This is a genomic window from Bacillus sp. FSL R9-9492 (assembly GCF_038007365.1).
GTDB classification, from domain to species: domain Bacteria; phylum Bacillota; class Bacilli; order Bacillales; family Bacillaceae_G; genus Bacillus_A; species Bacillus_A mycoides.
The window spans coordinates 115,343-230,685 of record NZ_JBBOXC010000002.1 but is presented as its reverse complement, the minus strand read 5'-3'; the positions used below and the strand labels follow the sequence as shown (position 1 = coordinate 230,685).

Sequence of the window (115,343 nt, the reverse complement as noted above, 5' to 3'; positions counted from 1 at the left end):
AATTGGATAATTTTCAAACACATACAAGGTATGAAATAAGGAGCTATTCCGCGGAACTTCACTCCACCCTTGAATATCAACCAACGAATTATATTCATATTGTCTTCGTTCCATTTCTTTCATCTGTATTTTGCGAAGCCAATCTACCACTGATGTATCATTCGTTAATCGAATTCTAGTAGGTAATGTGTTAATGAATAGACCTACCATATTCTCTGCTCCTATCAAATCAGTAGGACGTCCAGAGCTAGTTACGCCAAATACGATGTCACTTTCACCGCTATACCTACTCATCAAATAGGCCCATGCGCCTTGTACTAACGTATTCAATGTTAATCGACTATTTCGTACCCACTCTTGTAAATTTTCAGTGAGTTCCTCAGATACCTGATAAACACGCTCTCCATAGCCCTTCTCCTGTTCTTGATCCTTTCTTTCCATCGCTAATGGCGTAGGTGCATAAAACCCCTTTAATTCTTCTGTCCAAAATTCCTCTGCTTGACTTTGATCTTGTTTATTTATCCACTGGATATATTTTTTATAAGGAAGAGATTTAGGAAGATTCAACAATTCTCCCTTTATCATCTTGAGATAAACTTCCATCACTTCACTAAAGACCAATGACACACTCCACCCATCTAGCAAAATATGATGATGTGTCCAAATGATTCTCGTTTCCTCTTCTGCTTCTTTAATCGCAGTGACTCTCATCAATGGTGCTTCATCCAATAAAAATCCTTTTCTACGATCTGCAGTCAAAAACTGGTGTAATTTCTTCTCCCTCTCTTCATATGAATGGGCACTCCAATCCTCTTGATGAATAGTAAAAGGAAGACGTTGGTAAACTGCTTGCAGAGGTTTTTCAACTTCCTCCCACACAAATACTGAACGTAGAACCTCATGTCGATGAATAACATATTCCCAAGCCTTTTCAAAAGTAGCAACATCCAATTGCCCCCCGAGCAAGAAGCCTACTTGTACAATGTAGGAAAAAGAATGTTCATCATCTTGATCGTATAAAGTATGAAACAATATTCCTTTTTGCAAAGGTGATAATCCATATATATCTATAACGTCTCCCATCTTTACACCCTCTTCTTTGTTAATTTAAGTAATACTTTGCTCAAGCTTTCTTCCGTAAGATCCTCAGCATCAGCAAAATCTGATACTGTAAAAGCTGACTCTGTTGTTGGTTTATTTATAAGCTGACGAAGATGCCTCAACATACCATCTGCTATCGCTTGAATTTTTAATCTAGAAAACTGTTCTCTACTATATATCCAAATAAAATGTAATTTCTCATCTTTTACCATACCGATAACATCAATTAGATGCGATGGCTTGGAATCTGGAGCATGATCTAAAAATGTAAACCCTGTCTCTTGCATAAACAAAGATTCCTTTGAAAACACTTGATCAAATTGGCCCAAATAGTTAAAGCTTATTGAAGGCTTTTGCTGATAAAACGGAAGTAATTCTTTTTTCAAGTAACGTAAAATACCATAATCAACTCCACGATTCGGAATTTGACGCAATTGATCTTTTACAGCCTTTAATCCTTCAATAGGTGTTTTAGTTCCTTGAAAATTCAGATGAACAGGATAAATACTCGTGAACCAGCCCACTGTCCGTGATAGATCAATACCTTCAACCATCTCTTCTCTCCCGTGTCCTTCTAGATGAATAGAAACCGTTTGCTGATTTGTAAAATCGACGATAGCTTGTCCTAATGCCGCCAATAGTACCTCATTAATCCTTGTCTTATGAGTCACTGGAACTTCTTGTAACAATGCATGTGTTTCTTCTACTCCTAAAGTCCTCGTCACTTGATCAATCGATTCTTCTGTTGTTTCTTGCATTGGATAGTCCATTGGAATTTTCATCGTTTCTTTTTCTACCCGTTCATTCCAATAATCTTGTACTTCTTTTGAAATACCCGAATCACTGTATGCCTGCAGGCGTTCCGACCACTCTTTAAAAGATGTACTTTTCGCAGGTAGGCGAACTCCTTGACCTTGTTTCATCTGGTTATATACCGCCTGTAAATCTTCCAATAGAATTCTCCAAGATACCCCATCTACTACTAAATGATGAATCACCCAGAATATTCGATCATTTCCAGACAAGGTGTCTTCAAAGTAAACTACTCTCATTAACGGACCTGTAACTAAATTGAAACTAGTTTGAGTAATGTTCATCTCTTCTTGTATTACTTTATTCCACACTTGTTCATTAGCTTTGTTCCGTTTTACCACATGAAGTACAGAATGCTCATCAGTCCCTTCATTTCTCTGCCTCCACGTTCCATTTGGTAACTGTTCGTACCGGAAACGTAAAGCATCATGATGTTTTAGTAAGTTTAAGATCGCTCCTTCTAGTAACTTCACGTCCAATCTCTCTTTTACTCTTAAAAGCATCGATTGATTCCAATGCTCCGGACGTGAATGTTCTTGCTCGAAGAACCAGTACTGAATTGGAGTAAGGGGCACTTCTCCTGTCACAATTCCCTGCTCCGCTTGTACTCCCTGAGTTTCTATAGCCACTTGTGCCAACTCGGCAATGGTTGGGCATTCAAACATTTGCTTTGGAGTAAGTTTTAATCCCTCTTGACTTGCTTGAGATATGATTTGAATACTGAGAATCGAGTCGCCACCAATTTCAAAGAAATTATCATGGATTCCTACCTTTTTAACACCTAATACTTGCTTCCAGATGGTAGCCAGTATCTTTTCGTTACTATTCCGAGGGGCAACAGCTTCACTGTTAGTCTGCTCTTCCTCCGGCATAGGTAAGACCTCACGATCAACTTTACCGTTAGCTGTTAGGGGAATGGCTTCCATCGTCACAAATCTCGAAGGGACCATATAGCTCGGTAGTTTCGCTTTAAGATACTCTCGCCACGCACCTACATTTCCATCTCCTACAACATATGCTACTAATCGTTTGTCACCCGGTTGATCTTCTCTAACAATTACAACAGCCTCTTTTATAGATGCATATGCATTTAAAGTAGACTCAATCTCCCCAATCTCAATTCGGAAACCACGTATTTTGACCTGATGATCAATTCTTCCACGATAATCCAGATTCCCATCTGGCAAATACCTTGCTAAGTCTCCTGTCCGATATAATCTTGCTTTCGGATCACTACTAAATGGATGAGGTATAAAGCGCTCTGCAGTTAATTCAGGTCGATTTAAATACCCACGTGCAAGCCCTGCCCCGCCAATATAAAGCTCACCATCTACACCTATAGGTACAGGTTGTTGATAAGCGTCTAGTATATACACTTCTAAATCTGGAATCCGCTTTCCGATATTACTTCTTGAAGCATGCTGCACATCATCTTGAGTAATTGGATAATATGTAACATGAACGGTAGTTTCTGTAATTCCATACATATTAATTAGCTGCGGTTTTTTCTCCCCATACCTTTGAAACCACGGTAACAAGCTAATAGGTTCTAACGCTTCTCCACCAAATATCACATAACGCAGCTGCAAGTTTTTATTCTCATCTTCTTGTTCACACACCTGTATTAACTGTCGAAATGCGGAAGGTGTTTGATTTAGAACTGTGACTTCTGCATCTACCAACAATTGATAAAAATCTTTGGGCGATCGACTAATCCAGTACGGAACAACAACTAATTTCCCACCATATAATAATGCTCCCCAAATTTCCCATACTGAGAAATCAAATGCATAAGAATGAAAAAGCGTCCAAGTGTCTTTTTCATTAAACTGATACCAACAGTCCGTCGATTTAAATAAACGAATGACATTGTGATGCTCTATCATAACGCCCTTTGGATTCCCTGTTGATCCCGAAGTATAGATTACGTAAGCTAGGTTTTGAGAACTTACATCAGAAAACGGTAAGGTCTTACTTTCTTGCCCAATCTCATCTCTATCACGATCCAGGCAAATCGATTTAATATTTTCTGGTAACCATTTCAATTCTTTTAAACTTTCTTGCGTTACGAATAACTGAATGCCAGCATCCTCTAAAATATATTGAAGTCGCTGCTCTGGATATGTTGGATCAAGTGGAACATAGGCTCCACCAGCCTTCAAAATCCCTAAAATACCTACAATCATTTCTAGAGAACGTTCAACACACAGCCCAACTAAAGTATCAGGTCCTACTCCTTTTTTCTGCAGATAATGAGCTAACTGATTTGCACGTTCATTTAGCTCACTATAAGTAACTTTTCCTTTTTCATACGTAACTGCAATAGAATTTGGATAAATCATCGCTTGCTGTTCGAACAATTCATGAATAGTTACTTGAGGTGGAAAATCAAGCTTAGGATTGTTGAACTCTACTAAACTTTTTCTTTTATCTTCTTCTGAAATAATTTCAATCTCAGAAACCTTTTGCTTTGGGTTTTTAAATGTATTTTCTATTATTGCTAACATGGTTTTAAAAAAGCGGTTTATCTCTTCTTTAGAAAATAGCTCTTTACGATAGTCAATATGTACTTGTAAAGAGTCTATATCAGTCAAATTCTCAATATGTACTGCAAAATCTTGCATTTCTTCACCATTTGGAATCCAAAGTGAGTCACCACTTTCATCACGATCTCTATAATCAATCGTAGTTCCGAAAAGTCTAACATTGCTGTTGTTCTCTTTATTAATCTGCTTTAATAACAAATCAAATGGAAATTTCTGATGTCGTAATGATTTACTTTGTTTTCTGGACACTCGACCAATAAATGAAAGTACTTCTTCTTCAGGGTCGATATCCATTCTTAGAGGAACTGTACTCACCATCATTCCAATTAATTCCCGCTCCATTTTAGTCATACGATTGCCATAGGCCATTCCTAATGCAATATCAAGCGACGAGGTCCACCGATACATCGACAACGAAAACGCAGCAACAAAAAGAGTATATATACTAATTTTATAATCTTCAGAGAATTTTTCTATCTTTCTCTTCAAATACTCCGATAATATAAACGTCTCGCGTGATGCTCTCGTACTAACTTGGTACGCATTATAGGACTTCAATCCCGTCACAGATGGGAGTGTTTTGAATTCCTCTAGCCAGAATTTTTGATCTTTTTGAAAGCGACTACCATTCAAGTATGTTTGTTCATTGATTAGAAATTTAACATATGAATTTCTAAGTACGTCTTCATCAGTCTCGCTATGAATCTCATAATAATATTTAGCAATCTGACTAGTAAAAATTTGGATTGATAAACCATCCATGATAATGTGATGAACATTCCCAAAGACTGCACATTCATTATCGTTTAATTTTATTAAAGCAAAATAGTATAAATCAGAATCAAATAATGTAAACGTTTCTTGTGTTTTCTGCTCAATCCATTTTTCCAGCAAATCTGGATCTTTCACGGAACTGAAATCGAAAAACTCAAATTCTTGTTCTTCATGTTTAATAAAATATTGTTCAGGTTCCTGATGCCCATTTTCTTTTAGTCTGATGCAAAGACCATCATTTTCACTAATAACACGATTCACAACTCGGTTTAATTTTGAATAATCCATTTTTCTATGAAGTTTAAATAAAAACCTTAAATTACATATCCCTTTACCGGAATGAATAACTTCTGTATACCATATTCTCCTCTGTGGATGACTTAACGGATAACATTCTTCATTGGCCATAAAAAATCTTCCCTTCAAAAATTATTTACTCTTATAGGTTCTTGTTTATGTTTAACCCATATATATTTCTGTAGTGAAACCCCAATTACTCCAATGATGATGAGCCCAATACCCACATAAAAATAGAGTTCAATTACTCCGAAAAAGTGAACCAGTGGACCGCTCATAGCAGGAGAAATAATGAGGACTGCATTTGCTAAACTGCTTTGAATTCCAAATACTCTTCCGACCTGTTCTTGATGAGATTCTATTTGTAGAATAACTTGATTGGATACAAACATAAGTCCACTTCCAATACCAGCTATAAAACTAATCATATAGGCAAAAATGAGGGATGAACCAGGACTTATCAGAGTTATCAGACTAATACCTCCAAAGCCAATTCCCATTAAAGCAATGCCTCCACATATTACCCAACCATATTGAAAATGTTTTAATTTCTGAGTTAAGAATGCGCCAATTATTCCCCCAAGACCAATAATAGAAATGATGTATCCCATTTTACTCTTATCATTTGGGAACAAGCTCTTAAATAAAGTAGGGAACTGCGAGTCTACTAATTGTAATACTGCCATAGCTATTGTAAAGAAAATCATGGTTGATAATATCATCCGATTGGATAATACATAACCCCAACCTTGTAACCAAGCAGTCCAAGTACTTTGCTGTTTCTTTTCTATATGTTCTCTTGACAGAGATTCCTGTAACCTTATTGTGGGCAACAGAACCAAAGCAGCTAGTAAACAGCATATTGCCCTTATAATCAAACAAAACTCTGGCTGAAACCAGCTCAGTAACATTCCTCCTATAAGTGGGCCCAATATCTTGGTTCCTTGCTCAACTATCCCATTGATACTTACCGCTTTGGTAAGCAGATCAGGAGAAACAATCTGTCGTGTTAGTGTTTGCTGTGCAGGATAGTAAAAAACGGTGAAAATGGAACGAACCATTAATGCTAACAAAAGCCAATGAATATTTTGGACAAATAAAAGAACAATTGTTAATAAACCAACCATTAGATTACAAAACATCATAATTGGAATTTTTCTAAAGCGATCAGCAATCACGCCTGCCCATGAACTAAATATAATCCCAGGAAGTGCATACGCAACGGGAATTAATCCAATCATGGTGGGGTCTACTTCCCATTCAAAACTAACAATGGTCATAATGGCTAACATGTCAATAAATACTCCGAGCATAAGCAGTGAATACGCAGAGAAAACTTGTAAATAAATTGTATTTCTCCATAGACTTTTTGATTCGGTAGTTTTCATAAAAACGAGCTCCTTAAGTTTACTAAATAGGGACGATAGAAACTAATTGAGTGGGATACGAGACTTCTCCCGCCTCTTAAATCCTATTCTTTTTTTGCAGTTCGTTTGTGATAGTAATGAAATCAATAGCTTGCTTAGACTTTTTCAAAGACACTAACGCTCTAAAAGTGAGATATTGACTAACAATTAAATCATAACACTCCTATTAATGGGATTATTTTCTAAAGATAATATAGAAAATAATGAATATTCCGATTATTTTTTCTAAAAACCAGAAATATTTCTATTAAACAACTAAATTAAGATTAAATCGTATCGCAGATTTTAAATAATATTAATAAATAGAATCTATTTTGAACGTAAGAAATTTGTAAGGAATGGGTAAGGAAAAAGGGTTCTGGTGCAAACACTCCAAAAAGCTTGTAAGTAACCTCCTAAACTTGGACATACTGATACTAGTATTCTAAAAAGGATGTGATTGGTATGGAAAAGCAAAATCTATTCAATTGGAAACATTATCAACCGGATATTATTTTATTAACCGTGAGATGGTACCTACGGTACAACCTCAGTTTTCGTGATTTAGTCGAAATGATGGAAGAACGCGGGCTATCCCTTGCCCATACAACTATCATGCGATGGGTTCATCAATATGGTCCCGAATTAGATAAGCGCGTACGACGTCTGAAGTCAACCAATGATTCTTGGCGAGTCGATGAGACGTATGTGAAAGTCAAAGGTCAATGGATGTACCTATATCGTGCTGTTGATTCAAAAGGAAATACAATTGATTTTCATTTAAGCAAAACAAGAGATTATAGGTATGCAAAGCGTTTTTTCAAGAAAGCTTTGCGGTCTTTTCATGCTTCAAAGCCCCGTGTGATTACAGTAGACAAAAACCCAGCCTATCCTATAGCGATTGAAGAGTTGAAGAAAGAGAAAAAGATGCCTGTAGGCATCCAAATAAGGCAGGTAAAATATCTGAATAACATTGTAGAGCAAGATCATCGTTTTATTAAAAAGAGAGTTCGTTCAATGTTAGGATTGAAGTCTTTTCGTACAGCTACATCTATTCTTTCAGGAATAGAAGCGATGCATATCATTAAAAAAGGCCAACTTATTTTACGGGACAAGTCTGTCCAAAATGAAATGAAGTTTATTCATCAACTATTCGGAATGGCTGCATAAGAATAGATTCCATTAGGAATCTATATACCTCTTTCAAATAAATGCAATCTTTGCACCAGAACCTCAAATTGCAAGTCTATTTCATCCCTTAACAACAAACAAGACGCCACCAGGATAGCGGCAGCGCCTACGATAATTGCTATTGGTTTAATCGCTACCTTACCAACAATCCTAATTCACGTAGGATTCCCGAGAACGAATAACCATACGCAAAACCTACAATACGAATTCCTGGAGTGTATCTATGTTCTAAATCTTCATTGTACGTTTTCTTATAATACGCTAGTTTAGAATCAATGTTATGTTTGTCGTTAATAATTACTTCATCGCTAGGAAATCCATCCATTTCAATCTGAACAGCTACATACTCTGCTTCTTCATTTACAGCTTTATTAAAACACTTTTCTAACTCTTCTAATGTTATACCCATCACTACCCTCCTATTTTAATGTCCGTTTTACTCAATAAAAAAGAGCACCCACGTCAGTAGATGCTAAAATATGTGAATGGACTTCTCGATGAGCATTGAATAGGATATAAGCGGTTAGCTTGTCCTACACTATACTATATGATTTCTTTATTAAAATGGTTCATCAAAAAGGCACCTTATTCAGGTGCCCTTTCGTGAACATAGGGGTAACACTAAAACGCAGCAATAACCTTGATATCGTGGTGTCAATATCATTCTATGCTCGATATTCCCTAATATGCTGAATTGTTAATGTGTAATTTCTATATAACAAAGAAAAAAGCACCCGTTTTGGATGCTTTTTTTGTATTTAATCCTTCTTCTCTTTTACCACTAAAGAGAATACATTGTCCAAATTAATCATACGATCTCCAAATCTGAAGAATCTAGCTTCTCTTGCTTGTATAGAATTTTCTATAGCAGCAACTGTTACTGTCTTTTTATGCTCAATTTCAAATTCGTGTTGTTTACCATCGACTGCTTCTATGCTTATTATAAATTTTTTCATTTACTTATTCCCCACCTCTCCCAATCTATCTATTCGACAGAAAAGAAGAATATCCTACAAAACAAAAAGCCATCACCGAAGTGACAGCTCCTGAAGGGGAAGAGAGAGAACAAATGGCAATAAGTATCTCTTCAAGCCTCTGGTATTCTAGATACTCTCAGGCTTCTCCAAATCACCGCATCAACTAATATGGCTACACGCCCTGTGTCGATGACTGGGAGAAGACTAAGACTCTTCTCTTTTATACTCCGTAGAGTCGGCTACTTAATGTCATTTTCGCCAATATCGAGTTATAAAGGATTTATATCAAGACGCATATGTTTCTTCCTACGCCTTGTTTGAACCAACACATAAGACTGAGGAGGTTCAGCTGTATTGGCTCAAACAAAGAGCGGAAGCTCTCTGCTCTCGTTTTGGTCATTTAAGAATCTTGAGTAATTACTAATGAACAACCTTCCATTTACTCATATTCCTTGAATCACGTAACTCAGGATACAAACTGATCCCTTCTTGCTCCACGTCATTGCTGAATCGCATCTTGAGTACTCTGTATTCCTTTAATACGCTTACTACTTCCTTCTGTACTTTCTTATCATCGATATCCGGTAACAAAGTCAATTGTCTCTCCAAGTCGGAATCCCCCTATTTCAAATTTTGGTTTTTATATTCACATTAGGTACGTGAAATTTTAATATCTCATTGTTGAATAAGAGAAACATGCATAGCAAGTAGCCCCCACCATCCACTCTGCATGGTTCCGTTATCCATTATGCCTTTAATAATTTATGTTTCTTGTTGGCCATCTTCTCTTTTGCTGCTTCAATGTTATTTGCCACTTTCTTATGGTCCTGATCAAATTGAATCATGCCATCAAACATAACTGGAGCTACTGCTACTGCTTCATCTACATATTGCAAGTAATCAACTGGCGCTCGTTCTGTCTGATCTACTAAGTATCCATAAATATCAAAGTCTGCTCTTGGTATCGACTTCTTACCTTTTGGTTGTTGCGACATTCTTACGTAAGATTGAATGACTGATAGTGGCAAATACTGACTGGTCCTTACTAAACCCAATAAGGAAGAAACAAATCGCTCCCATCTTCTCCGCTGTCTCTAGATAATCCAATTGGTGCTGCGCGATGTTCTTTAAATCAAATCTATTTATCTCATTTGTAGACTTTGCTTCAAACGCTATAGCTCGTCCTTTATACACACCGTCATAGTCTACTGTGCTTTTTGACTCGTAATAACCATCTTTCACACGTCCATAAACCATTTTTAATACCTTCACAGAAGTCGGACGCTTGTTTATAAGCGCCACTCCCTCGCGTTGATACATTTCATTCGATAGATTGATAAGCATTTCAAAATCCATTCCACGGTTACCTTGTCCCATTTTTATTCCTTCATTTCTTTCTTGCATTCTTCAAGAAAATCAATAACTTCCTGAATATGCTCCTTTGTTGTCATACTCTCCATTACGTATCCTTCATCGTTATTAACATTGACCTTATTCCCTTTAAACTCCATTCCACACATTCCGTCTGAACCTAAAAGCTTTACGTTATCTTCCATTCTCTTAACCTCACTTTCTATTCAAAGGATTATTTTGTTAAAAAATTCATTTCAATTTCTAAACGCTATCTTTTTCTTTTATTTCCCATTAAAATTAAATGGAAAATATTTTAATAATATAGGAGAAAGCAATGAAACATAACATCAATCTATGGTCCTTTATTTTTTCTTTTATTTGCATTGGTTTATTCCTCTTATATCTTGAGATTGGTTCGATAGCCTCATCTGAAACGAAGATGTTTATTATGGATTCACTACCTATCCACCCTTTATTTTTCTTACTAGTTTTAACAACGGTAACCTTTTTTACTGGTATTAAAGGATTTTCTAAGATGAATAATTGGATTGCGATGCTTAGAAGCTTAGCAACAGTCCTACTAACACTTTTATTATCTGTGTTTTTAACACTATCTTTGATTGTAGGCTATGCATTAAGTTAAACGTATTTCCTCACTAATAAAACTCAATATTCCGCCAATTATACAGACACATGGTTATCCTTTCTCTGTTTTCCTTATATGAGCAGTTAGCTTTTGTTAGCTGCTCTTATTTTCTGTAATTGGTTACATTCACCTGATGTTTTCAACGTAATATTACGTTACGATATAAAAGAATAAAATATATTGAGCTGTTATACCATTACCCTAGGAAACTAGGGTTTTTATTTCTACAAAATGAAATTTTTATTAAATTGCTTATACTTTATTTCTCAACCACAACGTATGGAATTAGAATGAAATGAATGGTAATATATAGACATCTCAATTACGTTAGAGCTTGTTTCCTTGCAAGCTCTTTTTTTATTAAAATAGCGTTTTGTTCAAAATGATGCCCTTACTCATTTGGACACATTTACCAGTATTTTTACCAAAAAATTCATGATATGGTTATTTAGTCGAGTACGTCATTACTTGACGATTACCCTTAGAAGCCCCGCAGACAATCGGGGTTTCTTTTATTTAAATAACGATTTTGTTCACTTTTATAGCTTACTATTCCTCATAGTTGTGTTTTTCTTCTAGGACTTTTATAAAGTTAAAGTGTCCATCGAGATAACAATCATTGATATAACCCCCAAAATATATTTCATTAACTTCGCTTAAAGTAAAATTTTCATTTTTTCATTCACCCAAGTTCATAACATATTCTTTTCCTCTGGTAAAATAATGATTAGGTGCCCCATGCGCATTTTATCCACTGGAAATAACACCTTTTACGTACTTAACTATTAGAAACTTCATTTCTATTTCTTCTGCAATAGCAATTTTGTTCACTTTTTCGATACATTTATGAAACATTCATATGTTATCTTCATTACGTTCTATTCTTTTTATAAAACCGTGTGAGATATACCAAAACAATAAGCCCTGGAGCCCTAACTCTAGGGCTTATTCATTTAAAATAAGGATTTTGTTTGACTCTATTTCTTACATAAGACCGACTAGACACCAACATTTTTATGTAGTACAATTCCTATCAGAAAAATGTTAGGAGATTTATTTATGACTTTTGAAGATAATCGTAAATTAGGAATTCAATAAGGATGTATAGTAATAACAGATCAATCACAATATCTTGTTGTTAAAAAGAATGAAAATTATTCTTTATTAAACATCGCAACTGCGGAATGCATAAACTTTGAAGTTTCACTGGGACATCTTGAAGAAATGGTCCAAGTAGATTTAAAAGAAAAATTTCAAGATATCATTCCACCAGAGAATATTAAAATAGTAGCTCAAAACAGAATATAAAATGTATTTTCTAAGGGCACTTTCGATAGTGCTCTTTTTTCATGAACAGTTTCAAATAACGCTTTGGTTATAAATTAATTGCTTTATTTTTCCCAACTCTCCTTATAAATTTCACCTGTTTCAATGTTCTGTAGTTGACGGAGTTTATCTGCATCAACTACACGTAGCCCGTACTCCTCTAATAGTTCTGAGTTATCTTCGTTATCTAGATTCCCTGAGAAAATTATTTCGCCTGATTCACAGTCATAAACATCAAACTCGTAATTCCACGCATAGTATATCGCTTCTACAATGTCTTATTTTGGGATGATATAGAAACACCCTTCATCCCAATCCCACATTTTAAATTTGTAATTATTCCCCAAACTAATCACCTACTTTTCTACAAAATTCAAATTTTAGTATTTATCATTTTCTTTGATATATAAATGTTACGTAAATCATTGGTTAAGATTGCTGTCATTCGCACCATTTGTCCCGAAGTTGTTATATATTAAAGGTGCAATTATTTTACTTTCCATACGGCTTATGTTGAGTGCTAGGAGAAATCCTAGCCTTTTTCTTTTTAAAAAGATCTCATACACCTGAATAAATCTCAATATTCCGTCAATACTATAGATAGGCGATAGCCAGAACTCATTTAATGAAGTCCCTAACCTTTCTCCTTTCCCCCTTGGAGAACCAGCTGCGCAGTTAGCTTTTGCTAGCTGCTCTTTTATTTTCTTGTTCCAAATTAGTTACCAATTCAACGATATTGTCGTAATAACTCTCTTCAACAAGTAGTACCTTGCCTACACCTTCAAGATGCTTCTTCTCCCAAAGCGTTTTATCTTCTCTTATATCCTGTAATTTAATTTAAGACCCTCTTTTCTACAAGATAACTATTTAATTTAAATATTTACCACTATTATTAGTGATATTAGATAATTTCCATATTCCTCTTAAATACTCAATGAATATATTAATAATGAATCAAATAATAGGGGGTGAAATTTATGAGCCAATTTAAAAAAGACCCGCATATACCATTCCAATGTGCCTTCCCTTTACCTGAAGGACCAAATGGATTACGACAGTTTAAAGTCGGAGTTAACAGCGCTTCACTTCCAAATTTAACAAGTCCAATATTTGTTCCTCTTTCAACAGTAAGCATCACTATTAATAGTCCTAACGATATCATCAGATTCATGGCAACAATACAATCGCAAACTCTTTTCTCATCTGTAAGTTCCACTCCACTTAACGGAACTGTTGTTGGCTTTCGAATTAGACGCATAGCACCAGCTGCAACTATCCAATCTGTTCAAAATACGGATTTTGATGAATTAACTACTACTTTTACAGCTTTTGATAAACCTGGAGTTGGAACCTTTTTCTATGTATTAGAAGGAAACTTGGTACGTAGAACTAATCCTCCTAATACGCTTGTTGAAGGTATAGTATCTGTTATCCTCACTGCCGAAGAAATAGCACTTAATTAGCAACCGATAACTCTGATTATCCAAACATAAAGTCCCTTTTAATTTTTCAAAGGGACTTTATTTAAAATGTCTACATACACTTGATCCCAATCAGTAAGGCCATGTTAATCTTTTTAATAGTTCATATATGAATTTCTCTTTTTATGCATGCAGAATTTTAATATCAAATAACGCTTTTGTTTAGTTTTTGTTTTTTTTACATAGGTATCTATCCAATTGATTGCATACTCTTTTGCCTCATCAGTAGTTTCGAATTTTTTGTCTTCATGAAGAAAGGTAAAAAACTTTTTATATTTCTCACTTTTAAAAGCTACCCAAAAATGCTTATTTTTTCTTTCTCGACTATCCCCGCCCTCTACAATTTTTACAACGACCTTGATAGAACCCCCAAGTATCCCATTTTCCATTCTTCATTCTTTTTGACAGTTTCATCCCTTATCATTTTCTTTAATATATAAATGTTAAGTAAATGATTAGTAAAGATTGCTGTCATTCGCACTATTCGTTCCGGAGTTGTTATATATTAAAAGTGCGACAAACGTTCTACATTAAACCCTTCCATACGACTTTTAGTTATGCCTAGATGCTAGGAGAAATCCTAGCCTTTTTTATTTCATGCCTGTTGATTCAAACCCGCCGATAACTCGTTCGCTGGCACGCATATGATTTTTCATGTGTTTTCTTACGCTCTATATGGACTTTCTGTAAGTCTTCTATTGAAAGTTTCTTTAAGTTCTCTTCTAATAACTCAACTTGTATTTTTGGTAACTCAGCGAATACTTCTTTCTTTAGCGGTTCGCCTACATATGATAGAAGTTGTTCACGCTGCGTCTGCCAATGTTGTGAGCTGAAGAATCCAGGATTGAATAGTGATAGAAATGCTTGCTTATCGAACAACTCATCTACAAATGATTCGAATTCCTTAGCTTTCTTAGGAACTTCATTAATGAAGTACTTAGCTGCTTTCTTTTGAGCTTTACCGATCAAAATATCTTTATCGTCTACTTGGATAAGAAGTTCAACTTTCGTTTCTGCATCCTCATTATCAATAGGTTTCGGTTCGTTCTTAGTTCCGTATGGATCAATACCGTATAAAACCCATGTAATTGCTTCACCTATAGATGATTTGCCTGCTCCATTCGGGCCACTAATTGTTGTTATTTCACCGAATGCCACATTAAGGCTGTCATGATTTTTAAAGTTAGTAATACATAGTTCTTTAAAGTTTATTTTCATTATTTTTCCTCCTTGTTATGAAGAGAAAACATTTGGTATAATGTAAGTAGCGATTTACATGTGTTTTCTCCAAACCGTCTTATGGGTAAGGCGGTTTTTTATTTTCTCAATATAAATTGAATGATAATTCCGTTAATGTTTAGTTATCGATATGTGTAACAACCGGCCTGTGCTTCTGTACGGGCTTTTTATGATGCTTTCACGCATCGGAATATCCAGGAATCTATTTGCTAGGTGGGGGATATCATTAGATTCCTGAATATTCCGATAAGAGTAGATTTGTCCATTGTTCATAATTCCGTAACACATATACATGAGTTCCTGTGCTAAACTAAGGTCATTCGAAGAAGTCATTCGTTATTAATAGAATCAACAATTCTCAATATCCCGTCCCCTGCCCTAGCTCCCCTGCTAGGGCTTTGTGTTTTCTCTCGACTCTTTTTGTATTTCTAAAAGCGCATGGAACGTATTTCTTTTAATCGTTTCTAACAATCGAAACGCCTCATGAGCTGTATAACCTTCTTCTTCAACTAATCTTGTAAGACCGGTGATTATTAGCTGTTGACCGAAATTATCTAGATTTAATTCGTCTTTACTCATTTTTCATTCCCCTTTGTTCATATTTTTGTAACATCTATATATAAAGTTCTTATAAATTACGTGTTACACTTTGTACATTCCAGGAAGTCCTTATGGAATCGACAACTCAATACCCTTAGTACTGCCCTGCATCCCCTGTAGGGTTTTTTCTTATTTAGCTAGAGTTATATACTTGTATGTTTCCTCAACCTTATCTGCGCTTTTATGTACACCTCTAGCTCTTAAATCCTTTATGATCCACAAGATTTCCGGTTATGTTGCATGGTTAAATAAACAAGCTCAAAATAAAGTAAAACAAGCTGAATCTTTAATCAGTCAAAACCAGCAAACAGCAACTATCGCACAAGATAAATTAGACGAGTTAGAAGTAAAACAAAAACTACTGCAAAAACAAGCAGATGCACTTGATCATAAACAAAAACTTGACATAAAATTCAACTCTATAAAAACAGACTTATTATTCCTTTATAAACAGCAAGAAAGGGATCGCCATATTTGTACAAATAAACAAATAGAAGAATTCACTCAGTTCACTACTAAAACTAGTGAACTAGAGGCGGATTATATATTATTATTTTCTAATTTAACTAGCAAAATTATTAGGGATGTTTCCATCACAGACAATGACATTCAACAAGTTGAAAAATTAACAGTCGATGTACAAAAATTTATGGATGATTATATTTCTTTTCGCTTAAATGTTAAATTATTTAATGGAGAAAACTAAAAGATCACATAAAATCTCTTATTAAAGGGACTTTTTAAATTTCTCAATGAACAATATAACTTAACATGGTAAAATAATGTTGGATTAGCCATCCAATACATATTATTAAAATTAAAGTGGTTATCAAGTCGGAGGAAGGCACCTTAGGGTGTCCTTTTTTATGGATTATAAGAATAACAATGGTTGTTTATATTTTTTTAGACTGGAAACCTAACTTCTGATTTACAAAAAAACTCCCCACACAATGTTGGGGAGTTTTTTACTCTTTACAAACTTGTCACAGACATACAAAAGGATTATTGGTATAATTTTAAAAAATAATTCAAGAGGTGACGGGATGTTCAAAAAAATTATTGACTCTTTATTAGGAAAGAAAAACCATCGCTCGTACTCGAGCAGTGATCATCGTCATAAAGGGCGTTCGTATTCAAGTAGCGATTATAAACGAAATTCATCTAGTCATGGACATCAGCATTATAAAAGAAAACGTAAAAGTCGTAGCTTCTTTTCAGGTAGCTGATGAAATATTGTAAAAGTAAAAGGAGACATTTTAATGGATGTCTCCTTTTACTTTTACAATAACAACAAACTAAAATTAAAGTGGTTCGAGTCGAAGGAAGGCACCTTAGGGTGTCTTCCTCCATTTATATAAATCCGTTCGATTCTTTTAAAACTATAATAAATTATTAATTTAACAATCCTAATAATTCGATAATATTAATGGCTTTTTTCTCTTCTACTCTGCAATAAATCTTTGTACCCTTCCGTTCACTAATGACAACCTTACTTATAGTTAATTTTTTTAAATGTTGTAAAATTTTATATTCTGCAATTTGTGTTGCGGCACTAAGTTGAGAAACTGTCATAACACCATTTTTAATCAATTCACGAACAATCAATAAACGGTTTGAATTACCCAACATTTCTAAAATTTTAGCACTCCTTTCATAATGACTATAATCCATATTAAAATCATTAGACATAACGCTTATCCTCCTGGACCATCAGAAATAATAGCTAAAAAAATTAGACATAAGTAACACTATCCTAAAAATTACTATAAAAATACAATAAATTCAAATTTTAATGTGTCTTTCTTTATTTTCAAAGGGACCTGCTCAATAAATACTTAAAAACATAAGGTAAAGTGAACCCGTTAAAATAACAACTTACCCATTGTTCTATCTCCTAATTAAAGGAGGGAAAAATATGAGTTTCGGTGGTTCTTGCGGTGGCTTTGGTGGCGGATTTGCTTTACTGATCGTTCTATTTATCCTGTTAATTATTATCGGATGTAGTTGTTGGGGCGGCGGCGGTGGAGGATTCGGATACTAAAAAGGTGGCACTCATAAGAGTGTCTTTTTTCTCAATATAAGAATTCTAAGAATGTGCTATTATTTTAATACAAATTCCCTTTTGTGCAATGAGATAGTAATACCCAAAAAAAGCCCACCTATTTCCGTAGGTGGACTTTATCTTTATTACACAATACCAAATTATACTCTCATTTTTTCATAAACTTTATGCAATTATACATGTTTGTAAAAATTACACTAAATAAATATTACATGTAGTAAAATATAAATTGTGAACACGTTCTATAAAGCTGATTCTCCGATTAGAAGGCGTAACATATCTCAACCATATAGATGTGGCGTTGCTTTAATCTAGCCAAGCAAACGATCTCGATTCTCTTGTATTTGTACACTAACAATCTGGTAAAAATAAATGATTCTGTTTTATAGGACGTGTTTACTTAATTTCCAATACATATTATTAAAAGTAAAGTGGTTCAAGTCGCAGGAAGGCACCTTTGGGTGTTTTTTTTATGGAAAATCCCCACATAAGGTGCAGGGATTTTCATGCTACGAATATAAAACTGATTATTTAATATATAACGAAGTGCGCCACGTATCTCTTGGATAATTTATTGAAGTCTTTTGATATTCAAAAGTCCCTTCTTGATGATTTGATGCGTCCCATTTATATTCCCAACCTACAATAGGATTACCACCAATTATTTGTGAACCAATACTTTTCACATCAAATCCATTCATTTTGGCAAAAGGAAACTGGCCATACCCTATTTCTTTTGTGTAAACATACAAGTAACTACCCCCATGATCTTTAGTTGTACTAAAACTATTAGGGGTAATGTATTCAACTCCACCCAATTGTGATTCCACTTTTACTACACTTAAAGAAGTTAGAGGTGCTGCTGGTCCTGCTGATGCCTCCGATGCTATTCCTAATCCAACTACCGCTACCACCGCTAATGATGATATCCCTAATGTAACTTTTTTAAACATATAAACATCCCCTTGTTTTATAATAAGTACAAGTTTGATATTAACAGAATTTTATAAGAATATTCCTTATTTTGAAAACGTTGACAAATTATACTTTTTTAGGTATGTAATTTAGCATATCGATTGACATACAGGATAATCGATCTAATACTTTCGATATAAGGGGTCCCGCCAACCAAATAACATAAAACCCACGCTAAGACATTTTAGGGGTAGCACCACACGCCCATCAACCTAAGAATTCAGAAATACTCCAAAACAAAAAAATGAGCTTTTTTGTTACAAATTAGCATAAATTCTCGTTCTGGGGGTACTATAAAATTTTGGCTTGATGGCGATGGGGTATCACCAGCATTTTAGAAAAAAACCACGCTAGTCAAAAGTAAAACCGTCCATCAGGACGGCTTTACTTTTGACATAATTCTCGTTATCGGAAGTTAATTAAGTTCTAGTAATTTTGATATCTACTTGTTTATCCAAATCGTCATCCCATAGTCATTGAATTTCAAAGGTTCCGGGTTCAAGGTACAAATTTAATCTTTCTTTAAACCAGTCTTGCATAGGTAAATTTAAAACTTCATCAATTGATATCCAAAGTAATTCTCCTTCCGGAGGATTTTCGAGTAGTTCCCCTTTAAATCTATCGATCCAATAGTTAAATACCATATATCTGACATTGGCTTTAGGATTAACATATTCATCTAATCCCTTAAATATCAAGTTTGAAACATTTAGTCCGGTTTCTTCTTTGACTTCTCGTGCAGCTCCCTCTACTATGCTTTCAGGGAATTCTATTTTTCCACCTGGTGCTAGATACCCGGGGAATCCTAAATGATTTGGGCGGTTCATAAGTAAAATTTTATCGCCATTTTGAATCATATACATTGTATAAATTCTATGTTCTACACTTTTCCAATTTACTGACATAATCTATGTCCATCTCTTTTTTCTTTTTAACATATCCAAATTATAACAAATATTTATAAGATGATTGTTTTGATTTAAAAATGTATACGATATTCATGTAAAGTTAACATAACGTCTCATTATCAGTAGTCAATAATGAATATAGCTAATGTGACACGAAAACAGAAAATCCAAGAATATAAGAAAAAGGGGTAATATAAATACAAATCCTAACGCAATGACACTTGCTGTAGTACTCATCGAATCAAGATTTTTTTTTTATATTTAGAATTAATGAAGTAAAAATATAGTTTGAAGAAAGGAACGGAAAGAAGAGTCACTGATTTGTTTTTTCCAAAACTTTGTTTCTGTTTTTCTTTCCTCCAAGGTCATGGAGGTTCTAAAGGGGGAGGGCAGAATAAGAGCAGTTACAGCTGGTATAGTATAGAAAGTTACGTCGTTTAGCAGCAAAAATTTTCGCCACATATTAGATCACTCCACACATCCTTAGGGCCAGGAGCCCATCCTTCAGGAAGACAACGATAGGTATCCATACGATGTCCAGCAATTGTAGGACCAAAAATATTAAATGGTTCCTGCAACATGCGGTTACGGACCCAAGTTTCCTCCAATGATTCCTTAATAGTTGTCATCATCTGGTTATGTATTACAGCTAGATACCGACTGTGAACAAAATCAGCTTTGTTTAGAGCTTTCTCCATGTATTTTAAATAATCAGGAAACCACAAATCATCATCACTTAGATAACATACGAACTTTCCTTTGGCAACTTGTAATGCCTCGTGTCGGTACAGCTCTCCATGGCGTGTACCTTTAGGGGATTCTGGTGCAAAAATAAAATATAGGAGAATAAAGCACATATATTCCTAACGGAATCGTATCTTATGCTGCAAGTCCAAACAATTGATGGATGAATTCTTTCTGATTTTGGACAGACTGGTCCCGTAAATCAAGCTGCTCTTTTTTAATCATATGCATGGCTTCTACTCCAGAAAGAATGGATGTAGCTGTGTCAAAACATTTGAACCCTAGCATAGAACGGATTCGCTTCTTTATAAAGCGATGATCTTGTTCTACTATGTTATTCAAGTACTTTTGTTGTCTAAGTTGCTTACCATCAGGTATGCTTTTTTCTTTTTTCAACTGTTCAATTGCTATAGGATAAGCCGGGTTCTTATCGACTGTTATAACACGTGGCTTTGAAACATGAAAAGACCGCAAAGCTTTCTTGAAAAAGCGCTTTGCAGCCTTCTGGTCTCTTGTTTTGTTTAGGAAAAAATCAATTGTGTTTCCTTTCGAATCAACAGCACGATACAGATACATCCATTGACCTTTTACTTTGATATATGTTTCATCGACTCTCCAAGAGTCATTTGTTTGTTTGAGGTGACGGCGGATTCGTTTGTCCAATTCAGGACCATACTGATGAACCCAACGCATAATCGTTGTATGAGAAATGGATAAATCCCGTTCTTCTAGCATTTCCACCAAATCACGAAAACTGAGGTTGTACCGTAGGTACCATCTTACCGTTAACAAAATAATATCAGGCTGATAATGCTTCCATTTGAATAAATTTTCCTTTTCCATACCAATCACGCACCCATTTTAAAGTAATAGTAACAGTATGTCCAAGATTTATAGATTCATTGCAATTGTCCTTAAGTTTTTGCACCAGAACCCTTTAAACTTTTATATACGGGGCCATCAAACCAAGCAAACAGGTCACCACAAAAATAATGATAAAATGAAATTCTTTGTTTCAAGAAGGCTTTAAAATTTCGTTCTGGGGGTGCCACAAAATTTCAAGTTGATAGCGATGTGTTGCTATCCCAATGAATAAAATCTGATTATATAAAAATAATAAAAACAGGACTATTATACGTAAAGAGGTGTAAATCATGTCTTTAAATGAAAAGACCTTAGAAACCATGGAAAATACCATTGTTGAAACTATCCAGACAAATAATTTACAAGAACTTAAGAATACATTAGAACAGATCTTTGACATTTGTGCCGATTTAGTTGAACATCCATTACAATTAAAAACAAAAACGAATGTTTTACTATATTATTTTGAAGGTCTGACAGATGGTTTTGCACTAAAAGGAAATGTCGTTACACCATTATTACAAGAAGTAAATGAAGACAGGCAAGTATTTAATTCTAATATTATTGCTACTTATACAAAAACAGTATATACATGGAATGAAATTAAAAAAGGGCTGCTCGAGGGACAATGTGTACTGTTTATGGAAGGAGAAAAGAAAGCCCTTCTCATAAATACAAAGGGATGGGCAGAAAGATCGATTCAGGAACCTATTTCAGAAGTTACCATTAAAGGTTCTCATGATGGGTTTATTGAGAATGCCACTAAAAACATAGGTCTCATTCGTAGATATATTCCTTCTACTGAGTTAAAAATCAAAAAATTGACAATCGGAGAACGAGCCACTACTTTTGTATATTTACTTTACTTAGGCGATGTAGCTAACGAAGATGTGGTACAGGAAGTGGAGACAAGAATCTGTAAAATTAAAACTGATACAGTATTGAGCATAGGAGAATTGTCCAACTTTACAAAAGATCAAAATTGGACTCCCTTTCCACAGGCTTATTTAAGTGAACGCCCAGATGCTATTTCTAATCATATTCTTGATGGTAAAGTAGCAGTGTTAATTGATAGATCTCCTGGTGCAATGATCGTTCCAATGAATTTAATTGGATTTTTTCAGACTCCAGATGATTATAATGTACATTGGCTGATTGCATCATCTTTTCGCTTATTACGATTTTTAGGATTTATTATAGCTATATTTTTACCCGCGATATATATTGCAATGGTTTCATTCCACTTTGAAATCATTCCTTTAGATTTATATACTTCTATTGCAACGTCAAGAATTAAAGTCCCTTTCTCGCCTTTACTAGAAGCATTTATTATGGAAATCACATTAGAAATGCTTCGTGAAGCTGGTATTCGTCTACCACAACCAATTGGACAAACCATTGGAATTGTTGGAGGGATTGTAATTGGACAAGCAGCTGTTCAAGCAGGACTTGTGAGTAATGTTATGGTTATTATCGTATCTATTACTGCCATTGCATCATTTGTTGTTTCTAATTATGATTTATCAAGTTGTATTCGGCTTATTCGTTTTCCAATGATGTTATTTGCCTACTTTTTTGGAATTGTAGGTATTGTTAGTGGATTAATGCTCTTATTTGCTCATTTTGTTTCACTAACTTCCTATGGTTCACCATATGGATTGCCAATTGCACCTTTTCGTTTCCAAGAATTAAAAGATTCTTTTGTAAGATTTCCTATTTCTATGATCACCACCCGTTCTAGTACAGGAAAACCGAAACAAAGAAAGAAAAAAGAAGGTGGTTCACATGGGGAATCTTAAATTCCAAAACATAACTTTATTCGAATATATTATTTTCATCCATTCACTACAACTAGCATCAGGTATGTTAATTATGCCAAGTCCACTTGCCACTACCGCTGGCACAGATGGCTGGATTTCTATCATTCTGGGATGGATAATCACTTCTATAATTGGCGTATTTATTATATTAATGTTACAAAAAAACCCTAACAAAAATTTCTCACAGATTTTAAAAACTTATTTTGGTAAATGGCTGGGGACAATATTTATTCTTTTATATGCCTTTTATCTATTTTTTGCTGGATTTAATACTTTATTAAAGGCAACTGATATTGTAAAAGTGTGGATATTCCCTTCCACTCCTGCTTATCAAATTGCCATATTATTACTATTACCTTTTATTATTTTATCACTGAGTGGGATAAGGGCTCTTACTAGTTACTCTATGCTTGTTTTCCTCTTCACTACTTGGATGCCAATCTTTCTCCTTTTCTCATTACAAAGTAATTACAATCCATTACACCTACTACCCATTTTAAAAGATGGTATATATCCTATTGTAAAGGCAACTAAAGAAACAATTACCCCTTATGCCGGCTTAGAAATTGCATATTTTATTTATCCGTTTTTACAAAAAAAACATAAAGCGATAAAAGGAATACTTATAGCGAATACAGGAACCATGTTTTTCTACCTATATGCTACTATTCTTTCTTATATATATTTTAGCCCTGAAGGTATAAAGGAAGTGATTTGGCCAGTATTTCATCTGTTAAAAGGGGTTCGTTTTTCTTTCATAGAACGATTAGAAATTATATATATTGCTTACTATTTGATTGTATTTTCCACTACAATATATCCGTATTTATTTTTCAGTTTCGAATCAGTGACCATTTTATTTCAAAAAACCATTCGCAATTGGGTGCTGGTTGGTTTTATGCTATTAATAGTCGGCTTATTCATTTTTCTAAACCCCGATGTGGATCAATATTTAATTATATATTCTCTTATGGATATCTTAAATATCATTTTCTTTATTCTATTACCAATCTTCTTTTTCGCTTACAGCATTCTTTTTACTTGGTTTACTAGGAGGAAACAGCTTTGATTCGAAAATGGATATGGATTGTAATCTGTTGTGTATGTTTAATTGGTTGTAGTCAGAGAATTCCTCTTGAAAAAGTTTCTTTAATCCTTTTAATCGGCTTAGATAGAACTTCTAATGGAAACATAAAAGTGGGCACAAGCATACCACTCTTTCATCATAAACAGCAAAGCAGTACTGTAGAGCATTGGGTTCAGGCGTCAACCATATATGATGGATTTAGCAAAATGGATACGAAATTAACAGGGTATGTGACATCATCCAAAGCTGAAGTTATTTTAATTGGGGATAAATTAGCACAAGAAGAAAATTGGATACAGGCGCTCGATTCCTCTTACCGTGATCCTTACGCTACCATCAATGCTAAAGTGGTGCTTGTTGATGGACCGGCAGAAGATGTGTTTAAAGTTAATAGGCCTGATAAGCCATCACTTCCATCTTATATAAATGGTGTAATCGAATCGTCTATTCAAAATAATCAATCCGTCTCTTCCACGATTCAACAATTAATGAGAGAAAAAAATGAACAGGGAATGACGCAAACTGTTCCCATTATCAAGAAAACAAATAATGAAATTGATACGGTAGGAATTGCATTTTTAAATCATCAAGGAAAGTACTTAACGAAGATTCCTAAAACCGATGTGAAGTTTTTCAACCTTATTAATAAGTCAAAAAATACAGGTCGGATGATACTACACCTTGTTCTTTCTCCAAAAAAATCTGACAAAAAGCCAAATACGTCTGTTCTCGTACAAAATACAAAGAGAAAAATTAGTGTTGATTTCCAAAAAGGTAAATTTATTTTTAATATAGATGTAAGTATGAATGTATCCTTAATTGAAAAAACCAACGGAAACTTAACTAAAACTCGTTTACATGGTAATAAGAATATAGGTAGATTGGAACATGAAATCCAGGAAGAGTTCAATAAAAAATTACAAGGCATGTTACAGGATATGAAGAGAAATAAAATTGATCCAATTGGTTTATCATTACACGCTAGAGCTTTTCAATATAAAGAATGGAAAAAGGTAAAAGAAGATTGGTTGCGCGCTTTTTCAAAAGCTAAAATACGTGTGAATACACACGTTAAAATAAAAGATACAGGAACAATTAGAAATTAAACTATCTAGATTATTTTTAGCCAAGAAAACTTCCCCCTCAATTTGTGTGAAGGTGCATAGCACCAATAAGTTAAGTGGAAGATGAATTCACCTTTTCTGTAGGGAAACATGTGTTTCTAGGGTATATATGGTTCTGGTGCAAAATTTCTCAAGAGATAAACAGCGGCATGAATATATGAGGAAATATTATGAGGCTACTAGTAATTCCTGTAATTCATGATATACCGAAAAGGCGAAGTCTCCAAAGAGACTCCGCCTTTTCAACGTACAATGAACTTCAACAAAATGTTTTAGTTTTAAAGCCAGCGATTAAACTTCCTGATGTATATTCTCTTTATAATTTCAGTAACTAGAGCATATATTGTTAAAATTCCAAATAACCATGGGAAATAATACAACGGAAGTGGAGTTAAGCCAATTTGGGTACTTAACCTGGTAAATGGAAGGGAAATTCCTATAATCATAACTAAACCTGTAAGTATCAAAACAGGTCTAGCAGCCGTACTTTGTAGGAAAGGAATATGTTGAGTACGAATCATATGCACAATCAATAATTGTGTTAATAATCCTACTACGAACCAACCCGTTTGAAATAAGGATTGCATTTCAGGAATATTTGCACCAAATATATTCCACATTACAATAAAAATGGTTATATCAAAAATACTACTTACCGGCCCAATAAAAATGATAAAGCGAAATAAATCTTTCTTCTCCCAACTTCTTGGTTTTACTAAAAATTCATTGTCTACTTTATCCCATGGAATTGAAAGTTGGGATAGATTGTATAGCAAGTTCTGACATAATATCTGAATTGGTAGCATTGGAAGAAAAGGAATAAAGGCACTAGCAATTAATAAACTTAATACATTTCCAAAATTTGCACTTGTTGTCACCTTAATATACTTTAATATATTCCCAAACGTTGTACGACCTTCCACAATAGCATCTTCTAATACATATAAGTTCTTTTCTATAAGTATAATATCTGAACACTCTTTAACAATATCATCTGCTGTATGGATAGATATACCAACGTCAGACTGCTTTAAAGCAAACACATCGTTAATTCCATCTCCCATAAATCCAACTGTATGCCCATTCATTTGTAGTGCCTTAATAATACGGAATTTTTGACTAGGATTTAATTTTGCAAACACACTCGTATTACTCGCAAGTTTTACTAATACCTTATCAGGAAGACTATCAATTTCATAACCAAGTACTGGTTCTCCTATATACAAGCCCATTTTCCTACATATATTTCTTGTAACGGACTCATTATCACCAGTTAAAATTTTTACTTGTACTCCTTTCTTTTGTAGAGTATGAAGTGCAGCGATAGCAGATTGTTTGGGTGGATTTAAAAAACCTACATATCCAACAAGTGTCATATCTGATTCATCATCAATAGAGTAACCCCCTACTTTATCACTCTTTAACTCCTTATATGCAACTGCAACAACACGCATCCCCCGTTCATGCCAGAGTTCAATTAAGTGTTTATTTTTACGCTGAATGTCATCTGTAATAGGAATTATTTTATTATTTTCTTTTATATAACTACAAAATGATGTAACTTCTCTAACAGCACCTTTACATAACAATATTCGTTCGTTAGCATTTTTTTCTATTACAATAGAAACTCGTCTTCGATTAAAATCAAATGGGCATTCATCTATTTTTGAGTATTGAGATATATCAAAATTACTACTATCTCTTACATAACGCATAACCGATAGATCAATTTCATTTTTATATGCTGTATGAAAGTAACCATTTAAATACGCTAATTTCAAAACCTCATCCGACTTCTCTCCATTAGTATCTGTATGGCATACCAGGTCCATTTTATCTTCTGTCAATGTGCCTGTTTTATCGGTACAGAGAATATCCATAGCTCCGAGATTATGGATAGAAGATAGTTGTTTTACAAGTACCTTCTTTTTACTCATATTAATAGAACCTTTAGCCAAATTAGCGGTTACAATCATTGGGAGCATCTCTGGAGTAAGTCCAATCGCTACAGCTAAAGCGAATAAAAATGCCTCATACCAATTCCCATTTATAACTCCATGTATCATCATAACAATAGGTGTCATGATAATCATAAATTTAATTAATAGCCAGCTAACTTTACTTACCCCTTTATCGAATCTAGAATCAGATTTCTTGTTCAGTTTAAACTGATTCTTTGCTATTGAACCAAAGTAAGTATCTGTTCCAGTACATACAACTATCGCTTTTGCGGTACCACTTATAATATGTGTTCCCATAAAACAAAGATTTTCTAATTCAATTAAATTCTGGATTTTTCTAATTTTACGTTTTTTGTACATATGGAAATGTTGATTTGATTTTTCAATGGGTAATGCTTCCCCTGTTAGAGAAGATTGATTTACAAGTAAATTTTCTGATGAGATAATTCGTACATCTGCAGGTACAATGTTTCCAGCAGATAATTCTATAATATCTCCTGGTACAAGATCCTCAAGAATAACTTTTACCTTTTCACTTTCTTCTAATACCGCCCTCTTATTTTCCCTATACGGAACATTTTCCCCCCTGAGAACAGTTACCTTTTCATATACAAGATTTTTTAATTTTTCTATAGACTTTTGAGAACGAATTTCTTGTATGAACCGAATTAACACACTTAAAGCCACCATAATGCCTACAATAATAGTACCTATTTTATCATTAGTAAGAAAAGATAATATTCCTAATATAATTAAAAGAAAAATAAACGGACTTCTAAAAGAATTAAATAATGTTATATACCATCTGATTCTTTGTTGATAAACCACTTTATTTTTTCCATATACTCCAAGCCGCTTAGTAGCTTCCTCCTGAGAAAGTCCATGAGACGTTGTTTTAAAAAAAGCTAGCGTCGACTCAACATCACATTTTGCAATCTCACTTAGCATTTTATAATTTTTGCTTAATATTTCCTGATTATAAAAAGATTTTTTTTTATTAATTCGCAACAACTTTACCTCCTATCCATTTAATAAAATTCCCCTGTTTTTCAAAATATAATTTTAAAACTAAATTTTTTAACTACCATGAATTTTCAATCAAATTTAGAAGCGCTATTGCACTTAAATAGTATTATTCTCACCATAAAAAGTAATATTTATTTATAAGCTTTACTCTTTAGCAGCAAAACTTTAGAATATAATGTGGTCTGTCGCTAGTATAGTGTAGACGCTTTATTTATTTTTTTTGAAGTTAGTTTTAACTATATAATGGGTTATTAAGGCCCATAAATTTTTTATAAACCTAATAGCATTTTTGCAATGGTAAAGTACAGAACTAACCCCGTCCCATCGACTAACGTCGTAATGAACGGACCCGAGATAACAGCTGGATCCAGCTTTAACTTATTTAGAATCAAAGGTAATACAGATGAAACAATAGACGACCAAATAACAATGAATAATCCTGTAATAGCTACAACTTGTGCGACTTCAGTACCTACGCCTAAAGTGTATGCACGAATTAATGCTGCCACGGCTAATGTAAGCCCAAGTAAAACACCTACTAATGCCTCTTTTTTCATGACACGAAATATATCTTTAAATTTCACCTCATTTAGAGCTACAGCACGCACCAATGTAGTTACAACTTGTGTACCTGTATTTCCACCAGTTCCGATTAACAATGGAATAAAGAAAGCCAGTGCAACTACATGAGTCAAAGTTTCTTCATAATGTCGAAGTACAGAGCCAGTATATGCTTCTGCTACAAACAGAAGTAATAACCAACCTATACGTTTACGGTATATATGCCAAATAGAGGTTTCGAAATATGGCTTATCTAATGGGGTACTTCCTCCTAATTTTTGAATATCTTCGGTTGCTTCTTCTTCGAAAACATCCATTGCATCATCAAAGGTTATAATACCTGCCATCCGATTTTCCATCGTTGTTACAGGTATAGCGGATAAATCATAATCCATTAGCTTTTGTACAGCTTCCTGTTGGTCTAAGTCTACTGAAACTGAAATAACATCTGATGCCATTATTGATGATAGAGTCTTATCATCTGATGCTAGCAATAATTCACGAATAGAAACAATTCCATTAAGCTGTCCACGTGTATCAAGAACATAAATATACGATATAGATTCTACCCCTGCCCCAATTTTCCTAATATGCGACAGCGTATCTTTCACTTTCCAATTTTCCCTGGCAGCGATATAGTCAATTGTCATCAGGCTGCCCGCTGTTCCAGGTTGAAAAACCAGCAGATCTCTAATTTTTTGTTGAGATTCTTCAGATAAAAGTTGTATCAATTTTTCAGCCTGAAGTGGATGAATTGAAAGAATTACATCAACGAGGTCATCAATGGATTGCCTAGCTAATAGCTTTTCCCCTTTATCCACAGACAAGTTGGTGTAAATATTATATTGCTCCTCTGGAGTAAGGTAACTAAGAATTTTCGCTCCTTTTTCAATAGGAAAACATTTCATTAAAGATATCTGATCTTCATGATGAAAATCTTTCATTCCCATTGCAATATCATAGGACTGAGTTTTTAAAAGTTCTCGCACTAGGTGTATGTCTTTTGTCGTTAATAATTGTTGTAAATATTTTTTCATCGTAATTCCTCCTTAAGGACAGTAGTACTATTTAGTCATTTTCCCACTTCTGGGAAAACAAATTTCTTAATAAATATGGGATCAATATCATCAATCATTAGTTTTCCCCCCTTTTTTAAGAGATTTATTACAAATAAAATTTTGCATATAAAAAACCTCCCCTAGTGATTCAACTAAAGGAGGTTGATTTAAAAAAGACATAGCTAAATAAAGCTCATTCCCCCCTAGTTGAGTTTTGGCACTATACAACGTAAAGGATGAATCATTCATCACTTAGCTATCTTAAGAAGAGCCTTAATCCGACAATTCCTGTTCTACCCATTGGCATCTTTCGATATTTTTGGGCAATAGCCTGTGTTTGTATAGGAGCCTCACCTAACAGGTTATAAATATTTAAAATTTTTTGTTCGTTTCGTGTTAAAGCATATCCACTATTTTTGAGCTTGTCAAGTAATAATAAAACTTATTTCTTCATTTTTTGATATCATACCATTCCCAAATCATAGATATAAACAACTGAATACTAATTTATATTCATACAACGAACTTTACAATTTATGCGCTAAATTTTCTAAACTATAAACTAGTGAACTACCAGCCACTTAACGCCCTAACGGACTGTTTGAAGTGGGGGCTTCTCGGTTAGTCGTTACTTTTGATAGCTAACGAATTCTTCCTAAGACAGCCGAGCTAACTCCCTTGTTCCAAAGGTTATTTTATTGCTATTTATGCTAACGCTAATAGACGTATTGCTTCATTTTTGATATTGATAGCTGCGTTATAATCTCTATCGAGATTTACACCGCATTTACAAGAATATACTCGTTCAGACAATGATATATTTTTTACATTTCCACAACTGCTACATGTTTTTGTGGAAGGAAACCATTTGTCTATTTTCACAAGTTGTTTTCCTTGTTCATTTAGTTTATAAGCTAAGAAAGAAGTGAACATACCCCACCCATTATCAGCGACACTTTTTCCAAAATGAAGTGCTTGCGACATTCCTTTCATGTTTAGGTCTTCAATAGCTACAACATCAAAATTAGCAGCTAACTTTTTAGACTCATGATGAAGGAAATTCTTACGTTGGTTCGCTACTTTTTCATGTAACTTAGCTACACGGATACGTTGTTTATTCTGACGAATAGAACCTTTTGTTCTTCTTGATAATACTCGTTGTGCCTTTGCTAACCGGTCTAACATTTTACGATAGAACTTAGGATAATTGGCTTTCTCATCCTCAGAACTAACGTATAATCCATCCATCGCAAAGTCTAATCCAACAACTGTTTCTACTTCTTTTTGTACAATCTCTTTTTCGTATTCAGTCAAGATGGACACATAGTATTTACCGGTAGGTGTCATAGAAATTGTACATGACTTGATCATATAATCTTGTGGTATCTCTCTATGCTGTTTGATACGTACCATTTTCAGTTTTGGTAATTTGATATGACCATTAAGCAACATAATATTTCCGTTTACTACATTCGTTGTATAAGACTTTCTGTCTTTTTTACTTTTGTATGTTGGGAAGTCATTTTGACCACTAAAGAAATTCTTATAGGCAGTTTGCAAGTTTAGTTGAGCATTTGCCAAAGCTAATGAATCAACTTCTTTTAACCACTCAAATTCTGCTTTGTATTTCGCAGGAGTTGGAAGCTTTTGTTTCTTTAGTTGTTCCTTATCATCTTTGTATTTTTCGTACGCTTCTTTCCGTTCCGCTAACATTCTATTATACACGAAACGTACACAACCGAAGGTTTTACGCATAAGATATGCTTGTTCTTCTGTTGGATACAAACGGAATTTATATGCTTTATTATGCTTTGTCATATCATTTCACCTCACTTTTCACCTTGGTTTTCAATATATTTCTTTACTACATCTATTGGAGAACCACCAGTAGTTAGTAAGCAAAAACTTCTTGACCAAAACATCTCTTTCCAAAGTTTCTTTTTCACTTGTGGAAAATCTCTTTTAATGAGTCGAGAGCTTGCACTCTTATAAGCATTGATGAATTTTGTCATTTCTGTATTCGGATGTGCCTTGAACAAAATATGAATATGGTCTACATCATGATTCCACTCTACCAGTGTTATGTTGTAATTCTCGGATAACCTGACAAACATGTCTTTTGCATAATCTGACATATCATCATCAAACACATTTCTTCTGTATTTTACGACCAACACAAGATGATAATACAACAAGAATACTGAATGATTATTGCTGTCTAATTTCATTGATATACCAACCTTTATTCTTTATAAGACTGATTATATCAGAGGCAAAATAAAAAGCAAAGCCTTTTGGCTACGCCAAACCGAAATTCATCTCCCACCTACCGCTGGGCTACGCCCTTCACGCGCTTGAGGAAGGAGAATTCTTTCGAGGAATTCGTTAAACCTATGCTGTACAGTGCTAAAACTCAATGAGGGGGACCTTTATGATAAAACGACTTGTTTAGCTTTTTCCTAACAAGGTTTCTTTGTCTTGAAAAAGGCCTTTACTCATATGAGTAAAGGCCTTTTAAATGTGAATATAGTACAAAAAGAAAGGGTGAATCTTCATGAAAAAAATTGGATCTATCAAAATAAAATAAAAGTTATTTTGGGTACGTTATTTTTTATTTTCCTATTGGGAGGAACGTATATATACTCTCAATTTTATAATTTTAGTGATAAAACATATCGTGAACTCAAAAGAGGACGCAAATCTATGAAAAAAGAACATAAAATATCCCCTTTAAAAGATAATATTTCTATCCTAATCATGGGAGAGGATAATAGTGAAACAAGAGAAGGAGAATATGGAAAAAACGCAAGGTCAGATGCATTTGGTGGTATAGATAGTACAATAGATACTGTTGAAAAGTTTTTGGATATTCCCGTTGATTATTATATTAAATTTTGATTCATTCTTAAGTCTTATTGATACGATTGGAAAAATTGAAGTAGATGTTCCTGTCACATTTACAGAACAGGATAGCCTAGGCCAAGCAGATGCGATTCATTTAGAAAAAGGATATCAACACCTAAATGGCGAACAGGCCTTAGCCTTGACTTGGACACGCCATATTGATAATGATTTTATGCGTGGACAACGGCAGTTATTAGTTATAGAAGCGATTGGAAAAAAGATATTAACCATGAACTCATTAAGCAAGTTGAATAGTATATTAGATGAAGTTAGTCCACATATGTCTACCAATTTATCCACAACAGATATGTTCTCTATTGCTAAAACTATGATGGACCACTCACCTAACATTAACAAAAGGCAAATTAAATGTGATGATAAATATATAGATGGTATATACTATGCACAACCTGATATAGAAAGTGTTCAACGGATTTCGAAAGATTTAAAATAGGAATTACAAAAAAAATAAGAGTTTTTTAACAAATGTGCCGAAAGAATGCTCCTTTCTCAAGCTTGTGAAGGGCGCTAGCCCAACGGTAGGTCGGAGATGAATGATTGCTTTCGTCGTGGAACTGAGAAGCTTCCACTTCAAGCATTGCTAAATGGCGAGTGGTTCACTGTATTTTATTTCAAACAAGATTTATACAAATGAAATGATTTATAGATTTTCTTATATAAATCTCTCGCAATATTTGAAATTTAAATATAAAAAAGCAGAAAGCATTCTTGCTAACAAGAATGCTTTCTGTTTTACACGAGTCTTTTAGTAACTATTTATTTTTAGTAAAAAGAATATAACTCGGGTCATAATATACCCATTGATCATCATCAATACTTAACCATCCATTTTGTTCCTTATATACAGAATATGATTCATTTTTATTTAGTTTACGAATTACTTCATAAGCCGTCCCGGGTCCCTTGCGCAGATTTACTCCAGAACCAGTTATGGTAACAACACCTATTGTATTATTGTTATTATTATTTAATACATGTAGCATTCTATTCAGAAAGGCAGCGGCTTCTCCGCGAGTGGCTGTACCTTTGGGCATAAATTCATTTTTTTCATTTCCTTTTACAATCCCTAGTCCATAAACACGTTGTACAGCTTGTTTATCATACGCTAAGTTCTGATCAGTAAAAGGCACGTCTACTAGCTTTCCAATAATATTTTTATATTGTAACGCTCGATCAATCATAATGACCACTTCATCACGCTTAATTGTGTCATTTGGAGCAAAAATATTATCTCCTCTACCATTTATGATTCCAGCTGCTGCTGCACGATTAATTCCATCTATTAATGAGGGGTTTGCCGTATTAAGATCCGTAAAGTTTGAAGTACCCTCAGGCAACTTTAAGGATCTAGTAATAAGTGTTGCAAATTCTGCTCGAGTAACAAGACGATTCGGCCAATATGAACCTTGTCCATCTCCTACCATAATCCCTTGCGATGCTAATTCACGAATATCCTTTTCATACCAACCACCGGTAATATCATCTTTATTGTTAGCGTTATAATAGTTTGTTGTACCAACTAAGAAATCATTCCAAGCATCTCTTTTAATCATTTTTGATGGACAAATTTTCCCGCTCCAATTTTGATGCTTAACCACATGATCTATAGTAATATCTAACTCCCTCATCAAATATGCTGTTAATTTACGAGCGTTATCCACAGCTTTATCATAGTTCCCATCACTATTTACAGCAATTTCAATTGCAATGGATTGTCTATTTCCAGTTCCATTCGTTCCATCACCTGCATGCCACCCGTTCTCATCTAAAGGTAGATGTTGATAAATCTCTTTATCATCCACTGTAAAATGCCATGAAGCAGCACGATCTGTATTCCCTGTTGCTTGATTATATAAATATTGTGCGTGATTTTTTGCACCTGCCCCTGGGCTCTCATTATCTGTTTCATGAATTGTAATATACTTTGCATTCATCGCATATCCAGGACGAATATTATCGTTACCTTTTGGAACAATCCATTCTGTAAATGGTACACCATATATATTACTAGTAGTAGCTCTTTGTTTAATAAGTGAAGGCTTTGACCCTTTAAATTTTACAGAAGGCGACTTTATCCATTTGATCTCACCATCAGTTTGTATTTGAAACCAATCTCCTGCCTGTGTTATAGCATCTAGTGTTTGGGGTTCTAAACTACCATTTTCTTTAAATTCATCAAATGGAGATGAATAAACTTCTGTTTTCTCATTAATTACTATTTTTCTTGAATCACTTGGTAAAGTATAGATATTTCTTTCTATAAAGGTTTGATTACTATTATATATCCAACCTTCTCCCGAGCTTGTTTGAACAAAATGCCAGTCACCTTTCTTCTTTGTTCCTGTTGCTATTTGTTTAGGTATTTCACTGGTAACAGTAGATTGTATATTAGGATAATCATATAAAGTAGTTTGTTTTTGGATATTTACAATAAAGTTTCCTTGTATTTCACCATTTCCATCTATTTTATCCCCTTTTCCATCCTCATCTCTCATATTATCTTCAATACTCTTTATCGCTTCTATATCAGAAGACGTTATTTTAGTTCCCGTTACTACATTTTCTACTGAATCTGCAAACGAAGTAGTAGGAATATTTATGTTTACTATTTGAAGTACCATGACCGTTGCTAAGACGTTATAAAGTCGTTTATTCATATTAATTTTTAACACACAATGCACGTATTGCGCTGTGTTAAATCCCCCTCCTTTTTTAAAATAGTTTTAGCAAATTTACAAACGGAAATAATTTCAATATTCTGTAATTTTATAATAGAAACCACCATTTCTGTATTATTGTATATAAATAAAAGTGGAAATTATCTTTAATAACAGTTCTCCCTCCTCTTCCCATATTCATATTTCTAATAATTACACGCATTTTAGAGTAGCGTAAAAAAAAAGAACTACAATGATAAAGAATAATTTACCTCTTGAATTTCAGAGTTTAACAAAATTTTATGCAGTGAATATGGGGAAATTATGTCCGTTATTTGAATTCTAATATTTATTTATAGTGATTATATATTCGAAATAAAATTAACTTATTCAAAACAATATGTAAAATTATTCGAAAATATCATAACCACATTTTTTACTCAATACGCGTGAGAATTGCTCAATGTTTAGAATTAATAATTGAAGTACATATTATCTATGAGGTGCCTGTTCACTCTATATAGTATGTTTTTTGATTTTCATTATTTAGAGACCTCATAAGCAGGTGGTGATAACGATCACTTGCTTTTAATATTATTATATTCTTAATATGTGATTTATCACATTGATGATACTGCCCACCAAATGTTTACAAAAATACTTACACATTATTTTCCTTTCAACTGGGCTTACAAATAAATATATAAATAATATCAATTTTCCATCCCAATTTATTATGTTATTTTTACTTAATCACTTAAAGAAAGCGAAATTACAGCCAATCCATTGAATTCGCCTCTTTTTGCTCGAAAATTGTTCTACAACTATTACTCAAAATAACGTCTATCAAAACATTTCATTATCGAGCAGTTACATTCTACATGAAATTCCTTTCTAATTAACAGCTGGTATTCATCATCTCAAAAAATTCAGTAACTTCATCATACTGTTTAGCAAGTCTATAAAATGAAGAACACTTAATATCATATTTCTTCATTGCTTCTATATTTAAAAATTTCAACTCTAAATACAATAAGAAAAACAAAAATAACTTGTAGAAATCACTACAAGTTATTTTTCAAATAATGTATAAAAGGTGAATCAAACTACCTCATTACTCGAAACGAGGCCCCCCCATAATTACCATAAACATTTGGGCGTAGTTTCAATATATATCAATCTCCTATGTAAGTGGCTTCCATAATGCTAAAGCGAATATCCAATTCGAGTCACCATTTCCTTGATGATTTTGAACAGCTTCATACACTTTCCCTTGATGTTCTACTTTATCTCCCTTTGTATATGCCTTCTTCGAATCCCATTTTTCATAAGATTCATTTTGATTTTTTGTTTTTATTAGGAGAATGTTACTTTGAATCGATGTATTTCCAGCTGCATCTACAGCCTTCACTGCATATTTATATTCCTTATTAACTGTAAGATTTTGATCAATAAACGTCGTTCCTTGTACCGTTTGAATCAATTGTCCATCACGTAATACCTGATATTCTTTTACACCTACATTATCTGAAGAAGCATTCCATTGTAGCTCTACACTGTTAGAAGTAACGTTGCTTGCATATAATCCTTGTGGCTGTGTGGGAGCTTCTGTATCTGGTTTCGGATTAACAATGTTATCTACTTTCTTCAATCCTTCTTTTGTAATCTCATACACCACTTTATCCCCAAAACTTTCCTGAATGTTTTTTTCTATATTTGTAATGGTAGCTCTGTTCGCACCTTCTAAATGTGTGAATTCAATAAAATCGCCTACTTTTACTGGAATTTTTGCTTGCTCAGCATTTTGTTGCTTATTTCCATAAATCTCTTTGTTATAGATCACTTTACCTGATGTGTTTTGCACTTTAATACTTGCATATGTACTATCAAAGTAGTTATGTGGTACACCTGCTCTTAGATCAATTTGCATTTCTTCTGTTGATTTATTTAAATTTACTTTCGCATATTCAAAATCACCAATCCCTTTCAGAGACCATGCAAATTCGTTACCTTCAAAAATGTTTGGAGATTGATTTTTGATTTGTACCTTTTTCTCAACAGTTTGATCAAATAAATCAGTTAATATAATTTTTGCATAAGTATTTGTAGATAATAGTATAGATTGACTAACCTGACTTTGATAAGATTTAATATTATCAATTATCTCGATTGGTTGTCCTGTCATATTTTCATCATTATAAATTTCAATTTTACCTTTAAATTGTGGTGTGCTATTTTCTTTTAGTTTCCAAGATACATTTAATTTTTCATTTTCATAATATATAGATTGGATATCAAAATCTATTTTTCCTATTTCAGGTTGAGTAGGTTGAGTTAGCGTGAATATTTTTCCTGTTCCAATGGTAGACTGCGTATTACCTCCTGCTTTGACCCATACATATTCTGAAGTAGCTCCTCCATCATATTGATGAGAAGTATCATGCTGTCCAGAAATACTTTGATTATTCCAAGAACTCCATTGTTTATCTACTAACTTTCGGCTATAACCATTTTTCAGGCGCGCTTCTCGAACATCCTGTCCATTACCAGCCCAGTCTTCTTGAAACATTCCTAATCCATGATTAAATGCAACATTAGCAACCGGAAAGTCCATAATTGCAATTAGATGCCATTTATTCTTTCTTACATCTTTCATCCATTGTCCAAATTTAGTATGACCATTTTCTTGCCATGAACGCATTGTCATTCTGTACCAATTGTAATCTTTCCATCCATAAGTTGTTTGAACCTTCAGTCCTGTTCCTTCTCCTCCAAAGAGTCCAGCTTGTGAATTCGGAGATAAGTATTCGGCCTTTATAGCTTCTTTAGAGGCAATTGGATCCCATAAGGCAAAATGTAAAGTACGTTTTCCATTTTCATCAAACCCACTTTGTTGTTGAAAACCAGCGTATCCCCCAGCTTCACCACCTGCATTCCAGTTGTGTACAGCCCAATACGTATAAGGTGCAGTCTGAACTGGTGACCAGTCTATACTAATAATATCTGAGGAAGCTGTATTTTGTGGACTCACATAAACTGAAGGAGCAGCTGAACGTGTTACTGCTTTAGTGTGCGAAATAGACGTTCCAAACATAGAAAATATGCTACATGCTGCGGTAATTATAATAACTTTATTAAATCTTTTTTTCGTTTTCTGTCTAATCATTAATCTACTTCCTTTTCTAATTTTTATTATTAAATAATAACTTAATAGAGAAATCTATCAAGATTCAAGCAACATCCCATAATTCTTGAAAATAACGCCCAAATCTATGATGTTCTATATCCACATCTGATTCTTACATAATTAATTGATTGTAAGTTGTTTCCATAACGATAACGCAAATATCCAATTCAGGTCACCATTTCCTTGATGATTTTGAACAGCTTCATACACTTTCCCTTGATGTTCTACTTTATCTCCCTTTGTATAAGCCTTCTTCGGATCCCATTTTTCATAAAATTCATTTTGATTTTTTGTTTTTACCGGAATAAGGTTACTTTGAATTGATGTATTTCCAGCTGCATCTACAGCTTTCACTGCATATTTATATTCCACATTGACTGTTAGGTTTTGATCAATAAACGTCGTTCCTTGTACCGTTTGAATCAATTGTCCATCACGTAATACCTGATATTCTTTTACACCTACATTATCTGAAGAAGGATTCCATTTTAGCTCTATACTGTTAGAAGTAACCTTGCTTGCATATAATCCTTGTGGCTGTGTGGGGGCTTCTGTATCTAGCTTAGGATTAACAATTCGATTTACTTTCTTCAGGCCATCCTTTGTAACTTCATACATTGCTTTTTTATCAAAGCTTTCACGTTTATTATTATCTAAATTTATTAATGTTGCCCTCTCTCCGCCTTCTAGATGTGTAAGCTCAATAAAATCACCGATCTTTACTGGAACTTTTGGTGTTTCAGCATTTTGCTGTTCGTTTCCATAAATATCTTTATTGTATACTACTTTCCCTGACGCACTTTGTACTTTAATACTCGCGTATGTTTCATTAAAATAATGATGCGGTATGCCTGCTTTTAAGTCGATTTGCATTTCTTCTGTCGACTTATTGAAATTGATTTTAGCAAACTCGAAATCGCTAATTCCTTTTAGTGACCATGCAAACTGGTTTCCTTCCAAGATATCTTCTGTATTTGGTACATAGCTTTTTATTTGAGTAAGAAGATCCATCATCGGTCGCGGTTCATTCGCAAAAACAGAAATGATACTGTTATTTAATTCTTTCCACTCAGCATCTGTTACATTTGGATTTTGTAACATAAGAGAAACGTAATCTGTCCATACTAAAAAATTGATTGGTAAAATATTGGTGGATATTTTATAAATTGCAATTTTATTATCTACTGAAGTCATCGCTTTCGCTAACCAGCGTAATCGCTCTGATTGATCTAGTTTTACTGGGTCAAGTTCAGCATTTTCAAATAGTAGCATATACGGCACTTGATTTGTCGGGCTATTATCTGACCAAGGAATAACAGTTGCATCATGACGGCTTGATTTACTCCATCCGGATATATCATTTCCTAAATTCCAAGAAGATGGTTTGTTATTCCATATGAGTGCACAATGTCCAGGTTGTCCAACAGGCATAGCTGCCACTCCAAAGGCTTGGCTTACTTGCGTACCAAACTTCGAAATATTACCGCATACCCCGCCAAATCTGTAAATGGAAGAAAGATTCCAACCTAAACCGTAGAATGCATCATTTCCAGCGTGAATACTAACGCCATCTTTGTTATGGGTTACATAATTAATCAAATATGCACTTTCCCCTACCTTATCTTGATTTTTAAGTTCTGGATGTTCCGTATTAATCATATTTCTTGCCCAAGTTAAATCTTCTTCTGGTGACCAAGTATTCACTACTAATCTTAAATGCCAAACATTATATGTTCTAAAGGAAGGAAGTAACTCATTATTTTGATCTGCTGATTTATAATGTTGGTACCTTGTTAATGGATTAATAGGTTGATTGTTTGTCCAATATTTTATAGGTTCAGCATGAGCTAACGATGTAGCTATCGCTAATTTTAAATACAATCCTTCGTGAGAATCTGCATCCACATTCCAGATTGTATTCCATATCTCAAGTGCATTTACAGGATTTTTTCCCGTTGGACTACCACCTTCAAGATAGGTATTCATCACACTTGTATTTTTCATAGCCCAGCTAAGAAATTTCTGATGGTCAGCATCTTTTTTTGCAAATGCATCCATTGTTGCAGCACTTGTTTGTAATATGAATTGAAACTGAGCCAAAGCTGCTGCAAATACTGGGTCTGTAAGCTTCTTTTTTAAACTCTCTTCAGTCATACCTCCAATATTTCCATTCAGATATGCTGTGAGATTATTCAAATGAGCTTCAAAATTACCCTTTGCAATTGCCTGATCTGTCTGTTGGTTCAATGTTTCTAAAGTGAATGTTTCTTGATTGAATGACATTGTTTCAGCTGAAACCTTTGTATGCGGAATCGTAGTAATACTGCCTAAAATAATCGGCATAGTTAATAATAAAGATGAAATCCTTTTCAAAATAATTCCCCCTTTTTTGTTTTTGACCTTTGACTGCTGCATGATTCTCCTTTATATATAATTCTTCCCACGCCTAAAGGCATAAGGAATTAAACAGCCAAAATGAATATAATTTGGTAGTTTCCTAACCTTTCGCAACTGGCTGACATAGTGCAATGCACCTTAGTCCCTATAGCTTTCACTAATTTTGCCTTTATCGAATTTCATTTTCAGTTTCCATTTAAATAAATTTTCCTTTTCTATACTAATCACACACCTTTTATAGAGTAATAGTATCAGTATATCCAAGTTTGAAAGACTATTTCAGTCACTTTAAATTTTCTGCACCAGAACCCTTTTATCCGTCTACACCAAAGTAATACAATGCTCCCGTATACTTCAAAGACCCAGATGGTAACAGTTTAGAATTAATATGTTATGTTGAAGTTCCTAATGAATGAAACCATATTACAGATAAGTATTCATTTGCAGATTGGAAGAAACTAGTTAATTCAGTTCATTTTTGGGAACAAATAATTGTTTAAGTTGATGGGCATGTATGATGCTCCCCTATAATCATGCCGGTTCTGTTGCAAAGTTTTTTAACATCAAATTAAATGAGGTATTTTTCACTAACTATTATGCAATTATAAATAGTTTTTGTAATTCACTGCACGTCGAAAGACAGGAGTCTGATGTAAAACTCCTGTTTTTCTTATATACAGCATGAACGGTTTCGATTTCCTTGATTGTACGTGAAGCATGCTGAAGGTTTTGAAATCCTGTGGATTTGACAAAGCGGCGTTTCACATGTTTATGGTCCTGTTCTATGATATTATTCAAATGCTTGACTGTACAATGAGCAGTATATTTATAAAAGCCTTCTTCATTTAATTTTTTGAATGCACAAAGTAATTCCGTTGCTTTGTCTGTTGTTAGAACCGTTGGTTCTCCAAATATTTTTACTAACCTTTTCATAAAGGCATATGCAGCCTGATGATCCCGTTTTTTACAAAGTTGAATATCCAATGTATACCCTTCCTTATCAATTGCACGATATAGGTAACGCCATATCCCTTTAACTTTGATATAGGTTTCATCCAGATGCCAAGATAGTTACGCAGATTTATTTTTCTTTTTCCAAATCTGATAAATGAGATTTCCATATTCATGAACCCATCGCATGATGGTTGTGGGATGGACCGACCCACAACATTCTTTTAAAATTTCAGATACATCTCGATAACTTAAAGAAAAACGACAGTAGTAGTCGACTGCTACTAAAATAGTATCCTACCTGAATTGTTTCCCCTTAAAATATCCGATTTATGATTCTCCTTAATCTGTTTTGCAAAAGTTTAACTCAGTTTCAAAAACCTTTCAAAAGAACCATATAATTCCTAATAATTTTATTTTATATAAATAACAATTCCAATTGTTCCATATTTCAGCATAATATGTCTATAACATATGCAGCATTACATATAGTGATATATATTTATAATCGAATTATTATTTTCGAGTTTCTATCCCTTATAGGCGTACCAACAACATTTTAACGAAAATATACGCTAAGCAAATTTCAACAAAGAAAAAGCCAGTTTCCTGTAAGTTAAGGAAATTGGCTTTAGTTTGTATTAACTTAAAGAGATTCTATGATTTTATAATAAGTGGACTACCAGCACTTCGTAAAAAAATCATACTAAGCACACTTTGATAAAAGGGCCGATTTTTACGCCTTCCTTGTAAATTGTGTTGCATAAATAAATGCTCATTTCATTTGGTGTTTCGATTTTTCTTCAACAGGAATTTGCATATTCATAATTATCTGTCCTTCTGGATAAAACAGATTCAATTCATGTAAATCTGTTTCAATTACATTACATGATCTAAACTGTAAACCATTTCTCACTATATAGTCTGTAATATTTGTATATATTTGACGTCGTACTTCATCCATATGCTCTTCTATACATACGTAATCAACACAAAGATAATTACCTGCAGGTATACTAAGAATATCAACATGCTCTATCTCTGTATCATTCAAAACAGGATAATAAACTGAAAGTCCCAGATCATCATTGAATAAATTCTTAATAGGACACATTGTTATAAATTGTTCTTGAAAAAATTCACCTTGCTTAAAAATAGAACGGGATTTATCAAAAAAGGATTTTACACTATTAAAATTTTCTCCTTTGATGTGATAATATTTTCTTTCCTCAAAATAGACACTCTGAATTTCATTGAAGTTTCTACTTCTATTTTGAAGGAGATCGAGGAGCCTAGTAATTTTCTTTTGCACTTCCATAAATCGATAAATTTCAGTTTCAATATCATTTTTTTGTTCTGTAAGATATTTATATTGTTTATAATATTTCTCTTATTTATTACTAAATCAATTTCTTCAATTGAAAAACCTATACCTTTACAAAAGAAGATTTGGCTAATTCTCTGTAGGTCTTCATTTCCATAAAGTCTATAGTTATTTTTACCTACCTTTGGCCGGATTAATCCTTTTTCTTCATAGAATCGAAGTGTTTCTTTCGTTGTATTAAAAATCTTAATTACATCACTTTTAGTTAACTTATAGCTATCCATCTAATTATATTGCTGCCTATAAGGAATAAAATTCATACTATAAACTATGTGGTTACTTCATAGTCAATAAATAAAAAGAAATTCTTTTTAACCAAAAATGATCGTTTAAGGAACTCTATTTAGTTTTAACAAAACTCAAAGAAATACGGTCAAAAACTTTGAATCTCTTGAGCAAATAGTTGTAATTCATCAGATACAGAAATAGACATACAAAAACGCCATCCTTTCCTATGATTCTACAGAAAGAATAACGTATTTTTTTCATTTTGAGGGTATTTCTTTTTATTAGCTTGATAGCGATGGGGCGGTACCCCCTAAACATAAATTTTCTTTCTCTAGAGATAGTTCCTCTGAGAAGTCAGCTCATTTTTTCGTTTTGGGGGCATTTATTTTTCTTAAGTTGACGGGCATGTATGGTGAGGCCTATTATGTGAAATATTCCAATTTTGCATTTGGGAAAAACTTTTTCATATAAGAATAAAGGTGATTTTTTATATCCTCCTCTTCTTCTTTTTGATAAATATATTTTCCAATTCCATATTTCCCCCATTTATATCTTCTTCTTTCTTCATCTAATTCTAATTTGGTCATAGGGTAGTTTTTTTCAATTACCCTCTTAGCAGGCTTTGTAAAACGATGTTGAATAAATTCAAATGTAATATCATCCCTTACATCGAGGGGTAATTCAGCATCAAGGCGTTCAAACATATGATAGTACCCGTCCTGCCAACCTTCATGTAGATAAATAGGAGCTACGATGAATCCTAGCGGATATCCTGCTCTAGCTATTTTTCCTGCTGCTTCAATTCGTTTAGCCAACGGAGAGGTCCCAGGCTCAAAGTTTTTAATAACATAATCGGCGTTTACACTAAACCGAAATCTTGTTTTTCCATTATGTTTTGCATCAAGCAAGTGATCCACATGGTGAAATTTCGTCACGAATCGTAATTTCCCATATTCCGAGGCTCCAAAATGTTCAATCGCTCGCTTAAGAGTATGAGTTAGATGATCAATTCCTACAATATCTGATGTACAGGAAGCTTCAAACCTTGTTAATTCAGGCGCGCGATCCTCCATATATTTGTCAGCAGCTTCTAGAATTTCATCGACATTTACATAGGTACGGATATATGGCTTACTTCCCATGGTTGTTTGTAAATAGCAATAATGACAATGGCCCATACAGCCTGTTGCAAAAGGAATAGCATATTCTGCTGAAGGCTTTGAAGTATCAAATTTCAGTGTTTTTCTAACACCAACAACAAGAGTAGACTTTGCTACTCTATACTTTTGAAAATCGTTTTCGCCTGGCAGGTCTCTCACTTGATTATGAGAAGTAGTATGCCGAATTTCAACATCCATTTTTGAAAATTTTTCATAAAGCTCTTTCCCTAACGGATAATCTAATGCTTTAGGTTCAAAGTATACAAGCTTAGGCATAAATGGTTTCATTCTAACATCCCCTCTGAAATATCCCCATAATAGTAGGTGTAAGCTTGATTTGCTTCTTCTTCAGTAGAATAAACAGCCATTTCATTTGTTAGTGGATAATAATTTTCATAAAGAAATAATGCTAGTTCATTTGGCTTCTCAGGGTTATTAACAACTGCTGCTGCTTGTATATTGGCTACATCTTGTGTGTGGGGGTTTCGGTAAAAAACATAGACAATATCTCCAGCATAATAAGTTTTACTTTCGTTAGACAATTTCATTCCATCACCTTTTCTTTTTATAGAATCCACTGAGCAATGTTATTCATTACTAAAATTTTTCCTTTAGTGCGTATAATTATGCCTTCTTTATTATGGAAAAAATAGATGGAATTAACTAAATTTATATAAAGGTGTTTTTGCCGATCCCCCTTTTCGAGGGATCGGCAAAAACAACCATCTTACATATTTTATAGAAAAGATGACATACTATCTATTAGCTATTACTTATATAGCTAAATTAATTGTTCGTTCAATTGGCAGATAATACATATCTTTATCTGCCATACTCTTTTCATATGCTTTTAATTTTTTAAAACTTTAATGTTTGGAGGTTATAAAAATGAATTTTTCACATTCGAAAAAAGAAGAGAGTAGTAATTCTAAAAACTTAAAATCAAATACTACACAAATTGGACTTCAACCAGTAGAACAAGCCATGAATGGACTGTATGGAATGCCAGAAACTGATATTGAAGACAAAGAACATCAAAAAAAGGAAATTTGAAAAATACTTAGTATTTCAATATTACTTTTATTTTCCATACATATTTCAATTGTAATAAAAAACAAGGGAAATCAAAGTTCCCTTGTATTTTATTACTCTTTATCCCATGTATTTTGTTTGTTCTTATACGCACCCCTCGAATTCTCTGTTAAATCTACTATATCTGTTTCCTTACCAAATTCAGTACTATAATTAGGTTTTCCATATTCTTTACGATTCATCTCTTGATTCGCATCCTTCATTGGTTGAAACAACTGTGTTAAGCACATTAACCCACTTATTCCAACAAGAGCAAAGATTACTCTTGCTAAAAAGGCATTTTGTCCACCAAATATTGTTCCTACTAAATCAAACTTAAAGAAACCAATTAGCCCCCAATTAATAGCACCAATAATAACTAAAGCTAAGGCAATTCGCTGTATAGTTCTCATTCATATAACACCTCCTTCAGTCTCAACTTTTAAAACTATGTACAGGAATACACTGTATTCCTGCTTGAATCGTTAGCTTTGATTTCCAATCAAAGTGATAGCTCATAATTCAACATAAATACATTCCAGTACCATAATATAAACTTTGACTAACATTTTAATGTTTTTATTATTTAATACTGCGATAAGACTGCATGGTATTGCGGTTATCAGTACTGCAATAATTAACCCTATTTGTACTTTCTGCATCTTATTAGCTATCCTGTTAGTTGCTAGGATTCAATCTTATTATTAGAAATTAACAATGGTTTCATACACAAAATATCTAATACATACTCAATTTATTATTTTTTTCTACAAAGGCTTTTTGATGTTACATAAACTAATCTTTTCTCACACAACTTGCTTCTTTTATTTCGTATAATATACAACAGTATGTTTATACTACACCTGAGCCTTTAAAAGGCTCATATAAATGGCTAACGTTTCATAACAAGTGGGCAAAGCAGGCGGTTTATTGAACCGCCTGCTTTGTTTTATTTCTTCACTTAACTTTTTTCAAGATTGAAATCCTGCTTGTCTTAAAGACTCATTCCAATTTTCAAAATGTCTTATATAAGTAGATAAAGCAGGCATATTGGAATCTTTTAATATTTCTTTGGCAGTTGGTAACTTTTAATAGGAATGAACCCATTCTTTTAACCTAGATAGCAAAATCCTTCTTGTATACATATTTACCTTGTAACCACCTTATCGACATAATACATTTAATCATTTAATTTGTTCTTAATTTATGGATTATTTTCAAAAAAATAAAAAAAAATAATAAATACTGACGATATTAAAAAGGCAAGCATCAAAATGTGCTTGCCTTTTCTTCTAACGACGATGTTCCACAAGATCAATTACACCTAAAACAACGTGAGCTAAACCAAATCCAAATACTGTATTTGCAATCATCTTATTAGATCCACGAGTTTGCTTCAAGGCATAACCCGCAGCTGTAACTGCTGTACCTAATGTAGTAGGAATTAATCCTTCACGAATATTCATAGTAACGTCCTCCTAGTATCGCAGTTAGTAATCCTGCTTTAATACTTTGGAATTAAAGTACTAAAACAAGTATTAGTATTTGCCTGTCTTGTGAAAATATGTGGAGTTATTTTAAATATCTTCTTTTAATTATGATACAGCGTAACTAAAAATGTTAATGCGTAAGTTTTTTTAATACATTTACATGTTCCCTATCTTTATCTAAAATATCATGTATTAGCATATGACTTGCTGGATCTAAATCACCTTGTACAATTTCTTCTGATATTTGAACACCATAATAGCCTTCGCCCTTTAACGCGCTACTTACAATTCCTTCTGTTGTATCTGGTACTGTAAATTGACTTATCAAACCTTGAACAGACCCAACGATTCCTTCTTTATCAACCGGCACTCCTCCAAGATTTTGTATTCTTTCTGCTACCTTTAAGGCATGTTGTTTGTGATCTTGTTGTATTCTTTGAAATTCCTTTTTTATTTCTGGATCTTTTAACTTTTCTATATAATGCTCATAGGCATGAATACCCATGTACTGCCCTTTTAGAAAGGCATTTAATGTATTGACAACACTCTGTTTATCCATATCATCACTTCCTTTTTACGTTATCCTTTTACAGAAGTCGATGGATTATCCATATCGTGTGTGCAATACTATCAGTTAATTTCCTGTTATATTATACCTCTAAATCTTCGCTCCTCTTTCACTCACCTTGATATAAATATCATTTTTGTTTAATCAATTCCCATTAGGCTCATACTAACTTTTGTTTAAAAAATATGAGAAATGGAGCTGGATTAAATATGGAATTTGAAGGTAGAAATTCTACAGAATCTGCACTTCTTCATTATAAGTATGGTTTAGGTTTATTTACTGAGAAGATGCCTAAACTAGCCGAACAATTTAATTCCTTTACAGAGGAATGCTTTAAAGAGGGCACCTTATCAAAAAAACAAAAACAGTTAATTGCTTTAGGTATTAGCCTTTATTCTCAGGATGAATATTGTATCATTTATCCTAGATCAAGGAGCTTCAGAACAGGAGATCTTTGAGACGGTGGGAGTGACAGCTGCATTTGGTGGTGGTGCTACTATGAGTCAGGCAGTAACTCTTGTACAAGAGTGTATACAAGAGTTACAGCAGTAATAGGAATATCATTATGAATTGAGGAATATATTTCTCGATTTGATGTGTTGCTATCTTTACACAATAAATAAAAACAAAAAACTTGAGCGTGTGTGAAGTATACTCAAGTTTTTTGTTTTTATCCTTAATTCATACTATAAATTGCCCAAGATAAGTATGTAGCAAAGGTAGTCCATAACAGATAAGGGATTAGAAGCCATCCAGCTACTTTAGATAAGCGGAATGAATAAATGATAAGAAGAAATGCAGTAACAGCCACTAACAGACAATCTATCGTTGCTAAAAATAAATCTTTTTGGTGAAACTGAAAAAAGCTAAAAGCCTGATTTAAAATATAATTTAGAACAAATAAACTCCAAAATAATTTGGGCTTAAAGTTATACTTATTGTAGATAAATGTAATAGATAGAGCAATTAATCCGTATAATACTGCCCAAATGATTCCAATTGTTATACCAGAAGGTGTCCAAGATGGTTTGTCTAAGGAATTGTACCAACTACGATCTACAGGGAACAAGATACTCGACAAGTAAAATAATCCATATGTGATGAAAAAAACTAGGATACTAAATTTCTTCATGACTTCCTCCTTTTTGCTAAATATATTTCTGTTATTAGAGATCGTATTATATTTTGCACTCTTTCCTTTTTACAGAAAGTTATTAGGATTTTTACTTATATTATGCTCGTTTTAGATTAAAATTCTTAGATTATTCAATAGATCACTAGTATATAGACTAGCGACTTTCATTCCATTAATTAATTATATCTATCAGGTAAGTTCCCATCATATTCCTTACTATTAATAAAAACTATACACATTAATAAAAATAAAATAAATGGAAGGGATATAGTAGTTTTCACTCATTATTACAATCATTCTATACTCGGATATAACTTGGTTATAAAATAGACGAAAATCTTTTTGGATTCGTACAATGAGTTATTTTTTGTATATATCCTTTGTAATGTTTAATACATAACATATTTCAACTTACCATAAGACTTCATCCCAGCTCTTACGATTTCAAATGATTTGCTCTCTATAATCATGAACGAACTCTTCCATGGTAATTGGACTTTTATCTAGTAATTCTAACAAGTCTGGCGTAACTCTTTTGGCTAATCCTAATTTAGCTGTTGTATATATACCAATCATCACCATGATAAAATCAGGTTTGATTCCTTTTTGAATCATCTTTTTTCTGAATTTCCATATACCAGGATTCGTATAGGTTATTTGTTCGTTCGTTTCCTTTGAAATAATTTCAGCAACTTCATAATACGTCAATGCTTTACTCCCTGTTAAAGCGTACGATTTGAATTCGTGACCAGTTTCTGTTAATACTTTTGCAGCTACTTCCCCTATATCTCGCACATCAATAAAACTCGTTCTTCCTCTTCCTGCTGGTACCTCAATTATTTTTTCATTTCTTAACTCTTCACCATGTTGTGATAATAAGTTTTGCATAAAAAAGCTCGGTCTTAAAAATGTATAAGTGATTCCTGAATCTTTTATTATTTCTTCTATTTTTGCATGTGGTACTATGGGATTCTTTTCTACACCTAGTAAAGATAGAAACACAATATGTTGAACACCTACTTCTTTCGCAACATCAACCACCGGTTGAAAATACTTCTTTCCATCAGCAAGATGTGGGGGACGAAGAAGAAATAATTTCGTTATCCCAATTAAAGCCGGTTTAAAGGATGAGGGATTTTCAAAATCAAAATATATCTCTTCTTTGTCTCTTTGACGAGTAGCAATATGAAATTCAGCATTTCTTTCTATTAACCCTTTTACAACTTCTTGCCCTACATTTCCTGTAGCACCTGTTACTAAAATCATGCCAATGCCCCCTATTTCGTTTTTAAATTTTGAATCATATTCTGTAACACATGGATAGTCGTTTCTACTTCATCTTTAGGAATATTTGTTACTGCACTCTTTATAACATCATCACTAACGTTTTCTATTTCTTTTATTAACTTGCTTGTTTTCTCTGTTAGGAATATTAGGTGCGATCGTTTGTCTTTAGGATTATGTCTTGTGAAAATAAAGTCTTTTTGCAATAAACGCTGGATAATTCCTGTCACAGTCGGTCGGTCTGCCACCAGTCTCTCTGCAATCAGGGCCGGTGTCGTTCCATTGGGATGAAGAGATATATCTTTTAAAACTGACCATTGCTGTGCTGTTATCTTATATATTTTTAGTTGATTTGATAATTCTGTTTTCGTCATTACGCTAACTTTATGCAATAGATATCCTAAATTGTCCATATATAACTCCTTTTAGTTAGTGTACTAATTATATGATTAGTGTAATAACTAAAATCCTGAAAGTCAAACACTCATATAGTATATTCAAAGAAATTCGATGTACCTTAAAAACATGATTTTTTAGTGTACTCTATTTCTTAACCAAATTACAAATCTAAACCGATCCCTGACCCATATATTTGGCTAGAACGTGATTTAACCTCGCGGTAAATTCTATTTAGTTCATCTGATTCTTCTATTTGTGATATGAATAATTTCCTTATTTTGTTCTTTCCTAGGCTGTACAACTACTATTAAATCCCGATAACTATACCTTTTTAAACAACTATTTACTTTTCCTATTGTTGAAGGGAATATACGGGTTAACATTTAAAAAATATCGAATTCACAGCACCAAATATCCCTTGTTTCAAAGAAAAATAGTCTAAACGTACAATTTTCTTTTTTTGTATGGAATAAATCATAAAAAATGTAGGGAAATGTCGAAAGGATTAAATTGATTTTAAAAATTGAAGGTGATACCATAAAATTAAACAACGTTTAAAATGTTGTTTAATTAATAAATTCTAGAGGGGGAGATAAGTTGAGGGAAAATGAAAACATATCAACGAAAGAAAAGATTTTAAATACAACATTGGAGTTAATTAAAGACGAAGGTTTCGAAAGTGTAACAATAAGAAAAATTGCGGCATTGTCAGATACAAATATCGCGCTTGTAAATTACCATTTTGGCTCAAAAGAAAAGTTGATTAGTGAGGCGATTAAAGTCTTATTAATTAGCTTTCAAGGTACTTTTTCTATTTTAGATGATATTAAAGTGCCAGCGAAAGAAAGATTAAAAATATTTTTATTGGATTATGTACTAGTAATTCAGCAATACCCTGAGTTAGTTAGGAAAATTATTGCAATGGGAACTACGGTATTTATATCTCAATACGAATATGGAGATTTTTTGAATAGGCTAGGTTTTAGTAAAGTGAAGAATATTTTGAGTGAAATAACAAATGAAACGGATCAGGAAATTTTAATGATGATGACAGTGCAAATATTTGGATCCATTTTTCTTCCAGCATTAATGATGCCAATTCTTGAATCAGGGGCAGATATAAGAGTACTGCCTGTAGAAAAACAGATTGATTTCCTATTTGAACGCTATTTTTATCAAAATTGAGACAGTGGGTGATAGAGATGGTTAGTTTCTTTAGAAAGCATTGGTGTGATATAGGGTTAGTTGTGGGTATAGTTGTCGCTGTTTGTTTAGTCGTGAATTTGGGAGAAATGAGTGAAATAAAAGTACTGTTAGCGTTAAGTTTTGTGGCCATTTTAGTGCATCAATTTGAAGAGTATCGTTGGCCAGGTTATTTTGCTGGTCTGTTTAATGTAGTTATATTTAAAAGTGATATACCAGATCGCTATCCATTAAATACACAGTCTGCTATGGTAATAAATATTTTGATTGCGTATGCCTTTTATTTACTTCCGGTTTTCTTTCCAAATATAATATGGCTTGGGTTGGCACCTATTTTAATGGGGTTTTTTCAATTCATATGGCATGGTATTTTTGCGAATATAAAAGCTAAAACAATATACAACCCAGGATTAGGTGCGGTTGTATTACTACATGTTCCGATTGGTTATGCATATATGAGATATGTTCTTTTACACAATCTAGCTACAAATTTGGATTGGATATTAGGGCTAATCTATTTTCTAGTAGCTACCTATTTTTTAATTATAAAAGGAAATATGTTACTGAAAAGTAAGGAGACAAATCATTACTTTTCTAAAAAGCAATTAGGTCCGTACAATGATGCATTAAAGTGATTCAGAAGGAATTTTGGATGCTGAAGAGAGTACAAGTGAATTACAAAAGGAAGATGCGTAGGCTCCTTTCTTTTTTTGAAGGAGATTTTTGTATTTTTGGGTAGCACCACATTGCCATCAACCTAAGAAAACAGGTCACCCCCAAAACAATAAATAATCTTTTTTTCACAATAAAGCCTAAAAATTTCGTTTTTGGGGTGTTATAAAACTTTAGCTTGATGGGAATGTGACGCTACCCCTTATAGGGGACAACACATTATCTTCATTTATTAAAAAATTCACATAATTTCCACAGGTGTTTTCTTTAAAAGGAAATATTTGTTATATAATAACTGTGTCAAAGCAGTTTCTAAGTAGTTTATCCTGTCATTTCTGTTAAGATGGTTTGTTTTGCCCTTGTAGTTATATTATCTCAAAGAGAACTTGTAGAAATTCCTACAAGTTCTCTTTGTTTTTCTAATAAAAACCGAAATTAAACTAATACCCATTAGTTTAATTTCAAAGTATTAAATTCAGTAGGCTTATCCGAATCCACATAAAGGTTTTTAGTTAAATTTATGACCAACCATTTATAAATGGTTGGTCATAATATTCTCAAAGCTCCATATCTTTTAATCCAGGGCTATGCTCATTTGGCATTTCAGGAAGTTCTGGTACAGGAAAACCTTGTGGTGGTTCCGTTACACTTAAAGTTCCTTTGTTTCTACTTGGTGATTCACCTTGGAATATTTCTCCCATTCTTGTTGGATCCAATCTAAAATTAAATTGAGCATTATGGAATCCCATTTCCACATATTTTCTACATTCTGGATATTTATTTATATCATAGTTAGGAACTGGAAAAAGTTTTCCCCATTCCACACCTAACGTTTCTAATGCTTTTGCGAAAGCATTTTGGTGTGCATTATCACGTACAATTAAAAATGCAAGAGTTTCACGATAAGATGTACTAACTTCGAGAAGAAAACCCGCTACATAAGCAGCAAATCCACGGAAGAACATATCTATTGTAAGAATTAGAACTTTTTCATGTTACTTCTCCCCGTTTTTTAAAGTCAACTATTGATACAAATTTGTTCTTTCTCTTTATTTTGTTTTTTATCTATTGCAAACGAATAATAAGATAATGCCAATGCTATTATAACCATCACTCCGCCAATCCAGCTTAGATTTAAAGTTGATGTGTATTTAATTACCATTCCTCCTATACCAGCTGCTATGGACATACCAATATTCATCACCGTTATATTGAAGCTCAACAAAATTTCTGAGGTCTGTGGTTTCAATGAAATCATATAAACATGCATTGCAGGTGTTGTTGTCCAAGTAGCTAACGCCCAAATTATAATGATAAGCAAAATAGCAATTGTTGAGTTTAAAAATGGCCTCATTAAAAATAAAGATATGGCATTAACGATTAAACTACAGGTAATGACTTTAACCGATCCCCAATTGTCTGCCATTACTCCACCAACTTGAGTACCTATAAAAGCAAAAATACCCAATGCAAATAATGATATACTAATCAACTCAATTGTAAAATTTGCCCCTTGACTCAAGATTGGCGAAATATATGCAAAGACCAAGGTATATCCCAATATCCAAAATACAGTTGTTAAAAGTCCTGTTATAACCTTCTTGTCTTTTATTACCAATAATTTTTTTTTCAGTGGAATTGATTTTTCTGCTTCTAATTTGGGAACTAATCTGTTTAACAAGAGCAAATTTATAAGCGTTAATCCTCCAATAATGAGATAAATATAATGCCAGTCTATATACGCAGCAGTTAGAGTCCCAATAGGTACCCCAAATGCTAGTGATATAGTAAAACCTGTAGTAACTGTGGCCATCGCTTTACCTTTTTTGTCAGGAGATGCTAGGTGAGCAGCATAGTTTGTTGCAACAACTGTGAACAATCCGCCACTCATCGCCAATATAATCCGTGATAGCATCGCCAGAATAAAGTTGGAACTTAAAAATGCAATTAGATTTCCAATGAAAAAGATGAACAAAGAAATTGAAAGAACCTTTTTTCTATCCCATTTAGCTGTTAATAACACTAAAAAGAACGCTCCTAATGCATAGAAAATGGAATATATTGAAATTAATTGTCCTGCCGCTGATATTGAAACATCTAAATCTTTAGCAATAATTTCTATAATACCAGAAACAACAAATTCTGCGGTTCCAGTTAAGAATGCCCCTAACGCTAAAAGATATATCATTAATTTATTCATAAATTCATCTCCCACTAATTTCTTTTTCTTTCCCTAGTTTAAAACACATGTTATCATGAGTAAAATTGATATTTTTAATATAGGAGATGAGTAAAAACTCATGACAATTGCGCGTTTCGAAGTTTTTTCTAAAGTTGTCGAGCTTGGCAGTTTTACGAAAGCAGCCAAAGCCCTGCACATGACACAGTCGGCTGTCAGCCATGCCATCGCTAGTCTTGAAAGTGAATGGGCAGTTAATCTTTTAATCAGAGAAAGAGGAAAAGATTTAGCTCTTACTGAAATTGGAACTATAATTTTAATTCAGGTCCGTGAAATATTAAACAGAATGGAACATATTAATCAGGAAATAGCCTTACAAGCGAATTTAGAAATAGGAACGATTCGCATTGGAAGTTTTACAAGTGCATCAGCATGTCTTTTACCGAAAATTATTTCAAAGTTTCATAGGAAATATCCCAAAATTGAATTGAAATTATTTGAAGGATCCTATGAAGAAATTATTGAATGGCTTAAAACGGGAGTAATTGATGTCGGATTTATAATTGAACATGATTTAGATTGTGAATTTGATACCGTTCCACTTATTGAAGATACAATAGCTGTAGCATTCCCGGATAACGGAAGATTCTTAGGGAAAGACTTTATTCAAATTAAGGATTTGAAAAACGAACCGTTGATTATGCCAAAAGGAATGTATCAGTTATATATAGAGGCAATTTTTAAGAAAGCGAAGGTACAGCCTAATGTACGCTTTGAAGTGCAGGATTGTAATACGATTGCAAACATGGTTAATGAAGGTCTTGGGGTTACCGTTGGTTCAGAGCTATTTCTTAAAACTCAGCCAAATATTTACACAAAAAGGTTACAATTAGCAAGTTTAAGGAAAATAGCATTAGCTTGTATGTCAAAACAGGACACACCCCCGGCAGTTCAATCCTTTTTAAAAGTAGCAACCGAGGTTTATAGTCTTTCATAATTTTGCTCTAATTTATTATTGGAGATTCAAATTACTATAAGTGTTTTAATAGGAATCCATTTTGATTGATGACTTGGTTTGATCGAAATTTACGTCTTCCTTTCAAACCAAAATAAGTCCATTTCTAAAAAAGTATTTTAAAAAGTTCTCCAATTTTATATTTTAAAAAAGACATTTAATTTCTGCTATCTTACCTAATCTTATTATAAATTCAGCCCATTTATTTCTGGTTGATCATTCTGCTTATTCCATATAATGACCCGTTTATTGAACAAGAAAAACCCTACATTTCAAGCAGGATTTTTGATCAAACTTTTTTATAAACGGTACGACTTTATTTCAAATCAACAATAAACTAGTAAATAAGATATTAATTCCATTCTTCATTTGTTTCTTCTCCTCATCTAGCTTTTATAAATAAACAATTGATCAACTGTTACACCCAGATTTTTCGCCAAACTAAAAGCAAGTTCCAATGTAGGATCATATTTATTATTTTCTATCGCATTAATCGTTTGTCTTGAAACATGACATAATTTAGCTAAATCATCTTGGGAAAACCTTTTCTCTTTACGTAAAATCCGAATTCCATTCTCCATTTAAATAAACATCACCCCTAATGTTGTCAAAAACCTTTTACATTATTAGTTTATCTACTTAAGTAATATATATCAAAAACTTTTTACATAATTCTACAAAAAAAGATGACCCTGACACTCAGGATCATCTTTTTTTGTAGAACAATTAATTCGATTTTACAATTGTTGAGGATGCTTCATCATTCCACGTTCTAGCTCCGTCTCCCATACTGTAATTCGTCAAATTATAGACGGCACCTGTGTTCGCAAGACCAATTGCACGTCCTTCTGCATTTGCATGTTCATAAATAAATGTGTGATCGCCATACGAATGCGTACGTACACTCGATACAGCATCGTTACTCCAGCCTGCGAAGTTTGTAACCACAACTGGGTTTCTACTTGCGTTTACAGTGAAGTTTGGTCCACTTGCATTAATATCATGATAGAAAGTAGAGTAAATTGCTGCTAGCGGTTTAATAGTGCTATTCTTTGGAACAGGGTGCGTTTTAATATGATTCTCGAAATCCGTTTTTGTATCAAATCCAATTGTCGTTAGTTCTCCATTAAACCCAGGTTCCACCACTTTGTAGGGTTTATCTGTCGTTTCTGCAGCTTTTGCCTCGATGTTGGATACACCAAATACCATGACACCAGCTAATAGACTCGTTGAAAGTACACCAAAGATTCGTTTCAAAATCATCCACTCCCCAATTAGTATATGTTTCGAATCCATTGTATAATTAATTTTCATATTTTTATATATTTGTAAAATTTTATCAATTTATAGTTTATATAGGAATACTCGGATGGTTCCACATATTTTATATGGCGAGGATGAAGAACTTGTAGTTGAGAGAAAAAATCCCCATGTGTATTCTGCCTTCCTCCCTTCCCCGCGGGAAAAGAATTGATACCAACCTTACTTTCATTAATTGATTTGTAAACACAACCTTTACATGTAAAATAGATTTGTATTACAAATAACCGAAAAATTGAGAATGTTTGTGCAGAACATTCCCAAAGTTTAGTTTAGAAACTTATTTGTATAAAAAATGACCGCTAAGTAATTTATACACGACTTAATGTAAAATATATAGAATATAAGGTTATTAAAGGATGATTTTGACATCGCACGTCTTACCTAGTTGCAAACAATACACTGAAAGGTCCTCATAGATTTCGCGATGTACAAAATACAATATGAAAAGTTGTATTTCGGGAGGAATACATGGAGAAAAATAAAAAATTGGTTTTCACTTACCACACATCCAGATGAACGAATTCAAAAGATTGAAATGAAGATTTGGGCACAATCGGGTGTATTCATCCTCTTGACTGCCCTTACAGATGTCATCATACGAGGTTTCTTTTTACATCGTCCGTTTATAGAATGGGCTTCAACGCTTGGTATTGTCGTCAGTTTTGCTGTATTTTATTCAACCAGATGTATGTTCGCAGGTGTGTATGAGCCAGAAGTCGACAGTAAAGAAAAAATGAACCTAAAATTGAAGGAGAAATTTCCCCTTACATTCTTTATCTGTTTTGGGGGTATTACTTCCATTACGTATCATAATCCATTACCGCAAAGTCTAATGGGATGGTTTCTTGTCATTATTAAGTTCATACTAGTTGTTTCGTTTGTGTTTGGTATCGAATATATATATAGTTGCTAGAATAAAACGTGTTTTTTTAGTTAGGGCCTTTTGCTTTTCGTAATGAGTTTTAAAACTGGTTTTTGAGCGTATTTCTTTCCGTTCCGTTAAATCGATACATAAGAAACCCCCACCTCAGGTCTATACTTAGGTGGGGGAGTATTCATCTACACTCTATATTTGAAGTTACAGCCATTATACTAATTTAATATTATATTCCTGAAGCCAACTATTAACTTGAAGTAGATAATCTATTAGACCTCGTGCATCATTACCAGAAATAACTTTGTCTTTTCCTTCTGCAATAGTACGAACTCTTTCTACATTAATTAGCGGCAAAATTGGTGATTGAGAATCATTCAACACATTGAGCATCCAATTACTAATCCCTTGTAAATAAGAAGCATCCTTTGTACTTGGATATGCACTTTTTTTGCGATAACATACATCCTCAGGAAGTATAGTTTGAAAAGCTCGACGTAAAATACCTTTTTCAATATTGTCTATACTTTTCATTTCGAATGGGACATTCCATAAGTATTCTACAAGCCGATAGTCACAAAACGGAACTCGTACTTCAAAACCATTCATCATACTTGTACGGTCTTTACGTTCTAGCATAAATGGCAAGAAACGTGTAATAAACATATAAGACATTCGACGTTGCTTCATTTGCAGATCATTTTCGCCTTCTAAAAAGGGAATCTCACTAACTGCCTCTTGGAATTTTTGTTTATGATATTTTTCAGGACTAATCTTCGCTTTAAGATCTTCTGATAAAATGTCTGTACTATACCATAAGTTAACACTCCAAGGGAACACTTCTGCATCTAAAAACTGTTCTTGATGGAACCATGGGTATCCTGAGAAAACCTCATCCGCTGATTCTCCTGAGAGCGCGACTGTTGCGTCCTTTTTCATTTCCTTAAATAACAAATAAAGAGACGTTTCTAGTTCCCCAACTCCAGGTAGATCACGTGCTCGCATTGGAGCTAATAAATGCTCTATTAACTTATCTGATCCCAACTCTATAGAGTGGTGTTTTGTTCCAACATATTCAGCCACACGTTTCACCCAAGGTTCATCGCGATCAAAACGAAGGAAATCTTGTTCAAAGTCTTTTTCATCATTCGTGAAGGTAAGAGAATATGTATGAAGACGTTTCCCTTTATTCCCAAATTCATTTCCTGCTAAACCTGTTAGACCACTTGAATCTAGCCCTCCAGAAAGCATAGATACCACTGGTTTATCAGCAATTAACTGTCGTTTAACCGTATCTTGTAAAATGGATCGGATTGTTTTGACTGTCGTATCAATATCATCTATATGTCTTTTACTTTCAAGTTTCCAATACTGTTTTGTATTCGAACCGTTGGACGTAAACGTCATATAATGACCAGCACGCACTTCATGTATGTCTTTAAAAATAGCATGACCAGGAGTACGTGTTGGCCCAAGACAAAATATTTCAGAAAGTCCTTCTTTATCTACTTCTGCTTCTACAAGTGGATGCGAAAGTAAAACTTTTAGTTCTGAACCAAAGAGAATTGCACTTCCACGTTGAGCGAAAAATAAAGGCTTCACACCCAGATGATCACGACCAAGCATCAATTTTCCAAACCTTTCATCCCAAATACCAAAAGCAAAAATTCCATTTAAGTGTTGAACACAATCTTCTTGCCATTCTAAGTAAGCGTGTAGTAATACTTCTGTATCTGACTTAGTCAGAAATTCATGACCTTTCTCCTCAAGTTCTTTACGTAATTCTTGATAGTTATAGATTTCTCCATTGAACGTAAGGCCAATCGTATCATTTCCATCTTTATACAGCATAGGTTGAAGGCCACCTTCAGGATCAATGACGATGAGACGTCGATGACCCAATGCCGCTCGTTTTGAAAACCAAAACCCCTCTGCATCAGGTCCTCGGTGAATAATAGCATCTGTCATTTTTTTTAACGTTTCTTGTTGATCTGAAAGGTCTTTAGACCAGTCTATCCATCCTGCAATTCCACACATAGTGTCTACCTTCTCTCAAATAGTATAGAAATCGACTAAAACCAAACATTGGTCGATTTCCTACAAAAAAATCCGACTAAAAAGACATTTTAGTCATGTTTATATAATAAAATGAATTGAATAAAAAATCAAATTATTCACTCGAAAAAGAATTTTCCACCTCCTTTCACCTGAATTCTAAACATTCAATTTAAAAAATTACTATTCCAAACTTTCATTTTTATCTTCAGCGTATAAAATTCTATTTCTTCATGGCATACTCTGGGTATACTTAAGTGAGTAGCATAGGAATAATATATGATATTCTATAACAAGCAAATAGGGGATTTTCTATTAGGAGCTACAAGTAGAATGATAGCGAATTTAATTAAAGACAGCTTCGCTAAATATTTCAAGGATAGGGTGTAGACAATGATAAAATTAGAAAAAGAAAATAAAAAGATAAAAATTATTCAATCAGCCACAATACTTTTCTCTACGCGTGGTGTCCGTAGCACAACGGTTGACGAAATTGCAAAGAAAGCTAAAATTGGTAAAGGTACTATTTATTATTATTATACAGATAAAACTGAAATATTGCGTGACTGCTATATGCGTTATATTCAGCTTAAACGCTCACAATTATTTAATTTATATAAAGAAGAAAAAGATGTTTTACTTCGAATACAAAGGGTCCTTCATCATATTAGTACAGAATACCATCAAGATCCTTTTGTCTCTACACTCTTTCAAGAATATAAAGAGTACCGTTCGCCTGAAATTACAGCTTGTTTTAAAGAATCTGAAGAAGAGGCAATTAAAATGATAAGTCATTTACTTGAAAAAGGTTATCAGCAAGGAGTTTTGCATAACCTACCGTTACCGCTAACAGCTTTTATGTTAGTACGAATGATTTTTGACTATGAACAGGATTATATAAAAAGTGAGAAAAGCGATAAAGAATTTTTACAATTACTAAAGCATATGCTTCTTAAAAACTAGTTTTACCAACATAAAAAAAACAACAAAATTTACTTTATATAGAAAATGTTAATTTAGCCAAGTGAACGATAACGTGTGTGATTCTAGTTTTAAAAGAGTGTTGATAATTGAATTGTGGGCAATAAGAATAGGATATGTGAACTCCCCCCTTTTAGTAGCTCTTAAGTACTTACTTGAAGCAGGACGGTTCTGGTGCAAAAAATCTATAAAACTTGGACATACTGATATTACTACTCTAGAAAAGGTGTGTGATCAGTATGAAAAAGGAAAATTTATTCAAATGGAAGCATTATCAGCCTGATTTAATTTTGTTAACGGTAAGATGGTACCTACGGTATAACCTCAGTTTTCTTGATTTGGTGGAAATGATGAAGAAACGGGGCTTATCTATTTCTCATACCACGATTATGCGTTGGGTTCATCAGTATGGTCCTGAATTGGACAAACGAATTCGTCGTCACCTCAAGCAAACCAATGACTCTTGGAGAGTTGATGAAACATATATAAAAGTTAAAGGGCAATGGATGTACCTGTACCGTGCTGTTGATTCGAAAGGAAACACAATCGATTTTTGTCTAAGCAAAACAAGAGACCAAAAGGCTGCAAAGCGCTTTTTCAAGAAAGCTTTGCGGTCTTTTCATGTTTCAAAGCCACGTGTGATAACAGTCGATAAGAATCCGGCTTATCCTATAGCAATTGAACAGTTGAAAAAGAAAAAAGCATACCTGATGGTATGCAACTTAGACAACAAAATTACTTGAATAATATAGTAGAACAAGATCATCGCTTTATAAAGAAGCGTATCCGTTCTATGCTAGGGCTCAAATCTTTTGACACAGCTACATCCATTCTTTCTGGAGTAGAAGCCATGCATATGATTAAAAAAGAACAGATTAATTTACGGAACCAGTCTATCCAAAATCAGAAAGAATTCGTCCATCAATTGTTTGGACTTGTAGCATAAAATACGATCCCGTTAGGAATATATATGCTTTATTCTCTTTTACTTTATTTTTGCACCAGAACCAAAATTATGGACGTTTATAACTTTCTACTAAAACTATAAAAAGTCAACCCCAATGGAATTGACCTTTTATAGACTGTGGCAACAGAAGTATGTCATTAAACTAGATTTTGATATTGTAGCATTTCATTTGTGAAAAGTATAACGCGATTAAACAAAAATAGATGTGTCAATCCTTAGAACATTAGCTATAACTTGTTTTTTGAATAGGTATAAATATATAAAATATCTAATGTGCCTATAGAATTTATCATACATCATTATCAATAGTTAACTCTTTTTTAATCTATTTTATTAATAATCCCGTAGAAGTAACTTGATATGTTTTTTTCTTACCCACAAATTCCTGTTTACTATTCTCAAGATTAGTAAGTGTGGCACGTGTCTTTTCCTTTTGTGCTTCTCCCTCTATATGAGTAAACTCAATATAATCCCCTACTTTGACTGAAACGGTTTGGCTTTCAGCAGCTTGTTGTCTATTTCCTACAATTTCTTTATTGTACAAAATATTGCCCGATGAGTTTTGAACTTTAATGCTTGCATACGTACTAGTAAAATAGGAATGGGGTATACCCGCTTCTAATTTAATCTGCATTTTCTCTGTTGCTTTGTTATACTCTACTTTTGCGATTTCTCGATCATTATATCCTTTTAAAGACCAGCTAAATTGATTTCCATCTAAAACTGTTGTTTCCGGCATTTTCTCTACTTTCTTCAGACCTTCTTTTGTAACTTCGTACATTGCTTTTTTTCCAAAGCTCTCTTGTTTACTATTATCGACATTTGTGAAAGTAGCTCTATGCACACCTTCTAAATGTGTTAACTCGATATAATCTCCTACTTTGACTGGTACCTTTTGTGATTCAGCATTTTGCTGTTTGTTTCCATAAATGTCTTTATTGTATACTACTTTCCCCGATGCATTTTGTACTTTAATACTCGCGTATGTTTCATTAAAATAATGATGCGGTATGCCTGCTTTTAATTCAACTTGCATTTCTTCTGTCGACTTATTGAAATTGATTTTAGCAAACTCGAAATCACTGATTCCTTTTAGCGACCATGCAAATTGATTTCCATCCAAAATTGTTCCTTCTGGCATTTTTTCTACTTTCTTCAGACCTTCTTTTGTAACTTCGTATATTGCTTTTTTTCCAAAGCTCTCTTGTTTACTATTATCGACATTTGTGAGAGTAGCTCTATGCACACCTTCTAGATGTGTTAACTCAATATAATCTCCTACTTTGACTGAAACTTTTTGCGATTCAGCATTTTGTTGTTTGTTTCCATAAATGTCTTTATTGTATACTACTTTCCCTGATGCATTTTGTACTTTAATACTCGCATATGTTTCATTAAAATAATGATGTGGTATGCCTGCTTTTAATTCAACTTGCATTTCTTCTGTCGACTTATTGAAATTGATTTTAGCAAACTCGAAATCACTAATTCCTTTTAGCGACCATGCAAACTGCTTTCCTTCTAAAATATTAGAAGAGTTCGGTATATCTGAGCTAAAACCTAAGTTATCTAATATAGATTTTAGATCAGGTAAGACACCTATTCTATCATTCGACGGATCTTGGGATTTTGTTCCTGTATTTGGATTACTTAAGATATTTCTTAATTCGGCTGGTGTATAAGAAGAACCTCGATGTTCTTTAGCAATACCTTGAATCGAAGTTGCTGCCCCAGTAATAATTGGTGAAGCACTTGATGTTCCACTAAATGTTGATGTATATAAATTTGTAGTATTTTGACTTGGATTTGCTGATGTTGTATCAACATTTTCTCCCCATCCATATACATCTAATCGACTTCCATAATTTGAAAACCATAAACGTTTATGTGGAACAGTTGATGATCCCGCCCCAACCATAATAGCACCTGAATCCTTAAAGTCTGGACTATTTCGATTTAAGATCTTTTTTCCATTACGATCTTTAAAATTATCTAAGTCGTTTGAACCATTTGCCCCAGCTTCTATAATAATAATCCCTTTATCTGTACCAACACGAATCGCATCAAAAATATCTGGATGTACTTCTACAGGTAAATATTTATCCCCATACCCATCATACGAAGCTTGTGCCTCTAATAAAAGAATATCCCCTGCTTGTAAATTATGTACAGCACTTAAAATAGCATCCGCTGTATTATAAATTCCATTATCCCTAATTTGGGATATTACTTTTACATTTGCTTTTGGTGCAATTCCAATATTTCCAATTTGATTATCTTCGGATGAAACAATTCCTAATACAGAAGTACCATGAGCTCTATGTTGGCTTATATTTTGTCCAGACATAAGCTTTATATTTTTATTGACTAAATCCTCATGGTTCAATAACCATCCATATTCCATATCCACAAAAGTTGTGCCCTTCCCGTCACCACCTCGTATGATTAAGTTAGGTTTTTTAGGAATGGGATTCACCTATAAACCCAAGAGTATCCAGCTTTATGAGATACTTATATTTGTAGATAGAGTGTTGCCGATCACCACCTTGAATCCTTGTATTCGATTGAAAGATTGGTACCTCTGTCTAATAAGTAGTTTACGAATGAGTTGGATGTTGATGACCATTGGTCATTCTTCGTATCTCTTACGAGGTAGTAGCGCTTATTAGTTCAGGGGAGGATAACACTATCTAAAAATCATCAAAATAGGGGTGTATACTATGTTCTACTTAGGTATTGATATTGCCAAACACAAGCACTATGCTTCCATCATTGATTCCACTGGGAAACCTATTACCAAGCCATTTCCTTTCCACAATCATAAAGAAGGTGGACAAGCTTTATTAACTTGGCTTTACCAATACATTAGTTCTCCGACAGAACTGTCAATCGGGATGGAGGCCACCGGTCACTATTGGATAGCTGTCTATTCTTTTCTACTAGATCATGGTTTTTCTGTGATTGTACTGAACCCACTCCAAACCAATGCATGGCGAAAGGGGACAGAAATTAGAAAGAGAAAAACAGATGCCATTGACGCCACTATGATTGCCGATGTCATACGATTTGGCCGCTTCCTTGAAACTCCACTCGTAGACGAGAAAATGTTCGCTTTAAAACAACTAAGCCGGTTTCGTAATTCTCTTGTACGTAATATAAGTGATTTAAAACGCAAGGCGCTTGTCGTGTTAGATCAAACCTTTCCAGAATATCAAAGTATTTTCTCTAATGTCTTTGGCAAAACGTCTTCACAGCTCCTAATTGAATATACATCTCCTAGCGATTATGAAAGACTGTCTATTGATGATTTGACACTAATAATTGAGCAAGCAAGTCGTTGCCGACTTGGAAAAAAAACAGCTAATCAACTGATGGAATTAGCCTCAAACTCATTTGGTGTCACCTTTTGTAAAGATGCTTTCTCATTCCAATTAAAAATGTTGATGGAGCAAATCCGCTTTATTGAAACTCAGTTGAGAGAATGTGAGAATCAAATGTCTCAACTATTAAGTGACTTAGATACACCAATCACTACTATTCCGGGTATTGGTCCTATATTAGGTGCCACCATATTAAGCGAGATTGGGGATATAGACCGCTTTGACAAGCCTTCTAAACTTGTGGCTTACGCCGGTATTGATGCCACTATTTCTCAATCAGGTCAATACGAATCAACTGGTATGTCTATGTCCAAACGTGGCTCCTCCCATCTACGTAGAGCATTATTTCAAGCGGCTATTACTGCTTATAAACATGATCCTGTATTAAAAGCTTTTTATGAAAAGAAACGAAATCAAGGAAAACACTATTATGTTTGTATAGGAGCTGTAGCTAGGAAGTTGTGTTATATTGTCTATGCCATTCTAAAGAGTAATAAACCCTATAAAATTCCTCCATTCCCATGCCAGAGATAACTTTTTTATTTTTTGAGACTTCTCAAGGTTTATTTAAGTTACCCTTTTTTAGGGTAAACACTCTTCATTTATATTGTATTTCACGCTTGACATTTCATAGTTGGTCTTTCAATGATTATGTGATTACTTCTGATATTGCTCTTTGCAATTTTGAACAAAATAGGTAACTTCTTTTTCAAGTTCTGAAAGTTTATCAATTGTAAATTTAATCTCTTTTTTCACCTTACCTTTTTCATAATATGCAAGAGTATCCCTTCTTTGCGATAATCCCCAATCATGAGGGTTACTTGTACTTGGAATATCGTCACGATTTTCATCTAAACCTTTTACTTCAATCTTTTCTTTTTCAGCTATTTTTTTTACAAGGAAGATCCAATCTTCACTATGCCTCATGTTAGACGTTAGCATAACAAAACCTGTGCCATCCTCACTCATGAACTTCTTCATTTCTAACGGACTAAGTTCCATTACTTCCCCTTTTCCCGAACTAAAGACAAATGTTGAACCAATACCAATTGCAATTAACAGTCCAACAACAGCGGAAATGATCCACCCTTTACGACTCATACATGTTCCTCCCTATGTCATATTTTTATAAGCGATTTTGAAGTGTGATGAGACACGTTTAAACTTCAACATCTGTCTTTATTTTATAACATTTAAAGGAAAGTGGGATAGAAAATGGAAATATCATTTATGGCTGGAATGACGAACCCTGTATTGGTATGCGTATAGAAACTAACCCCGACCTAGCTTCTATATGCCCAATACCGCACTACGTATTTTGGCATGAACGTAGAACCTTATGTATCTACTGTTTGTATGGTTTATCGCTTCTTTAGAATGTCAAAATGGGATATTCCTCACGATCACTAGCGCAAACAGATTTTTGATACAATGCATTTCCAATGGTCACAGATATGAGTTTTACGTACGCACTCTTCTAACGATAATCGTATACCTAACCCCTCTAGTGACCGTTTCAAGGGAGGCACGCATATATATTGAAAGCCGTATATCATCCTTCTACATCATTACTGAAAGGAAGATATACGCAATATATATCTAAATTGTCAAAGAGCAAATTACTTTGTGCTATGTTCTCAGCACACTTCAAAATCGCTTTTTTTATTTACACTTTTGTTTTACGGCTACTAATTCCGCTTGTTTATGTTTCCTTTTTGCGATCAAGTTTTGATGTTCGTCTCTGACAGAACGCACTTGATAATAAATTTGAGCTACATTTTCAATGCTTCCTGTGTTATTTTCAATTGCGATGGTGCCTTTCAGTTCGTATGTTTTTCCATCAAAAGTTTTGACACTATGAGCTTGTGATGCGGCAATATCATAGAATGTGAGCCTTTGTTCTTTTCTCATATGAACGCCTCCTATTTTTGATAAAGAAGGGAGAAAAGCGCTTCTCCCTTGTATAGTTTTCTAGCCATCTAGATAGGATGAAATAGTGAACGAGTGCTTCATATCATGCTAGGATTGTTGTGTTGTACGAAGTGATAATGCGTTGTGCTGCCTCTTTTCCGTATATGTGCTGTAATGCGGATTGAGATTCAACTACGATTGAATGATGAATGTGGTATGTTGCGCTTTCTTGTAAAAACTGCTCCATATGAGGGATCGGGTACAAATCATATTGATGAAATACCAGGTTAATCGGTCTTATATTCTTGCATTCTGTTAGATACTGAAGAAAATTGGATAATGCTTCTCCTCTCTCTTGATACGTACTTGTTTCCGTTTCTATACTGATATACACAACTGATTTTTTCTTTACATCCATTTCAAGCGTTTCATAACCAGACAGTAAATTATGTTTGAGTATGTGATACCCTTGCTCTTGTTTCTCTTTGTATGTGTCTTCAAAAAAGATACCTTTCGGATCAAAAATGAAAATAAAATCATCATTTGTTTCTTTTACACCTTCTATGACCGATTTATAAGCCCCAAATCGAGCTTTTATCACACCTGCAACCTTTTCCCTTTCATTCATCTCTTTCAACGCTCTAATCACCTTTGTATACTTCTTAGCTACGCCTAACATGTATTGCACTCCTTCCTATTTCATTTTCCTCTTCTGACTACTACTGAAACCAAAAATACTCTTTTTGTTCCTCTTGCTTTTCACGTTGATGTTTTTCAAGAATGTATAGCAAAGTAATAGTTATCGCATCCCTTGTTTCTTTTGAATAAAGACCTAGCTCATGGAAGATATGATAAGCTGGATGCTCATTCTCGAGCGAATTTACTACCTCTACCAAGTTAGCTTCACTCTCATACATTTTTTCCGTGAACTCAATAACTTTTTTCACATCTAGGTAATATAGGTTTTTATGCCGTTGATTCAGATACAAAATACTTCCTGCCAATAATTTTGTAGCGGATTCTATCCAATAATCATGTTGCTTTAATGGTTTCATTACAGTTTGAGCGATTGAAATTGCTTGCATCAATTCTTCAGGTAACCAAGCACTCTTGCGCCGCATAACGCCTTCCCCAGGTTTCCCTAAATTTTTCATTTTACCGACGTAGATTTCTGACATTTTATTTCATCTCCCTCTCGGTTTCTTATATCTTGCTCCCTATCCAAAAAACAACTGTCCAAATGGGAATTACGAGTATACATGCATTACGAAATCCAATAGCAAAACCAAGCGGATTTTCATCTATTTCACTAAAACGAGCTTGGTATTTTGTCATATACTCTTAGTCCTTTCATGATTGAGTTTTCTTGCGATTTCTCACTGCAAATACAGCTCCAATTAAGCCAAGTACGACACATGCAAGACCGATCCATTTTATGTATGGATTTTCGGCTTTACCTCCTGTTGTCGGAAGATACGTTTCAATTTTCTTTGGTGTTTGTTCTAGTTGTGGTTTCATAACAATCTGTTGTGGTTTCTCTAGTTGTGGAATGACAGGTTTTTCGGTTACTTTTGGTTGTTCCGGTACCTGTGGTTGTGGCGCTTCTGGTTGATCTGGTTTTTGTGGTATTTCTGGTTTTTGTGGTTGTTCTGGTTGTGGTGTCTCTGGTGTAGGTGGTGTCGGTTTCTTCTGATCCTTCACCGTGTGCTTAATAATTTGACCATCCTCTTTAATTTCAAAAGGGAATACTTCTTCATTCAGTAAATATCCGTCTGGTGCGAATGTTTCTTTATATGTGTACTTTCCATATGGAAGTTTGAATTTTGCAATGCCGTTTTCATCCGTTTTTCCTTTTGCAACTTCTTTTCCTTGTTCATTAAAGATAGTAAATTCAGCGTTAGGAAGTTTATTGTTGCCATCCGCAATATCTACCTTACTAATCTCCAACTCTCCTGTTATTTTCTTGTTTTTCGCTGTTAGCATGACTGTCTTTCCTTGTTCCGAGATACTAAAAGGAATAGGTTCTTTGTTTAACACATAGCCGATTGGTGCTTGCTTCTCAACAAATGAATATGCTCCAAATGGTAAGTCTTTCACTTCAATCAAACCGTTTTTATCACTTTTGTGTTCACTAATTTTCTTTCCTTTACTATCTTGAAGAACAAACACCGCACCCTCTAATTTTCCACCTGGATTCTCTCCATCTACTTTTAGAAGTTGCACGTTTCCTTTTACTTCTTTATTTTCGACTGTGAAAGGTAAAGTTTTTCCTTGTTCTTTAATTTCGAATGGATATTTTGTTTGATTAAGAAGGTATCCTTCTACCCCTTTTGTTTCAACAAAATAATACTTTCCAAATGGAAGATCCTTCATTTGTGCGATTCCTTGTTCATTTGTAGTTGTTTTTGTAATTTCTTTTCCCTCAGCTGTATACACTGTAAACTCTACTTTTGGAAGAGTTTTTCCGCTGTCACTTAATTTCTTAATTTCGATATTTCCTTTTACCTTCGTGTTTTGTACTGTAATTGTAGCAACCTCACCTGTTTTAACTTCAATTTGTTGTGGTTGCCCATTTAGTACATATCCAGTAGGTGATTTTACCTCTTTAAGAGTATAAGTTCCGATTTCCAAACCGGAAAGGCTTGCTGAACCTTGCTCATTTGTAGTCATTGTGCCTACTTTTTCATTTGCACTGTTCATGACTTCAAATACGGCACCTTGTAGCAATTCTTTTTGTTCTCCCACTTTTACAACTTTCAATCCACCAAGAGATTTCCAGTTTACTTGTAGATCGGCACTTACTTTTTCCTCATTTTTTTCTAAAAGGACTGTTGCATCTTGGACTTTATCTGTTCCTTGATAAGCGACTGCCTGCAAATTAGAAAGATTAGATGTTACTTTTAAGGAAAAGTTACCTGTTTGAGAGGATTTCGGTATTAGAATACGGAATTGTTCTCCTAAATTGAATTGTTGTTTTGCTTCACCTTTTGTTGAAACAACTTTCGTTCCATTCGGTGCATTAGCTAGTTGAACTGTAAATACACCGTTCTTAGCGTTACTTTCAATTTGATACACTGTCGTTTCAAAGTACTCACCGTTTAACTTTGCTTCTTGATTGTCTGTTGGTGTTACATTCATGTACACGTCTTGTGTTTCCTGGCTTGCATTTGCCCCATCAATAATGGTTTTTACGGCTTTTGCAACATTCCCATTGCGATGCTGAACTTCGTTAATGTCAATTTGACCTAACGCTGCCCAAACACTAAGCTGTGTCGCATAATGCGCCTCTTTCCAGTCAGAAACTCCTAATTCTTCTGGACTCTTTTGCGGATATCCATTTAGAAGAACTCGGTACACAACATCATCTGTGCGCCCCATCTCTGGAAGATCATTACCGTTGGGACTTAATTTTCCATAAGTTAAACAATACGCAATTTGCCCATTCGCATTCTTCAGTAGTTCTGTCCGTAACTCTTTCCCATACATGGGACTAAAACTCCAATTCATTTCGTATTTCTCACGATTAATGACTTCAGCACTCGCTTTCGTAAGTGGAAATACAAAATTTAAGACAATTAGAAGCATACTCATGATAATGAGTAACGTTTGATACGATCGTTTCAACATACTAACAGCTCCCTCAAATGATATGCAGTTTTCAAAGATCTTTTTAAATCAGAATTTTCTGATTTAAAAACTTAAAAAATAACAATAAAATTATAGCTTTTCCTCATTGTTCATTTACAATATAAGAGTATAATTGTGTATTGCAAAAAATATTTCATTCTAATTTTGCTCGATAATACGTAGATAAAAAGATCTTTTCTATCGGTTCATTAAATAAATCAGCAAGAATCCTGGCTCGTTTCTCAATTATTCCTTTCTTTCCAGTTTCAATGTTATATAGCGTTTTAACTGGAATTTTAGAAGCCTGCGAAACTTCTTGAATTGTGAGTCCTCTTGCTTCTCTAACATTACGTAATGCTGACAATTTCTCCCCCCCTTAGATACATTCTATTCTCCTTGAAGTAGAATATCAACACTAAAGTGGTATTTATTACACTGAAGTGATAAAATTTTCACCAAAACGCTACTGAAGTGATAAAAATTATACAGATAGATGAAGGAGGCTAATACAAGTGGAGAATAATATATTTGGAAAAAACATAAAAAAACTAAGAGCAATAAAGGGTCTCAGTCGAAAAGAATTTGCTGATGCAATCAACACCCCATACAGTACAGTCTCTAGTTGGGAAAGTGGAGAAAAAACTCCTAAAATCGAGCGTATTCCGGCAATTGCTAAATTTTTCAATGTGAGTGAGTCACAACTATTGCACCATCCAATGAGCGATACTGAGATTTTTGAGAAAAGTGATTTTGGTACTGATCCTATAGAACGTATGGCTAAAATACTAATTGAAAAATATAGAAATATTCCAGAAGAACATAAGCCACGAATAGAAAAAGAAATCTTAAGAATTGCACACCTTTTACAAATAGAAATTGAGATGGAATCACAAAATAAAAAATAAAAACTTTTTATAACACTCCATCTTCATATATATCAATTAAATCACTAAAAACATCTAGATCTCCATCTACAGTTAAGAGGATTTCTATAATTAAATTTTCCCATTTATCCATTAAATCATCACCTTTATATTTTTTCTTTGTTCGTTAAAATCCGGCTCAACCTTTTAAAAAACTCTTTATAAAGTAACAAAAGACATCGTTATACGATGTCTTTTGTTACTTTTATATTTTTAAGATTCAACCCATGCCACCAGGATCAGATACAAGATACTGAATTTTATTAGACAATGACATATCCTTCTCTTCATTGTCTAATAAACTAATTCCAGCAAACAATATAAATGTTGTTATACATAATATGGCTATTTTTTTCATTTCACGCCTCCATATTCTAACATTTCTTTATATTCACAATATACTCGTGCTGCATATTGAGCAAAGAAGTAATCGCCATTTTCAATAAACATTTGTTTGGAATCAGCAATCATTTTTAAATCCATCTTTGCTTGTCCTAAGTAACAATATTGAATAGGACTAAGCTTTTTATTTTCATCTAAAATTTCTAATAAGATATCAATTGCTCTCTTTTTCTCGTTATTTATTATAAAATATAGTGCTAACTCTGCTGGATGGAGTGTATCTAAGTCAATGGTTTCAACTGCTTCTTTATTTACAAGTTTTAAAAAATTAATATTGTTTAATGCTATTTTATATTTTATAACACTCTGGTTCTTAAATATATTCATTGCTCTTAAAGAATGTTTATATGATTGCTTATAATCTGTAAATATTAAACTTTCTCCTTTACGTAAATCGATTGTAGCCTCCATAACAGGAAAATATTTCAAATAACCATATGACCTTAGCTGGCTATTATACTCATTAAATTCATCAATTCTTAACCTTCTTAACAAGGAATAACTCCATATGTCATCTATCCAATATTTATATAGCCATTTTAAATCTTGGTTTTTATGTACAGAAATGTTCTGATAAATACGGTTTCTATAAGTATCAAACATTCCAAAGTCTCCAATATCCCCAACAGACAACAAATAGAGAATATCAGAAATGATCTCCATATCTAAAGTTTCTTTTTCTGGAATGCTCTTCCGAATTTCTTCTACCATTAGGATATGTTTTTTAGGGTTTCCTCCCTTTGATCTCTCATAAAACAAACTTATCAATGGTGAATATTTTTTAACATAACTATCCTTATGCTTACTCGTCATGTTGATTAAATATTCTAGAATTGAATTATATCCATTTAAATACGATAAAACAAACAGTCTCTTCATGTTAATTTTTATATTTCTTTCATATTTCGAAAAAACTTCTATACAACATTTCTCATTTATTACTCTATCCTCATTAAAGAGCGTATTAGCCATTTTATATACACTAAGCATTGAAATTTCTTTATGATAGCGAAAAAAATCTGTTAATGTTGATTTAGGCATGTCAAGTTCTCTTGCAAAACTATCATATGATCTATTTGTCTTATTCATTTGATCTTGCATCTTTTCAACCCACTCACTCATATATCCACACCTCTTTACACATCTTGTTAGAAAATTCAGATACATATATATAGATTATAACAAACAAGTGGTAATAAATTATCTATTACTACAAAAACCTAAGCAATTACGCATATTTCTCAACAATTGTTTTACAATTATACCTTTCTGAAAATGATGCGTACATAATTGTTTTGAGATTGCCACCTGATATCGATCGCTACACAAGATGGGGTTTTGAAGATCGTGTACAATGGTTCCAGTTTAATAAATTTTAAGTGCATTCCCTTATTTATATAATTCAATTTGGAATGATTCTGGTGTAAAAATTTTAGTTAAAACATGGAATAGCAATTTTCTGTACATTTCTATCTAAGATTAGTTTCGGCTGATAATGCTTCCATTTGAACAAATTTTCCTTTTCATACTGATCACACACCTTTTCTAGAGTAATACTATCAGTATGTCCAAGTTTAAGGTTTTCTTTTGTGATGTTAAACTAAAATTTATTTCTTACCTATTGTTAGATTATTAATTTTTACAGGCTTAAATAAGGAGAAGTCTTTCGGATAGTACTTTAAAACCTAATATAATATATATCTTTTATATAAAAAGAATATAAAGATAAAACTATTATACTTATGAAAAATGGCCTACAAACTCAGTAATAACAGTGTCTGCAAAGTTATAGAACCATAAAAAATCGAAAAAAACACTTATTGGAAATGTATTTATTGCGTTTTACGTCGCTCTAAATATACAAAATATCATAAAGTTGAATTGCTTAACCTACATATAATCAGCATCATTTTGATGCGTAAAAGTGTATATAAGATTAATGGTAGTCTAGCTTAAATTAATAACATGATTTCCACATAAGCTATAAAATAACCCACATTTTATTAACATTTAGAAGTAAGTTATAGACATAATTCAGTAAATCAACATTATTAACAAAAAACATTCTGATTTTAAGTAGATTTATATATAAAATGTTTATAAATAAAGCTTTGAGCTATTTTATTGTACACATTTGGACAAAATTATTAAGATATCCACTGAATTAATATATATATTTACGATTTTTAGTAGATTAAATGCCAGTAAGAGAACGAATGTTCAGAAAAAAGTAAAGTAAAATTGTGAATTACTGATTATATTTTAGGAATTTTGTATAGAAGTGTATAAAAAAAGAGAGGTATTCTAACTCAAATTTAAGAATCTCTCTCTTTTATGTTTGGATAGTACGAATATAATTTCTAATTTCAGCACGAATAGCCCTCCTTCTTTGATTTTTCAAAAAAGGAGAGCATGTAATTTTACATTGCAGGAAGCAGCTGATCTACCGTGCATGGTGTTTCACTATTTTTACGGTAATAAGCTTCTAAGGAATGAAGAAAATCGATTAAATTAAAGTCTTTAGGAACTTCAATTACGCGGATTTTTTCCTTAGGCAATCTATCTATTTTTTCAATGAACAGTTCGCGAATATCACTTGGAATATGATGTTCTTTATGGCCATGAGATTTTAATAATTCACGAATTTTAATTTCTAATGCAATATATGCGTTAACATTTACTCCTTGCTCAAAAGCATACTTCCTAAATAGTGTTTCTTCTTGATACTGCATATAATTACGATGGTATGCTTCTTCAGTCACAGGAACCGCATATGTAACATGAAGAAGGTCATGCGCTTTACAGAATAACTTCTTAATATTTTGTAATGAATATATAGCGAAGTGAGTACCAAATTTAAATACCGCATCTTCTTGTTTCTCTCTCGGCACATTATGTGTAATCAGAGAATAAATACCTGTTTTAGCAGCCGTATCTAATACGCGATATTGAGAAGACTGCTTTAATAATTTGCTTAGTGTATAAACAAGATTTTTAGGGAAACCCTCTTGTCTATCAATCATTTCACGTAATCCACGAATCACTTGACGGATTTGACGATGACAGGAATGTTTTAAGACATTTACAAATTGGTTTATATCTTTTGTAAATTCTGCAATATTCATTTCAACTAATGATTCTTCAATGAACTTAGCTTTACGTTTATATGTAAGTCTTGGTGTAAATGGATCGCGATACTCTTCCCCTATTTCCTTATCACACAGGAAATCAGGGTGTACAGATAAATGCAGTGTTGTATACTGCTTTTTATTCTTTTTCCCTTTTTCTAATTTGCAAATTTTAAACAAAGAAGATCCAGTAGCAGTTGATTTAGTTGTTAATTCAGCCATTACAGAGCGTATCTGATGTGGGTATTTCTTATGTAAGAAGCGATACATACCGCCAAAATGAGTCTGTTGTCCTTGTTCATCAAATTTGTATAGTGAACGTTTTAAAGTAGTTTCTCGTTTTTGCTGCATTGCGATATCAATAAATAGCTTTTTAGCAGCAATGGATAAATCGAAGAACTCTTTTGTAAATACAATTGGGCTGATAAACGTGTAAGGATTCGCTTTATTTGTTTCCTTGTTCATAAAATCAGTTAATGTAATTTTATATTTACCACTGTATTCATTCTCAATTTCAATGATGTTGTGTAAGCTAAGCTTTTTCAACGCAACATAGAATTGCGAATGATGAATATGTGCAAATACTTCTTTATAGTTTTTGTAGTCCTCCCAAAGCATGTGAATGGAAACATGAGAAAGTTCACCATAGGTATTACATTTTTTATGTAGAAATAGAAATACTTCTAGATCTGCATTAGTAATACCATATAGCTTATGCTTTCTACCATTTGCTTTAGTGAAGAGATTTTTCATTTGAAGTGAAAAAGATGGTTTGGCTTTTTCAACAAACCCTTCTTCATCTGCAATTCGTTCCTCGTAAGACATTGAATTTACGATATCTTCTAGATATGTATCTTTAAAGCTATAGTATTTGCCTTCTAAAGCTTCCACTAATTTTTGCCATGCTTTAATTGTTACTAATACTGGAGTTGTTGTTTCACCATTTAAACTACGTTTGTTCTTTATAACGAAAGGTTTAGCCATCTTTTTCACCTCCTCTTATTATGAGTTTCAGTTTTTACCTAAATAGGATATAAAAATTCAATTTTGATTATATCAAATCGAATCTTGGTGAAATGTGTCTCTTTAAGAGGAAAATCAAAAATGTGAAACGCAGCCTCAGCCTTAGAGGCACAAGGGATTCAACGTTTCACAAAAAAAATCTTTTGGCCACCATAAAGCTATAAGGTATTTTGAATATGAAACGTATCTGAAATGAATGAAACAGCACATAAACCTTGATATGATAGGTTTTTTAGTACTTTTGTCTAAAAGTTGTTGCCATCATATAGCTATAACGTTTCATGTTTTGAAATGACTAAATAATGTGTAGAATTCATTCATAAATGTTGTCGTATAGCGTTTTCATGTTAATTTACGTCAAGGGACTATTGCCATCATATAGCTATATACGTTTCATGTTTTTTTTAGATTGTTGCCATCATAAAGCTATGCCGTTTCATGTTTGAAATCAATATTTCATTGCGCTTGAAATGTACCTAAACCCTTGTTACATATGGATTCATAGGTTTTTTTTAAAAAAAGTTGTTGCCATCATATAGCTATAGCATTTCATTAGGATTTTTTAGTTTTTTTAAAGGATGGCTGTATATCAATGTTTATCACTAATTTAAATAAAAAAAATTTTTTTTATTTGAAAAGATTTTAGTGCGTTTATGTTTCATATTTAAAGAGTTGTTGCCACCATATAGCTATAACGTTTCATGTTTTCAATAGTAACTGCCACAATGTAGCTATGATGTTTCATAAAAGTAGAGGTATTTGTATTGAAGTATGAAATAACGTTAATTCGTGTTAAATGAAACCCAACAATTCATCAGTATTTTTTGTTCAGAATAAACTTGCCACCATAAAGCTAAAACGTTTCAAGTTCTAAGTAGTAATTGCCACAATGTAGCTATGGTGTTTCATAAAAGTAGAGGTATTTGTATTGAAGTATGAAATAACGTTAATTCTTGTTAATTGAAACCCAATAATTTATCGGTATTTTTTGTTCAGAATAAACTTGCCATCATAAAGCTAAAGCATTTTAAGTTTTCAATAGTACTTGCCACAATGTAGCTAAGGGGTTTCATAAAAGAGAGGCATTCGTGCTGATATATGGAATAACGTTAATTCTTGTTAAATGAAATCCAAAAATTCATTGGTATTTCTTGTTCAGGATATACTTGCCATCATAAAGCTAAAGCGTTTCAAGTTTTCAATAGTAACTGCCACAATGCAGCTATAATGTTTCATAAAAGTAGAGGTATCTGTGTCGAAGTATGAAATAACGTTAATGCTTGTGAAGTGGAAATCAACAGTTTATCGGTATTTTTTGTTTCGAATAAACTTGCCACTATAAAGCTAAAACGTTTCAAGTTCTAAGGAGTACTTGCCACAATGTAGCTATGACGTTTCATAAAAGTAAGGGTATTTGTATCATTGTATAGAATGATACAAATAATTTTTTAGATGAAACCAGCAAATCATCGATGTTTCTTGGTAAGAAAGTAATTGTTATCATAACGCTATAATGTTTTATTTCATTTGTAAGAAAAGGGACAATTACGTTTCACTTTAAAAGTATGATTTACACTATTTAATACCGAATGGGTTTCCCGCATGGAGATTGTAGTGTAAAGTAGTAATTTTACAAATAAGTACAGTCTTATATAATACAAGTACAAGAATGTTTACTTGATAGGACAAATACTGTTCGATAAATCATTTCTCGATATAGATTATTCTGATAACGTTTCAACTTATATGCTATGTTGCCACCATATAGCTATAACGTCTCAAGTTCTATAATTTATAATTCTAATTGGTGGGAACTTAGTAAGGAGGTTTTTGAATATGGAGAAAGTATTAGTGTTGTTTAGCGATGCCCTTTTACTTGCTGCACCAATGTATGAAAAGAACACGCAGCTATGGGAAAAGTGGAATAGATATTATGAGGAAGTACAGGGAAATCATGACAAAGTAGTAACTTCAGCTAATATATCCCCTTCATTTTCAGCTCTTGTCTCTTGGTTAGGCCAGAAACAAGAACAAGGGATTTCATTATTGCATATATACGCAAATCTAGATAAATATAAAATTGAGATTCGAAATGTACTCGATAAAATAATAGAGCAAGAATTTGGAGGTACGTCTGAAGAAGTTGAAACGTCTATAATATCTAATACAACCGATGAAAAGTTAAAAGAGCATTCAATTGATCTACAAGAGGATTACTATCCTGTAAGTAATGATGCGGTATATTATCAACTACGAGATGGTATAGCCAAGAATCACTTTGAAGAAGATGAAGTAGGAGCAGTATCTGTTTTACCATTAGAAACTAAAAATACAAGCGGAGTTGCTCAGCTATCATCACACAAGGATGAAGATTTAAGGCTAGTAAACACCAATGAAGCAGAAAGATGGTCAATACTAGTCGATGGTGTTATTAGTAACATGGATGATCTTACCGCAGACTGTTTAGATACAATTACAATACAGTGGTTGAATCAAGCGAAATCTCCAGATGATTTTATTGATTTCAGCTATGAAAATGTACTAGATATGTGTAATATTCCAAAAGCATCAGCAAATGGTATAGAGTATTATCGTGCAGAAGATAAAATTAAAATTGCACAACGTATAGCTGCTTTGGCGAGTATCTTTATTTATTTAAATGACGATAATGAAGTCGTGGTTTTAAATGATCGTGCAGAAACTGGTGAGCAATTTGAAATGAAACGTGAAATAATTAAAAGACTTTTCGTTTTAGATTCTGTAGTTCTTTGGAGAGATAAAAATACCAATGATTACGTAGGTATTGAATCTTGTAGAATAAAGCCAGGTAGCTTTTTGTCGATGTATTTATACGGATCTAGTAGCACAACAGCGTTATTATCTAAAAAAGCATTGGAGTATAATAGTTATCGACACAAATTCCACAAGCGACTAATTCGCTATTTATCTTGGCAATGGAGAATTCGACAACAGTACAGTAATTTAAAAAGACCATATTCAATTGATGGAGAAAAAGGACTATTGTCTGTTATGGGGATTAATATAGCTAAGGGACGCCCCCACCGTATTCGTGAGCAATTAGAAAATGTATTAATAGATTTAGAAAAAGAAAAAGTTATTTCACATTGGGAGTACGCTGAGGAAATTGATGAATCAAGAATTGGAGAACGGAACTGGTTTAAGAATTATTACTCAAAATTAGGAATCATCATTTTACCACCAAAAGAGTTAATGGATAATATCGGGAGTTTGGCAAAGAAAAAGGTAATTGATACTCCGGATAAGCAAGAAAATAATGTGGTTATAAATACGATAGCTCATAGTACAGTAAGTACTGAGGAGCTAATTAGAGAGAAAATTATGCACCAACATATGCATCAAAATAGAACAATGCGCGAAATAGCAGATGAGTTAGGCTTATCCCCTGCTACACTATCGAGATTCTATAATAAGAAAATGAAACGGATTTCAAACAGTGTTAATGATAAGTTAACAAAATGGTATGAAAGACAAATGATAATCGAGTCTATGTAAGCAAAAAAGAGGAAACCACTTTGAAAATGGTTTCCTCTTTTTTAACGAATCTTATTGACGGAAAATTCAAACACGTTATATAATTTTTGGTATTACCAATATCTTCAAAATGTATTACCAAAAAATAAAGGGGACGATGGCTTGAAAGAAAAGGAACGCTCCTCAGATAAAATTGAGAATGAATTAATTAGATCCATATTGGCTGGTGTTTATTCTGTAGGAAGTACTTTACCGCCGGAAAGAGAACTTGCGAAAGAATTTGGTGTTGGTCGCCCAACTATTCGGGAGGCGCTTCAACGTTTAGAAAGGAGTGGATGGATAACAGGAAGAAAAGGAATGCCAGCGATTATTAATGATTATTGGAGCAATGGGAATCTAACGACACTTATTAATATTGTTGAGAATCATCATACCATTACAGATGTATTTATTATGTATTTATTAGAATTTAGAAGTTCGTTGACTCCGACTTATATTCGTGATGCTGTTACGTTTAATCAACCTAAAGTGGTTGCTCTCCTTGCTAATCTTGACCAACTTGAAGATAGTGCAGAAAGCTATGCAGCATTTGATTGGTATTTGCAAAAAAGGTGTGCTGGGCTTGCTGCCAATCCGATCTTTCTACTCATTTTAAATAGCTTCGATTCCATTTATGTAGATATGGCGAAAAGATATTTTTCTGTAAAAGATCATCGTGGGTTGTCCTTCAACTATTATCACGACTTATTAAAAGCTGCATTAAAGGGAGATGCAATTGAAGCGGAAAGATTGTGTAAGACAACATTGGAGAAAAGCTTGGCTCTCTGGAAAGATAGAAAAAAATAAAGAAAGCTGGAGGCGTGATAAATGAAACTAAAATATTTTAAAGAATATTTTTCCTATCCTGATATTTTGATCATGAGCTGTCTTTTCTTCGCTAGTTTTGGATTTATGATTTTACATTTAACCTCTATCGGAATTTGGGGTGCTTTTATTTTGGGAATGATTATGTATTCCTTAGCTGAGTACGCTACTCACAGGTTTATTTTTCATCTAAAGCCACCAAAGAATGCATTCTTATTAAAAATACTTAAGCGCCTACATTATGATCACCATACAAATCCGAATGAATTACATTTATTATTTTTACCCTTATGGTATAGTGTGCCAAACATTGCAATTTCAGGAGCGATTTTTTATTTTCTTTCATCCAGCTTTGTCATGACAAACGCATTTATTGCAGGTATTATGCTCTTTTTATTATTTTATGAGTGGAAGCATTATATCGCGCATCGCCCCCTTCAACCAATATCACCATGGGGGCGATGGATGAAAAAGGTTCATTTATGGCATCACTTCAAAAATGAAAATTACTGGTATGGTGTCACGAACCCAGCCTATGATTTTCTCATGGGCACCTTTAAAGACCAAAAGGATGTTGACCAAAGTAAAACTGCTAAAAACCTAGAAAAACGTGGTGACCAGAAAATAGAATTATAAAAAATAATCCATTGTCATCATCCTGGAAATGTCGAATGAATTTTGTAGCTTCGACATTTCTCAGGGAGTGACAGGCATTTTTTCCTATTGAATAGTAAGCATGATAATAGATTGCATAAGGCTCGTTTTAAAGTTTTTCTTACCGAAAAATGCACCCGCTTTTTTCTCTATTTCTCTTAGCATTGCTTCATTTTTCACGAAGTGTTTCGCCGATGCTATCTACAATCTGTATCGCGTTTGCCCCAGTGATTTCTTTAGCGACTCATTCCAGAAGAATCTTCGTATCAAAAGAAAATTTTCGCGCAAAGCTATGGCACCTGAAAATATTATTGCGGAGAAACTCGGAATATTCAGGCGTGAAAGCACGACGAATACAGCCCCTCATCATCTCTTTCATCTAGATACCTTTTTAACCAAATGGTGCAACACATCCCTTTCTTTATCATCTTTCCCTTGTACAATGACAGAATTCGTTAAAAAAGAAGAGGTGAGACTAACAGTATGCTTTCTCCAATAAAGATGGTGTACATATGAGATTAACAAGTGAATGTGTAGAGTCTAACACTTGAGATATTGAACTTGCAATTATGTGAGTTAATAACTGAAAGGAGAACTTATAACATGACATTGACAGATCTCCTTTATCAATGGTTTTAAATAGAAGAAAAATCGTTAATAAATCTAGTTGAATGCGAAGGTCTCTTTATTAAACTAAAATGTTCATATCAAACCATATGATATGAACAGAGCAATGATTTTAGTATGTTTTATACACACTGTACATATACACTTTATATATAGAATTTGCATATAAGTTGTATAGAAATGAAATATGTTAAATATGTTGATATGAAATTGATATAGTAGCCACAAAACCTTTATTTTAAAGGGTTTATATATACGGCTTATATATAAAGTTTATGAATAGAGCGTATGGATGCTTTGTGAAGTGTTTTAACATGAAATGTTTGTAATTTGATATTTTTTATAAAGGATTATTCAAAAGAATGTCAAATTAAATATTAAATTTATAGTTTTATAGAAGGTATTGTTAATTATATGAAACCTGAAATTGATATATATTATATACAGCGTGCATGTACGCTGTATATAATCGTGTTTATATATCAACATTTTAACTAACTTTAATACTTGTACGCTTTATATGTAAGTTCTATATATAATCACTTGATATACGTCTTATATTAATGTAATATATTCGTAGGAATAATTAACCAACGTTTTAAGGGGGAGGAAACTTGAACGAGGTATTGAGCGAAAAGTATAAAGTAATTAAATTTCCTGCTGAAGTTGTGAACATGTTTGCAGACATTCTTGAAGAGGACGAAATACTTTATAATGTATTTCATTACATAGGATCTGAGGTAAATAAACAATACCAAGAGACGAAATATATGAGAGGCATCTCAATAAATGAAATAGTAGGTAATGTTGTAATTGATAGGAGAGTTAAGAAATTAAAGGGAAAATCATACTCATTAGAGGTTGAACGAACCAATATATCAAGAAGATCAGCTGAAGTAAGTGTTAGTACATTATCTTCAATGTCATTAATAACTGAAAAAATTATGCACCCTTATAAATTTTTAATCTCAACAATTAGAGGGCAGCAGGTGTTAATTGAACTTGGAAAACGTAAAGAAACGAATAGATAAGAAAAAGGAGAGATAAAATAATGGCGAAGAACTTTCTGAAAAACGAAGTAGCAGTAAAAATGACAATGGTTGGTTTTGGTCAAGCCGGAACTAGAATGGTAGATAAATTTGCTGAATATAAGCATACGGATGGAACATCTGTGTACAACTGTCTTGCTTTAAATAGTAACGATGGTGATTTAGCCGAATTAAAAAATGTGCCTAAAAGTAACCAAGTATCACTAAAATTAGGCGGACTAGGAAAGAATCCAGAACGTGCTGTAAAAGTACTAGAATCAAATGATGAAGCGAAAGAAAAGTTAAAAGAATTCATCACAGAGCGTGTAAGACCAACAGATGAATTGGTACTATTTTTTGCTGGATTAGGCGGTGGAACAGGTACTTCTACAATCATTAAAGCAATTGAAGAATTCTCGGCTTTTCATAATAAACCTATAATCGCTGAAGAACTTAAAAGTATGGCAATGAAAATTTCTAGAGAGGAATTAATAGCAAATCAACAAAAGTATGCAAGAATTGCATTCAATAATGCAATTGAGCGTAAAGATTTTATTAAAATGGGTATTGTTGTGACACTCCCTGTAAGAGCCGATGGACCTGATGTACTAAGACAAGTAAATAAATTCTCTCAAGAGATTTGGAAGTTAGCAAATGAACCAGCAAAAGGTGTTGCATTCGTTGTTTTCGCGGATAACCAACATTTCTATGATGAATTTAAGGGATTAAACGAAAATGAGAAAAAAGGTATTGCTAATTCACGAGACTATGCTAATCAGCGCATTGGTGAAATCATCCATGAATTAAATACAGCTTCTAATGGCGCAGGAACATCTGTTATTTTAGATTCTCAGGACTTTAAACGTATTTTATTAGAGAAAACTGGCTGTCTAGTTATTAATAAAATTTCTCGCAATATGAATCAAATTGAAAATAGTAAAGAAATAGTAGATATGTTCTCAGAATCGTTGAAAGGAAGCTCTTTCCACCCTCCTATAGAATTAATGAAAAAGAACGATGATGGTGAGTTGGAGGCTTCTAAGGTGCATCATTTTGGAATGCTTGCAATTCTAGACGAACAAAAGAATATCGATGATTCATTTATGGATGATGCAAAAGTAGAAGTTACGAATACATTACCAATCAACGGTACGGTATTTAATGGGTATTTAATTAGTAAAAATGATTTTATGGGCAGTGTGTATACGTTCTATAAAACTGATGCATTACCGTCCCGTTTGTCTAAAGGTTTAGTTGAAGAATTCAATGAATTTAAAGAGAAGCAAAATCAAATTCAGTTTAAAAAATCTCAAATTAGTACAATTGAAATGCAAGATCAAGACGATGATTTCAGTATTAATTTTGGTGATTACATCGATATGGGAACTAGTAATGAGGAACCATCAGCAGATGCTGAGAATGATGAAGAATTAGCTGCATTTATGGATCCAGACAAAATGTTTGGTACATCAAAATAAAAAAAGAGGTCTGGGAATATCCCGGGCCTCTTTTTTATTCTGATGTCATAATAGATTGCATATACTCTATCATATTTTCGTTTAAATAATTCTCTATAAAAAGGTGTTTTTTTGCTAGATCTTCCTCTTTTTTAAACCAACCAACTTTTTTCACACGCTCTTCCTCAGGCTTTTCATTCCAGAGTTTTTCAGCTTGTCTTCTTAACTCTTTACGAGCTCTATGTTCAATTATTATGTTATCAAGTCTCTCTTGTCTTTGACGTTCTTTCATAGCAATTGGATCTTCAGGTTGAGGCAATGCTTTTAATACATTTTCAAATTTCTCTTGGAATTGTATTTCGATGTTTTGTAAATATGCTTGAACTTTTTGTTCCACCAATTTTTCAATTGTCTCAGCTGCGTCTTGAAAATCAATTTGAGATAATACTTCATTAGAGTGGTTTTCAGGAGATACTGGCCTTAGTTCGAATTGATGCGGCAAAAGTTCGATTATGGCATCTAAAGACCACTTTTCATCCCTTTTCTGTTTTATGAAAAGTGCTATATTTAAATCCAATGAATTATATAGCTTTTCATTTGTATTATTGGTTCTAAGTGTTCCGTGCAATCCCTTCTCTTCTAACGTATTGAACCAATTATAAACAGTATTATGGTGTCTACCTACTAACTTAGAAAACTCTGTTATTCGCCAGGCTTTTTCAAAAGCGTCTTCGTGTAATGAGTTCTCATCATCTACCATGGTTTGTGCTGATTGATTTTCCTGCTTAATCATAATATTACCTCCTTAACAGTATGTAATTGTGCTGATAAATGACATTAACATGAAATATGAGATTGATATGTTAAGTGTTTTTCGACGATATTAATAGGAATCCCTTCCTTATCTAATATTAACATGAAAAATGACATTAACATGTTACATTCAAAGTGTTAACAGCACATTAACAAAGCGCGATTTATTCCCGCTGAATGTTGATGTTTTGTTAACCGGGACTTAAAATGCATCAATGTTATATAGGGTTAATGAGGTGACTTTGCCCCTTATATCCTTATAAATTGTTGCTATGAGATTGACATTTTTATTCACTTAATATTAATGATAAGTAAATATAACCGATTTGTAAATAAATTATGAGGATATAGCATTGAACTTTCAAAAATAATAGGTATAAATATGATAAAAAGAGTCCATATTATTAATAATTTCAGTATGAGCCTGTTTCATTCATAACACTTGAGAGTATAGAACGGATATCTGTTTGACTAATAGAGGTAGTGTCTCTTTTTAACTGATCCCAAGACTAGTAAAGTAATTTTCGATAATAACTATTATAGGTCTATATGAACGTTAAATTCTAATTTGATGACTGTATAGGATAGTTAATTTATTGGTTGTTAGTCGTTTGAAACACTATAAAGTACTATTCGCTTTGTTGATTAGCTTAAATGATTATTTTGTAAGTGTAAATCACAAAGAAAATGCTTTTACTAATAGGATCTATACGGACTTTATTAAGTGTAAATAATATTCAATCGTTGTGAACCTGGTATATTAATAGCGCTACTAATAAGGATCTACATCTATCAATGTTTTGTTAATGTCTTGTCATCGATAGAATTAAGTATGGTTGATATAAGATTAACAATTGTGTTGTTCTAAGTATTAACATGTTAATGTTTCTTGATATGTCAATCTCATTTCTAGTACGTATGCGGACCTGTTTCTGTAGAATGTCAACCTTATGTCAATACTCGCAGGGATAATATCTTTAATTAAAATATTGTTCCTTCAATTACATATCCAAGAGTGGATTTAAAACTTCTAAAGCTTATATTACAAAGTAATTTTGCTCAAATTAAGATATTATTCTATTGATATGAATTCACTATAATGGACAGTGCTTTGCTTGATAGTCTGCATTTCTTAATAATTTTCAGCGCGGAATTTCTAGCGATTTATAAAGTGTGATTCTTAACTAGTGTGGATTTTCGCATTTTAATTCTCATCCTAATAAAGTTGTAGTTTTATAGATCTGTTGTTAATGTCTTGTCTTTATTAAAAACAATGATAGTTAACATAACATTGATATTTTTATTCTCTTGAGGGTTAACATGTTAATGTCTGTTGATGTGTCAATCCCATTCTCGGCATGCATTTAGATCCTACTTCGCGAAATGTTAATGTCATATTAATACTCCGGGAGAAGAATTTCTTTATATGAAGTACTAAATCTTCAATTATGCATCTAATAGTAGATCGGGAATCTCTAAGTTGCATGTTACAAAGTAATTCTGATATTACTTTATTAAATACAATCAGATACACTGGATGTAAGTTTACTTTACAGTCTATATGTTCTATTAATCTTCCGCTCGAAATTCTCTTATCAATATATAAAGAAACACTCTTTATATATTGATAAGGAATCATTGTATTTATTGAGTGTTTTTTAAATGCTGTAAATTTTTGTATTTCAACTCTCATTCTAATAAACCTATGGTTTGTCGATGTATTGTTAGTTTCTAGTTATCATTAATAGTAAGGGGAGTTGACATGAGGTTAACACTTTAATACTCCCTAAGGTTAACATGTTAATGTCTGTTGATATGTTAATCTCATTTCTGGTCTGTATTTTGATTCGATTTTGCGATATGTTAATCTCGTGTTAATATCCTTTAGGGAGAATTTCTTTGTATGAAGTACTAATTCTTCAATATGTATACCGATTGCACAACTTTTTAGAGTAACAGTATCAGTATGTCCAAGATTTAGAGATTACTTACATGCATTTTAAATTTTTTGCATCTGAACTGTTTATACTATTTGTAGGATTTTCCGCTTTTTTGTCGAATATACTTAATGCAAGGAGGGACATTACATGATTATTAAAGACTATTTCATCAATCTTTCTATTTTTTCTTTACTTGTTAGCGCAGCAATATTTATTCAAGTGTTTACGATTCATTCCAGGCGATATTTTGAAAAATTCTATGGGGGAATCATCGCAGTTACTTTGATGTTCTTTTCGTTTCCGTACATGGGATTTTCCTACGATCTCCGCGCTGTTCCTCTTATTCTTTCTTTTATTTACTTTGGTCGCATTGCTGGTTGGATTACATTAATTAGTATTATTATAATGCGCATCTTTTACATTGGTGGGTATTGGGAACCACCTGTGATGGCTTATTTCGGTATGGGTATTCTATTTACTATTTTTAAAACTTATTTCAAAAGCCTTCATCCATTTAAAAGTGCACCTCTATACTTTTCTGTTTTTGTGGGTATGAAGTGGTTAGTAGGTGTATTCTTTATTACTACAGTGCTATACACTCCAGGCTTAGTATTTATAGCTTTAGGACTTTTAATCGGTGTTTTTCTTATGGAAGCTTACCAAAGATTATATTACTTAACACAGGACTTATCTAAAATGAATCAAAAATTAAAAAAATCGAAGCAAGAACTCAAAGATACCGTACATGAGCTTCAAGGGGGGATCTTTAAATTCAAAAAAATGGATAAACATTTTATACACACTTTGTGTGATGGACAGTTTTATTATCAAAACGGAATTTATTCTGAACGGGTGGTAGGAAAATGCTTACGTACTATTGATGCTTCTATTATTCCTCCACATTTAGTTCCACAATTAATGAAGTATTATCTTCAGGCGTGGGAAGGGAAAGAAATTATATTTGAATTACCCTGGCCGAATGATAAAACTATTATTCTTATTGCGCTTAGACCGATTAAACGAAATGGACAAGTTATTGAAGTTGTTGGTTCTACAGTCGATATAACCGAAAGGAAAAAGGTAGAATCAGAATTAAGGGCAACTAAAGAATTACTGGAATCATTTATAAAACATAATGTAGATGCGATTACCATATCTGATCGGGAGGGACATATTTTACAAGCTAATAAAGCTTATGAAAAGATATTTGGTTGGTCATCGCACGAAGTCATAGGTAAAAGATTACCTTGTGTGCCTGATTTCTTAATGGATGAATCACTTGGAAATATCCGGAAAATTCTAACAGGAGAATCCGTAGTTACGAGATTAGAAACAGTTAGACAACGTAACGATGGAAGCCTTCTTGATGTCAGTCTGACAGTTTCACCTTTTCTAGATGTAAGGGGAAATGTGATAGCTTTATCTGCAATATGTAGGGACATTTCCGAAAGAAAACAAGCAGAAAGAGAACGGCAACGATTACATCAACAATTAAGAGATAGTGAAATGAAATATCGTGCACTAATTGAACAAGCAACTGATGCAGTATATGTTGTAGAGTTGAATGAGGATCAATTTCCAAGTCGATTTATTGAGGTAAATCCTGTTGGGTGTAACAGATTTGGATATAGTAGAGAAGAGCTTCTCTCGATGCCATTCCCCAATAATGTACCACAAGATTCTCCAATTATCATACAGTTGTTAGAAAAAATTAGAGAGGGACAGACTTCTTTCACTTTGCAAGATGAACATATTTTTCCAACCGGAAAAACAATAACAACCGAGTTTAGTGTCCGTATTTTTAACTTGAATGGCAAAAAAGTTTTCTTAAGTATCTCTCGTGATATCACTGAACGGTTAAAAACAGAAGAATTATTACGAAAATCTGAAAAACTCGCTGTCGTAGGACAATTAGCCACTGCAATAGCTCATGAAATTAATAATCCATTAACCGCAATGAAAGGGTTTATGCAATTACTAAAATCAACAGAAAATGAGAATAATCAGGGGTATATAAATATAGTATCATCAGAGATTGAGCGTATAGAAAGTATTACGAATGAATTTATGGCGGTAGCCAAACCACAGGTGGTAAGGATACAACCTAATGATATTAGTGTGCTAACTGATCAAGTTTTATTGATACTGCAACCTCAAGCAATGATGAATAATATACAAATTAGAACAGATTATACACATGGTATTCCATTGATTCCATGTGAAGGAAATCAATTAAAACAAGTATTTGTTAATATTTTAAAAAATGCAATTGAATCCATGCCAATGGGAGGAGAAATTCTGATTCAAATTGATAAACTTGATAATGATCAAATAAGCATTCGTTTTATCGATCAAGGGTGTGGGATCCCAAAAGAACGTATACCATATCTAGGAGAACCTTTTTACAGTATTAAGGAAGAGGGGATTGGCTTAGGATTAATGATTTGTTATAAAATTATCGAAACACATCAAGGAAAGGTATTTATTGAGAGTGAAGTAAATAAAGGAACAACAGTTGAAGTTACTCTTCCTATTTGTACAATTCAAAAGTAATACCTTCCTTTATTAACTAGTTTCTAAATAGCCTTACAAAAATGTAATACTATTGTTACCTAATGAAATGGAAACAGCGTATAAGGTACTTTTAAAAAAAGTTTGATAATTTATAAAAAAGTCTGATCGTTTAAAATAAAGATTGATCATATGTAAAAAAGTTTGATCAAAATCCTGTGTTGATGTGCAGGATTTTTTTCTTATTCAGCAATCGGGCCATTATAACGGAATAAATTCTTGTGAAAATTAAAAATGCAGCGAAGGCACAAGAAGTACCTAAAACTAGCACACAGTCTGCTAAACGTGAATTAACGGTTGTAGCAACAGCGTATACTGCTGATCCAAGTGAAAATGGTACATATGGTGGACGTGTATTAAGTGCAATGGGGCATAATTTAATGAAAAATCCGAATATGAGAATTATAGCAGTTGACCCGAAAGTAATTCCATTAGGGGGTAGAAAATTATGGTGAAGCAATCGCTGGTGATACCGGTAGTGCCATTAAAGGTAATCGTATTGATGTTTTAGTAGGTTCAAAAAGTAAGGCCATGGATTGGGGAAGACAAACTGTTAAAGTAAAAGTTCTATGATAATTATGGTTACCCAAATAGAAGTCAGTTCTCTTTATTGAGACTGGCTTTTATTTTTATATGTATTAATTATTTCAAAGGTGGATGTAGTAAATGAAAAATAATAAACTTTCAGATATAGAGATTTACAATCTATGTGTTAAGTAATTAAAAAATTGTCTAATTTATAATATAGCTGTAAAAAAATACAAATCATTCTATTCCACAACCGGGCCAGCTCTTATGAAGTAATACTGATATAGGAGGCGATAGGAGCCAAGGATTAAACAATTGGCAATGATAGGATGAAAGGGTGGATAATTATGAGCAGTTATTTTCCGAAAGTGGGGAGGCTAATTGGTGTAATAAGTATGCTTGTCATTTTGCTTTCATCATTTTGGCTTATATGGAATGGAGAAACAAACATTCGTTATAGTGGGGATCATGAGGGAACGATGTCTTTTTGGAACAAGTGGATACCAGTTATTATCGGTATATTCCTCGTCCGTTTCTTACCATTTCATCGTAAAAATTACAATCCCATTCAGCAGCACGAACCAAGGCATATCATGATTCAAACTTTTGTCTTATTCTTGAGCGGATTCCTCTTCACGATTTGTCTTCTCATCGCGAACTTTGAAGGAATGGCGCTCCAATTGTGGTTTATGATATCTAAAATTATTTTATTATTGTTAACTCCATTAATGCTTCTTTTGTTTTATCAAAGTAACCCCAACAAAGAACGGTTCAAACCTGTAAAATCACTGGTGAGTAATAGATGGTATCGGCTTACACCGCTTATGGTCATTATAATATGGGGTTACTTCAACTTCTTTTCTGTATTCTCTACACCATTTGTTTCAATAGGAATGGATCGAACGATTTTAATCGCAACTTTATTCCTAGGATTTTTTATTAATAGTGTCCTTGAAGAGATTTTTTATAGGGTTTGGTTGCAAACACGTTTGGAATTATTACTAGGTACCTGGCCGGCGATTCTTCTTACCTCGCTCTTATGGGCGAGCTGGCATATTGCAATACATGGCTCTGGTCATTGGGGGACTGATACGGCCACGGTCATTACGAACCTTGGTATCGTAGGTCTATTCCTTGGATATTTGTGGGCGCGCTATCGCAAGGTGTGGGTAATTATTATTGTACATGGATTCATTAATGCACATCCACAGCAACTACTTGAGATCTTGTTTAATTAAACGGCGCTATTGGTGAGTGGAACTTTTATTTATACATGACTGTGTTGTTATATTTTTAGAGTGGTGAAGTCTCTTACATTAAGATTAAACAAATATATGTATAACCCCGTCCTAAATGTAGAACGGGGTTATACTTGTTTGAACCTTTATAGTTGTAGCAAATAGATAAATAAATAAATGAATGAATGAACTGAAGCGGTTAGAGTGGTTAAAAGGCTGTTAAGTATAATTATCCAAAGAATAAATGCACTTAGTTAAGTTTTAGAGAGTTTATTATGGTAAGGATTTCATCTAATTTAAAATTATAATTATCTCCCTTTTTTATCCTGTATATGAAATAAAGTTTATTGAGCTGACTAGCAGGGTAATAAAATATTTTTAGAGAAGTATGGTTTATTAAAGTATTACTAAAAAGGAAGGATGATTCTACATGATAGGAACTGATAGTAAAAAACAGGAAATTTTAAAAGCTTACCAGTTCAGACATGCTTGCAAGGTATTTGACACCAAAAAAAAGATTTCGGATGAAGATTTTCACTTTATTTTGGAGACAGGTAGATTGTCTCCAAGTTCAGTTGGTTTGGAGCCGTGGAAGTTTGTCGTAATCCAGGATGAAGCGCTTCGTGAAAAATTAAAATCTGTATCTGGCGGTGCCCAGGGACAACTTCCTACTGCCAGCCATTTTGTAATTATATTGGCAAGAAGCAAAGAAGGCTTAAGGCATGATTCCGCTCACGTGATCAAAATGATGAAAGACATTCATCATATGCCTGAAGAAGTTGTGCAAAATCTTTCTGGTTTTTACAAATCCTTCGTTGAAACAGAGCTGGAAGATAATGACCGCCTCGTTTTTGAATGGGCAAGTAAACAAACATATATAGCATTAGGAAACATGATGACAGCTGCGGCTCAGATTGGTATTGATTCCTGTCCGATAGAAGGTTTTGATAAAAAGCAGGTGAACGCTATTTTGCAAAACGAGGGTATCATTGACGGCAACGATTTCGGTGTAGCCTGTATGGTCGCTTTCGGATATAGGAAAGAGGATCCCAAACGTCCAAAAACAAGACAAAATCTCGATGAAATTGTTGCGTGGCGATAAAACTGTAGATGATGTTTCTCAGCATTAAGGGCACGATTGTAGAGCAATACAAGCAGAAAATGATTTAACTTTTTATAAAAAAAATTCACTAGCAACACACAACCCAAACATTTTGAACAAACTTTTTTCGAAATGTTTGGGTTTCCTCTGTTGGAAAATCACTTGTTGTAACATGCTTTGTTCAAATTTTATATTATATTATCTTTAATTTTATATATAAAATTGAAGATAATATAATATAATGAAAGCAAGTAAATACTTCTAAATCTATCTTGCAAAAGGATATATCTACGCATACATATGCCATAGGTACGTCCTTTTTTCGTTGTTTATAAGTCCCTGAAAAAAGAGAGGGGAAAGATCTATTGCGTACGAGTGAAAATGAAACTCCTAAGAGTATCATTGGTGAAATTTCACATTATGTTAATGCGCTTTTTTTAAATACTTTACTTTTAGCTTGATGGTTGTATAGGAATAGAATTTTTAAACTGTATTGTAAATCAGCAGTTGAAACTGGTAACTATCTACTGTTAGGACGCTTAAAGGTGGCCGAGGACAAAGGGGAGGGGCATGTGCCAAATAATTTGTACATTGTCAAATTGTTTATACATATTTGAATTGTTTGTGTATATTTTATTCTACAGTATGGATGAAAAACGGTTCTTTATTCACTTAAATAACATTGGCATAGTTTTTGCTTGTATAAATTTAAGGAAGGAGGATTGAATGTAAGAAATCTGTATTAGTAATAGTAAAAAACAAGCTACTATTGCATCATTGATCTTACTTGTATTTATAGCGAAACTGTAAATACATACAAATAAGAATGTTCTGCTTTTAAAATTCAGAATTTTCTTTTAATTATTAGGGGGTAACAGTATGGTTAAATATTCAAGAATTTCTAAACTGATTGTTGGTGTTGGACTCGTGACAATATCATGTAGTGGTTTACAAATTCAAGCAGAGACAAAAGAAAAAAATGTGAAGAACTTATTACAAATGGAGCCGGTAGGATTAAGGAAATCCGTTGATGAGTTAGCGCACCCTTCGAACGTGCAAGAAAATGGATCATTTACTAAACGTTTAAAGTTAGCAGATTTATCGCAGCGTCCACCGATGCCAAATGAGAATGCTAAACAGCTTGTTGAAGAAAAGAAATATTCAATGGCTGAATTAAATCAATTAAGCAACAAGCAATTGACCGATCTTCTGGTTACGATTCAATGGTATCAAATTCCGGAGTTATTTCAGTTTAATAATGATAGTCTCAAATTCTATCAAGATGATAGCCGTATGCAGGCAATCATTGCTAAGCTAGCAGAACAAGGACAAGCCTATACGAAAGATGACTCAAAAGGAATTGAGACATTAGTAGAAGTTTTACGCTCAGGTTTTTATTTAGGTTTTTATCATCAAGAATTAAGTAAACTAAGTGAACGTGTCTATCATGATAAATGTTTGCCAGCTTTAAAAACAATTGCGAAGAACCCGAATTTTAAACTTGGTACAACAGAACAAAATAAAGTAATTTCGTCTTATGGGATGTTAATTGGAGGGGCGTCAGCTGATGTAGAAGTTATTCAATATGCAGGTGAAATCTTTAAACAATATAACGATAATCTTTCTACGTTTATTGAAGATCGAACTAAAGGCGATGCTGTATATAATTTGATGAAAGAAGTTGATTATGAAGTTCAATCGTATATGAATGCTACAGGAAAAGAACCAAAAGATATGCTGTGGTATGGAAAAATTGATGGCTTTATTAATGAGATAAATCGTTTTGCACTAATAGGTACAGTAACAGACAAAAACGGATGGCTAATTAATAATGGTATTTACTATGCTAGTCGTTTTGGCAAGTTTTATAGTACACCAACAAAAGGACAGCAAGTTGTTACAGAAGCAATGGGGATATATCCATATTTAGGGCAACAATATTTTGTTGCAGCAGAACAAATTGCTACTAATTACGGCGGGATAGATGCAAATGGAAAAACGGTAAATTTAGATCAAATTCGAGAAGATGGTAAGAAACATTATTTGCCAAAAACGTATACATTTGATGATGGGGCTATTGTCTTTAAAGCGGGAGATAAAGTTAGCGAAGAAAAAATTAAACGTTTATATTGGGCAGCAAAAGAAGTTCGTTCTCAATTTTATCGTACAGTTGGTAGTGATAAACCACTTGAAAATGGACATGCTGATGACGTGTTAACGATGGTTATTTATAATAGTCCAGATGAGTATCAATTTAATCGTCAACTGTACGGATATGAAACGAATAATGGTGGGATTTATATTGAAGGAACAGGGACTTTCTTTACATATGAACGTACACCACAGCAGAGTATTTATAGTTTGGAAGAATTGTTTCGTCACGAATTTACACACTATTTACAGGGCAGATACGAAGTTCCGGGATTATGGGGTCAAGGGGAAATGTATCAAAATGAACGCTTAACATGGTTTGAAGAAGGAAATGCGGAGTTTTTTGCAGGATCAACGCGATTAGACAGCGTAGTACCGCGAAAAAGTATCATTGGTGGATTGTCTAATGATCCTGCGAAACGTTACACAGCAGCGCAAACATTAAATGCAAAATACGGAACGTGGGATTTTTATAATTACTCGTTTGCATTGCAATCGTATATGTATAATAACCGTCCTGATATGTTCGATAAAGTGCATGATTTAATTCGTACAAATGATGTTCCAGGTTACGATGCGTACCGTTCTACATTAAGTAAAGATAATAAATTAAATGAAGAATATCAAACTTACATGCAAATGCTGATAGATAATCGTGATAAGTATACAATTCCGCAAGTATCAGATGATTATGTAGCACAGCACAATCCGAAACCACTTTCGGATGTTGCAGCAGATGTCACCAATGAAGCGAAGTTAAAAAATGTGAAGGTAACAAAGAATAAATCACAATTCTTTAATACCTTCACACTACAAGGAACATATACAGGAAGTGTGGCAAAAGGGGAAAATGAGGATTGGAAAGTGATGAATCAAGCAACAAATGATATGCTGAAGCATCTTGCAGAAAAAGAGTGGAGCGGATACAAAACATTAACTGCTTATTTTGTAAATTACCGTGTCAATGCCGCTGGACAATTTGAATATGATGTTGTGTTTAGCGGAGTGAATACAGAAGAAGGTACTGCTGTAGAAAAAGAACCGAATAATTCATTTGATGCAGCGAATCCATTATCTTTGAACGCGTTATTAAGAGGAAACTTAAGTGATCAAGATCAAGTTGACAGATTTGTTATCGATGTAAAGGACCCAAAAGATTTACAAATTACCGTTACGAACGAACAAAACCTTGGACTGAACTGGGTGTTATATTCTGAATCAGATCTAAATAATTATGTAACTTATGCAACAAAACGCGATGGAAACAAATTGCTTGGAAATTATAATGCGAAGCCAGGGAAATATTACTTAAGTGTATATAAATATGGCGGTGGAACAGGGAATTTTACTGTAGAAGTAAAATAATTATAAGTAGTCGTTTTTAGACAAATAGATGCCCCTAGGCATCTATTTGTCTTTTTTTAATGAAATGATGATGTATATACAAAAGATAAACTCCAATACCTTCTCTTAAAAAATCAAGGATTTTATACTAGGGTTTATTTCATATGCAAATTTTTAAATAGTTCATATCAAATCTTTAGTAAACAGAAAAAAATCTAGTTGAATGGATTCTTACTTAATCTTAGCTTGATGGCTATGGGGTTCCAGCACATCACTATCAAGCTAAGAAATGTAAATACCCCCAAAACGAGAAAATTTACATTTTTTTGTTTTGGAGTAGTTTTTCGAAAAAACAACAGCAAAAATCTCTCGATATTGGAGCATCCCAAAAATAATCGGTTTTGGGATACTAATTTACAGCAATTCATAAATGATTCAAAAGGTCTATGTATTTTTGAAGTACTGCAAAATATTATCTCGAACTTTTTGACACATTGTTTTTCATAGAAATTACACCACATTAAAAGGTGTACCTTTTGGGAATACAAAAAGGAACAGAAAATGGCTGATGAAATTCTTAAGTATAAAGAGCTGTGAGATCAAGGAATTATTACTGAAGAAAAGTTTCAAGCAAAGAAAAAACAATTATTAGGTATATAGAAAGCGCTCAGTTGAGCGTTTTTTTATTTTATAATCAGGTGATTTAATTTCATATGTATTTCTGTAAAAACTTTTTCCTTACTTAAAAAAAGACACCCTAAGGTGCCTTTCTGCGAATTGAACCATCTTAATTCTGGTTTAGTCTTATTTTTAATTCGTTTTGATATTTACCAATTAAACCAAGTTCATTCATGAACTTAATAAATTCACCATTTAATTCAGGGGACGTATTTTTAATGATTTCATGTGTCGCGGAAGTACATAAAGCTCTCGCCATACCTGCAAAATGACTTGAGTTTTCCGTATCCCTTATTGGTTTAAAAGAAAAAGGCTTATTAATTATATCATCATTATTTAATCCGTTTAAAGATTCGTACCCATGAGCTTCTAAAGATAAAATTTCATAGTATTTATATATTTGTTCGTCATTTAATCTGCTCACCAGCATTTTAATAGATGTTGGCCCTTTAAACAACGAATACCATTTTGGTTCGTACGTGTTATTGAATTTTTTATTTTGTATTTCTTTAGTAAATTTCCATTGATTAAGGATTTTATTAAAAATTGGTGATTTCAAAAGCTGATCTATCTTAACGATTTTATTTTTAAATTCTTCTTCTGGCATCGAAACATGTTTAGGGGGATTTTCAAGCATGTTATTGTATACTATCTTTTGATTTATTATATACCCTACATAATAACTGATTGCTCTATCTTTAATAAATCTTTTATGCTGAGTAATGTATTTTAGGGAAAGATAAGTTTCAAGTGCAGAACGTATCATAACTATTGAAGGGCTTTTTAATTGATGGTCAGCTAAAACGAAATTCCCGTCAATTTGTTCGATTAGTTTTCTATAAATACTTAAAATTATTTTTTGTTCAACTGTTAAATTTTTGCGTTCTTCTAATTTTTTCATTAAATCTAAACTAAAATCTATACTTTTACTTAAATTGATTAGTCGTTTATCCATGTCTCCTTAATCCTCGCTTAACATTGTTATTTTTTATGCTTATTTTAGTGTATTTTAGATTAGCTATAATGTAGCCCATTTAAATGTGAAAAATTTATAGAAATTACATTCCATCCATTTATGTCCATTTTAGCATATTCTGTTGAAAGTAAATAAGAAAAAACACCCTAAGGTGCCTTCCTCCAACTTGAACCATCGTTTCCGTACCCAGCCGATCTAAAAAGTAAAACTAAGTTCATGTTTTTTTATAATTAGTAAAATAGACAGTTAAATATTCATATAAAAAACCCGTTATATCAGTACATACACATGATACAACGGGTTTTTATGAGTTTAACATTTTCATACTTTTGTAAAACTCATTTTCACCATATGAACATTAAATATGTTTTAATATTTTTACCTTTCGAAACACTTTACAGACGTATCAAGGATTCTTTTTATCTTTAAATGTATTAAAATGTAAAATATTACAAAAAATATATCTTTTGGAACTGTGAAATATCTAAGGGTTTTCTGAAGGGATTCTTTTAGATTCCTAGATACATTGAATACCGATAATGATGGGTTATGTTAACCATAAATTTATACAGTATATATGTGAAAAATGTTTTGGAGTGAATATATTTTTTTAATAGTACCGTTTATTTTTGAAAATGTGAAATTGGGCTTAACTGTATGATTCTATTGTGGCTTTCATAGGTGTTTTCCTTATACTTATATTTGGAAGGTTCATATGTTGTGGTGTAGGTGTTTAGAAAAGTTGTTTTTTCTATAAGGTAGGTGAGAACTATGAGCAAATTTAAAAAGAATAGATGTATACCGTTTCAATGTTGTTTCCCTTTACCTGAAATTGGTCCAGCAGGACCACCAGGACCACCAGGACCAACAGGACCATCAGGTGGTCCACCAGGTCCAACGGGTCCAACGGGTACGACAGGAGCAACGGGACCATCAGGTGGTCCACCAGGTCCAACGGGAGCAACAGGCTCGACAGGAGCAACGGGACCATCAGGTGGTCCACCAGGTCCAACGGGAGCAACAGGTTCGACAGGAGTAACGGGACCATCAGGAGACATAGGTCCAACGGGAGCAACAGGTTCGACAGGAGCAACGGGACCATCAGGTGGTCCACCAGGTCCAACGGGAGCAACAGGCTCGACAGGAGCAACAGGCTCGACAGGAGCAACGGGACCATCAGGTGGTCCACCAGGTCCAACGGGAGCAACAGGTTCGACAGGTAACGGGACCATCAGGAGACATAGGTCCAACGGGAGCAACAGGTTCGACAGGAGCAACGGGACCATCAGGTGGTCCACCAGGTCCAACGGGAGCAACAGGTTCGACAGGAGTAACGGGACCATCAGGAGACATAGGTCCAACGGGAGCAACAGGTTCGACAGGAGCAACGGGACCATCAGGTGGTCCACCAGGTCCAACGGGAGCAACAGGCTCGACAGGAGCAACGGGACCATCAGGTGGTCCACCAGGTCCAACGGGAGCAACAGGTTCGACAGGAGTAACGGGACCATCAGGAGACATAGGTCCAACAGGAGACATAGGTCCAACCGGAGCAACTGGATTACAAGGACTAACCGGAGCAACTGGATTACAAGGACTAACAGGAGCAACCGGATCACAAGGACCGACAGGGGCAACAGGTTCGACAGGAGTAACGGGATCATCAGGAGACATAGGTCCAACCGGACCAACCGGAGCAACCGGATCACAAGGATCGACAGGGGCAACCGGAGCGGTATTAGATTTTGCGGATTTTTATGCGTTGATGCCCCCTGATAATGCTGCAACAGTTGCAGTCGGTGGAGACGTAGATTTTCCAAGAGACGGACCTTTTAGTGGGGCGGGGATTGCGCGTACTGGTGCTGATACATTTAATTTGTCTGCAATCGGTAGTTATCAGGTCTTGTTTCAGGTGAGTGTGACCGAAGCGGGTCAACTAGTTTTAACTCTTAATTCGGGAGCAGGAGCTGTTGAATTAGCTTATACGGTAGTTGGTCGAGCAACGGGTACTTCTCAGATAGTAGGAATGGCTCTTGTGCAAACATCAGTCATCAATTCAATACTTACTGTACGAAATCCTGCTAGCGAATCCACAGCACTAACCATTACTCCTCTGGCTGGAGGAACAGAGTCTGTTTCAGCACATCTTGTTATTACGCGACTTAGATAAAAGCGAAAAATAGAATTGCGTAGGTTGTAGGCTATAACTATGAAGTTAAGGGAAATGTTATAGAAGTCCCTTTAAATCTTTTGAGGGAATTTTTATAGGTTTTTAGATATAATGATTTCTTTTAAAGAAAACTATGTAAAAAAGCTAGCATAGATCTAGTTTTTTTAGATGTTCTAATCTCTTTATTTTTCATATTTTGAATGTAAACTAATGATAAAAAGTTTACATTAGAACTTACAATTGAAATTCAACATACAATGCTATGAACATGTACAATATAACCTTGGTCGGTTAATAAGAAAAAAAAGAACATGTAGAAATTACTACATGTTCTTTTTGAGGCGGTTCATTTTTAAATATTCCGTTTGGAAATAATCTTTTAAGTAACTTTTCTAATAGTTTTATGAATAAAAAGTCTCTTCAGAAGATCTGAAGGGACTTTTTGAGATTTTTAAATACATGGACTACCGATAAGTGAAGTTATGTAAACATGACATGTATAAAATATACTAGGGGAATTTGCAGAAAAATATAAGTAAGGGTATACAAAATATGTTTTACCATCCTACCGTGGTATGAATTCCTCTTTAGAAAGATACTACTATTGTTGGATGTTATGATAACTTTACTTGAATAAACTATAGATATCAAACTAACATAGGAGGAGAAACGAATATGTCTAACAAGTCTAAAGTTCACGGTTTAAAAGAGAATCAGCAGGAAGAAATTGACGCCATTCAACAAACGATCACTGAGATTGAGGTTGCATTTAATCAACATGATGCGGATGAATTAGATCGTCACTTCACTTCAGACGCTACATGGGTAAATGTGCTTGGTGAACGGCTATCAGGTTGGAAGCAAATCAATGAAGTACACAAGATTATCTTGGCAGGACCACTTCGCAACTCGTATGCTTCCTATAAAGTTGAAAGCATTAACTTTGTGCGGTCGGATGTAGCTATTACACATATTAGGCAATACCCGACAACCTCTGAAGGGACAATAATAGAAAACGGGCAAGGCAGTCTTGCTATTTATGTGATGGTCAAAGAACTCGGAACGTGGCAGGTCGCTGCTGGACAGAATACATTTGTTCATAATTAAATACAAAATATATCTAGAATGTTATCTTTTTCTTCTTTGTTGATTCCAATGTAAGTCAATGTGATTTGTGGTGTGCTGTGATTGAGTATTTCTTGCAACATAGCGATATCTTTTGACACTTGGAAAATTTGATGTCGATGTAGAAGTTATCCATTCAAAGTTATATGAATTGAATTAGATTATTCACAAGGACGAATAGCATCTCTTTAAAAATAAAAAGGAGCAAAAAATATTGCTCCTTTTTCACTTGAATTCCACATAAAATTTAGTATCAATGATTCCAAAAGTAACTTTACATGGAAATGGATTTTTTCCTGTTAAAGCAGCATGCATACATGAAAGTACCCAATATTCCAATTCTAAAGGTAAGCGGTATACTTGAATGCTACCATCATTGTTTGTTACTGATACAATTGGTGTATTTACCTTAGTTGTAGCGAAACCGTCCGTTGTTATCATTCCTACAGCATCATTATTATGAAAACCAGCGCTTAAAACTTCATAAATCTGTCCATCTTTCTCATTAATAATCATAGGTATATTTAAATAGGGATAGTTATTTATATCATTATGAATAACTGTTCTTGCTGTATTCCTTCTTAGCTGATTCCCTTGCATTTTATACACTCCTTTATAACACTCCAAACGTGATCATTAAATCTATTCTATTTTACGTCTATTATATTCAAAAATTTCAGTGTCATCTTATTATAAAAAGCATCGGTACATATGACAGCACTATTTTGCTGGTCAATACCAACAACAGTCATATAGCTAGAAAGTAAATAACCATCTTCATAATATGTAATTAATATTTCTTCTTCAGATAATAAGGAACATAACAACATGTTCTCGATCAGTTCTTTTTCTTCAGCGGTTAAGATCGGCCGAGTTACTTTGTTTTTCTCCTTGATGATTTCACGAATACCAACAAACTGTTCAGGCATTGCTGCAAACGGAGTGAATTTCACCATTCCTCTTCCTTTTGGCATATTAGCGTTAATCATGATTTGTGTCCTCCAATTAGTGTATTTCTGTGTCTAGCTGTAGCGCTATGCGTGTAGGAAATCCCTCGTAAAATACTGTTCCTCCCAAACTTTGTGCGTATTTCATCCATTACTTTTGTTAACTTCACTTCTTGTTCTCGTTTCGTGACATTATCAAAAAGAGAAATTTGTTCTTCCCCTTCTTGAATTAGGTTTGTTAAGGATATGTTTATGCTGCGAATGGGTTCGCCAGTATATTGTTGATGTAAAAAGTATGTACAGATATGATAAATATCCATCGTTAGATTTGTTGGGCGGTTTAAAGTATGTGTTTTTCTAATGCCACCTGTATAACTCTTGCTATAACCGACAGAAAAATGAACGGTTTGGGCAAGTTTGTTTTGTCTTCTAAGTCGATAACAAACTTCTTCTATATGCTCCAGTAGAATAATCGGAAATTCTTCTATTGTGTAGTCACGCATTAAAATTTGGCTTTTCCCAATAGAAGTTGTGGCTGGAACATATTTTTCTGAAATGCGACTAAAGTCGATTCCGTGGCTATGTAAGTGTAATTCTTCTCCAATCTTGCCGAAACTCTGTTTTAAGTATTTAAGGGGATAATTCGCTAAATCTCCAATAGAGTATATTCCCTTTCTATTTAACTTTTCTTCTGTTTTATATGATATGCCCCAAAATTTATTAAGGGGTCGTATGCTCCATAGTTTTGCAGGTACATCCTCGTACTTCCAAAATGCAATCCCGTCTTTGTTCTTCTTAGCATCAATGTCTAAAGCAATCTTACTCATGAGTGGGTTAGGAGCAATTCCGATAGTACATTCAACTCGTGTATGATTGTATATTTCCCGTTTAAATTTCATAGCGAATTCGTATGGATCTGGGGCGAATAAATGGATGCTATCTGTAATGTCCATAAAAAATTCGTCTATGCTGTATTGGTGAAAATCTTCAATAGGAACGTATTGTAGAGCTAATTTCGTTATGTAATTTGAGCATTTTATATAAGTTCCCATGATTGGGTTTACCACAAGAATGTCTTTACGCCGTGGTATTTCGTACAACCTTGCCATTTTCTTAACACCTAATGCCTTTAATGGTGGTGTTGCAGCCAAAACAATAGAGCCATTTCTGTTCACATCTCCTACTACAGCTAATTTGGTATGTAGTGGGTCTAATCCCATCTTGATGCAACTAACTGAAGCATAAAAGCTTCGAAGATCTACACATAAAACAATTCGATTCGGCAAAATTGAGTAGTCATACACCTTTACGCCTCCTTAATAATAAGAACATCTGTTCTTATTATACACGAATATACGTTCTCTTATGAAGGGGTTTTTATAAAAAAATAAAACTGACTCTAGTTAGCCAGTTTTTACATATCCCAAAAGTCGGTAGATTTAACGTTTGGTTTTATTTGCCTAATAACTTTTAAAATCTTTTTCATTACAGTTGGACTAGGTATGTATTCTTTATCATTGCACGCCTTTGAAACTGTAGGACGACTTAATTTCGCGGTCTTTTCTAAATCATTTTGGGTGAAGCCATTCCGATCTAAAAAATCACCTAATTTCGTTCGGTTTTTCCCTCCGAATTTCCAAAACACTTAAATCCCTCCTGAACCTATTTTCAACATTGTGGACATAAATGTAAAAAACTATTCGCATAGACGGCAAAAGTTTTTTACATAATGTACAAGCTGTCCACAATATGATGTATCAAAGCAGCTACCACGGTATTTATTAAGGTAGAAGAATACGAGGTTACCAAAGTAAGTTGCGAATGATTACCACAGTATTTATCAAGATTTCTACCAAGGTAAAACTACCACGGTATTAAGTAGATGAAGCTATGTAATATCTACATTCTAAATTCTGTTTATAAAGGGGGCATTTAAATGCGTGCTAGGAAAGAAACAATTCCTTTTCGCGAGTTTATGGATCGGTCATACAAAGATAAAGAACAGAAAATCCGTAAATACAATTCATTAAGTCCTTTCGCATTCCTTCATATGTTGGATCAGGTATTACATACTTACATTGCATTAGGAGTTATGGGAACGATTTTAATCGGAGCAGTCATGTTAGAAAAATACTTGGTGCGACATGACTATATATCAGCAGCTAAATTTGTAAGTGAAGGTATTTATCACGGAACGCGAATTGGTGGAGTTTGTTTGATTGGATATGTATTTGTTCGTATCGTAATCATGTTTTAAGGAGGGAAGAGAGTAATGGGGATTATAAAGGAGTGGGTTCGTACGCAAAGGTTAAGGAATCAGCTTATGGAGGTGTTCGGAAAAGCAGGTTTATATACGGAACATCAAACGCGTGGGGGAAAAGTGCCTATTTATCCAAAGGTACATAATGTTTCTTCTTCAGCAGAAAGCGTGAGGTATGTTTTTACCATACCAAACGGATTAGATCCACAGAAGATTGAAAAGAAGTGGTTTTGTTTTCAGCAAATATTAGGACCGAATATTACGATTGAAGGGGATGTGAAAAAGTTTGTACTACATGTATTCCGTTCAGATGCTGGATTAAAACCATACAATTACTGTTATAAAGAATGGCAGCCCTTATTAAAAGGGTACCGTCTTCCTGTTGTGGTTGGCCGGGATCAATTTGGAAAAACGATTACGTACGATATGGTTGATTCCAATACACCACACTTATTAATAGCAGGGGAAACGGGAAGCGGGAAAAGTAGTATGGTACGTGTTGTACTATCCACACTCATTCAATATATGTCTCCTGATACGTTGCATTTGTATCTTGGAGATTTAAAAAACTCTGAATTTCATTTCTTGCGAAGAGTGAAGCATGTAAAAGAAGTTTGTATGGAAGAAATTGAAATGAAAATAATGCTTCAAAAGATGTGGAAGGAAATTAGAGAACGAAGAAAACTTATGGAAGAATATGAGGTTGATCATATTGATGCGTACAACAAGTTAAATCCAGATCATCAAAAACCATATATTCTACTTGCTATTGATGAAGTGGCCATGCTAAAAGATGAAAAAGAGTGTATGACTACAATTGAAAAGATTTCAGCAGTCGGCCGATCACTTGGGGTGTTTCTTATGCTTAGTATGCAGCGGCCAGATGCGAAAGTGTTGGATGGTAAGTTAAAGCTAAATATGACCGTTAGAATCGGCTTTAAATGTGATAGTGCAATTAATAGTAATATCATGGGTACTCCTGGTTCAGAGCATTTAGAGCAATCTGGCCAAATGATTTTAAAACGAAATGGATTAAAGAAAGTGCAAGCTCCTTATTTGGAATTAAGTAAGGCGAAACAAATTGTTGAACCGTATCGCATGTCTAAAGGAGAGAGGATACTCCATAATTCTTTGCAGGAAGAAATGCCGCTATTTGGGGTGTTAGATGATGAAGAGTAGAGATAAAGGAATCCTGAATGATTTGAATCGATTTAGATGCATGTCCCGTGACGATATTATTGACTTGCATTTTCAAGGCTTAAAGAATGCGGTAACTTGTTGTAATACGGTTATGAAACGATTAAGAAGAGACGGCTATGTTGATGCTAACGTATTGCAGCACCCATACATTTATTTTCCACAACCCAGTTCTATCAGAAAAACGAGTCAAAAAATTCCTCATTTCCTTGGTATTGTGGACGTATACAAACAACTCGTTCATTATGAAAATCCTAAACTATTCGAAGTTGAACCAAAGTATAGGAAAGAATATATGGAGCCGGATGCTTTTACAATATGGCGTAGATCGCCATTCTTTATTGAAGTTCAAAAGTCAGTGTACAGTAAAAAGCTAATGCAAGATAAGATAAATAGATATGAGTTATACTTCCATAACCAAGAATGGCATAATGAATATTGGCAACCGAAAGCTTCTAAATTCTTTCCTTCAATCCTTATCATTACTGACAAACATTACGACGTTCAATCTCCTTATTTCCGTATATTCCAGGCGAATTCTATAGAAAGTTTTATGAATAATTTAACAGTGAAATCATAAAGAAAGCCTGCATAGTGCAGAGCTTTTTTCTTTTTGATAATCTATTAAGCCGTGTGTGATGCTGATTGTTAGAAGGTGGTAAATCTTCTTCTGGAATGATATCTCCATAATTGATAATTTGTACAATAACCTCTCCATTATCACTATATCCATTCATATCAACAAGTTGTCCCACATATCCGTTTGTACCAATATCTTTTTAAAGTACTCTAAAAAATGCACTTTATCTTATCTTTATCTTATCTTTACTTTATTTTTAAATTTCTATATTAAACTTTAAACCTAAAGGAAATGAATTTGAGTCTAAAAAGGGGCAGGGAAATAGATGATTATTACATCTTTTGTAAATAACCAACCACCATTGAAAAATGGAATTTCTTATACGAGGAGGAATATATGAAGAATACGAGTAAAAAACAAATTATTATATTATTCTTTATTAGTATTTTAGGTTTAGGAACAATGCTTGGAATACTATATTTTAATCATAAAACTAATATTCAACAAAATAAAGCGCTCGCTACCGAAAAACGTGTATTACAATATGAGCCTACCTTGAAAAAAGAATTAGAAAAATATAATTTAGGAGGGAAAACAGCAGTTTTATTAGGAATTATGTACCAAGAGAGTAGAGGTGAGGGAAACGACCCTATGCAGTCATCTGAATCACTTGGATTAAAGCCAAATGAAATTCAAGAGACAAGCTTGAGCATTAAACAAGGGGTAAAACACTTTGCTAAAATGTACAAATATGGAACGGAAAAAGATGTTAGCATGGATACAATTATTCAAAGCTATAATATGGGGCCAGGGTATATTGATTTTATTGCTAGTCAAGAAGTTAAACAACACTCGGAAGATTCGGCCAAAAAGTTTTCTAAGATGAAAGTTAATCAAAACCCAGCGATGTACACTTGTGGTGGAAATAAAAATAATTTTAGGTATCCATATTGTTATGGTGATTTCACATATGCCACAAAGGTGAATGAAAAAACAATACTTATTGAAGAACTTCTTCGAAATGTACATGACTCTTCTAAATAAGCTGTATAATGATACCGTCGGTTTTGGTGCAAAAATAGAATAAAAGATAATAAAGCGCATAGATTCCTAACGGAATCGTATCTTATGCCGCAAGCCCAAACAATTGATGGATGAATTCTTTTTGATTTTGGACAGACTGGTCCCGTAAATCAACCTGTTCTTTTTTAATCATATGCATGACTTCTACTCCAGAAAGAATGGATGTAGCTGTGTCAAAACATTTGAACCCTAGCATAGAACGAATTCGCTTCTTTATAAAACGATGATCTTGTTCTACTATGGTATTCAAGTACTTTTGTTGTCTAAGTCGCATACCACCAGGTATGCTTTTTTCTTTTTTCAACTGTTCAATTGCAATAGGATAAGCTGGATTTTTATCGACTGTTATAACAGGAGGTTTTGAAACATGAAAAGACTGCAAGGCCTTCTTGAAAAAGTGCTTTGCAGCCTTCTGGTCTCTTGTTTTGCTTAGGTAAAAATCGATTGTATTTCCTTTTGAATCAACAGCACGATACAGGTACATCCATTGACCTTTTACTTTGATATATGTTTCATCGACTCTCCAGGAGTCATTTGTTTGTTTAAGGTGACGTCGGATTCGTTTGTCCAATTCAGGACCGTACTGATGAACCCAACGCATAATCGTTGTATGAGAAATGGATAAGCCCCGTTCCTCCATCATTTCCACTAAATCACGAAAACTGAGGTTGTACCGTAGGTACCATCTTACCGTTAACAAAATAATATCAGGCTGATAATGTTTCCATTTGAATACATATTCCTTTTCCATACCAATCACGCACCTTCTTTAGATTAGTAGTATCAGTATGTCCAAGATTTGTAGATTTATTGCAATTGTCCTGAAGTTTTTGCACCAGAACCTCTTTTAAGGCAGCCATGTTGAATCCTCCAATTATTAATTGTTTAATATAATGAAAAAAGGACAAACCTAGTCCTGTTAGGGATATATAGGTTTGTCCTTTAGTATGTGGGGTAATGATATGTTTAATTACCATTATTATAACTGAATTTACAAATATTTTCAATTAGGTCTGACATCTTATTAACAGGCATACTAGTAATATTAAAATCTATTATAAATATATATCTTATATATTAAAAAGAAATAAAGATAAAACTTTTATAGGTTATCAAAAATAGGGAATAGACTTACTCCCACAAGGGAAAATTTGATATAAGAGCATAAAAAATCATAAATTGTAGAAAATGTTTCCGTAGATTCAAGGATTAATAGACTTTCAATTCTACAAAAAAGCATAAAGAAAATTATATGTTTCTACATGAAATCGGAAAGAAATTGATACAGATTACATTATATTTATTCAACCATGTAAACAGGGCGGATTTTCATTATTTTGGTAAATGGAGTAGTATTCATCGAAGAAATATCCACAATTTGTCCAGATAAAGCTGCTATTTGTTAACATTATTCAGTATTTACACATAATCCACACTATTATTGATGATTTTTATTAGATGGATTGAACGGCACTAGTATTTTCAAGGCTATTGGGAAAATATTATTCACATTTGATCATATTTTTCCTCATATCCACTGTTTTTTATAATTTTCCTTCCGATTTTTTGTAGGTATAGTAGGATAGGTTTTACTTCAGAAGAAGAATACTCCCTAGTGTTATGTGGAGAGTTATGTATAGATAGAAGAGAATTTGTATAGAAGTGCATAAAAAAAGACTCCATTTTACATGAAGTCCTTCTGATTTGGTATTTATAAATAGAGTATTAGAAAAGGGTTACTAATAAAACAAACACGAATAGCCCTCTACTTTCGATTTTTTCAAAAATAGAGAGCTTGTTACTATTATTTTATTTCCATTGCGCTTAGCACCTGATCTGGAGCTGTTATTGTTGCACCAGCACGTATTAAGTGTTCAAAGGTACGCATAAACTCTAGTAAATTAAATTGCTTTGGCAGCTCAATTACACGAAGTTTTTCTTGTGGTAGTTTATCAATTGCTTCGATAAACCATTCACGTACATCACTTGGAATCGTGCGTTCTTTATGGCCACGAACTTTTAATTTTTCACGCATTTCAATTTCTAAAGCGATATATGCATGGAGATTCACTCCCTGATCATATGCATATTTTCTAAATAACGTTTCTTCCTGGTATTTTAGGTAATTACGGTGATAAGATTCTTCAGTCACTGGTACTGCAAACTTCTGCTTGAGTAGTGCATGCACATTTTTAAACATCTTCTTAATGCTATGAAGAGAGTACATTGAATAATGTAGACCAAAATTAAAGACAGCTTGTTCGCGGTCACTATTTCTCTCTTTTGGTATATGCTGTGCAATAAGAGGATAGATACCTTCTTTTGCTGCTGTATCAAGAATTTGATATTGAGATGTTTGATGCAATAGTTTTTTCAATGTATATACAATTTTCGTTGGATATCCTTCTTTTCGATCAACCATGTCACGAAGTCCACGAATCACACCACGAATTTGACGATGACAAGTATGCTTTAAAACATGAATGAATTTATTCATGTCTGAAGAAAGTTCACCGATATTCATTTCTTGTAGGACTGATTCAATAAATTTCGCTTTACGAGCATAGGTAGCTTTTGGTGTAAATGGATCCCTGTGTTGCTCTTCTCCGGATTCTTTCGTACATAAGAAGTCCGAATGGATAGATAGATATAAGGTTGTATATCGCTTTGTATGCTTTACACCTTTTTGCATTTTGCAAATTTTGAATAGGGGATTCTCCGTACACGGTAATGCAGTTGTTAATTCTTCGATAACCGCACGGATCTGGTGCGGATATTTTTTATGTAAGAAACGATACATCCCACCAAAGTGAGTTTTGTTACCTCTTTCATCCTGCTTGTCCAAAGAACGCTTTAACGTTGTTTCTGTATGTTGTTGCATAGCAATGTCTAAGAATAGTTTCTTAGCTGCTACAGATAGCTTAAAGAAAGCCTTTGTAAATACAACAGGACTAATATATACGTATGGATTTGTCTTTTCTGTTTCTTCATTCATAAAATGAGTAAGTTTGATTGTATAGCGGCCATCTACGCCATTTTCGATAGCGATTATGTTATGTATGCTTAATTTCTTTAGAGCGATATAGAATTGTGAGTGCTGGATATGAGCAAATTCTTCTTTATATTGCTTGTAATCTTCCCACATCATATGTATCGTTACATTTGGAATGACACCATTTGTATAACATTTCTTATGTAGATATAAGAACACTTCAAGATCTGCATTCGTAATACCATATAATTTATGTTTTCTTCCTGTTTTCTCTGCAAGTGCAGACATTGCACGACGTGAAAAAGATGGTTTAGCTTGTTCGACAAAGCCTTCTACATCCGCAATACGTTCTTCGTATGTCATGTGCTGCAGAATATCTTCTAAATATGTATCTTTATAGCTGTAGTACTTCTTTTCAAATGCTTCTACAAACTTTTGCCAAGACTTTAGTGTTACTAAAACTGCATTTGTTGTTTCACCATTTAAGCTACGCTGATTTTGAATAATAAATGATTTCCCCATCTTTTTCACCTCCGTTCTACAAATTCAGAAATATATGCTAAAAGACTATAAAATATACCAATTATGATTATAGCAAATCGAAAAATGGTGAAAGGTGCTCCTTTAAGAAGAAAAATAGCAACTTGCAACAGCCTCTAAAGGCAAGTGTATCAAGGGATTGGAGAATTCTACTGATTTTTTTTGTGTTAAGGATACCGCAAACATGTTGCAAGTTGAATTATATGTAAATGAATAAGTAAAGAAACACCTAACCCCTTGATATATAAGGGATTTAAGTGGAAATGCCAAAAAAATAAGGGTAAGGATACAGCAAACATGTTGCAAGTTAAGAAGTACGCCTATTAACCGTAAATTATACCGATTATCGTTGATATGATAGGTTTTATTAGAGTTTTATGAATCGCGATAGGGTAAGGATACCGCAAACAGTGTTGCATCTTATGAAAAAATAAGGGTAAGGATACCGCAAACGTGTTGCAAGTTGAGTTATATGTAAATGAATAAGTAAAAAACATCTAATCCCTTGATATATAAGAGATTCGAGTGAAAATGCCAAAAAAGTTAGGGGAAGGATACCGTAAATATGTTGCGTTTTATTTGTATAACTTGTTGTAAATATAAAAAACACACTTAAAAATTTTAAACTAGAACGATTTTGTGTGTAATGTATTAGGTTGAGAAAAGATTGTACTGTTGCAAGTTGGACGAAGTAGGGTAAGGATACCGCAAACGTGTTGCAAGTTGTAGAGTTAAGGAAAGAAAAGCGCAAAAGGAATGCAAGTAAAGAGGAATAGGGAAAAGAAAGAGCAAACGTGTTGCAAGTTGTAGAGTTAAGGAAAGAAAAGCGCAAAAGGAATGCAAGTAAAGAGGAATAGGGAAAAGAAAGAGCAAACGTGTTGCAAGTTGTAGAGTTAAGGAAAGAAAAGCGCAAAAGGAATGCAAGTAAAGAGGAATAGGGAAAAGAAAGAGCAAACATGTTGCAAGTTGTAGAGTTAAGGAAAGAAAAGCGCAAAAGGAATGCAAGTAAAGAGGAATAGGGAAAAGAAAGAGCAAACATGTTGCAAGTTGTAGAGTTAAGGAAAGAAAAGCGCAAAAGGAATGCAAGTAAAGAGGAATAGGGAAAAGAAAGAGCAAACACGTTGCAGGTTGTAGAATTAAGGAGAAGAAACAGCAAAACCTTTTAATTATCTGTTACAATAAATTAAATATAATAGTAGTAAAGATTTTTATGATGAAAACTACTTTGTTGTGATCCATGGTTTAGGGAGGAATATAAAGTGGATAACTTATTACAAATGTTCCGAGATGCATTGCTAATCTCTGAGCCAATTTATAAAAAGAATGAGCCATTATGGAATAAATGGAATGCATACTTTAAAGATGTTAAAAACAATAATAATAAAGTACTAACCTCACCCTATGCTTCTCCATCATTTACTGCATTAGTATCTTGGTTAGAGAAAAAGCAAGAGTCCGGAGTTACATTAGTACAAATTTATGCAAAAATTGATTCTTATAAGGAAGAAATATATAAAGAAATTGAAGGATTTATAGAAAAAGAATTTCAAGATGTAGCACCTTCAAATTCCATAATATTAGAAAATGATCAAAATGCAGATAAGCTAAATACAGTGAACCATGAGGATTATTACGAGGTAAATAATTCTGCTGTTTACTATAAATTAAGAGATGGAATTGCAAAGAATCAATTTGAAGAAGATGAAAAAAGTAAAGTCTTACAGTATCCCATTGAAACGAAGTCTTCTAATGGTGTAGCTCAACTTTCTTCACACAAAGACGAGGATTTAAGACTTACAAACACTGAAGAATCAGCTCGATGGAATACCCTTGTTGATGATGTAATGAGTAATATGGATGATTTAACGGCAGACTGTTTAGATGCAATTACAATACAGTGGATAAATGAGGCAAAATCTCCAGATGAATTCATTGATTTTTCATATGAGCAAGTTTTAGAGATGTGCAATATTCCAAAGACAGTCGTCAAAAATAAAGAATATTATCGAGCGGAAGATAAAATTAAAATAGCAAAGAGGATTGCGGCTTTAGCAAGTATTTTTATCTATTTAAATGATGATAATGAGGTCGTAGTACTAAACGATCGTGATGACGAAGGAGAACGAGTAGAATTAAAGCGTGAGGTTATTAAAAGGTTATTTGTTTTAGATTCGGTTGTATTGTGGAGACATAGTGTTACAAACGAATATATGGGGATTGAATCTTGTCGTATTAAGCCAGGTAGTTTTTTAACGAATTATTTATACGGATCAAATAATACAACAGCATTATTGTCTAAAAAGGCCCTTGAATACAATAGTTATAGACATAAATATCATAAAAGGTTAATTCGATACTTGACATGGCAATGGAGAATTAGACAAATGTATTCATCATTGAAAAAGCCCTATTCTATAGGAGGGGACAAGGGGCTACTAGCAGTAATGGATATTCCAAAAGATTGGAAGCCGAATCGTATTAGAGAACAGCTAGAGAATGTTTTAATGGATTTAGAAAATGAAAAAGTAATCTCTCATTGGGAGTATAGTGACCCGCTTGATGAACAACAAATTGGGAAACGTAACTGGTTTAAAAATTATTACGCTAACTTAGGGATAACTATTTTACCACCTGAGGAAATGCTACAGTCAATGGATAGTGGAATAGGAAAGAAATTTATAGAGGAACCACAAGAGCAATTACCTGTAGTAACAGTTGTTGAAGAGGTTAGGGAGACTGTGGAACCAGTCGAACAAAGAGAGAAGAAAATTCGGGATCAAATACTGAAAGTGCATAATGAAAAAAATGTAAGTATTCGTGAAATAGCAGATGAAGTTAGTATTTCGCCATCTACGCTGTCTAGATTTTGTAATTATAAAACAAAACGCTTGTCTAAAAAAGCATTAGAAAAGTTAACGAAATGGTGTGAGAGACAAGAAATACTAGAAAAAATGTAATGTAGACTAAAAACTACTCTTAGAAATAGAGAAAATGAAAATACACATACATTATGTATGTGTATTTTATTTAGAATAATAGATGATAGAAACCACCTACTGCATTTTAAAATGACTGTTGATATTGTCTTGTGAGAATGAATTCATTTAATATAGTAGTTAAAAGGGGGAGTATTGAAAATGAAATTAAATAATTGGGATGAAATTAGTATTGAAAAAAGTACAAACATTGGTAAAGAAGAAATGGAGTTATTATTACTAGCTGATCCTTCACCAGAAGTAGTTAATGGATACCTTAAACAAGGGGACTGTTTTGTTTTGAAAAAGGATGCTATTACTGTAGGTATTATGATTTTAATTCCTACTCGTCCTGAAACAATTGAAATTATAAATATAGCAGTTTCTGAAAAAGAACAGGGAAAAGGGTATGGGAAATATTTGCTTGGGTTTGCTATAGACTATGCTAAAAAAGAGAAATATAAAACCATAGAAATAGGGACGGGAAATTCTAGCTTAATGCAATTAGGCCTTTATCAAAAATGTGGGTTTAGAATAACAAATGTGGATAGGGATTTTTTCTTACGCAATTATGAAGAGGAAATATATGAAAACGGTATTCAATGTATAGATATGATTAGGTTAACGCAATATTTATAAAAAAATTAAAAAGTAATCATATATCAAAAATCGTAACTCTCAGTTGATTGATGAGATGTTACGATTTTTTATTTTGAATAATGTAAACCTTAACCCTTCATTAAAAAAATGAAGTATGTGAGACGGCTGGAATCGAATTGTAAATTCTTTTAATGCAACTTTATATTTATAAAAGGTATATCTTTTATAGTTTTAATTTCAAAATGTTTTTATTATTCAGATAGATGTTTTTCTAATAATTTCAATAAAAAGTAAAAACAGTAAAAGTTATTACAGTTAATAATAAGTTAATACTCTTATTAACAAATTGATGAGTTATATTTTTCGAATTAAAAGAGAGGAAATTCTTTCTTTTTTGAGGGAGGTTCTTAATAAATGCAGCTATAACAAGTATTATGTTGTTTTAACGATATAAGAATATAGTTTTTTTAGATTAATATTTTTATAAAAATAAAATTTATTCTACATTGAGAAAGTAAAAATAAGGAAAAAATGATTGAATCCCATAAAGTAACATGTGAATATTATAGATATATAAAATACATCGAAATTCTAGATCATTTTTATAAATCTAAATGTGCAACTAATGAGGAGGAATGATCGTGTTAATAATTTAGTTTGTTTCATTATTCAATCATTTACGTACATCTATGGGCTTTCATAACGCGCAATTATCTTTTACTGGTAAGAATTTTAATATCAAATTTCTAGGGAAGTGATAAGTAATGGTCACTGTATTAAATAATGAAATTAAAAAAACATTAGTTGAAAAAATTGTAAATAAAAGTGCGTGTATTGGGTATATTGGTCTAGGATATGTTGGACTACCATCGGCTCTTAAATGTTTAGAAGTAGGTTATACGGTAAGAGGATTCGATAAAAACCTCACTAAAATAGAAAAATTAGAATGTG

At 33.4% G+C, this 115,343-nt stretch carries 90 protein-coding genes, 12 pseudogenes and 2 riboswitches (2 of these 104 running past the window's edge); of the genes and pseudogenes, 43 read left to right on the top strand and 59 right to left on the bottom strand.

Translation table 11 applies throughout. From position 1 onward, the window contains the following. The 3 genes in view from MKY70_RS29475 to MKY70_RS29465 are tightly spaced (at most 14 nt apart) and all read right to left on the bottom strand, a layout consistent with a single transcriptional unit that may run on beyond the window. Positions 1-1,083: the 5' end (the start) of an amino acid adenylation domain-containing protein gene (locus MKY70_RS29475; protein WP_341074719.1), read on the bottom strand. 5,385 nt of this gene lie to the left of the window's left edge; only the first 1,083 of its 6,468 coding nucleotides appear in the window; its start codon is at positions 1,081-1,083; its stop codon lies off the left edge, out of view. A 2-nt stretch (positions 1,084-1,085) separates the two neighbouring features. Next, complete coding sequence (locus MKY70_RS29470; protein ID WP_341026696.1) at positions 1,086-5,642, bottom strand: amino acid adenylation domain-containing protein; 4,557 nt, start codon at positions 5,640-5,642, stop codon at positions 1,086-1,088. A 14-nt stretch (positions 5,643-5,656) separates the two neighbouring features. Further along, entirely contained in the window at positions 5,657-6,919 is a 1,263-nt protein-coding gene (locus MKY70_RS29465) for an MFS transporter (protein WP_341026693.1), read from the bottom strand. A gap of 483 nt (positions 6,920-7,402) precedes the next feature. Here MKY70_RS29465 and MKY70_RS29460 point away from each other — a divergent pair, with 483 nt between their 5' ends. Further along, on the top strand, positions 7,403-8,107 hold the full coding sequence (locus MKY70_RS29460; protein ID WP_341026691.1) for an IS6 family transposase: 705 nt from the start codon (positions 7,403-7,405) through the stop codon (positions 8,105-8,107). A 154-nt stretch (positions 8,108-8,261) separates the two neighbouring features. On the opposite strand, the gene MKY70_RS29455 is transcribed toward MKY70_RS29460, so the two are convergent. The 5 genes and pseudogenes from MKY70_RS29455 to MKY70_RS29435 all read right to left on the bottom strand — a co-directional run bounded on the left by MKY70_RS29455 (position 8,262) and on the right by MKY70_RS29435 (position 10,661). Next, positions 8,262-8,537, bottom strand: a complete 276-nt coding sequence (locus tag MKY70_RS29455) for a hypothetical protein (RefSeq protein ID WP_002017202.1) — start codon at positions 8,535-8,537, stop codon at positions 8,262-8,264. A gap of 349 nt (positions 8,538-8,886) precedes the next feature. Continuing rightward, positions 8,887-9,084: a hypothetical protein gene (locus tag MKY70_RS29450; RefSeq protein WP_002017201.1), complete on the bottom strand. Its 198-nt coding sequence runs from the start codon at positions 9,082-9,084 to the stop codon at positions 8,887-8,889. Between the two features lie 450 nt (positions 9,085-9,534). Further along, positions 9,535-9,714, bottom strand: a pseudogene (locus tag MKY70_RS29445) (ArpU family transcriptional regulator); the annotation flags it as partial. Positions 9,715-9,851: 137 nt separating this feature from the next. After that, a pseudogene (locus MKY70_RS29440) lies at positions 9,852-10,482 on the bottom strand (Holliday junction resolvase RecU). A 2-nt stretch (positions 10,483-10,484) separates the two neighbouring features. Next, positions 10,485-10,661 carry a hypothetical protein gene (locus MKY70_RS29435; RefSeq protein ID WP_002017198.1) on the bottom strand — a complete coding sequence of 59 codons (177 nt, stop codon included), beginning with the start codon at positions 10,659-10,661 and terminating at the stop codon, positions 10,485-10,487. 131 nt (positions 10,662-10,792) lie between these two features. On the opposite strand from MKY70_RS29435, the gene MKY70_RS29430 reads away from it, so the two are divergent. The 3 genes from MKY70_RS29430 to MKY70_RS29420 all read left to right on the top strand — a co-directional run bounded on the left by MKY70_RS29430 (position 10,793) and on the right by MKY70_RS29420 (position 13,893). Further along, a complete protein-coding gene (locus tag MKY70_RS29430) occupies positions 10,793-11,101 on the top strand; it encodes a hypothetical protein (protein WP_341026684.1) in 309 nt (102 codons plus the stop codon). 1,107 nt (positions 11,102-12,208) lie between these two features. Beyond that, positions 12,209-12,412 (top strand): hypothetical protein, encoded by a 204-nt coding sequence (locus MKY70_RS29425; protein ID WP_341026789.1) that lies wholly within the window; start codon positions 12,209-12,211, stop codon positions 12,410-12,412. A 995-nt stretch (positions 12,413-13,407) separates the two neighbouring features. Next, positions 13,408-13,893, top strand: a complete 486-nt coding sequence (locus tag MKY70_RS29420) for a hypothetical protein (RefSeq protein ID WP_002167267.1) — start codon at positions 13,408-13,410, stop codon at positions 13,891-13,893. Between the two features lie 113 nt (positions 13,894-14,006). On the opposite strand, the gene MKY70_RS29415 is transcribed toward MKY70_RS29420, so the two are convergent. The 3 genes from MKY70_RS29415 to MKY70_RS29405 all read right to left on the bottom strand — a co-directional run bounded on the left by MKY70_RS29415 (position 14,007) and on the right by MKY70_RS29405 (position 15,729). Then, positions 14,007-14,300 carry a hypothetical protein gene (locus MKY70_RS29415; RefSeq protein WP_002017193.1) on the bottom strand — a complete coding sequence of 98 codons (294 nt, stop codon included), beginning with the start codon at positions 14,298-14,300 and terminating at the stop codon, positions 14,007-14,009. 220 nt (positions 14,301-14,520) lie between these two features. After that, positions 14,521-15,129: an AAA family ATPase gene (locus tag MKY70_RS29410; RefSeq protein ID WP_341026681.1), complete on the bottom strand. Its 609-nt coding sequence runs from the start codon at positions 15,127-15,129 to the stop codon at positions 14,521-14,523. Positions 15,130-15,540: 411 nt separating this feature from the next. Beyond that, on the bottom strand, positions 15,541-15,729 hold the full coding sequence (locus tag MKY70_RS29405) for a hypothetical protein (protein WP_002017191.1): 189 nt from the start codon (positions 15,727-15,729) through the stop codon (positions 15,541-15,543). Positions 15,730-15,961: 232 nt separating this feature from the next. On the opposite strand from MKY70_RS29405, the gene MKY70_RS29400 reads away from it, so the two are divergent. Both MKY70_RS29400 and MKY70_RS29395 read left to right on the top strand, forming a co-directional pair. Next, on the top strand, positions 15,962-16,456 hold the full coding sequence (locus MKY70_RS29400) for a hypothetical protein (RefSeq protein WP_080017267.1): 495 nt from the start codon (positions 15,962-15,964) through the stop codon (positions 16,454-16,456). 337 nt (positions 16,457-16,793) lie between these two features. Then, positions 16,794-16,976 carry a hypothetical protein gene (locus tag MKY70_RS29395; protein ID WP_063219807.1) on the top strand — a complete coding sequence of 61 codons (183 nt, stop codon included), beginning with the start codon at positions 16,794-16,796 and terminating at the stop codon, positions 16,974-16,976. A gap of 166 nt (positions 16,977-17,142) precedes the next feature. Here MKY70_RS29395 and MKY70_RS29390 read toward each other — a convergent pair whose 3' ends face one another. Continuing rightward, on the bottom strand, positions 17,143-17,439 hold the full coding sequence (locus MKY70_RS29390) for an ArsR/SmtB family transcription factor (RefSeq protein ID WP_063219806.1): 297 nt from the start codon (positions 17,437-17,439) through the stop codon (positions 17,143-17,145). Between the two features lie 226 nt (positions 17,440-17,665). Between MKY70_RS29390 and MKY70_RS29385 the strand changes: the two genes are divergently transcribed. Beyond that, on the top strand, positions 17,666-17,791 hold the full coding sequence (locus MKY70_RS29385) for a YjcZ family sporulation protein (protein ID WP_002169341.1): 126 nt from the start codon (positions 17,666-17,668) through the stop codon (positions 17,789-17,791). A gap of 548 nt (positions 17,792-18,339) precedes the next feature. On the opposite strand, the gene MKY70_RS29380 is transcribed toward MKY70_RS29385, so the two are convergent. From MKY70_RS29380 to MKY70_RS29370, 3 genes are all read right to left on the bottom strand, one after another. Beyond that, positions 18,340-18,765, bottom strand: a complete 426-nt coding sequence (locus MKY70_RS29380) for a DUF4879 domain-containing protein (RefSeq protein WP_063219805.1) — start codon at positions 18,763-18,765, stop codon at positions 18,340-18,342. Positions 18,766-19,260: 495 nt separating this feature from the next. Then, on the bottom strand, positions 19,261-19,692 hold the full coding sequence (locus MKY70_RS29375; protein WP_341026676.1) for an 8-oxo-dGTP diphosphatase: 432 nt from the start codon (positions 19,690-19,692) through the stop codon (positions 19,261-19,263). Between the two features lie 882 nt (positions 19,693-20,574). Next, the gene (locus MKY70_RS29370; protein WP_341026674.1) at positions 20,575-21,282 is read right to left on the bottom strand and encodes an IS6 family transposase; all 708 of its coding nucleotides are present in this window, start codon (positions 21,280-21,282) and stop codon (positions 20,575-20,577) included. Positions 21,283-21,593: 311 nt separating this feature from the next. Between MKY70_RS29370 and MKY70_RS29365 the strand changes: the two genes are divergently transcribed. From MKY70_RS29365 to MKY70_RS29355, 3 genes are read left to right on the top strand one after another with little or no spacing between them, the layout of a single operon-like run. Then, positions 21,594-23,102: a spore germination protein gene (locus MKY70_RS29365; RefSeq protein ID WP_215575464.1), complete on the top strand. Its 1,509-nt coding sequence runs from the start codon at positions 21,594-21,596 to the stop codon at positions 23,100-23,102. Continuing rightward, positions 23,089-24,192, top strand: coding sequence for a GerAB/ArcD/ProY family transporter (locus tag MKY70_RS29360; RefSeq protein ID WP_341026671.1), 1,104 nt, complete (start codon positions 23,089-23,091; stop codon positions 24,190-24,192). The genes MKY70_RS29365 and MKY70_RS29360 overlap by 14 nt, the downstream gene beginning before the upstream one ends. After that, on the top strand, positions 24,189-25,316 hold the full coding sequence (locus MKY70_RS29355) for a Ger(x)C family spore germination protein (protein WP_341026669.1): 1,128 nt from the start codon (positions 24,189-24,191) through the stop codon (positions 25,314-25,316). Before MKY70_RS29360 ends, MKY70_RS29355 begins: the two co-directional genes overlap by 4 nt. Before the next feature lie 296 nt (positions 25,317-25,612). Here the strand turns inward: MKY70_RS29355 and mgtA are convergent, their stop codons facing one another. The 4 genes from mgtA to tnpA all read right to left on the bottom strand — a co-directional run bounded on the left by mgtA (position 25,613) and on the right by tnpA (position 32,168). Beyond that, on the bottom strand, positions 25,613-28,306 hold the full coding sequence (gene mgtA, locus MKY70_RS29350) for a magnesium-translocating P-type ATPase (protein ID WP_341026668.1): 2,694 nt from the start codon (positions 28,304-28,306) through the stop codon (positions 25,613-25,615). Between the two features lie 284 nt (positions 28,307-28,590). Further along, positions 28,591-29,919, bottom strand: a complete 1,329-nt coding sequence (gene mgtE, locus MKY70_RS29345; RefSeq protein WP_341026666.1) for a magnesium transporter — start codon at positions 29,917-29,919, stop codon at positions 28,591-28,593. A gap of 213 nt (positions 29,920-30,132) precedes the next feature. Then, positions 30,133-30,309, bottom strand: a riboswitch (M-box (ykoK) riboswitch). Positions 30,310-30,645: 336 nt separating this feature from the next. Next, positions 30,646-31,758, bottom strand: a complete 1,113-nt coding sequence (locus MKY70_RS29340) for an RNA-guided endonuclease TnpB family protein (protein ID WP_341026664.1) — start codon at positions 31,756-31,758, stop codon at positions 30,646-30,648. 11 nt (positions 31,759-31,769) lie between these two features. Continuing rightward, complete coding sequence (gene tnpA / locus MKY70_RS29335) at positions 31,770-32,168, bottom strand: IS200/IS605 family transposase (RefSeq protein ID WP_341026662.1); 399 nt, start codon at positions 32,166-32,168, stop codon at positions 31,770-31,772. Between the two features lie 271 nt (positions 32,169-32,439). Between tnpA and MKY70_RS29330 the strand changes: the two genes are divergently transcribed. After that, positions 32,440-32,838, top strand: coding sequence for a hypothetical protein (locus MKY70_RS29330; protein WP_341026660.1), 399 nt, complete (start codon positions 32,440-32,442; stop codon positions 32,836-32,838). Further along, the gene (locus MKY70_RS29325; RefSeq protein WP_341026658.1) at positions 32,816-33,298 is read left to right on the top strand and encodes an LCP family protein; all 483 of its coding nucleotides are present in this window, start codon (positions 32,816-32,818) and stop codon (positions 33,296-33,298) included. Before MKY70_RS29330 ends, MKY70_RS29325 begins: the two co-directional genes overlap by 23 nt. Before the next feature lie 319 nt (positions 33,299-33,617). Here MKY70_RS29325 and MKY70_RS29320 read toward each other — a convergent pair whose 3' ends face one another. The 3 genes from MKY70_RS29320 to MKY70_RS29310 all read right to left on the bottom strand — a co-directional run bounded on the left by MKY70_RS29320 (position 33,618) and on the right by MKY70_RS29310 (position 41,082). Then, complete coding sequence (locus MKY70_RS29320) at positions 33,618-35,522, bottom strand: S-layer homology domain-containing protein (protein ID WP_341026786.1); 1,905 nt, start codon at positions 35,520-35,522, stop codon at positions 33,618-33,620. A 1,183-nt stretch (positions 35,523-36,705) separates the two neighbouring features. Then, positions 36,706-38,688, bottom strand: a complete 1,983-nt coding sequence (locus tag MKY70_RS29315) for a DUF3472 domain-containing protein (protein ID WP_341026657.1) — start codon at positions 38,686-38,688, stop codon at positions 36,706-36,708. Between the two features lie 141 nt (positions 38,689-38,829). Beyond that, complete coding sequence (locus tag MKY70_RS29310; RefSeq protein ID WP_341026656.1) at positions 38,830-41,082, bottom strand: putative mucin/carbohydrate-binding domain-containing protein; 2,253 nt, start codon at positions 41,080-41,082, stop codon at positions 38,830-38,832. 130 nt (positions 41,083-41,212) lie between these two features. After that, a riboswitch (cyclic di-GMP riboswitch) is annotated at positions 41,213-41,283 on the bottom strand. Positions 41,284-41,444: 161 nt separating this feature from the next. Between MKY70_RS29310 and MKY70_RS29305 the strand changes: the two are divergent. Further along, positions 41,445-41,522: pseudogene (locus MKY70_RS29305) on the top strand (VOC family protein); the annotation flags it as partial. A 178-nt stretch (positions 41,523-41,700) separates the two neighbouring features. On the opposite strand, the pseudogene MKY70_RS29300 reads toward MKY70_RS29305, so the two are convergent. The 5 genes and pseudogenes from MKY70_RS29300 to MKY70_RS29280 all read right to left on the bottom strand — a co-directional run bounded on the left by MKY70_RS29300 (position 41,701) and on the right by MKY70_RS29280 (position 45,377). Continuing rightward, positions 41,701-42,348, bottom strand: a pseudogene (locus tag MKY70_RS29300) (IS6 family transposase). Between the two features lie 484 nt (positions 42,349-42,832). Then, the gene (locus MKY70_RS29295) at positions 42,833-43,357 is read right to left on the bottom strand and encodes a hypothetical protein (protein WP_341026785.1); all 525 of its coding nucleotides are present in this window, start codon (positions 43,355-43,357) and stop codon (positions 42,833-42,835) included. After that, positions 43,240-43,665, bottom strand: coding sequence for a MerR family transcriptional regulator (locus tag MKY70_RS29290; protein WP_234710411.1), 426 nt, complete (start codon positions 43,663-43,665; stop codon positions 43,240-43,242). Before MKY70_RS29290 ends, MKY70_RS29295 begins: the two co-directional genes overlap by 118 nt. A 426-nt stretch (positions 43,666-44,091) precedes the next feature. Further along, on the bottom strand, positions 44,092-45,117 hold the full coding sequence (splB, locus tag MKY70_RS29285) for a spore photoproduct lyase (protein WP_002169708.1): 1,026 nt from the start codon (positions 45,115-45,117) through the stop codon (positions 44,092-44,094). Beyond that, positions 45,114-45,377 carry a transcriptional regulator SplA gene (locus tag MKY70_RS29280; protein WP_002169707.1) on the bottom strand — a complete coding sequence of 88 codons (264 nt, stop codon included), beginning with the start codon at positions 45,375-45,377 and terminating at the stop codon, positions 45,114-45,116. The genes splB and MKY70_RS29280 overlap by 4 nt, the downstream gene beginning before the upstream one ends. A 340-nt stretch (positions 45,378-45,717) precedes the next feature. Between MKY70_RS29280 and MKY70_RS29275 the strand changes: the two genes are divergently transcribed. Continuing rightward, positions 45,718-45,882, top strand: a complete 165-nt coding sequence (locus MKY70_RS29275; RefSeq protein WP_002069111.1) for a DUF4021 family protein — start codon at positions 45,718-45,720, stop codon at positions 45,880-45,882. 92 nt (positions 45,883-45,974) lie between these two features. Here MKY70_RS29275 and MKY70_RS29270 read toward each other — a convergent pair whose 3' ends face one another. From MKY70_RS29270 to MKY70_RS29255, 4 genes and pseudogenes are all read right to left on the bottom strand, one after another. Beyond that, positions 45,975-46,313, bottom strand: a complete 339-nt coding sequence (locus MKY70_RS29270) for a DUF378 domain-containing protein (protein WP_341026649.1) — start codon at positions 46,311-46,313, stop codon at positions 45,975-45,977. Between the two features lie 558 nt (positions 46,314-46,871). Next, a pseudogene (locus tag MKY70_RS29265) lies at positions 46,872-46,973 on the bottom strand (homing endonuclease associated repeat-containing protein); the annotation flags it as partial. A gap of 219 nt (positions 46,974-47,192) precedes the next feature. Further along, positions 47,193-47,366 carry a hypothetical protein gene (locus MKY70_RS29260; RefSeq protein WP_001025956.1) on the bottom strand — a complete coding sequence of 58 codons (174 nt, stop codon included), beginning with the start codon at positions 47,364-47,366 and terminating at the stop codon, positions 47,193-47,195. 154 nt (positions 47,367-47,520) lie between these two features. After that, positions 47,521-47,949, bottom strand: coding sequence for a ferritin-like domain-containing protein (locus MKY70_RS29255; protein ID WP_341026647.1), 429 nt, complete (start codon positions 47,947-47,949; stop codon positions 47,521-47,523). 218 nt (positions 47,950-48,167) lie between these two features. On the opposite strand from MKY70_RS29255, the pseudogene MKY70_RS29250 reads away from it, so the two are divergent. Continuing rightward, positions 48,168-48,510: pseudogene (locus tag MKY70_RS29250) on the top strand (carboxymuconolactone decarboxylase family protein). A 124-nt stretch (positions 48,511-48,634) separates the two neighbouring features. On the opposite strand, the gene MKY70_RS29245 reads toward MKY70_RS29250, so the two are convergent. The 3 genes from MKY70_RS29245 to MKY70_RS29235 form a co-directional block, all read right to left on the bottom strand. Next, a complete protein-coding gene (locus MKY70_RS29245; RefSeq protein ID WP_002169702.1) occupies positions 48,635-49,090 on the bottom strand; it encodes a TspO/MBR family protein in 456 nt (151 codons plus the stop codon). Between the two features lie 447 nt (positions 49,091-49,537). Then, positions 49,538-50,359 (bottom strand): SDR family oxidoreductase, encoded by an 822-nt coding sequence (locus MKY70_RS29240; RefSeq protein WP_341026645.1) that lies wholly within the window; start codon positions 50,357-50,359, stop codon positions 49,538-49,540. 11 nt (positions 50,360-50,370) lie between these two features. Continuing rightward, the gene (locus MKY70_RS29235; protein ID WP_241139279.1) at positions 50,371-50,790 is read right to left on the bottom strand and encodes a MarR family winged helix-turn-helix transcriptional regulator; all 420 of its coding nucleotides are present in this window, start codon (positions 50,788-50,790) and stop codon (positions 50,371-50,373) included. Between the two features lie 583 nt (positions 50,791-51,373). Here MKY70_RS29235 and MKY70_RS29230 point away from each other — a divergent pair. Together MKY70_RS29230 and MKY70_RS29225 are read left to right on the top strand one after the other, a co-directional pair. Next, the gene (locus MKY70_RS29230; RefSeq protein ID WP_341026642.1) at positions 51,374-51,961 is read left to right on the top strand and encodes a TetR/AcrR family transcriptional regulator; all 588 of its coding nucleotides are present in this window, start codon (positions 51,374-51,376) and stop codon (positions 51,959-51,961) included. A gap of 17 nt (positions 51,962-51,978) precedes the next feature. Further along, positions 51,979-52,614, top strand: coding sequence for an HXXEE domain-containing protein (locus MKY70_RS29225; RefSeq protein WP_204101005.1), 636 nt, complete (start codon positions 51,979-51,981; stop codon positions 52,612-52,614). Positions 52,615-53,208: 594 nt separating this feature from the next. Here the strand turns inward: MKY70_RS29225 and MKY70_RS29220 are convergent. Then, positions 53,209-53,559, bottom strand: a pseudogene (locus MKY70_RS29220) (manganese catalase family protein); the annotation flags it as partial. 110 nt (positions 53,560-53,669) lie between these two features. Then, positions 53,670-54,851: an MFS transporter gene (locus MKY70_RS29215; RefSeq protein WP_341026641.1), complete on the bottom strand. Its 1,182-nt coding sequence runs from the start codon at positions 54,849-54,851 to the stop codon at positions 53,670-53,672. 100 nt (positions 54,852-54,951) lie between these two features. Here MKY70_RS29215 and MKY70_RS29210 point away from each other — a divergent pair, with 100 nt between their 5' ends. Beyond that, on the top strand, positions 54,952-55,827 hold the full coding sequence (locus MKY70_RS29210) for a LysR family transcriptional regulator (RefSeq protein WP_341026640.1): 876 nt from the start codon (positions 54,952-54,954) through the stop codon (positions 55,825-55,827). A gap of 404 nt (positions 55,828-56,231) precedes the next feature. Here the strand turns inward: MKY70_RS29210 and MKY70_RS29205 are convergent, their stop codons facing one another. Both MKY70_RS29205 and MKY70_RS29200 read right to left on the bottom strand, forming a co-directional pair. Next, positions 56,232-56,426 (bottom strand): helix-turn-helix transcriptional regulator, encoded by a 195-nt coding sequence (locus tag MKY70_RS29205; RefSeq protein ID WP_033713529.1) that lies wholly within the window; start codon positions 56,424-56,426, stop codon positions 56,232-56,234. A gap of 145 nt (positions 56,427-56,571) precedes the next feature. Continuing rightward, positions 56,572-57,159 carry a hypothetical protein gene (locus MKY70_RS29200; RefSeq protein ID WP_002169694.1) on the bottom strand — a complete coding sequence of 196 codons (588 nt, stop codon included), beginning with the start codon at positions 57,157-57,159 and terminating at the stop codon, positions 56,572-56,574. A 433-nt stretch (positions 57,160-57,592) separates the two neighbouring features. On the opposite strand from MKY70_RS29200, the gene MKY70_RS29195 reads away from it, so the two are divergent. Continuing rightward, positions 57,593-58,081, top strand: a complete 489-nt coding sequence (locus MKY70_RS29195) for a DUF6773 family protein (protein WP_341026638.1) — start codon at positions 57,593-57,595, stop codon at positions 58,079-58,081. Between the two features lie 174 nt (positions 58,082-58,255). Here MKY70_RS29195 and asnB read toward each other — a convergent pair whose 3' ends face one another. Continuing rightward, complete coding sequence (gene asnB, locus MKY70_RS29190; protein WP_002169693.1) at positions 58,256-60,079, bottom strand: asparagine synthase (glutamine-hydrolyzing); 1,824 nt, start codon at positions 60,077-60,079, stop codon at positions 58,256-58,258. A 411-nt stretch (positions 60,080-60,490) separates the two neighbouring features. Here asnB and MKY70_RS29185 point away from each other — a divergent pair, with 411 nt between their 5' ends. Beyond that, on the top strand, positions 60,491-61,060 hold the full coding sequence (locus MKY70_RS29185; protein WP_002169691.1) for a TetR/AcrR family transcriptional regulator: 570 nt from the start codon (positions 60,491-60,493) through the stop codon (positions 61,058-61,060). 257 nt (positions 61,061-61,317) lie between these two features. After that, positions 61,318-62,024, top strand: a pseudogene (locus MKY70_RS29180) (IS6 family transposase). A 346-nt stretch (positions 62,025-62,370) separates the two neighbouring features. On the opposite strand, the pseudogene MKY70_RS29175 reads toward MKY70_RS29180, so the two are convergent. After that, a pseudogene (locus MKY70_RS29175) lies at positions 62,371-64,488 on the bottom strand (putative mucin/carbohydrate-binding domain-containing protein); the annotation flags it as partial. A gap of 277 nt (positions 64,489-64,765) precedes the next feature. On the opposite strand from MKY70_RS29175, the gene MKY70_RS29170 reads away from it, so the two are divergent. Next, a complete protein-coding gene (locus tag MKY70_RS29170) occupies positions 64,766-65,959 on the top strand; it encodes an IS110 family transposase (protein WP_016102528.1) in 1,194 nt (397 codons plus the stop codon). A gap of 123 nt (positions 65,960-66,082) precedes the next feature. On the opposite strand, the gene MKY70_RS29165 is transcribed toward MKY70_RS29170, so the two are convergent. The 7 genes from MKY70_RS29165 to MKY70_RS29135 form a co-directional block, all read right to left on the bottom strand. Then, a complete protein-coding gene (locus MKY70_RS29165) occupies positions 66,083-66,526 on the bottom strand; it encodes a hypothetical protein (RefSeq protein WP_017674623.1) in 444 nt (147 codons plus the stop codon). A 561-nt stretch (positions 66,527-67,087) separates the two neighbouring features. After that, on the bottom strand, positions 67,088-67,336 hold the full coding sequence (locus MKY70_RS29160; protein ID WP_113710522.1) for a hypothetical protein: 249 nt from the start codon (positions 67,334-67,336) through the stop codon (positions 67,088-67,090). Positions 67,337-67,439: 103 nt separating this feature from the next. Further along, on the bottom strand, positions 67,440-68,015 hold the full coding sequence (locus MKY70_RS29155) for a TraM recognition domain-containing protein (RefSeq protein WP_340780595.1): 576 nt from the start codon (positions 68,013-68,015) through the stop codon (positions 67,440-67,442). Positions 68,016-68,055: 40 nt separating this feature from the next. Then, positions 68,056-68,514 carry a TRAG family protein gene (locus MKY70_RS29150; protein WP_340780596.1) on the bottom strand — a complete coding sequence of 153 codons (459 nt, stop codon included), beginning with the start codon at positions 68,512-68,514 and terminating at the stop codon, positions 68,056-68,058. Positions 68,515-68,539: 25 nt separating this feature from the next. After that, positions 68,540-68,671 carry a hypothetical protein gene (locus MKY70_RS29145; RefSeq protein WP_309515460.1) on the bottom strand — a complete coding sequence of 44 codons (132 nt, stop codon included), beginning with the start codon at positions 68,669-68,671 and terminating at the stop codon, positions 68,540-68,542. 15 nt (positions 68,672-68,686) lie between these two features. Next, positions 68,687-70,963, bottom strand: coding sequence for a SpaA isopeptide-forming pilin-related protein (locus MKY70_RS29140; protein ID WP_340780598.1), 2,277 nt, complete (start codon positions 70,961-70,963; stop codon positions 68,687-68,689). Positions 70,964-71,117: 154 nt separating this feature from the next. Beyond that, complete coding sequence (locus MKY70_RS29135; RefSeq protein ID WP_002090822.1) at positions 71,118-71,327, bottom strand: helix-turn-helix transcriptional regulator; 210 nt, start codon at positions 71,325-71,327, stop codon at positions 71,118-71,120. A gap of 148 nt (positions 71,328-71,475) precedes the next feature. Between MKY70_RS29135 and MKY70_RS29130 the strand changes: the two genes are divergently transcribed. After that, positions 71,476-71,868, top strand: coding sequence for a helix-turn-helix domain-containing protein (locus tag MKY70_RS29130; RefSeq protein ID WP_002090821.1), 393 nt, complete (start codon positions 71,476-71,478; stop codon positions 71,866-71,868). 238 nt (positions 71,869-72,106) lie between these two features. Here MKY70_RS29130 and MKY70_RS29125 read toward each other — a convergent pair whose 3' ends face one another. Together MKY70_RS29125 and MKY70_RS29120 are read right to left on the bottom strand one after the other, a co-directional pair. Further along, positions 72,107-72,244, bottom strand: coding sequence for a hypothetical protein (locus MKY70_RS29125; protein WP_002090818.1), 138 nt, complete (start codon positions 72,242-72,244; stop codon positions 72,107-72,109). After that, the gene (locus tag MKY70_RS29120; RefSeq protein WP_016093884.1) at positions 72,241-73,410 is read right to left on the bottom strand and encodes an AimR family lysis-lysogeny pheromone receptor; all 1,170 of its coding nucleotides are present in this window, start codon (positions 73,408-73,410) and stop codon (positions 72,241-72,243) included. The genes MKY70_RS29125 and MKY70_RS29120 overlap by 4 nt, the downstream gene beginning before the upstream one ends. A gap of 137 nt (positions 73,411-73,547) precedes the next feature. On the opposite strand from MKY70_RS29120, the pseudogene MKY70_RS29115 reads away from it, so the two are divergent. After that, a pseudogene (locus MKY70_RS29115) lies at positions 73,548-73,661 on the top strand (Replicase RepFR55); the annotation flags it as partial. Positions 73,662-74,708: 1,047 nt separating this feature from the next. Here MKY70_RS29115 and MKY70_RS29110 read toward each other — a convergent pair. Further along, positions 74,709-76,400, bottom strand: coding sequence for a hypothetical protein (locus tag MKY70_RS29110; RefSeq protein ID WP_241139217.1), 1,692 nt, complete (start codon positions 76,398-76,400; stop codon positions 74,709-74,711). Positions 76,401-78,275: 1,875 nt separating this feature from the next. On the opposite strand from MKY70_RS29110, the gene MKY70_RS29105 reads away from it, so the two are divergent. From MKY70_RS29105 to MKY70_RS29085, 5 genes are all read left to right on the top strand, one after another. After that, on the top strand, positions 78,276-79,973 hold the full coding sequence (locus MKY70_RS29105) for a helix-turn-helix domain-containing protein (RefSeq protein WP_199710160.1): 1,698 nt from the start codon (positions 78,276-78,278) through the stop codon (positions 79,971-79,973). Positions 79,974-80,114: 141 nt separating this feature from the next. After that, positions 80,115-80,798, top strand: coding sequence for a GntR family transcriptional regulator (locus tag MKY70_RS29100; RefSeq protein WP_341026628.1), 684 nt, complete (start codon positions 80,115-80,117; stop codon positions 80,796-80,798). A 21-nt stretch (positions 80,799-80,819) separates the two neighbouring features. After that, positions 80,820-81,452 carry a sterol desaturase family protein gene (locus tag MKY70_RS29095; protein WP_002191655.1) on the top strand — a complete coding sequence of 211 codons (633 nt, stop codon included), beginning with the start codon at positions 80,820-80,822 and terminating at the stop codon, positions 81,450-81,452. A 1,259-nt stretch (positions 81,453-82,711) separates the two neighbouring features. Continuing rightward, complete coding sequence (locus MKY70_RS29090) at positions 82,712-83,128, top strand: hypothetical protein (RefSeq protein WP_002144332.1); 417 nt, start codon at positions 82,712-82,714, stop codon at positions 83,126-83,128. A 20-nt stretch (positions 83,129-83,148) separates the two neighbouring features. Next, positions 83,149-84,603: a cell division protein FtsZ gene (locus MKY70_RS29085; protein WP_002144330.1), complete on the top strand. Its 1,455-nt coding sequence runs from the start codon at positions 83,149-83,151 to the stop codon at positions 84,601-84,603. Positions 84,604-84,637: 34 nt separating this feature from the next. Here the strand turns inward: MKY70_RS29085 and MKY70_RS29080 are convergent, their stop codons facing one another. After that, positions 84,638-85,375 carry a terminase gpP N-terminus-related DNA-binding protein gene (locus MKY70_RS29080; RefSeq protein WP_240381237.1) on the bottom strand — a complete coding sequence of 246 codons (738 nt, stop codon included), beginning with the start codon at positions 85,373-85,375 and terminating at the stop codon, positions 84,638-84,640. Positions 85,376-87,482: 2,107 nt separating this feature from the next. On the opposite strand from MKY70_RS29080, the gene MKY70_RS29075 reads away from it, so the two are divergent. The 5 genes and pseudogenes from MKY70_RS29075 to MKY70_RS29055 all read left to right on the top strand — a co-directional run bounded on the left by MKY70_RS29075 (position 87,483) and on the right by MKY70_RS29055 (position 96,290). Beyond that, complete coding sequence (locus tag MKY70_RS29075) at positions 87,483-89,888, top strand: PAS domain S-box protein (protein ID WP_341026623.1); 2,406 nt, start codon at positions 87,483-87,485, stop codon at positions 89,886-89,888. A gap of 242 nt (positions 89,889-90,130) precedes the next feature. Further along, positions 90,131-90,479 (top strand): annotated as a pseudogene (locus tag MKY70_RS29070) (3D domain-containing protein); the annotation flags it as partial. Between the two features lie 302 nt (positions 90,480-90,781). Beyond that, the gene (locus MKY70_RS29065; protein ID WP_240381239.1) at positions 90,782-91,672 is read left to right on the top strand and encodes a CPBP family intramembrane glutamic endopeptidase; all 891 of its coding nucleotides are present in this window, start codon (positions 90,782-90,784) and stop codon (positions 91,670-91,672) included. Positions 91,673-92,102: 430 nt separating this feature from the next. Further along, entirely contained in the window at positions 92,103-92,774 is a 672-nt protein-coding gene (locus tag MKY70_RS29060) for an NAD(P)H-dependent oxidoreductase (RefSeq protein ID WP_033728725.1), read from the top strand. An 879-nt stretch (positions 92,775-93,653) separates the two neighbouring features. Continuing rightward, the gene (locus MKY70_RS29055) at positions 93,654-96,290 is read left to right on the top strand and encodes a collagenase ColA (RefSeq protein WP_341026618.1); all 2,637 of its coding nucleotides are present in this window, start codon (positions 93,654-93,656) and stop codon (positions 96,288-96,290) included. A 766-nt stretch (positions 96,291-97,056) separates the two neighbouring features. On the opposite strand, the gene MKY70_RS29045 is transcribed toward MKY70_RS29055, so the two are convergent. Continuing rightward, on the bottom strand, positions 97,057-97,902 hold the full coding sequence (locus MKY70_RS29045; protein WP_240381241.1) for a DUF5677 domain-containing protein: 846 nt from the start codon (positions 97,900-97,902) through the stop codon (positions 97,057-97,059). 792 nt (positions 97,903-98,694) lie between these two features. Here MKY70_RS29045 and MKY70_RS30920 point away from each other — a divergent pair. Next, positions 98,695-99,415 (top strand): annotated as a pseudogene (locus MKY70_RS30920) (BclA C-terminal domain-containing protein); the annotation flags it as partial. A 1,353-nt stretch (positions 99,416-100,768) separates the two neighbouring features. Continuing rightward, positions 100,769-101,200, top strand: a complete 432-nt coding sequence (locus MKY70_RS29030) for an SgcJ/EcaC family oxidoreductase (protein WP_241139211.1) — start codon at positions 100,769-100,771, stop codon at positions 101,198-101,200. Between the two features lie 243 nt (positions 101,201-101,443). Here the strand turns inward: MKY70_RS29030 and MKY70_RS29020 are convergent, their stop codons facing one another. The 4 genes from MKY70_RS29020 to MKY70_RS29005 form a co-directional block, all read right to left on the bottom strand. After that, positions 101,444-101,818 (bottom strand): hypothetical protein, encoded by a 375-nt coding sequence (locus tag MKY70_RS29020; protein WP_016119142.1) that lies wholly within the window; start codon positions 101,816-101,818, stop codon positions 101,444-101,446. A 47-nt stretch (positions 101,819-101,865) separates the two neighbouring features. Then, positions 101,866-102,207 carry a YolD-like family protein gene (locus MKY70_RS29015; protein ID WP_016119143.1) on the bottom strand — a complete coding sequence of 114 codons (342 nt, stop codon included), beginning with the start codon at positions 102,205-102,207 and terminating at the stop codon, positions 101,866-101,868. Then, entirely contained in the window at positions 102,204-103,469 is a 1,266-nt protein-coding gene (locus tag MKY70_RS29010; protein WP_016119144.1) for a Y-family DNA polymerase, read from the bottom strand. The genes MKY70_RS29015 and MKY70_RS29010 overlap by 4 nt, the downstream gene beginning before the upstream one ends. Positions 103,470-103,579: 110 nt before the next feature. After that, positions 103,580-103,810 carry a helix-turn-helix domain-containing protein gene (locus MKY70_RS29005; RefSeq protein WP_002150963.1) on the bottom strand — a complete coding sequence of 77 codons (231 nt, stop codon included), beginning with the start codon at positions 103,808-103,810 and terminating at the stop codon, positions 103,580-103,582. A gap of 291 nt (positions 103,811-104,101) precedes the next feature. Between MKY70_RS29005 and MKY70_RS29000 the strand changes: the two genes are divergently transcribed. The 4 genes from MKY70_RS29000 (at position 104,102) to MKY70_RS28985 (ending at position 107,246) form a co-directional block, all read left to right on the top strand. Then, on the top strand, positions 104,102-104,422 hold the full coding sequence (locus tag MKY70_RS29000) for a hypothetical protein (RefSeq protein WP_341026613.1): 321 nt from the start codon (positions 104,102-104,104) through the stop codon (positions 104,420-104,422). A gap of 15 nt (positions 104,423-104,437) precedes the next feature. Continuing rightward, positions 104,438-105,604 (top strand): FtsK/SpoIIIE domain-containing protein, encoded by a 1,167-nt coding sequence (locus tag MKY70_RS28995; protein WP_012259900.1) that lies wholly within the window; start codon positions 104,438-104,440, stop codon positions 105,602-105,604. 22 nt (positions 105,605-105,626) lie between these two features. After that, on the top strand, positions 105,627-106,202 hold the full coding sequence (locus MKY70_RS28990; protein ID WP_040963222.1) for a replication-relaxation family protein: 576 nt from the start codon (positions 105,627-105,629) through the stop codon (positions 106,200-106,202). 396 nt (positions 106,203-106,598) lie between these two features. Then, positions 106,599-107,246, top strand: coding sequence for a lysozyme family protein (locus MKY70_RS28985; RefSeq protein WP_002144315.1), 648 nt, complete (start codon positions 106,599-106,601; stop codon positions 107,244-107,246). 82 nt (positions 107,247-107,328) lie between these two features. Here the strand turns inward: MKY70_RS28985 and MKY70_RS28980 are convergent, their stop codons facing one another. The 3 genes from MKY70_RS28980 to MKY70_RS28970 all read right to left on the bottom strand — a co-directional run bounded on the left by MKY70_RS28980 (position 107,329) and on the right by MKY70_RS28970 (position 110,799). Beyond that, entirely contained in the window at positions 107,329-108,036 is a 708-nt protein-coding gene (locus MKY70_RS28980; protein ID WP_341026610.1) for an IS6 family transposase, read from the bottom strand. Beyond that, complete coding sequence (locus MKY70_RS28975) at positions 107,993-108,262, bottom strand: hypothetical protein (RefSeq protein WP_341074713.1); 270 nt, start codon at positions 108,260-108,262, stop codon at positions 107,993-107,995. Before MKY70_RS28975 ends, MKY70_RS28980 begins: the two co-directional genes overlap by 44 nt. Before the next feature lie 827 nt (positions 108,263-109,089). Then, positions 109,090-110,799 carry a hypothetical protein gene (locus MKY70_RS28970; RefSeq protein WP_012259903.1) on the bottom strand — a complete coding sequence of 570 codons (1,710 nt, stop codon included), beginning with the start codon at positions 110,797-110,799 and terminating at the stop codon, positions 109,090-109,092. Between the two features lie 1,277 nt (positions 110,800-112,076). Here MKY70_RS28970 and MKY70_RS28965 point away from each other — a divergent pair. The 3 genes from MKY70_RS28965 to MKY70_RS28955 form a co-directional block, all read left to right on the top strand. Then, positions 112,077-113,774 carry a helix-turn-helix domain-containing protein gene (locus MKY70_RS28965; RefSeq protein WP_215601351.1) on the top strand — a complete coding sequence of 566 codons (1,698 nt, stop codon included), beginning with the start codon at positions 112,077-112,079 and terminating at the stop codon, positions 113,772-113,774. Between the two features lie 180 nt (positions 113,775-113,954). Beyond that, a complete protein-coding gene (locus MKY70_RS28960) occupies positions 113,955-114,431 on the top strand; it encodes a GNAT family N-acetyltransferase (RefSeq protein ID WP_012259905.1) in 477 nt (158 codons plus the stop codon). Between the two features lie 725 nt (positions 114,432-115,156). Further along, positions 115,157-115,343: the 5' portion of a nucleotide sugar dehydrogenase gene (locus tag MKY70_RS28955; protein WP_215589363.1), read on the top strand. 1,142 nt of this gene lie beyond the right edge of the window; the window shows 187 of its 1,329 coding nt (coding positions 1-187); its start codon is at positions 115,157-115,159; its stop codon lies off the right edge, out of view.

Coding starts and splice junctions, on each gene's coding strand:
- MKY70_RS29470 (WP_341026696.1), bottom strand. CDS start 5,642: ATGGCCAATGAAGAATGTTATCCGTTAAGTCATCCACAGAGGAGAATA.
- MKY70_RS29465 (WP_341026693.1), bottom strand. CDS start 6,919: ATGAAAACTACCGAATCAAAAAGTCTATGGAGAAATACAATTTATTTA.
- MKY70_RS29460 (WP_341026691.1), top strand. CDS start 7,403: ATGGAAAAGCAAAATCTATTCAATTGGAAACATTATCAACCGGATATT.
- MKY70_RS29455 (WP_002017202.1), bottom strand. CDS start 8,537: ATGGGTATAACATTAGAAGAGTTAGAAAAGTGTTTTAATAAAGCTGTA.
- MKY70_RS29450 (WP_002017201.1), bottom strand. CDS start 9,084: ATGAAAAAATTTATAATAAGCATAGAAGCAGTCGATGGTAAACAACAC.
- MKY70_RS29435 (WP_002017198.1), bottom strand. CDS start 10,661: ATGGAAGATAACGTAAAGCTTTTAGGTTCAGACGGAATGTGTGGAATG.
- MKY70_RS29430 (WP_341026684.1), top strand. CDS start 10,793: ATGAAACATAACATCAATCTATGGTCCTTTATTTTTTCTTTTATTTGC.
- MKY70_RS29420 (WP_002167267.1), top strand. CDS start 13,408: ATGAGCCAATTTAAAAAAGACCCGCATATACCATTCCAATGTGCCTTC.
- MKY70_RS29415 (WP_002017193.1), bottom strand. CDS start 14,300: ATGGAAAATGGGATACTTGGGGGTTCTATCAAGGTCGTTGTAAAAATT.
- MKY70_RS29410 (WP_341026681.1), bottom strand. CDS start 15,129: ATGAAAATAAACTTTAAAGAACTATGTATTACTAACTTTAAAAATCAT.
- MKY70_RS29405 (WP_002017191.1), bottom strand. CDS start 15,729: ATGAGTAAAGACGAATTAAATCTAGATAATTTCGGTCAACAGCTAATA.
- MKY70_RS29400 (WP_080017267.1), top strand. CDS start 15,962: ATGATCCACAAGATTTCCGGTTATGTTGCATGGTTAAATAAACAAGCT.
- MKY70_RS29395 (WP_063219807.1), top strand. CDS start 16,794: ATGTTCAAAAAAATTATTGACTCTTTATTAGGAAAGAAAAACCATCGC.
- MKY70_RS29390 (WP_063219806.1), bottom strand. CDS start 17,439: ATGTCTAATGATTTTAATATGGATTATAGTCATTATGAAAGGAGTGCT.
- MKY70_RS29385 (WP_002169341.1), top strand. CDS start 17,666: ATGAGTTTCGGTGGTTCTTGCGGTGGCTTTGGTGGCGGATTTGCTTTA.
- MKY70_RS29380 (WP_063219805.1), bottom strand. CDS start 18,765: ATGTTTAAAAAAGTTACATTAGGGATATCATCATTAGCGGTGGTAGCG.
- MKY70_RS29375 (WP_341026676.1), bottom strand. CDS start 19,692: ATGTCAGTAAATTGGAAAAGTGTAGAACATAGAATTTATACAATGTAT.
- MKY70_RS29370 (WP_341026674.1), bottom strand. CDS start 21,282: ATGGAAAAGGAAAATTTATTCAAATGGAAGCATTATCAGCCTGATATT.
- MKY70_RS29365 (WP_215575464.1), top strand. CDS start 21,594: ATGTCTTTAAATGAAAAGACCTTAGAAACCATGGAAAATACCATTGTT.
- MKY70_RS29360 (WP_341026671.1), top strand. CDS start 23,089: ATGGGGAATCTTAAATTCCAAAACATAACTTTATTCGAATATATTATT.
- mgtE (WP_341026666.1), bottom strand. CDS start 29,919: ATGAAAAAATATTTACAACAATTATTAACGACAAAAGACATACACCTA.
- MKY70_RS29340 (WP_341026664.1), bottom strand. CDS start 31,758: ATGACAAAGCATAATAAAGCATATAAATTCCGTTTGTATCCAACAGAA.
- tnpA (WP_341026662.1), bottom strand. CDS start 32,168: ATGAAATTAGACAGCAATAATCATTCAGTATTCTTGTTGTATTATCAT.
- MKY70_RS29330 (WP_341026660.1), top strand. CDS start 32,440: ATGAGTAAAGGCCTTTTAAATGTGAATATAGTACAAAAAGAAAGGGTG.
- MKY70_RS29320 (WP_341026786.1), bottom strand. CDS start 35,522: ATGAATAAACGACTTTATAACGTCTTAGCAACGGTCATGGTACTTCAA.
- MKY70_RS29315 (WP_341026657.1), bottom strand. CDS start 38,688: ATGATTAGACAGAAAACGAAAAAAAGATTTAATAAAGTTATTATAATT.
- MKY70_RS29290 (WP_234710411.1), bottom strand. CDS start 43,665: ATGGATAGCTATAAGTTAACTAAAAGTGATGTAATTAAGATTTTTAAT.
- splB (WP_002169708.1), bottom strand. CDS start 45,117: ATGAAACCATTTATGCCTAAGCTTGTATACTTTGAACCTAAAGCATTA.
- MKY70_RS29280 (WP_002169707.1), bottom strand. CDS start 45,377: ATGAAATTGTCTAACGAAAGTAAAACTTATTATGCTGGAGATATTGTC.
- MKY70_RS29275 (WP_002069111.1), top strand. CDS start 45,718: ATGAATTTTTCACATTCGAAAAAAGAAGAGAGTAGTAATTCTAAAAAC.
- MKY70_RS29270 (WP_341026649.1), bottom strand. CDS start 46,313: ATGAGAACTATACAGCGAATTGCCTTAGCTTTAGTTATTATTGGTGCT.
- MKY70_RS29260 (WP_001025956.1), bottom strand. CDS start 47,366: ATGAATATTCGTGAAGGATTAATTCCTACTACATTAGGTACAGCAGTT.
- MKY70_RS29255 (WP_341026647.1), bottom strand. CDS start 47,949: ATGGATAAACAGAGTGTTGTCAATACATTAAATGCCTTTCTAAAAGGG.
- MKY70_RS29245 (WP_002169702.1), bottom strand. CDS start 49,090: ATGAAGAAATTTAGTATCCTAGTTTTTTTCATCACATATGGATTATTT.
- MKY70_RS29240 (WP_341026645.1), bottom strand. CDS start 50,359: ATGATTTTAGTAACAGGTGCTACAGGAAATGTAGGGCAAGAAGTTGTA.
- MKY70_RS29235 (WP_241139279.1), bottom strand. CDS start 50,790: ATGGACAATTTAGGATATCTATTGCATAAAGTTAGCGTAATGACGAAA.
- MKY70_RS29225 (WP_204101005.1), top strand. CDS start 51,979: ATGGTTAGTTTCTTTAGAAAGCATTGGTGTGATATAGGGTTAGTTGTG.
- MKY70_RS29215 (WP_341026641.1), bottom strand. CDS start 54,851: ATGAATAAATTAATGATATATCTTTTAGCGTTAGGGGCATTCTTAACT.
- MKY70_RS29210 (WP_341026640.1), top strand. CDS start 54,952: ATGACAATTGCGCGTTTCGAAGTTTTTTCTAAAGTTGTCGAGCTTGGC.
- MKY70_RS29205 (WP_033713529.1), bottom strand. CDS start 56,426: ATGGAGAATGGAATTCGGATTTTACGTAAAGAGAAAAGGTTTTCCCAA.
- MKY70_RS29200 (WP_002169694.1), bottom strand. CDS start 57,159: ATGAAAATTAATTATACAATGGATTCGAAACATATACTAATTGGGGAG.
- MKY70_RS29195 (WP_341026638.1), top strand. CDS start 57,593: ATGTACAAAATACAATATGAAAAGTTGTATTTCGGGAGGAATACATGG.
- asnB (WP_002169693.1), bottom strand. CDS start 60,079: ATGTGTGGAATTGCAGGATGGATAGACTGGTCTAAAGACCTTTCAGAT.
- MKY70_RS29185 (WP_002169691.1), top strand. CDS start 60,491: ATGATAAAATTAGAAAAAGAAAATAAAAAGATAAAAATTATTCAATCA.
- MKY70_RS29170 (WP_016102528.1), top strand. CDS start 64,766: ATGTTCTACTTAGGTATTGATATTGCCAAACACAAGCACTATGCTTCC.
- MKY70_RS29165 (WP_017674623.1), bottom strand. CDS start 66,526: ATGAGTCGTAAAGGGTGGATCATTTCCGCTGTTGTTGGACTGTTAATT.
- MKY70_RS29160 (WP_113710522.1), bottom strand. CDS start 67,336: ATGAGAAAAGAACAAAGGCTCACATTCTATGATATTGCCGCATCACAA.
- MKY70_RS29155 (WP_340780595.1), bottom strand. CDS start 68,015: ATGTTAGGCGTAGCTAAGAAGTATACAAAGGTGATTAGAGCGTTGAAA.
- MKY70_RS29150 (WP_340780596.1), bottom strand. CDS start 68,514: ATGTCAGAAATCTACGTCGGTAAAATGAAAAATTTAGGGAAACCTGGG.
- MKY70_RS29145 (WP_309515460.1), bottom strand. CDS start 68,671: ATGACAAAATACCAAGCTCGTTTTAGTGAAATAGATGAAAATCCGCTT.
- MKY70_RS29140 (WP_340780598.1), bottom strand. CDS start 70,963: ATGTTGAAACGATCGTATCAAACGTTACTCATTATCATGAGTATGCTT.
- MKY70_RS29125 (WP_002090818.1), bottom strand. CDS start 72,244: ATGAAAAAAATAGCCATATTATGTATAACAACATTTATATTGTTTGCT.
- MKY70_RS29120 (WP_016093884.1), bottom strand. CDS start 73,410: ATGAGTGAGTGGGTTGAAAAGATGCAAGATCAAATGAATAAGACAAAT.
- MKY70_RS29110 (WP_241139217.1), bottom strand. CDS start 76,400: ATGGCTAAACCTTTCGTTATAAAGAACAAACGTAGTTTAAATGGTGAA.
- MKY70_RS29105 (WP_199710160.1), top strand. CDS start 78,276: ATGGAGAAAGTATTAGTGTTGTTTAGCGATGCCCTTTTACTTGCTGCA.
- MKY70_RS29095 (WP_002191655.1), top strand. CDS start 80,820: ATGAAACTAAAATATTTTAAAGAATATTTTTCCTATCCTGATATTTTG.
- MKY70_RS29085 (WP_002144330.1), top strand. CDS start 83,149: ATGGCGAAGAACTTTCTGAAAAACGAAGTAGCAGTAAAAATGACAATG.
- MKY70_RS29080 (WP_240381237.1), bottom strand. CDS start 85,375: ATGATTAAGCAGGAAAATCAATCAGCACAAACCATGGTAGATGATGAG.
- MKY70_RS29075 (WP_341026623.1), top strand. CDS start 87,483: ATGATTATTAAAGACTATTTCATCAATCTTTCTATTTTTTCTTTACTT.
- MKY70_RS29065 (WP_240381239.1), top strand. CDS start 90,782: ATGAGCAGTTATTTTCCGAAAGTGGGGAGGCTAATTGGTGTAATAAGT.
- MKY70_RS29060 (WP_033728725.1), top strand. CDS start 92,103: ATGATAGGAACTGATAGTAAAAAACAGGAAATTTTAAAAGCTTACCAG.
- MKY70_RS29055 (WP_341026618.1), top strand. CDS start 93,654: ATGGTTAAATATTCAAGAATTTCTAAACTGATTGTTGGTGTTGGACTC.
- MKY70_RS29045 (WP_240381241.1), bottom strand. CDS start 97,902: ATGGATAAACGACTAATCAATTTAAGTAAAAGTATAGATTTTAGTTTA.
- MKY70_RS29030 (WP_241139211.1), top strand. CDS start 100,769: ATGTCTAACAAGTCTAAAGTTCACGGTTTAAAAGAGAATCAGCAGGAA.
- MKY70_RS29020 (WP_016119142.1), bottom strand. CDS start 101,818: ATGCAAGGGAATCAGCTAAGAAGGAATACAGCAAGAACAGTTATTCAT.
- MKY70_RS29015 (WP_016119143.1), bottom strand. CDS start 102,207: ATGATTAACGCTAATATGCCAAAAGGAAGAGGAATGGTGAAATTCACT.
- MKY70_RS29000 (WP_341026613.1), top strand. CDS start 104,102: ATGCGTGCTAGGAAAGAAACAATTCCTTTTCGCGAGTTTATGGATCGG.
- MKY70_RS28995 (WP_012259900.1), top strand. CDS start 104,438: ATGGGGATTATAAAGGAGTGGGTTCGTACGCAAAGGTTAAGGAATCAG.
- MKY70_RS28985 (WP_002144315.1), top strand. CDS start 106,599: ATGAAGAATACGAGTAAAAAACAAATTATTATATTATTCTTTATTAGT.
- MKY70_RS28980 (WP_341026610.1), bottom strand. CDS start 108,036: ATGGAAAAGGAATATGTATTCAAATGGAAACATTATCAGCCTGATATT.
- MKY70_RS28975 (WP_341074713.1), bottom strand. CDS start 108,262: ATGGTAATTAAACATATCATTACCCCACATACTAAAGGACAAACCTAT.
- MKY70_RS28970 (WP_012259903.1), bottom strand. CDS start 110,799: ATGGGGAAATCATTTATTATTCAAAATCAGCGTAGCTTAAATGGTGAA.
- MKY70_RS28960 (WP_012259905.1), top strand. CDS start 113,955: ATGAAATTAAATAATTGGGATGAAATTAGTATTGAAAAAAGTACAAAC.